Annotated in this window: 83 protein-coding genes and 2 tRNA genes (1 of these 85 cut by a window edge); 43 read left to right on the top strand and 42 right to left on the bottom strand. The window is 66.9% G+C overall.

Annotated features, from left to right (window positions below):
* Nucleotides 1–391: 391 nt before the first annotated feature.
* From E5679_RS14265 to kce, 4 genes are all read left to right on the top strand, one after another.
* On the top strand, nucleotides 392–1,147 hold the full coding sequence (locus E5679_RS14265) for an IclR family transcriptional regulator (protein WP_138416978.1): 756 nt from the start codon (nucleotides 392–394) through the stop codon (nucleotides 1,145–1,147).
* A gap of 229 nt (nucleotides 1,148–1,376) precedes the next feature.
* Nucleotides 1,377–2,855 (top strand): MFS transporter, encoded by a 1,479-nt coding sequence (locus E5679_RS14260; protein WP_171042394.1) that lies wholly within the window; start codon nucleotides 1,377–1,379, stop codon nucleotides 2,853–2,855.
* 49 nt (nucleotides 2,856–2,904) lie between these two features.
* Nucleotides 2,905–3,816, top strand: a complete 912-nt coding sequence (locus tag E5679_RS14255; RefSeq protein ID WP_138416973.1) for a dihydrodipicolinate synthase family protein — start codon at nucleotides 2,905–2,907, stop codon at nucleotides 3,814–3,816.
* Between the two features lie 140 nt (nucleotides 3,817–3,956).
* Nucleotides 3,957–4,889 (top strand): 3,5-dioxohexanoate:acetyl-CoA acetone transferase, encoded by a 933-nt coding sequence (kce, locus tag E5679_RS14250; protein ID WP_138416971.1) that lies wholly within the window; start codon nucleotides 3,957–3,959, stop codon nucleotides 4,887–4,889.
* A 152-nt stretch (nucleotides 4,890–5,041) separates the two neighbouring features.
* Here the strand turns inward: kce and E5679_RS14245 are convergent, their stop codons facing one another.
* Together E5679_RS14245 and E5679_RS14240 are read right to left on the bottom strand one after the other, a co-directional pair.
* The gene (locus E5679_RS14245; RefSeq protein WP_138416969.1) at nucleotides 5,042–6,505 is read right to left on the bottom strand and encodes an FAD-dependent oxidoreductase; all 1,464 of its coding nucleotides are present in this window, start codon (nucleotides 6,503–6,505) and stop codon (nucleotides 5,042–5,044) included.
* A gap of 69 nt (nucleotides 6,506–6,574) precedes the next feature.
* Nucleotides 6,575–7,909: an MFS transporter gene (locus E5679_RS14240; RefSeq protein WP_138416967.1), complete on the bottom strand. Its 1,335-nt coding sequence runs from the start codon at nucleotides 7,907–7,909 to the stop codon at nucleotides 6,575–6,577.
* Between the two features lie 189 nt (nucleotides 7,910–8,098).
* On the opposite strand from E5679_RS14240, the gene E5679_RS14235 reads away from it, so the two are divergent.
* The gene (locus tag E5679_RS14235; RefSeq protein WP_138416965.1) at nucleotides 8,099–8,995 is read left to right on the top strand and encodes a LysR substrate-binding domain-containing protein; all 897 of its coding nucleotides are present in this window, start codon (nucleotides 8,099–8,101) and stop codon (nucleotides 8,993–8,995) included.
* Between the two features lie 246 nt (nucleotides 8,996–9,241).
* Here E5679_RS14235 and E5679_RS14230 read toward each other — a convergent pair whose 3' ends face one another.
* The 4 genes from E5679_RS14230 to E5679_RS14215 all read right to left on the bottom strand — a co-directional run bounded on the left by E5679_RS14230 (nucleotide 9,242) and on the right by E5679_RS14215 (nucleotide 13,008).
* Entirely contained in the window at nucleotides 9,242–9,838 is a 597-nt protein-coding gene (locus tag E5679_RS14230) for a dihydrofolate reductase family protein (protein WP_138416963.1), read from the bottom strand.
* 114 nt (nucleotides 9,839–9,952) lie between these two features.
* Nucleotides 9,953–10,768, bottom strand: a complete 816-nt coding sequence (locus tag E5679_RS14225; RefSeq protein ID WP_138416960.1) for an ATP-binding cassette domain-containing protein — start codon at nucleotides 10,766–10,768, stop codon at nucleotides 9,953–9,955.
* On the bottom strand, nucleotides 10,765–11,820 hold the full coding sequence (locus E5679_RS14220) for an ABC transporter permease (protein ID WP_138416958.1): 1,056 nt from the start codon (nucleotides 11,818–11,820) through the stop codon (nucleotides 10,765–10,767). Before E5679_RS14220 ends, E5679_RS14225 begins: the two co-directional genes overlap by 4 nt.
* A gap of 75 nt (nucleotides 11,821–11,895) precedes the next feature.
* The gene (locus E5679_RS14215) at nucleotides 11,896–13,008 is read right to left on the bottom strand and encodes a substrate-binding domain-containing protein (RefSeq protein ID WP_138416956.1); all 1,113 of its coding nucleotides are present in this window, start codon (nucleotides 13,006–13,008) and stop codon (nucleotides 11,896–11,898) included.
* A gap of 108 nt (nucleotides 13,009–13,116) precedes the next feature.
* Here E5679_RS14215 and E5679_RS14210 point away from each other — a divergent pair, with 108 nt between their 5' ends.
* The 3 genes from E5679_RS14210 (at nucleotide 13,117) to E5679_RS14200 (ending at nucleotide 16,051) form a co-directional block, all read left to right on the top strand.
* Nucleotides 13,117–14,172 carry a LacI family DNA-binding transcriptional regulator gene (locus tag E5679_RS14210; protein ID WP_138416954.1) on the top strand — a complete coding sequence of 352 codons (1,056 nt, stop codon included), beginning with the start codon at nucleotides 13,117–13,119 and terminating at the stop codon, nucleotides 14,170–14,172.
* Between the two features lie 149 nt (nucleotides 14,173–14,321).
* On the top strand, nucleotides 14,322–14,741 hold the full coding sequence (locus E5679_RS14205; protein WP_138416953.1) for a YciI family protein: 420 nt from the start codon (nucleotides 14,322–14,324) through the stop codon (nucleotides 14,739–14,741).
* Nucleotides 14,714–16,051: an RNA polymerase sigma factor gene (locus tag E5679_RS14200; RefSeq protein ID WP_138416952.1), complete on the top strand. Its 1,338-nt coding sequence runs from the start codon at nucleotides 14,714–14,716 to the stop codon at nucleotides 16,049–16,051. Before E5679_RS14205 ends, E5679_RS14200 begins: the two co-directional genes overlap by 28 nt.
* Nucleotides 16,052–16,090: 39 nt before the next feature.
* On the opposite strand, the gene E5679_RS14195 is transcribed toward E5679_RS14200, so the two are convergent.
* Nucleotides 16,091–17,179, bottom strand: a complete 1,089-nt coding sequence (locus E5679_RS14195; protein ID WP_171042393.1) for an Lrp/AsnC family transcriptional regulator — start codon at nucleotides 17,177–17,179, stop codon at nucleotides 16,091–16,093.
* Nucleotides 17,180–17,388: 209 nt separating this feature from the next.
* Here E5679_RS14195 and E5679_RS14190 point away from each other — a divergent pair, with 209 nt between their 5' ends.
* From E5679_RS14190 to E5679_RS21065, 5 genes are read left to right on the top strand one after another with little or no spacing between them, the layout of a single operon-like run.
* Nucleotides 17,389–18,309, top strand: a complete 921-nt coding sequence (locus tag E5679_RS14190; RefSeq protein WP_249336146.1) for a polysaccharide deacetylase family protein — start codon at nucleotides 17,389–17,391, stop codon at nucleotides 18,307–18,309.
* Nucleotides 18,306–19,634 carry an MFS transporter gene (locus tag E5679_RS14185; protein WP_138416950.1) on the top strand — a complete coding sequence of 443 codons (1,329 nt, stop codon included), beginning with the start codon at nucleotides 18,306–18,308 and terminating at the stop codon, nucleotides 19,632–19,634. Before E5679_RS14190 ends, E5679_RS14185 begins: the two co-directional genes overlap by 4 nt.
* A complete protein-coding gene (locus E5679_RS14180) occupies nucleotides 19,631–20,422 on the top strand; it encodes an SDR family NAD(P)-dependent oxidoreductase (protein ID WP_138416949.1) in 792 nt (263 codons plus the stop codon). The genes E5679_RS14185 and E5679_RS14180 overlap by 4 nt, the downstream gene beginning before the upstream one ends.
* Nucleotides 20,419–21,447 carry a ketopantoate reductase family protein gene (locus E5679_RS21070; protein ID WP_212746959.1) on the top strand — a complete coding sequence of 343 codons (1,029 nt, stop codon included), beginning with the start codon at nucleotides 20,419–20,421 and terminating at the stop codon, nucleotides 21,445–21,447. The genes E5679_RS14180 and E5679_RS21070 overlap by 4 nt, the downstream gene beginning before the upstream one ends.
* Nucleotides 21,444–22,607, top strand: a complete 1,164-nt coding sequence (locus E5679_RS21065) for a M20 family metallopeptidase (RefSeq protein ID WP_212746958.1) — start codon at nucleotides 21,444–21,446, stop codon at nucleotides 22,605–22,607. The genes E5679_RS21070 and E5679_RS21065 overlap by 4 nt, the downstream gene beginning before the upstream one ends.
* Before the next feature lie 110 nt (nucleotides 22,608–22,717).
* Here the strand turns inward: E5679_RS21065 and E5679_RS14170 are convergent, their stop codons facing one another.
* Together E5679_RS14170 and E5679_RS14165 are read right to left on the bottom strand one after the other, a co-directional pair.
* Entirely contained in the window at nucleotides 22,718–23,020 is a 303-nt protein-coding gene (locus E5679_RS14170) for a DUF4193 family protein (protein WP_138416948.1), read from the bottom strand.
* Between the two features lie 183 nt (nucleotides 23,021–23,203).
* Nucleotides 23,204–24,613 (bottom strand): MFS transporter, encoded by a 1,410-nt coding sequence (locus E5679_RS14165; protein WP_138416947.1) that lies wholly within the window; start codon nucleotides 24,611–24,613, stop codon nucleotides 23,204–23,206.
* Between the two features lie 122 nt (nucleotides 24,614–24,735).
* Between E5679_RS14165 and E5679_RS14160 the strand changes: the two genes are divergently transcribed.
* Nucleotides 24,736–25,302, top strand: a complete 567-nt coding sequence (locus E5679_RS14160) for a TetR/AcrR family transcriptional regulator (RefSeq protein WP_138416946.1) — start codon at nucleotides 24,736–24,738, stop codon at nucleotides 25,300–25,302.
* Between the two features lie 430 nt (nucleotides 25,303–25,732).
* Here the strand turns inward: E5679_RS14160 and E5679_RS14155 are convergent, their stop codons facing one another.
* From E5679_RS14155 to E5679_RS14115, 9 genes are all read right to left on the bottom strand, one after another.
* Nucleotides 25,733–27,265: an amino acid permease gene (locus E5679_RS14155; protein ID WP_138416945.1), complete on the bottom strand. Its 1,533-nt coding sequence runs from the start codon at nucleotides 27,263–27,265 to the stop codon at nucleotides 25,733–25,735.
* A gap of 63 nt (nucleotides 27,266–27,328) precedes the next feature.
* Nucleotides 27,329–28,765, bottom strand: a complete 1,437-nt coding sequence (gene aspA / locus E5679_RS14150; RefSeq protein ID WP_138416943.1) for an aspartate ammonia-lyase — start codon at nucleotides 28,763–28,765, stop codon at nucleotides 27,329–27,331.
* A 45-nt stretch (nucleotides 28,766–28,810) separates the two neighbouring features.
* The gene (locus E5679_RS14145; protein WP_138416941.1) at nucleotides 28,811–29,827 is read right to left on the bottom strand and encodes an asparaginase; all 1,017 of its coding nucleotides are present in this window, start codon (nucleotides 29,825–29,827) and stop codon (nucleotides 28,811–28,813) included.
* Nucleotides 29,828–29,870: 43 nt separating this feature from the next.
* A complete protein-coding gene (locus E5679_RS14140; RefSeq protein ID WP_138416939.1) occupies nucleotides 29,871–30,590 on the bottom strand; it encodes a FadR/GntR family transcriptional regulator in 720 nt (239 codons plus the stop codon).
* A gap of 202 nt (nucleotides 30,591–30,792) precedes the next feature.
* A complete protein-coding gene (locus E5679_RS14135; protein WP_212746957.1) occupies nucleotides 30,793–31,200 on the bottom strand; it encodes a rhodanese-like domain-containing protein in 408 nt (135 codons plus the stop codon).
* 3 nt (nucleotides 31,201–31,203) lie between these two features.
* On the bottom strand, nucleotides 31,204–32,772 hold the full coding sequence (locus E5679_RS14130) for an N-acyl-D-amino-acid deacylase family protein (protein ID WP_138416937.1): 1,569 nt from the start codon (nucleotides 32,770–32,772) through the stop codon (nucleotides 31,204–31,206).
* A gap of 54 nt (nucleotides 32,773–32,826) precedes the next feature.
* Nucleotides 32,827–34,140, bottom strand: a complete 1,314-nt coding sequence (locus E5679_RS14125) for a type III PLP-dependent enzyme domain-containing protein (RefSeq protein WP_171042392.1) — start codon at nucleotides 34,138–34,140, stop codon at nucleotides 32,827–32,829.
* Complete coding sequence (locus E5679_RS14120; protein WP_249336145.1) at nucleotides 34,137–34,535, bottom strand: RidA family protein; 399 nt, start codon at nucleotides 34,533–34,535, stop codon at nucleotides 34,137–34,139. Before E5679_RS14120 ends, E5679_RS14125 begins: the two co-directional genes overlap by 4 nt.
* A 41-nt stretch (nucleotides 34,536–34,576) precedes the next feature.
* Nucleotides 34,577–35,917, bottom strand: coding sequence for an MFS transporter (locus E5679_RS14115; protein WP_138416933.1), 1,341 nt, complete (start codon nucleotides 35,915–35,917; stop codon nucleotides 34,577–34,579).
* A 175-nt stretch (nucleotides 35,918–36,092) separates the two neighbouring features.
* Here E5679_RS14115 and E5679_RS14110 point away from each other — a divergent pair, with 175 nt between their 5' ends.
* Nucleotides 36,093–36,824: a helix-turn-helix transcriptional regulator gene (locus E5679_RS14110; RefSeq protein ID WP_171042391.1), complete on the top strand. Its 732-nt coding sequence runs from the start codon at nucleotides 36,093–36,095 to the stop codon at nucleotides 36,822–36,824.
* Nucleotides 36,825–36,837: 13 nt separating this feature from the next.
* Here E5679_RS14110 and E5679_RS14105 read toward each other — a convergent pair whose 3' ends face one another.
* Complete coding sequence (locus E5679_RS14105) at nucleotides 36,838–37,572, bottom strand: TetR/AcrR family transcriptional regulator (RefSeq protein ID WP_249336144.1); 735 nt, start codon at nucleotides 37,570–37,572, stop codon at nucleotides 36,838–36,840.
* 104 nt (nucleotides 37,573–37,676) lie between these two features.
* On the opposite strand from E5679_RS14105, the gene E5679_RS14100 reads away from it, so the two are divergent.
* A complete protein-coding gene (locus E5679_RS14100; RefSeq protein ID WP_138416929.1) occupies nucleotides 37,677–38,381 on the top strand; it encodes a DUF4386 domain-containing protein in 705 nt (234 codons plus the stop codon).
* Between the two features lie 32 nt (nucleotides 38,382–38,413).
* Here E5679_RS14100 and E5679_RS14095 read toward each other — a convergent pair whose 3' ends face one another.
* Nucleotides 38,414–39,079 carry a dihydrofolate reductase family protein gene (locus E5679_RS14095; protein ID WP_212746956.1) on the bottom strand — a complete coding sequence of 222 codons (666 nt, stop codon included), beginning with the start codon at nucleotides 39,077–39,079 and terminating at the stop codon, nucleotides 38,414–38,416.
* Between E5679_RS14095 and E5679_RS14090 the strand changes: the two genes are divergently transcribed.
* Nucleotides 39,078–39,980 carry an SDR family oxidoreductase gene (locus E5679_RS14090; protein ID WP_138416927.1) on the top strand — a complete coding sequence of 301 codons (903 nt, stop codon included), beginning with the start codon at nucleotides 39,078–39,080 and terminating at the stop codon, nucleotides 39,978–39,980. The genes E5679_RS14095 and E5679_RS14090 overlap by 2 nt on opposite strands.
* A 3-nt stretch (nucleotides 39,981–39,983) precedes the next feature.
* Here E5679_RS14090 and hrpB read toward each other — a convergent pair whose 3' ends face one another.
* The 6 genes from hrpB to E5679_RS14060 all read right to left on the bottom strand — a co-directional run bounded on the left by hrpB (nucleotide 39,984) and on the right by E5679_RS14060 (nucleotide 49,170).
* Nucleotides 39,984–42,599, bottom strand: coding sequence for an ATP-dependent helicase HrpB (gene hrpB, locus E5679_RS14085; RefSeq protein WP_138416925.1), 2,616 nt, complete (start codon nucleotides 42,597–42,599; stop codon nucleotides 39,984–39,986).
* A gap of 4 nt (nucleotides 42,600–42,603) precedes the next feature.
* Nucleotides 42,604–44,052, bottom strand: coding sequence for a bifunctional phosphatase PAP2/diacylglycerol kinase family protein (locus tag E5679_RS14080; protein ID WP_338055913.1), 1,449 nt, complete (start codon nucleotides 44,050–44,052; stop codon nucleotides 42,604–42,606).
* A 71-nt stretch (nucleotides 44,053–44,123) separates the two neighbouring features.
* Nucleotides 44,124–45,419, bottom strand: a complete 1,296-nt coding sequence (locus tag E5679_RS14075) for a glycosyltransferase family 87 protein (protein ID WP_249336142.1) — start codon at nucleotides 45,417–45,419, stop codon at nucleotides 44,124–44,126.
* Between the two features lie 248 nt (nucleotides 45,420–45,667).
* Nucleotides 45,668–46,513: a trypsin-like serine protease gene (locus E5679_RS14070; RefSeq protein WP_138416920.1), complete on the bottom strand. Its 846-nt coding sequence runs from the start codon at nucleotides 46,511–46,513 to the stop codon at nucleotides 45,668–45,670.
* 594 nt (nucleotides 46,514–47,107) lie between these two features.
* The gene (locus E5679_RS14065) at nucleotides 47,108–47,689 is read right to left on the bottom strand and encodes a histidine phosphatase family protein (protein WP_138416918.1); all 582 of its coding nucleotides are present in this window, start codon (nucleotides 47,687–47,689) and stop codon (nucleotides 47,108–47,110) included.
* Nucleotides 47,686–49,170 (bottom strand): CCA tRNA nucleotidyltransferase, encoded by a 1,485-nt coding sequence (locus E5679_RS14060; protein WP_138416916.1) that lies wholly within the window; start codon nucleotides 49,168–49,170, stop codon nucleotides 47,686–47,688. The genes E5679_RS14065 and E5679_RS14060 overlap by 4 nt, the downstream gene beginning before the upstream one ends.
* A gap of 163 nt (nucleotides 49,171–49,333) precedes the next feature.
* On the opposite strand from E5679_RS14060, the gene E5679_RS14055 reads away from it, so the two are divergent.
* The 5 genes from E5679_RS14055 (at nucleotide 49,334) to trxA (ending at nucleotide 55,115) form a co-directional block, all read left to right on the top strand.
* Nucleotides 49,334–49,840: an NUDIX hydrolase gene (locus tag E5679_RS14055; protein ID WP_138417007.1), complete on the top strand. Its 507-nt coding sequence runs from the start codon at nucleotides 49,334–49,336 to the stop codon at nucleotides 49,838–49,840.
* Nucleotides 49,841–49,847: 7 nt separating this feature from the next.
* Nucleotides 49,848–51,791, top strand: coding sequence for a murein biosynthesis integral membrane protein MurJ (gene murJ, locus E5679_RS14050; RefSeq protein ID WP_138416914.1), 1,944 nt, complete (start codon nucleotides 49,848–49,850; stop codon nucleotides 51,789–51,791).
* A 126-nt stretch (nucleotides 51,792–51,917) separates the two neighbouring features.
* On the top strand, nucleotides 51,918–53,573 hold the full coding sequence (locus E5679_RS14045) for an ABC transporter substrate-binding protein (RefSeq protein ID WP_138416912.1): 1,656 nt from the start codon (nucleotides 51,918–51,920) through the stop codon (nucleotides 53,571–53,573).
* 204 nt (nucleotides 53,574–53,777) lie between these two features.
* Nucleotides 53,778–54,758, top strand: coding sequence for a thioredoxin-disulfide reductase (gene trxB, locus E5679_RS14040; protein WP_138416910.1), 981 nt, complete (start codon nucleotides 53,778–53,780; stop codon nucleotides 54,756–54,758).
* Nucleotides 54,759–54,785: 27 nt separating this feature from the next.
* Nucleotides 54,786–55,115, top strand: a complete 330-nt coding sequence (gene trxA / locus E5679_RS14035; RefSeq protein WP_138416908.1) for a thioredoxin — start codon at nucleotides 54,786–54,788, stop codon at nucleotides 55,113–55,115.
* Between the two features lie 3,052 nt (nucleotides 55,116–58,167).
* On the opposite strand, the gene E5679_RS14030 is transcribed toward trxA, so the two are convergent.
* The 8 genes from E5679_RS14030 to rpmH form a co-directional block, all read right to left on the bottom strand.
* Nucleotides 58,168–59,367 carry a ParB/RepB/Spo0J family partition protein gene (locus tag E5679_RS14030; RefSeq protein ID WP_138416906.1) on the bottom strand — a complete coding sequence of 400 codons (1,200 nt, stop codon included), beginning with the start codon at nucleotides 59,365–59,367 and terminating at the stop codon, nucleotides 58,168–58,170.
* A gap of 55 nt (nucleotides 59,368–59,422) precedes the next feature.
* On the bottom strand, nucleotides 59,423–60,298 hold the full coding sequence (locus tag E5679_RS14025; protein ID WP_138417005.1) for a ParA family protein: 876 nt from the start codon (nucleotides 60,296–60,298) through the stop codon (nucleotides 59,423–59,425).
* A gap of 234 nt (nucleotides 60,299–60,532) precedes the next feature.
* On the bottom strand, nucleotides 60,533–61,216 hold the full coding sequence (gene rsmG / locus E5679_RS14020; RefSeq protein WP_420821077.1) for a 16S rRNA (guanine(527)-N(7))-methyltransferase RsmG: 684 nt from the start codon (nucleotides 61,214–61,216) through the stop codon (nucleotides 60,533–60,535).
* Between the two features lies 1 nt (nucleotide 61,217).
* Nucleotides 61,218–61,751 carry a Jag family protein gene (locus E5679_RS14015; protein ID WP_138417000.1) on the bottom strand — a complete coding sequence of 178 codons (534 nt, stop codon included), beginning with the start codon at nucleotides 61,749–61,751 and terminating at the stop codon, nucleotides 61,218–61,220.
* A 38-nt stretch (nucleotides 61,752–61,789) separates the two neighbouring features.
* Nucleotides 61,790–62,752, bottom strand: a complete 963-nt coding sequence (gene yidC / locus E5679_RS14010; protein ID WP_138416904.1) for a membrane protein insertase YidC — start codon at nucleotides 62,750–62,752, stop codon at nucleotides 61,790–61,792.
* A gap of 8 nt (nucleotides 62,753–62,760) precedes the next feature.
* Entirely contained in the window at nucleotides 62,761–63,171 is a 411-nt protein-coding gene (gene yidD, locus E5679_RS14005; RefSeq protein WP_138416902.1) for a membrane protein insertion efficiency factor YidD, read from the bottom strand.
* Complete coding sequence (gene rnpA / locus E5679_RS14000) at nucleotides 63,171–63,581, bottom strand: ribonuclease P protein component (RefSeq protein ID WP_138416900.1); 411 nt, start codon at nucleotides 63,579–63,581, stop codon at nucleotides 63,171–63,173. Before rnpA ends, yidD begins: the two co-directional genes overlap by 1 nt.
* Nucleotides 63,582–63,630: 49 nt before the next feature.
* Nucleotides 63,631–63,768, bottom strand: a complete 138-nt coding sequence (gene rpmH, locus E5679_RS13995; RefSeq protein ID WP_084249685.1) for a 50S ribosomal protein L34 — start codon at nucleotides 63,766–63,768, stop codon at nucleotides 63,631–63,633.
* A 504-nt stretch (nucleotides 63,769–64,272) separates the two neighbouring features.
* On the opposite strand from rpmH, the gene dnaA reads away from it, so the two are divergent.
* The 12 genes from dnaA (at nucleotide 64,273) to E5679_RS13940 (ending at nucleotide 77,105) form a co-directional block, all read left to right on the top strand.
* Nucleotides 64,273–65,685, top strand: a complete 1,413-nt coding sequence (gene dnaA / locus E5679_RS13990; RefSeq protein WP_138416898.1) for a chromosomal replication initiator protein DnaA — start codon at nucleotides 64,273–64,275, stop codon at nucleotides 65,683–65,685.
* A 446-nt stretch (nucleotides 65,686–66,131) separates the two neighbouring features.
* On the top strand, nucleotides 66,132–67,256 hold the full coding sequence (gene dnaN / locus E5679_RS13985) for a DNA polymerase III subunit beta (RefSeq protein WP_138416896.1): 1,125 nt from the start codon (nucleotides 66,132–66,134) through the stop codon (nucleotides 67,254–67,256).
* Nucleotides 67,257–67,322: 66 nt separating this feature from the next.
* Nucleotides 67,323–68,207 (top strand): phosphogluconate dehydrogenase (NAD(+)-dependent, decarboxylating), encoded by an 885-nt coding sequence (gene gnd / locus E5679_RS13980; RefSeq protein WP_138416894.1) that lies wholly within the window; start codon nucleotides 67,323–67,325, stop codon nucleotides 68,205–68,207.
* A 26-nt stretch (nucleotides 68,208–68,233) separates the two neighbouring features.
* Complete coding sequence (gene recF / locus E5679_RS13975; protein ID WP_138416891.1) at nucleotides 68,234–69,487, top strand: DNA replication/repair protein RecF; 1,254 nt, start codon at nucleotides 68,234–68,236, stop codon at nucleotides 69,485–69,487.
* Nucleotides 69,487–70,029 (top strand): DciA family protein, encoded by a 543-nt coding sequence (locus E5679_RS13970; RefSeq protein ID WP_138416889.1) that lies wholly within the window; start codon nucleotides 69,487–69,489, stop codon nucleotides 70,027–70,029. The genes recF and E5679_RS13970 overlap by 1 nt, the downstream gene beginning before the upstream one ends.
* A 220-nt stretch (nucleotides 70,030–70,249) precedes the next feature.
* On the top strand, nucleotides 70,250–72,313 hold the full coding sequence (gene gyrB, locus E5679_RS13965; protein ID WP_138416887.1) for a DNA topoisomerase (ATP-hydrolyzing) subunit B: 2,064 nt from the start codon (nucleotides 70,250–70,252) through the stop codon (nucleotides 72,311–72,313).
* A gap of 33 nt (nucleotides 72,314–72,346) precedes the next feature.
* Entirely contained in the window at nucleotides 72,347–74,995 is a 2,649-nt protein-coding gene (gene gyrA / locus E5679_RS13960; RefSeq protein WP_138416885.1) for a DNA gyrase subunit A, read from the top strand.
* A complete protein-coding gene (locus tag E5679_RS13955; protein WP_249336140.1) occupies nucleotides 74,992–75,621 on the top strand; it encodes a DUF3566 domain-containing protein in 630 nt (209 codons plus the stop codon). Before gyrA ends, E5679_RS13955 begins: the two co-directional genes overlap by 4 nt.
* An 89-nt stretch (nucleotides 75,622–75,710) precedes the next feature.
* Nucleotides 75,711–75,784, top strand: a tRNA-Ile gene (locus E5679_RS13950).
* 30 nt (nucleotides 75,785–75,814) lie between these two features.
* Complete coding sequence (locus E5679_RS21060) at nucleotides 75,815–75,934, top strand: DLW-39 family protein (RefSeq protein ID WP_212746955.1); 120 nt, start codon at nucleotides 75,815–75,817, stop codon at nucleotides 75,932–75,934.
* A gap of 20 nt (nucleotides 75,935–75,954) precedes the next feature.
* Nucleotides 75,955–76,027: transfer RNA gene (locus tag E5679_RS13945), tRNA-Ala, on the top strand.
* Nucleotides 76,028–76,202: 175 nt separating this feature from the next.
* Entirely contained in the window at nucleotides 76,203–77,105 is a 903-nt protein-coding gene (locus tag E5679_RS13940) for a DMT family transporter (RefSeq protein ID WP_138416883.1), read from the top strand.
* A gap of 10 nt (nucleotides 77,106–77,115) precedes the next feature.
* Here E5679_RS13940 and E5679_RS13935 read toward each other — a convergent pair whose 3' ends face one another.
* Both E5679_RS13935 and E5679_RS13930 read right to left on the bottom strand, forming a co-directional pair.
* A complete protein-coding gene (locus tag E5679_RS13935; protein ID WP_420821076.1) occupies nucleotides 77,116–77,997 on the bottom strand; it encodes a glycosyltransferase family 2 protein in 882 nt (293 codons plus the stop codon).
* 81 nt (nucleotides 77,998–78,078) lie between these two features.
* A complete protein-coding gene (locus E5679_RS13930) occupies nucleotides 78,079–79,035 on the bottom strand; it encodes a hypothetical protein (protein ID WP_249336139.1) in 957 nt (318 codons plus the stop codon).
* Nucleotides 79,036–79,201: 166 nt separating this feature from the next.
* Here E5679_RS13930 and E5679_RS13925 point away from each other — a divergent pair, with 166 nt between their 5' ends.
* Nucleotides 79,202–79,747: a peptidylprolyl isomerase gene (locus tag E5679_RS13925; RefSeq protein ID WP_138416877.1), complete on the top strand. Its 546-nt coding sequence runs from the start codon at nucleotides 79,202–79,204 to the stop codon at nucleotides 79,745–79,747.
* A gap of 34 nt (nucleotides 79,748–79,781) precedes the next feature.
* On the top strand, nucleotides 79,782–80,654 hold the full coding sequence (locus E5679_RS13920) for a rhomboid family intramembrane serine protease (protein WP_138416875.1): 873 nt from the start codon (nucleotides 79,782–79,784) through the stop codon (nucleotides 80,652–80,654).
* Nucleotides 80,655–80,835: 181 nt separating this feature from the next.
* On the opposite strand, the gene E5679_RS13915 is transcribed toward E5679_RS13920, so the two are convergent.
* The gene (locus tag E5679_RS13915) at nucleotides 80,836–81,318 is read right to left on the bottom strand and encodes an SRPBCC family protein (RefSeq protein WP_138416873.1); all 483 of its coding nucleotides are present in this window, start codon (nucleotides 81,316–81,318) and stop codon (nucleotides 80,836–80,838) included.
* Nucleotides 81,315–81,677, bottom strand: a complete 363-nt coding sequence (locus E5679_RS13910; RefSeq protein ID WP_249336138.1) for an ArsR/SmtB family transcription factor — start codon at nucleotides 81,675–81,677, stop codon at nucleotides 81,315–81,317. Before E5679_RS13910 ends, E5679_RS13915 begins: the two co-directional genes overlap by 4 nt.
* Nucleotides 81,678–81,964: 287 nt before the next feature.
* Between E5679_RS13910 and E5679_RS13905 the strand changes: the two genes are divergently transcribed.
* The 3 genes from E5679_RS13905 to E5679_RS13895 all read left to right on the top strand — a co-directional run bounded on the left by E5679_RS13905 (nucleotide 81,965) and on the right by E5679_RS13895 (nucleotide 84,339).
* Complete coding sequence (locus E5679_RS13905) at nucleotides 81,965–83,032, top strand: pirin family protein (protein WP_138416869.1); 1,068 nt, start codon at nucleotides 81,965–81,967, stop codon at nucleotides 83,030–83,032.
* Nucleotides 83,029–83,343, top strand: coding sequence for a GNAT family N-acetyltransferase (locus tag E5679_RS13900; RefSeq protein ID WP_138416867.1), 315 nt, complete (start codon nucleotides 83,029–83,031; stop codon nucleotides 83,341–83,343). The genes E5679_RS13905 and E5679_RS13900 overlap by 4 nt, the downstream gene beginning before the upstream one ends.
* Before the next feature lie 210 nt (nucleotides 83,344–83,553).
* Nucleotides 83,554–84,339, top strand: coding sequence for an SDR family oxidoreductase (locus E5679_RS13895; protein WP_138416865.1), 786 nt, complete (start codon nucleotides 83,554–83,556; stop codon nucleotides 84,337–84,339).
* Nucleotides 84,340–84,393: 54 nt separating this feature from the next.
* Here E5679_RS13895 and E5679_RS13890 read toward each other — a convergent pair whose 3' ends face one another.
* Entirely contained in the window at nucleotides 84,394–85,884 is a 1,491-nt protein-coding gene (locus E5679_RS13890; RefSeq protein WP_249336147.1) for a DHA2 family efflux MFS transporter permease subunit, read from the bottom strand.
* A gap of 1,104 nt (nucleotides 85,885–86,988) precedes the next feature.
* Here E5679_RS13890 and E5679_RS13885 point away from each other — a divergent pair.
* Nucleotides 86,989–87,588, top strand: coding sequence for a uracil-DNA glycosylase family protein (locus E5679_RS13885; protein ID WP_138416994.1), 600 nt, complete (start codon nucleotides 86,989–86,991; stop codon nucleotides 87,586–87,588).
* 63 nt (nucleotides 87,589–87,651) lie between these two features.
* Here E5679_RS13885 and E5679_RS20900 read toward each other — a convergent pair whose 3' ends face one another.
* Nucleotides 87,652–87,798 (bottom strand): hypothetical protein, encoded by a 147-nt coding sequence (locus tag E5679_RS20900; RefSeq protein ID WP_171042390.1) that lies wholly within the window; start codon nucleotides 87,796–87,798, stop codon nucleotides 87,652–87,654.
* Between the two features lie 61 nt (nucleotides 87,799–87,859).
* Between E5679_RS20900 and E5679_RS13880 the strand changes: the two genes are divergently transcribed.
* On the top strand, nucleotides 87,860–88,267 hold the full coding sequence (locus E5679_RS13880; protein ID WP_138416863.1) for an RNA-binding S4 domain-containing protein: 408 nt from the start codon (nucleotides 87,860–87,862) through the stop codon (nucleotides 88,265–88,267).
* 46 nt (nucleotides 88,268–88,313) lie between these two features.
* Here the strand turns inward: E5679_RS13880 and E5679_RS13875 are convergent, their stop codons facing one another.
* A complete protein-coding gene (locus tag E5679_RS13875; RefSeq protein ID WP_138416861.1) occupies nucleotides 88,314–88,580 on the bottom strand; it encodes a DUF1876 domain-containing protein in 267 nt (88 codons plus the stop codon).
* A gap of 72 nt (nucleotides 88,581–88,652) precedes the next feature.
* Nucleotides 88,653–89,879 carry an aminotransferase class I/II-fold pyridoxal phosphate-dependent enzyme gene (locus E5679_RS13870; protein WP_138416859.1) on the bottom strand — a complete coding sequence of 409 codons (1,227 nt, stop codon included), beginning with the start codon at nucleotides 89,877–89,879 and terminating at the stop codon, nucleotides 88,653–88,655.
* A 61-nt stretch (nucleotides 89,880–89,940) separates the two neighbouring features.
* Between E5679_RS13870 and E5679_RS13865 the strand changes: the two genes are divergently transcribed.
* Both E5679_RS13865 and E5679_RS13860 read left to right on the top strand, forming a co-directional pair.
* Entirely contained in the window at nucleotides 89,941–90,762 is an 822-nt protein-coding gene (locus E5679_RS13865; RefSeq protein ID WP_138416857.1) for an oxidoreductase, read from the top strand.
* A 29-nt stretch (nucleotides 90,763–90,791) separates the two neighbouring features.
* Nucleotides 90,792–90,934, top strand: the 5' portion of a protein-coding gene (locus E5679_RS13860; RefSeq protein ID WP_138416855.1) for an SRPBCC family protein. The gene runs 373 nt beyond the window's last position; 143 of the gene's 516 nt are visible here — the first part of the coding sequence; its start codon is at nucleotides 90,792–90,794; the stop codon falls past the right edge of the window.

Here is a 90,934-nt window from a genome sequence, read left to right as displayed (position 1 = left end):
TGCGGCTTCCGCACCGTCGCCCTCCCGGAAGCCAGCAGCCGGTGAAGCTCAAGGAACCCCAGTGGCGCCGCGAGGGCCAGATGCCGGACTACCGCTTCTCCCTGGCCAACGAGCGCACCTTCCTGGCCGACGGGTGAAGCTCCACCCAATCCGGGATGTCATCCAGCCCCTCGTCGATGCCGAGAGCCACGAAAGAAGCTATCCGCCCCATCGGCGGCCTCACGAAGGGTGAAGGCGGAGGAGAACCGAACGCCGCCTTTGGAACAGTTCCCGGGCATGATTCCGTGGACATATGTGAGGTGCCCGTCCTCTCGGACAATGCGCGATATTTCGAACAGGAGGGTAATCTGCAGTCAGAGACCAGTTGGGTCGGTGATCGAAAGGAGTGGCTGTGGCGCGTCTGACACCTGCCCTGGTGAGGGGCTTGGACGTGCTCGAGCTGTTCATGGATGCCCGGCACGGGCTCACCGCCCCCGAGGTGGTCCAGAGGACCGAGCTTCCCAGGACCACCGTGCACGAGCTACTCGTCACACTGACGGAGCGCGGGTATCTGCGGCGCGACGAGCGCACGAACACGTACCACTTGGGCCTCAGCGTCTTCCGGCTGGGGAATGCCTTCGCCGAGCGGCTGGACCTGCGCGCGGTGGGGCTCCGAGTGGCCGAGTCCGTGGGGGCGAAGTGCGACGAGACGGTTCATGTGGGCATCCTCGACGGTGCCGACGTGGCGTACGTCTGCAAGGTGGACAGCACGCAGTCGGTGCGGATGGTCTCCCGGATGGGGGGCCACGTCCCCGCAAGCTGCACCGCCGTCGGCAAGGCACTGCTCGCCCACCTGCCTGATTCCGAGCGCAAGCGCCTCCTTCGCGGCGGCCTAGCCAAGCTCACTCCCAGGAGCATCAGCGAGCCGCACGTGCTAGCCAACCAGCTGGACGAGATCCGAGCCTCCGGGATCGCCTTCGAGTCCGGCGAGTCCAACCCGGACGTGACGTGCGTCGCCGCCCCCGTCCGAGACCACACCGGTACGGTCGTCGCGGCGCTGAGCATCTCGGTACCCGACATGCGCTGGAGCCAGCGCGCCCCCGCCGAGTGGGCAGGGCTGGCAGCCGAGGGGGCCGCCAGCCTCAGTTCTGAGCTCGGCTACCGCTGAGCGGCGGCTGTTCAATATCTCGAACAGCAGTACGAGATTCTGCCGATGTTCGTTCGCTTCAGCCTTTTTCAGCTCCACCGATTCGAGCTACTGCTTGACCTGTCCGTGGTCTGTCCATAGACTCCCCGTGTTCCAAGTCACCATAACTCTCGGTCAACTGTCACCGTCACTTCGACCAATGTTCGAAATATCGGATGCACACAGAGGTGCTTCCGCGAAAGGAACTCCAATGCCAGCAGCCAGTGTCCCCCCGTCGCAGGCCCCCGCACGGGTGGTGCTGCGTTCGGCGCAGGATGTCACTGAGTTCGTCAACAGCACCCACCTGCACAAGGGGAAGGCCTTCGCGATCACCCTCATCGCGCTGGGCGGCATCTTCCTGGACGCCTACGACTTCACCTCAGTTGCCTTCGGCCTGCCCTATATCGCCAAGGACTTCGCCCTCGACCCGGGGATGCTCTCCCTGGTCTCGGCGTCCATCATGATCGGCGCCCTCGTCGGCTCGGTCTTCGGCGGCTACTTCGTCGACAAGCTCGGACGCTTCAAGGTCTTCATGGCGGACATGGTGTTCTTCGTCGTCGCCGCCATCGCCTGCGCGCTCGCACCGGACGCCTGGACGTTGGTCATCGCCCGCTTCATCATGGGCGTGGGCATCGGCGTCGACTTCCCCGTCGCCTTCAGCTTCCTCGCCGAGTACGCGTCCAACCGCAAGAAGGGCGGGATCATCTCGCTCTGGCAGCCCATGTGGTACGTGGCCGTCGCCTCGACGTTCGCGCTGCTCGTGCCCGTGTACTTCCTCTTCCAGTCGATGCACTGGCCCGAGAATCAGATGTGGCGGATCGTGGTCGGCTTCGGCGCCGTCCCCGCTCTGGTCATCATGCTCGTCCGGCAGAAGTACATGGCTGAATCCCCCTCATGGGCCGCCCAGAACCTGGGCCTCGACGAGGCTGCCAAGATCCTGAAGAAGACCTACGGCGTCGACGCCGAGGTGGCCCCGGACGCCGTCAACCCCCTCGAAGAGCGCAAGCAGTTCCAGATGACCATCGCCCAGGCCTGGGGCAAGCTGGTCAGCAAGAAGTACCGTGCCCGGACGGTGCTATCCGGGGTGATCAACATGGGCCAGTCGATGGAGTACTACGCCGTCGGCTTCTTCGTGGGCCAGATCGTGCTCGCCATGCTGCACACCCAGAACGTCATGACGAACATCGTCTCCTCCCTGATCCTGAACCTGTGCTTCGGGGTCACCGGCGGGTTCATCGGAGCCAGGCTCTCCGGGCGCATCGGCCCGCGCAAGCTCGCGCTCCTCGGCTTCTGCGGCACCTTCGCCTGCATGGTCATCGCCGGCAGCCTCAGCAACGTCGAAGGCGCCTGGTCCGTCCTGGGATCCGTCGTCGTCGGCCTGCTGATCTTCTGCCACGCCGCCGGCCCCGGCGCCCAGGGAATGACCATGGCCACCATGTCCTACCCGACCTCGCTGCGCGGGGCCGGCACGGGCTTCACCCAGATCGGCATCCGCCTCGGCGCCATCGCAGGCCTCGTGTTCTGGCCCCTGGCCACCGCGGCCCTGGGCATGAAGGCCCTGCTCGTCCTCGCCGTCGTCCCGGCCATCGCCATCCTGGTGATCCTGATCAACAAGTGGGACCCGCACGGCCGCGATGTCGACGCCGAAGACTACGAGACCGAAAACGCGCCCGCCGCGCAGACCCGCTGACTAGGCTCGCTCGAGCCGCCTCACACCACACTCCACCAAGGACGACACCATGAGTGCCATCAAGGGCGTTATGCCCGTAGCGCCCACCATCTTTACCGACGACGAGGAACTCGACCTCGCGGGCCAGCGCAGGGTCCTCGACTACCTCGCCGACGGCCAGGCAGACGCCGTCTGCATCCTGGCGAACTACTCCGAACAGTTCTCCCTCACTGACGAGGAACGCGAGCAGGTGCTCGTCACCACCCTCGAGCACGTCCAGGGTCGGATGCCCGTCTGCGTCACCACCAGCCATTTCAGCGCCCGCATCGCCCGCGAGCGCAGCGTGCGCGCACAGGAGCTCGGCGCGGAGATGGTGATGCTCATGCCCCCGTTCTTCGGGGCGACCATGAGGGTCGACGAGGACGGGGTGGTGGAGTATTTCAAGCGAGTTGCCGACGGCCTGGAAATCGACATCATGATCCAGGACGCCCCGATGAGCCCCACGCCCCTCTCTGTCGGACTGCTCGCCAGGCTTGCCAGGGAAATCCCCCAGGTGAACTACGCCAAGATCGAGATGCCCCAGGCGGCCGACAAGCTCCGCGCCCTCGCCTCAGCCGCCGGCGCCGATCTGCCCGGGATATTCGACGGCGAGGAGGCGATCACCCTGATTCCCGACCTCGAAGCAGGCGCCCAGGGCACCATGAGCAGCTGCATGGTCCCTGACCAGCTCGGGAAGATCGTGCGCGACTTCCACGCCGGGGAACGGGACAGCGCGGTGCGCGAATGGGAGGACCTCCTGCCGTTCATCCATTTCGAGAACCGTCAATGCGGCCTGCGGGCCACCAAGGTGCTCATGAAGGAGGGGAACATCATCGGGAGCGACAAGACCCGCGCCCCCATCGGTGAACTCCATCCCGACACCCGAGCCCAGCTGATCGAGATCGCCAAGCGCAAGGACCCCCTCATCCTCCGCTGGGCGTGAGCCCGCCGAAGGAAGATTTCCTTGTGGGGGGATACTGCCAGCATGGCCGTATCCCCCCGGCAGTCCCCTAATCCCCAAGGTCAACGGCACGCGATAGCCGTCGGCGGCCACGCCGAAGAGCTCTACTGAAGGGTCCTCCCGTGTCCACAAAACGCAAAGTCATCATCACCTCTGCCGTCACCGGGGCGATCCATACCCCGTCCATGTCCCGTTTCCTTCCGGTCAGCGCGGAGGAGATCGCCGAGGCCGCACTCGGGGCGGCCGAGGCAGGTGCCGCCATCGTGCACCTGCACGCCCGAGACCCGAAGGACGGGCGCCCATCCCAGGATCCGAAGCACTTCGAGCCCATCCTGGAGAAGCTCAAAGCCAACACGGACGCGATCATCAACATCACCACCGGCGGCTCACCGCACATGACGGTGCAAGAGCGCATGCGGCCGGTGATCGCTTTCAAACCCGAGCTGGCCAGCCTCAACATGGGCTCGATGAACTTCGGCCTGTACCCCATGCTTGATCGGTTCAAGGAATTCGAGCACGAATGGGAACGCGAGTCGCTCGAAAAGTCGCGCGACCTGGTCTTCAAGAACACTTTCGCCGACATAGAGACGATCCTCGGGATCGGAAACGCCAATCGGACCCGCTTCGAGTTCGAGTGCTACGACATCTCCCATCTGAACAACCTCGCACACTTCCGCTCCCGCGGACTCGCGCGCGGGCCGTTGTTCGTCCAGTCGGTATTCGGGCTGCTCGGGGGCATCGGAGCCCATCCCGAGGACCTCATGCACATGCGCCGCACGGCCGATCGCCTGCTGGGCGAGGACTACCTGTGGTCCGTGCTCGGCGCTGGCAGGAACCAGATGCCGCTGGCCGCGATCGGGGCTGCCATGGGCTCGCACGTCCGTGTGGGCTTGGAGGATTCCCTATGGATCGGCCCGGGCGAGCTCGCCAAGAGCAATGCAGAGCAAGTGGCCAGGGCGCGCACCATTTTGGAGGCCCTCAACTTCGAGATCGCCACCCCCGATGAGGCGCGGCAGATGCTCCAGCTCAAGGGCCGCGAAAACGTCGGGTTCTAGCCCTCGGAGTTGGAACTAGGATTCGGCGGCTGGAGGCTGCCGGCTCCCTTCGAGGGAGCCGGCAGCTCTCGCCAGCCTCAGCGCGCCTGAGCCCATCCGGCGAGAGGCCCTCGGCGTCGGCAAGGCGTTGGGCGAAGGGATGCGCCCTCTTCTTACAGCCTCGTTGGCTCGAGGCCGGCGTCGACGTCTGCTGCTATGCCTGGTGCCGACGGGATTCGAGCTGTCCTTTCAAGCAATGCGCCTTGGGCGCGGAGGGTCTCCTGCAGCAGGGCGATCGGGACGTCCCTGGCGAAGGTGCCTGCTTTCGCGCTGAGGGCCGCGAGGGTTCCGGCCGCATGACCGGTGACCATGCAGACCGCCTGGCCTCTGATGGACCCCGCGGCCTCATGGGTGGCCGAGATGCACCGTCCTCCCACCGTGACGTTGTCTAGGTCGCGCGGAATGATGCAGCCGACAGGGATGCCGAAGGATTTCTTGATCGGCCAGAGCGTGACGCCACCTCCTTTGACCTTGGATCCGAGGACTTCGGCGTCGGGTTTGACGTCGTGGATGTCCAGTGGGTAGGAGCCTCTGCCGATCTGGTCGGGGAAGTCGCGTCCTTCGAGGACATCTTCTTTCGTCAGCAGGTACCGGCCATGGATGTGGCGGCTTTCGCGCACGCCGAGCTGGTACGGAGCGGCAATGATATGCGTGTCTTCGAAGCCTGGGACGTACTTGCGGAGGAAGCGAACGACTTCGAGCATCTGCAGCTGGGCAGCGACTTCGCCTTCGCTGACATCGTCCGGGTCCGTGCCGTTGAGCCCATGGACCCGGGTGATATTGATGGTGACTTCACTGCGCCCGGGCAGTGTGTTCATGCCGAGCCGTGCGCGGGGGACGTGGAAGTCTCCTGCAGCTTTGGCCTTGTCAATGAGGCTGGCGAAGCCTTCGAGGCTTGCTCCGGGGGTACTGCGCAAATAGTCGATGTCGTAGTCGCGCCCCGTCCAGCCTTCCGGCGCCTGGCAGTCTTCCGGGTGCTCAGCCAAGTAGCCCCAGACGCGATCCATATTCACGCTTCCGACTCGGAAGATGCGGCTGGCCGGCTGGGTGAGCTGGTCCCCGTCCCGACCGAAGGCGAAGGACCCGCCAGCGTGGGCGACGACGTCGGCGTCGCTCGAGCAGTCCACCACTGCCGTGGCGGGGATGACTTCCAGTCCTCGCTTGTTCGCCACGAGGAGCCCGGTCAGCCGCCGCCCGTCGGTCATGGCATCTACCACCGTGGAATGGAAGAGCATGCTGACACCGGCCTCTTGGGCCATCTCGAGCAGGACGAGCTTGAGCAGCTCCGGGTCCTGGCCTAGCACGGAGCCGAACTGCGGGTCGATGCTGGCCTCAGTGGCCCCGCCGATCGTCTGGAGGCGGGCGACCAACTCGCGTCCCACTCCCCCGAGGGCCCAGTAGCCCTCGCCGTCGAGCGAACCGAGAAGGGCCATCCCGAGGGACAGGACGCCCCCAAGGTGCCCATAGCGTTCGACGACCAGTGTTCTGGCGCCCGTCCGGGCGGCGCCGATCGCGGCAATTGCACCTGCCGTCCCGCCGCCGACAACGACCACATCGTATTTCTCGCGTACTCGCATTGCGTGTCCTCCGTCAGTTCTACTTGAGGTTGTCCTGAAAGACTCGTCACTTCCTGTGGCCGCTTCCGGCTAGCTGTTGGCGGCGAACGAGCCGCCCGGCAATGAACCCCCGCTGTCCTTGCCTGCCAGGGCCTCCGGAGTCGGAGGCAGGGAGTTTGAGATGCCCGTCCTGCGCGCAATGACCGCTGGAATGCGGAATCCGATGATCACGGTCACGACGAGCGTCCAGAACAGGGTCAGGATGGCAATGGCCGGACCGAGGCCGACCGCGTCACCGATGAGGGCGCCCCAGATGGGCGAGAGGCCACCGGCGATCGCTCCCAGGTTGTATGTCACGCCCAGCCCCGCGGCACGGACCTCCACCCCGAAGTGCTCGGTGATGTACTGGGGCAGAAGGCCAGTGATTCCCAGATTGGTGAACTGCAGGGCGAACAGCAGCACTCCCAAGACGAACTCCGAGCCCAATCCCGCGGTGGAGAAGGTCAAGGCGATGAAAACCAGGGATACGAGCAATGTGGCCGTGAAGGCCCAGCGGATGCCGATCCAATCCGCTAGGAACCCCGAGAACCAGTAGCCGAGTAGGGCGCCGAAACTGGCGATGAACATCAGGGACCCCACTGCTGCCGGGGCGTATCCGATGGTCTTGAGGTATGTAGGCAGCAGCGACAGCACCGGCCAGTTCATACCGAAATTGGCGAACATCATGACGAACATGATGAGGGTCATCGGCAACCAGCGGCGGCTGAACAATTTGAAGAATGAGACTTTCGGCAGGTCTGCCGAAGCGTTCTCAAGGGCTTGGGTGAATTCGGGCGTTTCGGACATAGCGCGGCGGACATAAACCGCAAGGAAGGCCGGGAGGATCCCCACGAAGAACAATGCGCGCCAGCCGAAGCTCATGACAATGGGCGCATAGACGGCGGAGGCCAGAAGCCCGCCGATGGCCCATCCCGAGACCAGGAAGCCACTGGCCTTGTTCCGCATCCTCACCGGCCAGGTCTCCAGCAGCAACGTGGTTCCGGCGCTGTATTCTCCACCCATCCCGAAGCCGACGAGCAGCCGGAATACCATCAGCGACCAGTAGTCCCAGGAGATGCCGCAAAGGAAAGTGCCAACCGAGTAGGTGAGGATGCCGATGATCATCGCCTTCTTCCGGCCCAGCCTGTCGGCGATGCTGCCCAAGGTAGCGCCCCCCAGCCAACGAGTGGCGAAGGCGGCAAGCACCAGGGTGCCGGTGGCAGCAAGGCTCACATGGAATGTGTTGGCGATGTCTGTCAGTACGTACGTGATAAGGATGAAATCGAAGCCGTCCAAGGCCCAACCCAGCCAAGAGCCGAGCATTGCCTTCCAGTGGCTGCGGTCCAGCCCGATCCACCAGTGAGTTCTTCCTGCGGCGGTAGACATATACGCCTCACCTCTTCATTGAGGGACCCCGGAGCAGACTTGCTTCGGGGCATCATTTCCGATTGCCGAGGCAATCCATTTCGACGGTCTGGGCCGATCGTGATTTTGTCCCGGCGTGTCCCTTCAGGATAGGAACGGGGGTGCAACTCATTCCAATGCAAAATCTGCTGGATACGATACGCTCCGCGTATGGCCGAATTGGAGATGTGGCGCCTCCGGTCCTTCGTCGTGGTCGCCGCCGAGTTGCACTTCGGCCGTGCGGCCGAACGCCTGAATATGACACAGCCCACCCTTAGCCGCCAGATCCAAGCACTGGAGTCCCAGCTCGGCGTGCCCCTGCTCATCCGCGGCCCTCATGGCGTGGCGCTAACCGATGCCGGCAGGGAACTCAGGGACGAAGGCGAGCGGCTTCTGGAACAAAGCCTCCGCGTGGTGGAGCGCGCCCGTCGCGCCGGACGCGGAGACATGGGTCAGGTATCGATCGGTTTCGTCGGCTCGGCGCTGGACCTCGTCGTCGAGCTGTTAACCGGCATGCGCACCCAGCATCCGGACGTCGCCTTCGTCCTCGCGGAGCGGCCCTTCCGGGACCCGATGTCCGGGCTGCTCTCAGGCGAAGACGACCTCGTGTTCGCCCGGGACGTGATAGCAGACCACGAGTGGGACCTCGTGCGGCTCAGCCAAGACCAATCTTGTCTCGTCGTCCCCGTGGGCCATCCTCTGGCAGGGGAGCAGGAAGTAGACCGAAACCAGATTGAAGCGCTGAGCGATCAAGTGTTCCTCTCAACCAGCCGATGGATGAATCTGCTGGGGTTCCAGCCTAGGAAGTTAGACGAGATCGCAAGTCCCTCGGCCACGCTCCGCCTCATCGAAGCAGGCCTTGGCGTGTCGGTGATGCCAGCCGGCTTCAAATCGCAAGCCGGCGCCGGTGTGCGATTCATACCCGTCTCCGAGCTGACCAGCACCCTGCAACTGGCACTTCCACGCCGCCGCGCCACATCCGCAACCGCGGCCCTGCTGGAATTGCTGACGGAACTCATCCCCCGAGTCAAACTCGACCTGTCCAAGACGGCTGCGTTGCACCACTGATGATGGAGGGCCGCATCGGCGAGCAGGCCTTGATGGTCGATGACTAGCAGGCGCCGCCTTGCTCGGGGCCCGAGACGGAAGCCCCGCCGCAGGCCGTCGACCCCACCAAGTCGAGTGCTGGCGCTCAGCCCTCCCACCAGAGCCCGGACGGTGCCCTCTCGGCCGACGGACCGCTGACCACCGCCAAGGCCGACCTGTCCTTCGCCAGACGGCGGCGTAGGCGCTTCTGCCGCGGTTCCTCTCCCCTCAGGCGTACTCGGGGCGACCGCCCACGCGGTACGTGAGGGCCACGATGCCCGTACTGAACACGCGGTAGTCGATCAGGCCAAGTGCGAAGTCGAGGCCCTGCCCGGGGAACAGGCGTTCGCCTTCGCCGACGATCACTGGGAACTGGACCAGATTCAGCTCGTCCACTAGCTCGTTCTCGAGCAGCCACCGCGCGAGCGCTGTGCTTCCCACCACCAGAAGCTCACCGCCGGGCTGCGCCTTGAGCTCGCGCACCCGAGCCGCGACTTCCCCGGGGATGACCGTGGTCTGCTCCCAGCCCGGATCGGTGACGGTCGTTGAGACCAGGTATTTCGGCTTCGAGCTGATCGCCTCACCGAAGCCGCCGTCGTCGCTCCGGGAACCCCAGTATTTCTCGAACAGGGTGTACGTCTTCCGACCGAGCAGGAATGCGTCCGGCCGCTGCCAGGTACGGAGAATGTACTGCACGGCCTCGCCGTCGTTGAGCGGGAGCGCCCAGCCGCCGCGGGTGAATCCCGGGTCCATCTCCTCGTTGTTGCCCCCGTTTGCCTGGGCGACGCCGTCCAGAGTGACCTGAAGGCTAACGGTGAGTTTCATGAATTGTTCCCCTCTCCCAAGACAGTGAAGCCTACCGCTCTCCCGTAGCCGCTCTCCGCCGGCAAGAGAGACGAGGGCCGACCTGGCTGCGTCAGGCCGACCCGCGTCTCTTGCTCAGCCCTTCATCGCCCCGGTCATGATGGCGACCGCGTCCGTCATGGAATGGGTCTGCGGAGTGATGGTGGCCGCGCGCCTGCCGAGGCGCTGGACGTGGATCCGGTCCGCGACGTCGAACACGTGGGGCATGTTGTGGCTGACGAGGATCACGGGGATGCCCCTCTCCCGCAGCCGCAGGATCAACTCGAGCACCTGGTTGGATTCCCGCACGCCGAGCGCGGCAGTGGGCTCGTCGAGGACGACGACCTTCGAGCCGAATGCGGCCGCGCGCGCGACGGCGACCGCCTGACGCTGCCCGCCCGAGAGGTTTTCGATGGGCACAGTGACGTCCTGCAGTGTGGAGATCCCGAGTTCCCGGAGCTCGGCCTTCGCGCGATCCCGCATGGTCTTGGTGTCGACCATACGGAAGAGGCTGCCGAGGAGGCCTGGGCGGCGGAGTTCGCGGCCGAGGTACATGTTCGCTGCGACGTCGAGCGCGGGGGACACCGCGAGAGACTGGTAGACCGTCTCGATGCCGGCGTCGCGGGCGTCTTGAGGCCTGCGGAAGTGGACCGGCTGGCCGTCGAGGCGGAGTTCTCCCTCGTCGGGGACCTCTGCTCCGGTGAGGCACTTGATGAGGGTCGTCTTTCCTGCGCCGTTGTCGCCGATGATCGCGAGGACCTCGCCCGGGTAGAGGTCCAGGCTGACGCCGTCGAGGCCCACGACGTGGCCGAAGGTTTTCACGAGGCCGCGCGCGGACAGGACCGGCACTCGCTCGTCGTTGGAGGCGCCGTCGCGGAGGCTGATCTGGGAGAGGTTCTGGGCGTGGCTCATTTGCGGACCTTCCTGATCCACTGGTCGATGGCGACGGCCCCGATGACGAGGACGCCGACGGCGAGTGTCTGATAGAGGACGTCGAGGCCGACGAGCGCGAGCCCGTTGCGGAACACGCCGACGATGAGCGCGCCGAGGAGGGTGCCCCAGATGGTTCCGCGACCGCCGAACAGGCTGGTTCCACCGATGACGACGGCGGTGATGGCGTTGAGGTTCGCGTCCGTGGCGGCGTTGGGGCTGGAGCCGAAGTCGCGGCCGATCTGGGTCCAGGCGCCGAGCACCACGATGGCGCCTGCGAGCGCGTAGACGCTCAACAGCACCCGGCTGACCCTGATCCCGCTCAGGCGCGCCGCTTCCTTGTCATCTCCGACGGCGTAGACGTGGCGCCCCCACGCGGTGCGTCCGAGCGCGTAGGCGACCCCGAGGTAGAGCAGCGCCATGAGGACGACACCGAAGCTGATGTCGACGCCAGCGAGCCTGAAGGTACCGCCGGTCCACGTGATCAGGTCGGGCAGGGACGCTCCCTGCACCGTTGCACCGTTGGAGACGAGCAGCAGCAGTGCGGTGAAGATGCTCAGCGTTCCGAGGGTGACGATGAACGGCGGCAGTGCAAGCCGGGTGACCAGAACGCCATTCAGGATGCCGGCGAGCAGGCCCGTCGCCAGCCCGGCGAGCAGGGCGATGGGAGCGGGGAGATGGAGGCCGGCCACAGCGTTGCCCACCACGACCGAGCTGAGCACCATCGCGGCGCCGACTGATAGGTCGATCCCCGCGGTGAGGATCACGAGGGTCTCGGCGACGCCGAGGATTCCGATGACCGCGACCTGCTGGGTGATCAGCGAAAGGTTGGAGGGGGCGAGGAAGTGTGGGTTCAGCGCGCCGAAGACCAGGATCGCGACCACGAGCACGACGCCGGGGCTGATTGCGGGATAGCGGTGGAGAACCCCGCGGATCCGTGCAATCGGCTTCCGCCGGTCGATGAATGCGTGGGCGGGATCGTGCGCCGAGGGCGCGGGCTCAGTGGGTGTCGGTGCCGGGGCACGGGTTGCCATGATGTCTCCTTGGGATCGCATCGATCGGGCAGGGCCGGGGCGCGGCGAAAAGCACCCCGGCTGCAGCGGATCGGATTACTTCGTGCCCCAGCACATGCTCGTGGCGGAATCGGTCGTGATGCTGTCAATTCCGCTGGCGGCCTTGTCGGTCACCAGCTTCGAGCCGGTGTTGTAGAAATCGAGGCCGCTGCTGACTTCGGGCTTGGCGCCGCCGCGGGCGATCTTGGCAATGGCCTCCATGCCCAGCTCGGCCATCTTCGACGGGTACTGCTGGGCGGTCGCGCCGATGATCCCCTGCTTGACGTACCCGACGCCGGCGCAGCCGCCGTCGACGCTGACGATGGTGACGTCCTTGTCCTTCCCGGCCGCCTTCAGCGCCTGGTAGGCGCCGTAGGCCGCGGGCTCGTTGATCGTGTAGACGACGTTGATATTCGGGTTCTTCGACAGCAGCGTCTCCATCGCGCTGCGCCCGCCGTCCTCCGCGCCCTGGGTTGCCTGATGGCCGACGATCTCGTAGTCCCCGCCCTGGCCGCCGGTGTACTTGCCGGACGAGGCCTCGCCGCCGTTCTTGGACTTGTCGCCGAAGTCGATGCCCATGCCATTGAGGAAGCCGTGGTCCCGGTTCACGTCGACCGAGACGATCTGGTCGTTGAACAGGTCGAGCATGCCGATGACGGCCTTCTTGCCTCCGAGTTGGGCGGCGGTCCATTTGCCGATCGACTGCCCGGCGGCGTAGTTGTCGGTGGCGAAGGTGATGTCGACGGTGTTGGCAGGGTCGGGAGGCGTGTCCAGCGCGATCACGTAGAGGCCAGCCTTGCGTGCCTTGGCGATCTCGTTGTTCACCGAGGGGCCGTTGGGGGTGATCAGGATTCCCTTGTCGCCGCGGGAGATCGCGTTCTCGATCGCCTGGATCTGCGAGTCGGTATCACCGTCCTTCTTCCCGGCGGCGAGGGTGAGCTTCACGTTCGCCTTCTGGGCGTCAGCCTTGGCGGCATCCTCCATCGCGACGAAGAAGGGGTTCGTGGTGGTCTTCACGATCAGGCTGACGCCGACCGTCTCGTCCGCGGCGGCGGTCGAGCCAGAGCCGGCTCCGGCCGCTGAAGCGCAGGCGCTCATGCCAAAAGCGGCGACGACGGCGACGGCCGCGGCGGCGAGGGCGCGGGACCGGGGGGCGGGAAGTTGCGTCATTGCGTGTCCTCTCGAAGGGGGCGAAACCGATGACAACGATGTCATCGGTTATTTGTAGACTGTTCTGCGAGTGTTGGCAAGATCACATCTGCCGTCGGAAGGGCTGAGATGACATCGTTATCGTCCATGCCGGTCGAACCGGAGGCCCGGCGCGCGACGATCCGCGATGTCGCCCGTCTGGCTGGGGTGGGAACCAAGACCGTATCGCGTGTGGTCAACGGCGAGCCCAACGTGGCCGAGGCGACGGCCGAGCGCGTACGGGAGGCAATGGCGCAGCTGCGCTGGGAGCCCGACATGCGGGCCAGAAACCTTCGTAGGGCCGACGGTCGGACGCACACAGTCGGCCTGCTGGTCGGTTCCGTGACCAACCCGTTCGCCGCCGAGGTGAACCGGGCCATCGAAGACGTTGCCGCGCTCCACGGTGCCGCAGTGTTCACCACGAGCCTGGACGAGGAGCCGGACCGGGAACTCGCCGCCGTCGCCGCGCTCGCCCGGCGCCGGGTCGACGGCATCGCACTCATGCCGATCGCCCGGAGCCAGGCCTACCTGCGCCCGGAACTCGACCGCGGGCTCGCCGTAGTCTGCGTGGACAGGGAGCCGAGTGGGATCGCCCTCGACGCCGTTCGGTCGGACAGCCGCGCCGCTTCCTTGATGGCGGTCCGGCACCTGATCCGCCGAGGACACCGGCGGATCGCGCTCCTCCTCGACCGGGAGGACCTCTGGACCGCCCAGCAGCGACGCCTCGGCTTCCTCGACGCCATCCGCGCGCTCGGCGCGGACGGCGCCGACTGCCCCATCCTCCCCGGGCTACGGGACGCCGAGTCGTCCAGCATGGCGGTGGCCCGCCTGATGAAATCAGCGCGTCCGCCCACGGCCCTCTTCTGTGGGAAGAACCTGATCACCTTCGGAGCGGTGCGCGCGCTCCAGCGCCTCGGACTGCAGCACGAGGTGGCCCTCGTCGGCTTCGACGATTTCGAGTTCGCCGACCTCCTCGACCCCGGAGTGACAGTCATCGCCCAGCGCCCGAGCCAGATCGGCCGCCTCGCCGCCGACCGGCTGTTCGCGCGCATCGAGCGGCCCGGCAAGCTCGCCCCGGAGGTGATAGATGTGCCGACGGACCTGATCGAGCGCGGGTCCGGCGAGATTCCGCCGCCCTCAGAATGAGGAAGGGGACCGCGCTGGGGCGTCGGCTCTCGCGCTGTGGTACGCGCCGTCGTCGTTCACCTGTGGTGGCGTGTCGATTTCGGGCCAGCCCATTCGACCTCAGAATGGCAGGGTCGGGAAACGGCCCCCTGAACAGAGGAGATGGAGCAATGGCGAAGTACATGCTGATCATGCGCGGCACCGACGAGTCGATGGCGGCGATGATGGCGACGCCGTTCGAGGAGATGCTCGAGACCGTGGGGCGCTTCAACGAGGAACTCATCCGCGCGGGCGTGCTCGTCGCGGCCGAGGGCCTCGACGACCCGGGACAGGGCGTCGTCGTCGATTTCAGCGGCGAGACGCCGGTGGTCACCGACGGACCGTATGGGGAGACCAAGGAGCTCTTCGGCGGCTTCTACCTGATCGAGGTGGCCTCGAAGGAGGAGGCCGTCGAGTGGGCAAAGCGGATGCCGGCCACCCCCGGGAGCAAATGCGAGATCCGCCGGGTCCCGGGTATCGAAGAATTCCCGCAGGAGAACGAATGGATCATCAAGGAGCGGGCGTGGCGCGAACGGACCGGCCAGCTCTGAGCCGCCCGAGCCCGAACGGCCCGCCCAGCACCAGCGGGGCGCGGCGGGCCGTCGAGGCCGTCTGGCGGATCGAGTCCGCTCGGATCGTGGGCGCCCTGACCCGCTACACCGGCAGCTTCGACCTCGCCGAGGACGTCGCACAGGAGGCCCTCGCCGAGGCGATCGTGGCCTGGTCGAGGGAGGGCGAGCCCGCGAACCCGGTCGGCTGGCTGCTCGCGACCGCCCGGCGTCGCGCCATCGATGCGTTCCGCCGCCGGACGGCGCTGAAGGAGCGGTACGCGCAGCTGGGCGGGCAACTCGGCGAGGGCCAGTCCAGCAGCGGTGCGATCTCACCGCCCGAGAGCCCGGACACCCCGTGGGACCCCGACCGCATCGACGACGACGTCCTGTCCCTGATCTTCATCGCCTGCCACCCGGTCCTCTCTCCCGAGGCGAGGGTGGCTCTCACCCTACGGGTCGTCGGGGGCCTCTCCAGCGAGGAGATCGCGCGCGCCTTCCTCGTCCCCATGCCGACCGTCCAGGCTCGGATCACCCGCGCCAAGAAGACGATCGCCGCGGCCAAGGTGCCGTTCGAGGTCCCTGCCCCCGAGGACCGACGCGAGCGGCTGGGCGGCGTGCTCAGCGTGCTCTACCTGATCTTCACCGAGGGCTCCTCCGCCACCGCCGGGACCAGCCTGCTGCGCGTCGACCTCGCCCAGGAGGCGATTCGCCTCGCCCGGACGCTCGCAGCGGTGCTCCCCAGCGAACCCGAGGTCCACGGGCTCTTGGCGCTGTTCGAGCTCACCTCCGCCCGCTTCCCCGCCCGGACCGGGCCCGACGGCGAGGCAGTGCTGCTCGAGGACCAGGACCGGCGCCTCTGGGACAGATCCGCGATCCGACGAGGCCTGGCCGCGCTTGAGCGGGCGGCCGCCGGCTCCCGCGGTCTCGGACCCTACGGGCTCCAGGCGGCAATCGCGGCCTGCCACGCCAGCGCACCCTCAGTGGCGCAGACGGACTGGGAGCGCATCGTGCTCCTGTATGAGGCGCTCGCCCGCGTGGCTCCCTCCCCGGTCGTCGAGCTCAACCGAGCCGTCGCCGTCGCCATGGCCGAGGGCCCGCAGGCCGCCCTCGCCATCGTCGAAACGCTCGCGGCCGACGGGCGCCTGTCCGACTCCCACCTGCTTCCCAGCGTGCGCGGGGAACTGCTCGCCCGCCTCGGTCGCACCGTCGAGGCAAGGGCCGAATTCGAGACTGCGGCCCGCCTCTGCCGCAACCTGCGCGAGCAAACCCTGCTGGAGCGCAAGGCCGCAGCGCTCCAGCCACCCCACTAGGGCACGCACGACGGCGGCAATCACCGGCGGTGAGGGCCTCTACTGGTACTCGCGCTCCGGTTCGGATGTCCTGGGCCTTCGCCGGAGGATGCCCGGGACCTGCTCGCCGATGCGGTACCCATCGCGATCCATCCAGTAGCGGCGCAGCACGTTCATGCCGATGCAGATGTCCATGGAGTGGACTCCGCGGAGGGCGCCGAGGTCTTCCGTGATGAAGTCGGCGAGTTGCGCGGGCCCGGTGAATGCCCCGTTGTGGGTCACCGAGGCGCTGCCGGCGACCATGGAGACCATCCGGGCGGAGGGGTGCCGGCTAAGGTCTGCCAAGACCTCGGGGATGGCCGAGGGGTCGACCTGCAGTGAGATGTTCGCGTTCAGCGGGAAACCGACGGCGGCGGGCTCGACTTCGACTCGGGGTGAGATGGCGCCTGAGCCCAGAACGACCTGCATGCTGCGGTAGGCGGTAGAACTGCTCACGGAGAGCTTGCGGGCTAGGTCGGCAGCCGTGATGCGGGAGTTGTTGCCGAGCTCCTGCAGAGTGCGGAAGTCGATGTCGCTCAGGTCCTCTATCCGTGAGAAGGCAGGGAGGACCACCTGGTCTCGGCAGCTTTCCAGCTCCTGCCTCTGCTGCTCGTTCAAGCGGTTCAGGCGCCAGGACTGGCCCACTCGCGGGCTCTTGAGCACCAGCTGGCTCCGCGCCGAGGCAATGCCCGGGATGGAGGGAATCCTACGGCTGAGCAGGTCGTTCGCGTCGGAACCGAGCAGCGGGTAGAGGTCGGCATAGATGTCAGCGCTGCCAGAGGTAACCATCACGAACTGGATCTCGGGGAACTGCTTGAGGCTCTCGGCTACCTCGTAGGAGCGTCCTGGCTGGCAGCAGATCCATATCTGGATGGGGTTCCCTGAGGTCACGAGAGGCCATGCAAACCGCCCGATCACTTTGACGAGGCGCTCCTGCTGCAGCCGCTTGAGCTTCCGCGTCACCGTCGTCGTGGGCTGCTCGAGGATTTCGGCCAGTTTTGCGGCTGGCACCCGCGGCGCGATCTGCAGGGCGGCCACGATGTCCAAGCTGACCGGGTCGTCGATCACCGGCGAAGCTTCCTCGCGGGCGGGAGTCGGGTCAGCGCTCATGAGGGAACAGTAGCACCGGAGCGCCCTCAATGTCGCTGGTCGATGAATCCAGTGAGCGTGGTTCCCAAGAATGAATTTGCCAAAGAAGGGGTTGAAAATGACCGAATCCTTCCCGTATGGCGTGAGAGGGAGATCACACCCCTTCGCACCCATCCGAGGTGACCGTTACATCCCGCCCCGGACCTAACTACTTCAAAGAGAGGCGAAACGTGAGCAGCGAACCCCCGTGGAGCTGGCCCGAGACGACGTGGCGCGGCCACGTGGAGCGCGTGCGCGCCGGCCGGCCGCTGATGGACGCGGATCCGGCCCGGAGGTGGCGGGACGGGGCGAAGGCGGCCGTGCTGCTCTCCTTCGACTCCGACCACGAGACCCCGTCCCTGCGGGACGGGGAGACCAGTCCGGGGAAGATGGCGGCCGGCGAGTACGGCATCAGGGTGGCCGTGCCGAGAATCCTGGAGCTGCTGGACCGGTACGAGGCGAAGGCCTCGTTCTTCATTCCCGCTGTGTGCGCCCTGCTGCGCCCGCACGAGGTTCCGGGCTACGCCGAGGCGGGCCACGAGGTCGCGGTCCACGGCTGGATCCACGAGCGGAACACCCAGCTGAGCCACGAGCAGGAGCTGGACCTGCTCGGCCGTTCGCTGGAGGTGCTCCACAAGCAGTCCGGGGTGCGCCCCGTCGGCATCCGCACGCCGTCGTGGGACTTCTCCGACTCGACACTGGACGTTGTGCGGGAGCTCGGGTTCCTGTACGACTCCTCGCTGATGGCCGACGACGAACCCTACGAGCTGCTGGCACAAGGCCAGCCGACCGGCGTCGTGGAGATCCCTGTCGAGTGGATCCGCGATGACGCGCCATACCTGATGATGGACCGCTTCGCCTCGCTGCGGCCCTACACGCCTCCGCGGCAGCTGCTGCAGATCTGGAAGGACGAGTTCGACGCCGCCTACGCCGCCGGAGGCGTCTTCCAGCTGACCATGCACCCGCACATCATCGGCCACCGGTCACGCCTGGTGGTCCTCCAAGAGCTCCTGGCCTACATCCGCGGGTTCGACGACGTGTGGGTCACCACCCACGCAGAACTGGCAGATCGCGTCTCCGCCCACCTCACCCCAAGGGACACCCACTCATGAGCGAACTGAGCGTGAACGAGCCCGTCGTTCACCAGACGAAACTCTCGGCCCGCGGCCGCAAGGCGATCATTGCCGGCTCCATCGGCAACACCGTCGAATGGGTCGACTGGTCCGTCTACACCACCTTCTCCTCCGTCTTCGCGCACCACTTCTTCCCCGCAGGGAACGAGATCGCCTCGCTGCTGGGCGCCCTGGCGATCTTCGCCGTCGGCTTCGTGATGCGCCCGGTCGGGGCCGCAGTGCTCGGCGCCTACGCGGACAAGCACGGACGCAAGAAGGGCCTGGTGCTGACCATCGGGATGATGGCCGGGGCGTCCTTGGTCATCGGCCTGATCCCCGACTTCGGCACCATCGGCGTCCTCGCCCCTGCCGTCCTTTTCCTGGCCCGGCTCGCCCAGGGCTTCTCCGCCGGCGGCGAGTTCGGCTCCTCCTCGGCGTTCCTCATCGAGTCCGCCGCCCCGCGGCGCAGGGCGTTCGCCGGCTCATGGCAGCAGGTCTCGGTCGGGGCTGGCATCCTCATTGCCTCCGGCCTCGGCGCCCTCATCACCTCCACCCTGCCCAAGGATGCCGTCGACGCCTGGGGCTGGCGCGCCGCCTTCATCATCTGCGCCCTGCTCGGCGTGGTCGGGCTCTGGCTCAGGTCCTCGGTCGAGGAGACCGACTCCTTCGCCAAAGCCAAGGCCGCCGCACAGGAGACGGCCGCCCAGAGCACCCGGCGGCCTCGGGGGGCGGTGTTCACGATGTTCGTCAAGCATCCCGGCGCCACCCTGCGCGTCTTCGGCGTGACCATCGCGGGCACACTCCTGTACTACATGTGGGCCTCCTACATGCCCACCTATGCCGCCGTCTCCACCCACATCCCGCTCAGCCAGGCCCTCACCGCGAACTTCATCGGAGTCCTCATCTTCCTGATCCTGCTGCCGTTCGCAGGGCTGCTCTCGGACAAGATCGGCCGCAAGGCCACCATGACAGCCTTCGCCGGCGGCTTCCTGGTCTTCGCCTGGCCCGCCTTCCACTTCCTCAACGGGTCCTTCCTGACCCTGCTGGTCATCCAGGTCATCGGCATGATCTTCCTGCTGGGATACTCCGCGAACTGCGCGGTCATCATGGCCGAGCAGTTCCCGGCCGCGATCCGGGCCACCGGCATCGGCCTGCCGTACGCCCTGGCGGTGGCACTCTTCGGCGGCACCGCGCCCTACATCACCACCTGGCTCACCTCAAGCGGCCTGGGCGGCTGGGTCTGGCTCTACTGCGCCATCGCGGCGGCCATCGGCGTCGTCGTCTACCTGACCATGCCCGAGACCAAGGGAAAGGAACTGGATTGAGCCGCCATGTACTGATCACCGGCGCCGGCAGCGGCATCGGCCGCCAGACAGCCCTCGCCTTTGCCCAACAGGGCGCGGCTCTCTCCCTCATCGACCTCAGGGCCGACGCGACGGCCAAGGTGGCGCACGAGGCCCAGGCCCTCGGAGCCGCCGCCGCCCACGTCCACGGACTGGACCTCCGCGACGCGGACGCACCGGCCGCCATGGTGCGCCAGGCTTGGGCGACTGCCCCGGTCGACGTCCTCGTCAACGCCGCCGGGGTGTACCCCGCGACACCGTTCCTCGACCTGGACGCCTCGATCTGGGACGCGGTGCAGAACCTGAACGTCCGCGCCCCCCTGCTCAGCACCGTCACCCTAGCGCAGCTGGCGTCGGCCGCAGGCCGCAGGCCGGTCGTGGTGAACATCTCGTCGGGCGCGGCCCTGCGCGCCCGCCCGGGAGCCGCCCCCTACGCTACCTCCAAAGCCGCGCTTGAGATGGCCACCCGCGCCTCGGCCCTCGAACTCGGCCCTCTGGGCATCAGGGTCAACGCCGTCGCCCCCGGCTTCGTCACCGTCGACAGCGAGGCAAACCCCGTCACCGAGGAATACGCCGCCGCCGTCTCCGCCAACCCCCTCGGACGCCGCGGCCGCCCCGACGATATCGCCAACGCCGTGCTCTGGCTCTGCAGCGACGCCGCCGAATGGATCACGGGCGAAGTGCTCCGCGTCGACGGCGGAGCCTCGACCGGAGCCATGAACCTGCCCCTGCACTGGGCCCCCGTCACCAAGAAGGAAGCACACGCATGACCGCCACTGACCTCCCCTACACCGTCGTCGGCGCCGGCGCCATCGGCGGCACCCTCGCCGTCCACCTCGACGCCCAAGGCGTCCCCGTCCAGCTGGTCGACGCCGACCCCGCCCATGTGGAGGCCATCCGGAACAAGGGGCTGCGCCTGCAGACCCCGCAGGGAACGCTCACCGCTCACCTGCCCGTCTTCGGACTCGACGATGCCCCCGCCCAGCTCGGACGCGTCCTGCTCGCCGTCAAGGCGCAGGCCACGGACAAGGCCGCGGCCTGGATCGCCCCCCGCCTCGCGCCCGACGGGTACGTCGTCTCCATGCAGAACGGGCTCAATGAGGCCGCCATCTCCGCCCATGTGGGAGCCGAGCGCACCATCAGCGCCTTCGTGGACCTCTTCGCAGACGTCATGGAACCGGGCCTGGTCAAGGACGGCGGAGCCGGCGGCATGGCGCTGGGCGAATACACCGGCGGTGTCAGCGCCCGCGTGCACCAGCTCGCTGCGGACCTGCAGCACTGGGGGTCCGCGGTCGTGACCCCGAATGTCGACGGGTTCCTCTGGTCCAAGCTCGGCTTCGGGGCCATGCTCTCCGCGACCGCCCTGGCCGACGCGGACATGGCCGACCTGATCGATCGCCACCGCCCCTCCATGGAAGGACTGGCAGCAGAGGTCTTCGACGTCGCAGACGCCGAAGGAATCGCTTTGGAGGGATTCGACGCCTTCGAACCCGCCGTCTACCGACGCGAAGCCGACCCTGCCGCGCGGGAGGCCGCCACCGACAGGCTGGTGGCATGGCTGGGCACCCAGTCGAAGACCCGCTCCGGGATCTGGCGCGACATCGCCGTCCGCAAGCGTGCCACCGAAGTCCCCTGCCACTACGAGCCCGTCATCGCCAAGGCCCAGGAACACGGCATTCCCGTGCCCCTCCTGACGCAGATGGTCGACATGATCAAGGCACTGGAGGCGGGGCAGACCGACATGGGCGAACAGCACCTTGACGCCTTGGACGCGACCGTAGGAGTCCGCTCATGATGGACGGCACCAGCCCCGCCGCCCTCCAAGACTGGATCAACGGCCACAGCGACGAGATGGTCCAGGACCTCTCGGACTACATCGGCCAGGAAACGCCGTCAGATGATAAGAACCTGCTGATCAAGGGGCTTGACTGGGCCGAACGATGGCTGGGCCTCAGGCTCGGCGCCCCCTCCGCCCGCAGGCTCGCCGACGGCGGAGAGCACGGCGACACCGTCGTCCTCGACTACCCCTCCCCCACTCGTCCCACCGCACCTTGGGTCACGGCACTGTGCCACTACGACACCGTATGGCAGGCCGGGACGCTCGCAGAGTGGCCGGTCTCCATCGACGGCGACGCCCTGACCGGGCCCGGCGCCTTCGACATGAAAGCAGGCCTCGTCCAGCTGGTCTGGGCCCTGAAGGCTTGCGATGCCCTGAACGCGCCCCGCCCCCACGTGCGCCTCGTGCTCAACGGCGACGAGGAGCTCGGCAGCCCCTCCTCCAGACCAGTCATCGAGGAAGAGTCTGTTCGCGGGACCTCCGTGCTCGTCTTCGAAGCCAGTGCCGACGGCGCCCTCAAGACCGCACGCAAGGGCGTGGGCATCTTCCGGGTCGAGGCACACGGCGAAGCCGTCCACGCCGGCCTGGACCCACAAGCAGGAGCGAGCGCCATCGACGAGATCTCCCGCGTCGTCCTGAAGCTGCACGCTGCCTCCGACCTCGCCGCCGGAACCAGCATCAACGTCGGAGTCCTCAACGGCGGCACCCGCACCAACGTCAAGGCCGGGCATGCCACAGCCCATATCGACGTGCGGGTCAGCTCCGAGACGGAGGCCCAACGCGTCGACCGCCTCTTCGCCTCCCTGCGCGCAGAGAACCCGTTGGCATCCATCACCGTCAGCGGGGGCTGGAACCGGCCCGTCATGCAGCGCACCGAGAAGACGGCAGCGATGTTTGCTCAGGCTGCCGAAGTCGCCTCCGCCCTCGACCTGGACCTCAAAGAGGCCTCCGTCGGAGGAGCCAGCGACGGCAATTTCGCCGCCGCGCTCGGCCTGCCCGTTCTCGACGGCCTCGGAGCAGTCGGAGCCGGAGCTCACGCCAGAAACGAATGGATCAGCATCAGCGGCATGCTCCAGCGAGCCGCCCTCGCCGCAGGCCTCCTCACACGCCTCGCCTAGCAGCGTCGGCCCGAATTCCTTCGAGCGCACCGGGTGGGCTGCGTATGACGGCCACAGCAACCGTCCAATAGCAGTCCCTCGACTGAAATCGCGGGTTCGGCGGGCGGCGTTCAGGCCTCGCAGTCGCGGCAGTAGACGCCCGTGGCGTCCATTCGGGCGATCTGGGAGCGGTGCCGGACTAGGAAACAGGACTGGCACACGAATTCATCCTCGCCTTGGGGAACGAGGTGGACAGTGAGCTCCCCGTCGACGAACTCGCCGCCCGGGATCTCGGCATCCTCCTGGTACTCCTCGCTGTCGAGGTCGCGCACCACGCTTCGGGGGTCGGGAGCGTTGGCTGACTTGACCGCCGCGAGCGAGTCCTGCTGGGATTCCCTAACCTCGGGGCGGAGGTCGTCATAGTCGGCGGCCACGGTGTTTCTTCCTTCCTGCCGGCTGTTGTGCAGCAAGCAACCGTACACCATGTCTCGCCCGGCTCGGGCGAGGGCTCCCCCCACTCCCGGTACCAAGTCGGACTCGACGACCGAGCGCTTGCATAGCGCAGCCGCCTCGATGAGCTCATTCATCGGAGCGGCTGCGCTTTTTGCGGGTCCCTTCTAGGCAGATTTCCGGTTCCTCAGGGCCAGTGCGGCGACGGCAGCAAGCGCGAGGAATGAGAGGAACGTCGCCGACCAGAACCCGGCTCGCCCCCCGATCACGAAGTCGCCCGGGACGGCGAACGCCGCGTACGTCGAGGCGACGATGGCCAGCCCGACCGCCCCGCCTAGCTGCTGCATGGTCTGGAAGAGCCCCGAGGCCGATCCCGCGTGCTCGGGTTCGACGTCGCGGAGCGCGAGCGTCGTGAGCGGCATGAACGTCAGGCCGGCGGAGATTCCGGTGCAGACGAGGGCGAGGGCCACGACGGCGAAGGGAGTGCCTGAATTCAGCTGCGTGAGCGGCAGGAAGGCGACCACTCGGAGGGCTGCGCCGAGGATGACCAGGCGAACCGCCCCGACGCGCTCGACGAGCCGGGGAATGATCCGTGACATCCCGAAGATGCTCAAGGGCATCGGCAGGAAGGCCAGCCCCGTCACCAAGGGCGAGAAGCGCAGGTCATCCTCGAGGTACTGGACCATGAGGAAGAACATCGCGAGCATCCCGCCGTAGGTGGCAGCCATCGCGGCCAGCGCGCCTACCCTGCTCGGGCTGCGGAGCAACTGCGGGCTCAGCAGGGGGTGCGCCACTCGACGTTCGGTGACGGCAAGCAGGGCGAAGAGTGCGACGCCCACTGCGAAGCCGCCGACGGTGCGGGTGCTGAGCCAGCCATAGTCAGGGGCCTGGATGAGCGCCCAGACGATGGCCACTGCGCCGCCTGTAGCGGAGGATGCTCCGAGAACATCGAAGCGTCCGGGGCGGCGAGGGGTCTCGTCGACGAGGCGGGGCACTGCGAGCAGGACGACGACGCCGATGGGCACGTTGATGAACAGGGTCCACCGCCAGTTGGCGGTGTCCGTGAGCACGCCCCCGAGGATGAGCCCGAGGGCACCACCCATCGAGGCGATAGCCGAGAACAGCGCGAGCGCTCGATTCCGCGCGCCTTCGCCCTGCGCCGTCGTCGTGATGAGGGCCAGCACGCTCGGTGCGGCGAAGGCTGCGCCGAGACCCTGCAGGGCGCGGGCGCCGACCAGCAGGCCGGGCGAGGTGGCCAGGCCGCCGAGGAGCGAGAACAGTGTGAAGGCTCCGATCCCCACGAGGAAGGTGCGGCGCCGTCCGAGGACATCGCCGACTCGGCCTCCTAGCAGCAGGAGGCCGCCGAAGGCCAGGGCGTAGCCGTTGAGGACCCAGCTGAGCTCGGCCCGGGTGAAGTTGAGATCGGTTGCGATGTGGGGAAGCGCGACGTTCACGACTGTCGCGTCGAGGACGAGCATGAGTTGGGCCAGCATGACGAGCCAGAGGCCAGCGCTCGTGGCGCGGCGGCTCGATGATGCGATCCCGGCCGACTCGCGGGTGGCGGTGGTGGAAGGCATGTGGGTGTCCTGTTCTAGCCGGAGGGAGGCTGACGTACACTAAGAGGAGAGATACTCCGGTTATGACTATACGGAGACAGTCTCCGCTTTTGCAAGGGCCTTTTGGGAGGAAGTGGTTTTCAGTGCGTGCTGACGCTCGCCGCAACCGCGATCGGATCGTGGAGGTTGCGCGGGCGCTCTTCCGTGCCAAGGGCTTCGACGCCGTATCGATGGACGAGGTCGCGAAAGGCGCCGAAGTCGGTGCCGGGACGCTCTACCGCCATTTCGCGACGAAGGACGAGCTGTACGACGCGGTCCTCGAAGCCTGGGCGGAAAGGGTCAATGCCGCCGTCGACAGGGCGCTCGCGCTGGAGGGGTCCGCACGGGAGCGGCTACTCAGCTGGCTGACTGACTACGCGGCGATGCTGACCGAGCACAAGGGTGCGGCCGCGCGGATCACTGCCGCGCTCGGCGACCCAGACTCTCCCTTCGCGACGAAGTGCCAGACGTATCTCGCCGCCAATCAGCGCATCGTCGAGGCCCTCGGGGCTGCGCTGCGTCCCGATGTCGAGGCGATGCAGCTCTCGCGGCTCGTGGGCGGTGTTGCTGCGGTGGCCGACAACAGCGAGCTTCCCGCCGACGCCGTGAAGCCGATGCTCGGGATCATCGCCGACGGGCTGCTTGCCACGGAGGTTGAGGCTACGCGATAGGGACCGACCCCAAGGGCGTCGGCGTCGGAAGCGCTGCTGAAGAAGTCGACTTGGGCGATAACGTAATCACCGAAATCGTGGCAACAGGCACCCGGCAACAATCTGAGAGCGAGTGAAAGGCAGAGGGGGCCAGCGTCCTGGTCAACGATTCCGAGCCGTCCACCCAGGAGCACGCTGCCGACAGGATCCCGGTCTGCGTCACCGCCAGCCATGACAGCGCCCGCATCGCCCGCCAGCGCGTCCTCCAGACCCAGCAGGAAGGCGCGGGCCATGGCCATGCTCATGGGTTTCGGCCTCTCCCAGACAGGACGAACTGGCTCACTAACGCACGACGGACAGCTCCCCGGATCCAAGCCCACACGTGGTGTGAGCGTGGAAGTCGGGGAGCCGTCCGTCGTCGTTGGGTCGTCCGCTGTGACCCGGCGATCCTTTACTTGCGGCGTGCCGCCGGCCTGTTGGCGACGACGGGCGCGGCTCCGGTGTAGCCCTCCCGAGCCGCCGCGATCTCGTGAATCCGCTCGCGGCAGGCGTACCAGCCGATGACCATGAGCACGCATGCCACGGCGGTTGCCAGGAGGGTCCAGGGCGAGTCGATCAGGATCATGGCGAGCACGATCGCGAGGAATACCAATGTGGCGTAGCCGGTGTAGGGGGCACCGATCATGCGGAACTTCGGCCGCTCGGTCCAGCCCTTCTTGGCCCACCGCTGGAGCTGGATCTGGCACAGGATGATCGCGGCCCAGGTGCTGATGATGCCGACGGAGGCGACGTTGAGCACGATCTCGAAGGCGTCGGAGGGGACGAGGTAGTTCAGCGGGACGCCCAGGAGGGAGACCGCGGCTGTGATGGCGATGCCGCCGTAAGGAACGCCGGCCTTGTTCATGCGGAGGGCGAACTTGGGGGCGGAGCCAGCGGCTGCCATGGACCGGAGGATGCGGCCGGTCGAGTAGAGGCCGGCGTTGAGCGAGGAGAGGGAGGCGGTGAGGACCACGAGGTTCATGATCACGTCCACGCCGCCCACGCCGATGTGGCCGAAGAACGTCACGAACGGGCTGACGCCCTTCTGGTAGTCCGTGTACGGCAGGAGGAGGCTGAGCAGGATCACGGAGCCCACGTAGAACACCGCGATCCGCACGACGACCGAGTTGATGGCCTTGGGCATGATCTTCTCGGGGTTCTGCGTCTCGCCCGCGGCGGTGCCGACGAGCTCGACCGAGGCGTAGGCGAAGACGACGCCCTGCATGAGCACGATCATGGGCATGATGCCCATCGGGAAGATGCCGCCGTGGTCGGAGATGAGGCTGAAGCCGACCTGGCCGCCGGTAGGGGTGCCGAAGATGACGAAGTAGATGCCGAGGACCAGGAAGGTCACGAGGGCCGCGACCTTGATGAGGGCGAACCAGAATTCCATCTCGCCGAAGACCTTCACCGAGACGAGGTTGAGCGAGAGCACGAGCACGAGGGCGATGAGCGCCCACGCCCACTGGGGCACCGCCGCGATCCAGGGCACGTACTTGCCGAAGAAGTTCATGTAGAGCGCTGCGGCCGTCGTGTCGACGATCGTAGTCATGGCCCAGTTGATCCAGTAGAACCAGCCGGAGACGAACGCCGCCTTCTCGCCGAAGAACTCGCGGGCGTAGGAGACGAAGGAGCCCGACGACGGACGGTGGAGCACGAGTTCGCCGAGCGCCCGCAGGATCAGGAACACGAATGCGCCGCAGATCGCGTACGAGAGCACCAGCGATGGGCCGGCTGCGGCGAGGCGGCCACCGGCGCCGAGGAAAAGGCCGGTGCCGATCGCGCCGCCGATGGCGATCATCTGGATCTGCCGGGCCTTGAGGCCCTTGTGGTAGCCGGCATCCTCCGCGTGGATCACATGGTCCGTGGAGTGGGCGTGGCCGTGGTCCTCAAGGTGGTCCGGGATCGTGGAGTTGCCCTGCGGGCGGGAATCAGGCGAGGACATCTGTGTCCTTTCTGTGGAGGTGTGAGGCGGGGTGGGAGGGGGATGGTTGGGGCTGGGACTCGTTCACGCTGTAAGGTTTGCGAGCCGTTCGGGGCGGAGCAGTTCCTCGAGCCGTTCTGCCGTGAGGAGGCCGCGCTCGAGCACGAGTTCGGCGACACCGCGCCCCGTTGTGAGGGCCTCTTGGGCGATCGACGTCGCGGCGGCGTAACCGAGGTAGGGGTTGAGCGCCGTCACGAGGCCGATCGAATGCTCCACGCTGGCGCGCAGGCGCTCGGCATTGGCGGTGATTCCGCGCACGCAGCGCTCGGTGAGCGTCTGGCACGCGGCCTCGAGATGGCTGATGCTCTTGTGGAGGCTGTGCACGATGACCGGCTCGAACGCGTTGAGCTGGAGCTGACCGGCCTCGGCGGCCATCGTGATGGTCACGTCGTTGCCGATGACCTCGTAGGCGACCTGGCTGACGACCTCCGGGATGACCGGGTTGATCTTCCCGGGCATGATCGACGAGCCCGACTGGACGGCAGGGAGGTTGATCTCCCCGAGACCGGCTCGGGGCCCGGAGGAGAGGAGCCGGAGGTCGTTGCAGATCTTGGAGAGCTTGACCGCAACGCGCTTGAGGACGCCGGAGAGGTGCACGAACGCGCCCATGTCCTGGGTCGCCTCGATGAGGTCGACGGCGGTCACGAGTGGAAGGCCTGTCGCCTCGCCGAGGTGCCGGCAGGCGGCTTCGGCGTAGCCGGCGGGCGCGTTGAGGCCGGTGCCGATCGCGGTGGCCCCGAGGTTGATCTCGTGGACGAGCCGCGACGCCTCGCGCAGCCGTTCCCGGTCCTCGCCGATGGTGACGGCGTAGGTGCCGAACTCCTGCCCGAGCGTCATCGGCACCGCGTCTTGGAGCTGGGTGCGTCCCATCTTCACGACGGTCCGGAACTCCGTGGCCTTCTCGGCGAAGGCCTCCTCGAGGGTGGCGAGGGCAGTCAGGAGGCCCTCGATGCCGTACACGGTGGCGACGCGCACCGCGGTCGGGTAGACGTCATTGGTCGATTGGCTGAGATTGACGTGGTCGTTCGGGTGCAGGGCGGCGTAGTAGCCCTTCGCATGGCCGAGCAGCTCGAGCGCACGGTTGGCAATAACCTCGTTGGCGTTCATGTTCGACGACGTCCCCGCACCGCCCTGGATCACGTCGACCACGAACTGGTCCGCGAAGTGCCCGTCGAGGATCTCGAGGCAGGCCTTCTCGATGGCGGCGCCGCGTTCGGCGTCCAGCAGCCCGAGCTCCTGATTGGCCCGGGCGGCGGCAAGCTTCACCGCGGCGAGCCCCCGCACGAGGTGGGGGTTGGTCGAGAGCGGCTGGCCGGTGATGGGGAAGTTCTCCACGGCGCGGAGCGTGTGCACGCCCCAATAGGCGTCCGCGGGGACACGGCGGTCGCCGAGGAGGTCGTGGTCCACACGGTAGCCTCCGTCGAGCTGCTCTCCGTCGAGCGTCTCGGGCGCAAGGGTCATGGCAGGGCCTTTCTGGGAGGTTCGGTTCGGCATGGGAAAGTCTGCTCAGGCCTCGGGGAACGGGTCCTCGAGCGCGGTGAGGACGCCCACGGGACGCCCGCCCCCGAGCACGGGCGCGGCCGCGAGGGGTGCGAGGGCGCCGTCGGTGCCCGCTTCCGGGACGCCGAGCGCGGCGAGCGCGCGCACGGTGACGGGCATGCGGGCGCGGTCCCCGCCGTCGGAGATCTTGACGGCGACCGCTCGGCCGTCGGCCAGCCCGACGAGCTGGACGCCTTCGAAGCCGTCCTTCGCGACCGCGCCGGGCAGGAGCCGCATGAGGCGGGTGACGTCGCGGCCCTCGCCGGCGACCATCTCGGGATACGCTGCCATCGCGCGGGCGACGATAGCCTCGGCGCCTGATGCGCCGTCGTGGGCTCCTGCTCGCGCGAGGCGGCCGTAGGCGCGGGCCATGCCCGCCAGCGTCACGGCTGGAAGGGGCGTCCCGCACCCGTCCGTGGTCCACTCGGTGATCTCGTCCCCCGTGAGCTCGGCAACGACATCGGCGACGAGCCGCTGGAGCGGATGTCCCGGATCGAGGTACCCGCTCACCTCCCACCCGTTCAGCGTGCACACGGCGGCCATCGCGGCGTGCTTTCCGGAGCAGTTCTGGCACACGCGGTCCGCGTGGCCGCCCGAGCGGAGCCATGCCTCGCGCTCGGCAGCGCCGTACGGGAGATCGAGCGTGTTCTCCAGAGCGGAGACGTCGAGGCCGTGGCGCGCCAGGATCCGGAGCGTGCCCTCACGGTGTACCGGCGCACCGCTGTGGCTCGCGGCGGCCAGCGCCAGGAGCTCCTGCGGCAGCTCGAGCCCGGCGCGGACGAGCGCGACGGCCTGGAGCGGCTTGAGCGCCGACCGCGGATAGAACAGGGCGGAGGCGTCCCCGACTTCCCAGAGCAGCCCGCCGTCAGAGTCGGTGGCCGCGACACTGCCGTAGTGGACGCCCTCGACGAGATCGCCGCGGATCTGCACGGCGAGCGGAACGTGGGCGGTGGCGATCAGGGATGGGGCGGTGGCAGAAGACATGGCTCTCTGAGGATCGATGAAAGGGCGTACGGACGGGGCTGGATCAGTGGTTGCGGAGGGATTCGACGGCTTCGGTGACGGCCGCAAGATGCTCGGCCATCGCTGCGCTAGCGAGCTCAGCCGAGCCGGCCTCGATCGCCGTGAGGATCTTGCGGTGCTCCACGTCGGACGCGCGCTGGCGATCCGCGACGAGGTTGAGGGTCTCAGACTGATTTGCGAGCGCGTCGCGGAGGTCGGCGACGACGCTCTCGAACACCTTGTTGCCGCTCGCGCGGGCAATCAGCCCGTGGAACGTGGCGTCGAGGGCAACCCAGGAGGCAGGATCGTCCTCGAGGGCCATGTCCGCGACGATTCCCTTGAGGGTTGCAAGGTCCTCCTCGCTGCGGCGGACGGCCGCAAGACCGGCCGCGGGGACCTCGATGTGGGGGCGTGCCTCGGTGAGATCCCGCGCCGAATACCGTCCGAGGACGAGGTCGCTCGACACGCTGCCGGAGACGACGAACGTTCCCTTGCCGGTGTGGGTTTCAGTGAGGCCCAGCGCGGCACACGAGCGCAGCGCCTCACGGACCACCGAGCGGCTGACGCCGTAGCGCGCGGCAAGCGCGGCCTCGGCAGGCAGCTTGGACCCGACGGGAACGCGGCCCGACTCGATCTCCGACCGGAGCTCCGCGAGGACGGCCTCCCCCGCGCTGAGGCGGGCGAGAGGTCGGGAATCTCCGGCTATACCAGCCTGTCGGGCTGTACGGCTGTCGGACAAGCTCATTCCGCAACTATGGCATCGGTCACAGAATCCTGTCAAGGAGAGGTCCGCTTCAACAGTACCCGGTGCAGTTCCTCTCGCACTGGAGTGCGGCCCAACGCCCCACCACCCGCTGGACCGCGGGGCAATAGCGTCGCTTCAGGCCTTTCGCCCCAGTTCCTCGCGAGGGTACAGGCCTAGCGCAGCCGCCAGACGCAGCCCGAACCTAATCCAGTTCGGCAGTGACGAGCGGGTCAGCGCTACGCCGGCCAACCGACCCAGCGCGCTCCACCGCGAAGCCGTTCCTCACCCAGTATTCGTACCCGCCCACCAGCTCGCGCACGTCATACCCCTCGGAGAGCAGGCGGTAGGCCGTGGCGGTTGCGCCGTTGCAGCCGGGACCCCACCCGTAGACGATGAGGGTTCGATCGCGGGGCAGAGTGAGCGGGGCGTCCAGAGCGGTTGTCGGCAGGTGGAGGGCACCGGCGATGTGCCCGTGATCCCAGGAGTGTTGCTTGCGGGTGTCGATGATGACGGCGGTGCCCTCGGCCTGGGCGCCGTGTGCGGCGACGACGTCAATTTCGTACGCCAGCTTCGCTTCCAAGAACGCGAGGAGGGTGTTGCGCGAAACCACTGCCTACTCTCCCCCCGGCTCGCGCCGCAGACCCCGGCCGGGCGTGCTGTCCAAGAGCTTCCCGTCGGCGAGGACTGGCTCTCCGGCGACCACAACGTCGTCGATACCCACCGCATCGCCGAGCGGCCGCTCGTAGGCGGCCGTGTCGGCTACCACTTCGGGGTCGACCACGATGAGATCAGCGACCCAACCAGGGGCGACCCGCCCGCGTCGGCCCAGCCCGAAGCGGGCCGCGGGTGCAGCGGAGAGATGGCGCACCGCCTCCGGCCAGGACCAGATGGGCGTTTCCCGGACGAACTGCCGCAGGTAGCGGGCGAACGTGCCCCGAGCCCGAGGATGCGGGTGCGCGCCGATGAAGATGCCGTCCGAGCCGCCCATGTGAGCGGGATGCGAGAAGATCCTTCCCAACTCGGCGTCCGACCGCTCATGACGCACAGCCATGACGGCGTTGACCTGAAGCCGGGAGGCCGCGAGCAGGTCCAGGGCGAGGTCGATGGCGTCGGTGCCGGCCCGAACCGCGGCGGATTCGAGAGTCAGTCCATGGGCCCAGGCGAAATCCGGCGCCGCGATGTGCGCGAGGGTGATCATCGAGGGCCATTCGGGCCCGAGGCTCGCGTTGCGCTCGACGGCGGGGAACCATTCGCGGCGAAGGCGCGCGCGTTCGGCTGAGTCAGAGATGATGCCGACGACGGCGTCAGTCGGGAGTGCGGAGAGCTCCGGCGGCAGCAGGGGCATGGCCAAGAGAGTGCAGCCCCGTGTATAGGGGTACGCGTCGAAGGTCGCGTCGACGCCGGAGCGGCTGAGGGCCTCGAGCTGCTCGCGCACAATGTGCGCCTCGGCGTGGAAATGCGAAATGTGGACCCGTGCGCCGGACAAGGCACTAATCCGCACGATCTCCTCGACGCCAGCTGCCGAATTGGCTTCGTACCCGCCTCTCATATGCGTAACGTAAACGCCCCCGGCCGCCGCGACGGGCTCACACAACGTGGCGATCTCTTCGGTGCTGGCGAAGAGACCGGGTACATAGTCGAGACCGGTGGACAGTCCGACGGCGCCTTCGCGCATGCCTTCCTCGACGAGGCGGCCCATCGCGGCCTGCTGGGCCTGATCCGCCGGGGTCCGGGACCGTCCGCAGACCTCCCAGCGGACGGTCCCGGCGGGGACCAGATAGGCGAAGTTCAGACGCGACCGCCCATCAACACTGGCCAGATAGGCGGCCACACCGCCCCCGGAGTAGCCCGGGTGCGCGCCGTTGATGGCCGCGAAGTACTCGCTTGCGTAGGACCCGTCACCGGGTGCGTAGGAGACGCCGTCCTGTCCGGCGATCGCCGTCGTCACGCCCTGCTTGAGAAGTGACTCCTGCACCGAGTCGTCCTCGACGAAGCCGTCGGCGTGGGAGTGCGTGTCGACGAATCCGGGCAGAACATACCGGCCGCGGCAATCGATGACCCGGTCGTCCACAGCCGGGGCCACGTCGCCGATCTCGGTGATCGTCTCGCCCTCGATCGCGACGTCTGCGGGACGCAGGCCCTCCTCGTCGACGATCGTTCCTCCGCGCATCACGAGGCGCATTCTGGGTCCCTTTCGCGTGTGCCGGCCAACGTCTTAGAAGAACCGGCCAACGTCTTAGAAGAAGGTGCGGACGAGCTCGACTACCCGGTCGCTGGACTGCGATTCCACGACGGGGAGGTAGTGCCACTTGTCGAAGGTGGTGCACGGGTGGGACAGCCCCAGGGAGACAACTGACCCGAGCGCAACATCCTGCTTCCCGAGTCCGAGGTAGCTGTGCTGGTCGTTCATGGCGAGGATCGAGGCGTCCTCGAGAACGTCCCATTCGCTGCCCAGATCGGCTGCCGTGAGGCGCGGGATCGGCAGGCCCTCGTCGAAGGGGAAGTCTCTCTTTCCGCCGTCGAGCAGGGCCAGCCCGCGCTCGGGGTGCGACACCACCCTGGCGAGCCCGCGGATCGCCGAATGGAGCCGCGCCGAACCAATCCGGCCCGAGCCGGCGGAGCCCGCCGTCGTCCCCGCTCCTTCGTCCAGGGGCGAGATCTGACGGTAGAAGCCGTCGTCATGGGTGATGTAGGCGCCGCTGCGGAGGGTCCACAGCGTGCGGGAATCAGCCTTCATCGCGTCCCCGTACACCTCGGCGACCACGTCGAAATAGGCGCTCCCGCCGGCAGTGACGTAGATGTCGCCGTCGTCGTCATAGAGCCCGCCCAGAGCCTCGTGCAGCTCCACCTGCCCGCGGAGGTAGGCGCGCACCGTCTCGAGGGATGCTTCCGTCCGGTCATGGGCGAGCGAACCCTCGTACCCGGAGACGCCGGCGAGGCGGACGACGTCGGACGCGGCCGCACGCTTGGCAACCTCCACCGCCTCCTCAACGCTCCGGGCGCCGGTGCGGCCACCGGCTGCCCCGAGCTCGACGCAGATGTCCACGGGCCGAGGAGTGCCAGCCTCCCGGAGGGAGCGCTCCATGGCCTCGATCGTCGCGACCGAATCGGCCCAGGCCACGAAGCGGAACTCGGGGTCGGCGAGTTCGGCGGCAAGGTAACGCAGGGAGCGCTCATCGACGACGGCGTTGGCGAGCATGATCGAGCCCAGCCCGAACGAGCGCGCCGTGCGGACCTGCCCCATGGTGGCGAGAGTGATGCCGAGGGAGCCTGCCTCGAGCTGCCTCTGCCAGAGCGCGGGGGCCATCGTGGTCTTGCCGTGCGGCATCAGTTTGAATCCGCGCGCCCCGGTCCACTCGGCCATGACGGCGATGTTGTTCTCCATGGCCTCGTTGTCGAGCGCCACGATCGGGGTCCAGAACTCAGAAAGCCGCGGGCCGGTGGCGAGGAACTCGGCCACCGTCAGGCCGGCTGCGCGAGCGGGGAGCCCCTTGTCGCGGGCGCACAGGCGCTCGCTCCCCAGCTCGTCCAGACGAAGGGCAGACGTCACCTGCTGCTGCCCTCGGGGAGCGCTGCGACCACGTCGATCTCGACGAGGATGTTCGCCAGCTGGGACCCGACGGTGGTGCGCACGGGGTACGGCTCGGTGAAGAACTCCTTGTAGGCTTCGTTGAACTCCCCGAAATCCGCCAGATCGGCCAGGTGGACCGTGGTCTTGACGCAGTCGTCCAAGGTGAGCCCGCGCTCGGCGAGGATCGCCTGCACGTTGCGCAGGACCTGCCGGGTCTGCTCGCCCACGTTGTCGGCAACCGCTCCGGTGGCGGGATCCTGAGGCCCGAAGCCTGCCGTGTAGAAGAAGCCGTTCGCCTCGATGCCCTGGCTGTAGGGGCCGGCGGGCTGCGGGGCGTTGGTCGTACGGAATGCGGTCTTGGTCATGGTGGTCATGATGGTCCCTTTTCGTTGGTGGGTGGTGTGAAAGTCGGCCGTCAGTGCATCTCGTGCAGGCGGCCAGCGTTCTCGACGTCGGGTCGGAACGAGGCGTAGGCCGTGGCGATGACGCCGATGAGCGCGATGGCCGCGGCGTAGATGATCACGGGCAGGACGCTGCCGAAGGCAGCCGAGAGAGCTGTGGCGATGAGGGGGGCGAAGCCGCCTCCGATGGTGTTCGAGATCTGGTAGCCGATGTTGACGCCCGTGGTGCGTGCCTCGACGTCGAACATCTCGACGAGCATGGTCTGAAGGGTGCCCTGCATGGCGACGCCCGGGATCACGAAGCCGATGATCATGCCCAACCAGATGAGCACGGCCACCTGAGTGCCGTAGAGCGCGAAGGCGGGGTACAGCAGCAGGGCGAAGGCAATGCACGCGCCGATGTAGGTCTTGCGGCGTCCAATCTTGTCGGACAGGCTTCCCCACAGTGGCGCCGCGAAGACCTGCAGGACGCCGACGATCATCGTGCCGAGGAACCCGACCTGCGCTTGGGTGCCCTTGGAGACCATGAAGGCGAGGCCGAAGGTCAGCACGAGGTAGCCGGCGATGCTCTGCGGCAGGCCGATGAGGATGCCGAGAATCGCGTTCTTGGGATGGCGGAAGACCTCCCTGAGCGGTGACTTGGCCTTCTCCTGGGTGAGCGCGCGGGCTGCGGCAAGATCCTTGAACTCGTCCGATTCCTCGAGCTTGGAACGGAGCACGATGGCGATGATCGCCAGAACCAGGGCGAAGACGAACGGAATACGCCAGCCCCATTCCATGAAGAACGACTTGGAACCCGCCCCGACCGCCGCCATCAGGCCGGCCGAGGCCACGTTGGCGATGCCAGCGCCGCTGATGAGCAGCGCCCCGAACAGCCCGCGGCGGCCGGGAGGAGCCTGCTCGACGACGAGGGCGGCCGCGCCTCCCATCTCACCGCCGACGAACAGGCCCTGCAGCATCCGGAAGAACAGAAGGAGAATCGGGGCCGCGATCCCGATGGCGCCGGCAGGGGGAATCAGGCCGATCGCGGCCGTCGAGATTCCCATGCCCACGACCGTGATCATCAGCATCGTCTTGCGGCCCATGCGGTCTCCGACGTGACCGAAGATCAGGCCGCCGATCGGTCGAAGGAGAAAGCCAAAGGCAAAGCTGGCGAACGAGGAGAGCGTCCCCACGACGGGGTCGTTGTTGGGGAAGAACACGGTGGGAAACACGGTCGCCGACGCCAGGCCGTAGAGGTAGTAGTCGAAATACTCCATGAGCGTGCCGATTGACCCGCCCGCGACTGCACGGCGCTGCTTCCGCGGTATCGCCGTTCTCCACGACGCTTGCTGTTCCTGCTCCGTCCGTACCATGAGAGCCTCCTTACCCTAGGTCCAGATGTGTTCTTGGTCCCGGCCCCGGCAGATGGCCGGACCGGAGAAGACGCTTGAACAGTATGTCTACGTCTCTTACGATTTGTCTATAGGGTCTAACGATTTGTCTACGAGGGTGAGGCTGGTAACACTGTCCTATGAGCGAGGAAGCATCATGACCGCTAGTCCGGCCCAGCAGACCATTGACGGCCTGGCGCACATGGGGACCTATGAATCCGTGGACGAGATCCTCGCCGTGTTCCGCCCCGTCATCCACGCGGTAGCGGCCGCGGTCGGTCCCGGATGCGAAGTGGTTCTGCACGACCTTTCGGCCCCAGACCCAGACCTCGGCCACACGATCGCGGCTATCGAGAACGGGCATGTCACCGGTCGCGAAGTCGGGGGCCCCTCCAGCAGTCTCGGCGCGAGCGTGCTCCACGACCAGGGGGCTGACCACAATGCGTTCGGCTACCGGGGACTGACGAGCGACGGGCGCCAGCTGCGCTGCTCGTCCGTGTACTTCCGCAACTCCGCGGGGCGCATCATCGCGGCGCTCTGCATCAACTTCGACATCAGCACCATTCAGCGGGTTCAGGGCCTGCTCGACGGACTGCTGGGTCAGACGTCCGCCGAAACCGCTGAACGGCCGAACGAATTCTTCGGGCGTGACTTGGTCTCGGTGATGGACGCGATGGTGACCGAAGCGATCCGTGAGATCGGAAAGCCCGTGGAGCAGATGAGCCGTGACGACCGCATCGCCGTTCTCACCCGGCTCGACCAGCAGGGAGTGCTGCAGATGCGGAAGGGTGTCGAGAGCATCGCGGCCCGACTCGGGATTTCCCGCGTCACCGCCTATTCGTATCTGGACGAAGCCCGGAATCAGGAACCGCAGGACACTGCCCCTTAGATCCGACAGCCCCTCACAGCACCGAAGCGGCCTCCCGGTCATGGTCCGCTGACCGCCACCCCGAGCGGTGGAGGCGCTCCACGCCGGCAAGCATCAGGTCGATCCCGAATTCGAACTCGAACTGGTCGTCGCACCCCGACCCCACGACGCTGTCGGGATCATGCGGGCGACTCGAAGCCACGGCGACGATCCCGGGGAAGGCAGCGGCCATGGCGGCGGCCGCCTCGGGCGGGAGCTCAGAGGCGGAAGCAGGATCCGTCTCGTACAGCTCCTGGGTGAAGCCGAAAATCCTGCTTCCCAGCGCGTGCATGACGTGGTGCACAAGGTCCACGGACAGGCCCCCGGCCAGGAACATCCCGATGGTGGAATCCATGTAGGCGAGCACCACGGGCGTCGGCGCCGCTTGGGCTTCCATGACGCGTCGCGCCCATGGGTGGCGCAGCATGACCGCGCGCGCGGAGAGGATCCGCCGTCGCACATTCGCCACCCAGTCTGGTCCCTCCTGAGCCGGCTCAATCTCGGCGAGCACGGCGTCAACAAGGCCCGCGAGCAGCTCGTCCTTGTTCGCCACATGCTTGTACAAGGCCATCGGCACGACGCCCAACGCTTGGGCCAGCTTGCGCATGCTGATCGCCTCGAGCCCGGAATGATCGGCGAGGGCGACGGCGGCGCGGAGCACCTTCTCGCGGCTGAGTTGCCCTCTCTGCGCCGTGCCTCCCGACGCCGCTGCGCCTCCCGATGCCGCCACAAGCCCACTTCCTTCACGCCCATTGACAAGCGTACACCGTACACCTAGCTTGGATCCATTGAAGGTGTACGCCGTACACCTCGGAATGAAGGAACGGAATCACCATGGGCTCCACCCGGCGCACGGCCATCGCCATCGGCGCGTTCTTCCTCCTCACGCACATCACGTCGATCGCCAGCATGGTGCTGTACGGGCCCGTCCTCAGCAGCACCGACTACGGCAGCTATCTGGCGGGTGACGGAGCGAGCGGCAAGGCGCTCTTCGGCGCCCTGCTCGAGGTCGTCCTCTCCCTGGCGATCGTGGGGACGGGGGTCGCGTTCTTCCCCGTGGTGCGCAGGATCAACGAGGGCATGGCCCTCGGTTACGCGGCGCTCCGCACGCTCGAGGCCGGAGTGATCGCCGTCGGCGTCACGCCGCTGGTCGCCGCCGTCGCCCTCGCCCAGGGAACCGGGACCACCGGCAACGCCGGACTCATTCAGGCCCTCGCGGCTATCCACAACTGGACGTTCATCGTGGGCCCGGGCCTCATCTGCCCGGCCAACACCGCGGTCCTCGCGGCCGTCCTGCTCCGCTCGGGCCTCGTGCCGCGCATCATCCCGATCCTCGGACTCGTCGGCGCCCCACTCGTGTTCGCCGTGAACGTCTGGCAGCTGTTCGCCCTCACGCCCCAGGCCCCGAGCTCATTCAGCCTCGCCGTCGTCCCGATCTTCGCCTGGGAGGTCAGCCTTGCCCTGTACCTGATCATCCGGGGCTTCCGCGGGGCGGCAGTGGCGAAGAGCCGGTCCACCCAGCCAGCCATGGCGCGCTGATCCCCGCCATGCGGTCAGGCGGGCCGATGCCGTCATGCGGGCCGATAGCGGCAGACCTGCACCCCGGTCCGGGCCGTCACCGCGGACAGCAGCTCGAACCGCCGCGCCTCTCCGTCGGAGGGGAAGAGCGTCTTGCCGCCTCCGAGAGTGATCGGCTCGATCATGAGGATCAGTTCGTCCACGAGCTTCGCCACAAGCAGCGTCCGCACCACCGAGAGACTCCCGTAGATGTAGATGTCGCCGCCGGGCCGCTTCCGCAGCTCGGACACCGCGTCAACGAGAGCGCCGCCCCGGATGAGCTCCGCAGGGCCCCAGGGCAGCTCCTGCTCGGACAGGGAATCGGACACGACGTACTTCTGGGTCGCGTTGATCCAATCGGCGAAGGGGTCGCCGCCCCTGCTGGGCCAGGCCGCCGCGGAGATCTGATACGTCCGCCGACCCTGCAGCAGCGCCTCACTGCGTTCCGCGATCTCGGCGATGACGGGACCCATGACTTCGGGGTCGAAGAACGGCAACGACCAGCCGCCACGCTGGAAGCCGCCCGTCGTGTCCTCCTGCGGCCCGCCCGGTGCCTGCACGACCCCGTCAAGGCTCATGAACTCGCTCACCACAACGCGCATGGCGCGACCGTACCAGCCGCGCGTCATGAGGAGTAGAGTTCCAGCCGCGAGAGTTCTGCGGGCCCAAGGAGGGGTCATGAGCGATGCGCCAGTTCTTGTTGTCGGTGCCACGGGCTGGCTAGGAGGCCAGGTGGTCGGCGCGCTCCGGTCCCGAGGCAAGAAGGTCCGCGCCCTCGTCAGGCCTGCCTCGAACGCCTCGCGTCTCGAGGCCGACGGCGTTGAGATCGCCCGGGGCGACATGATGGACCCCCCGTCGCTCACCCAGGCGATGGATGGCGCCGACGCCGTCATCACGACGGCGGCCGGCTACACCCGCCACAGCAAGGGCGACAGCGACGAGATCGACGTGGTCGGCAACCGCAACTTGGCCGACGCCGCGGCTCGGGCGAGCGTCCGAAGGTTCATCCTCACGAGCATCCTCACCTGCGACCAGACGCCGGACGTGCCCCACTTCTGGCACAAGAAGCAGATGGAGGACCGGCTCGAGGAGCAGGGTGTGCCATTCGTCGCGCTCAGGCCAGGCGCGTTCCTCGATCAGGTTGCACGCTTCGGCGGGGACCCCTTCGCGAAAGGCCGCCTGAGCTGGTTCGGCTCGCCGACCGTCCCGCTGACCTTCGTCCTCACCGCAGACCTCGCGGCCTTCCTCGCCGCCGCAGTCGACGCCGACGTCACCCCCGGCGACCGGATCGACATCGGCTGGGATCGCCCGGTCAGCATGAAGGACATCGCGGAGATCGCGGGTCGCCTCCTCAGCAAGCGGATCCGGGTGCGGAGCATCCCCACGGGGGTCATCGACACGGCGGGGCGCCTCATTCCGAACCCGATGGTCAAGGACATGGCCTCGATGATCGACTGGTTCCAGACTGGCCGCTACGTCGCCGACACGAGGCGGCAACGAGAAGTGTTCGGGGTCGTGCCCACGGCGGAGGACGCGATCGGGCGGTATGTCACCGCCCTCGGCCACCCGCTCGCCGCCTAGAGATCAGCCCCCGAGCCGGCGCTTCGTCTTCGCGGTGGCGACGGCCGTCCACGGGTCCTCGGGCCACGGATGCTTGGGGTACCGGCCACGCATCTCCGCGCGCACCTGGGCATACGGCCCAGACCAGAACGAGGCGAGGTCCCCGGTGACGGCGAGCGGCCGCCCCGCCGGGGAGAGCAGGTGGAAGACCACCGGCACCCGCCCGTTCACGAGCCGCGGCGTCTCGGCCCACCCGAAGCACTCCTGGAGCTTGACCGCGACAACCGGTCGCACGCCGTCGTCCGCTCCGTCATCGCCATGGTCTAGTGGAGGGTATTCGATCCGGACGCGGGATCCGCTGGGCACCTCGAGCCGCTCGGGCACGAGCTCGTCGAAGCGCACAGCCTCGGGCCACGGCAAAAGCCGGCGCAACGGCTCGGCGAGATCCACGGAGCGTACCGAAGCGCCGCCCGCCAAGGCGTCGAGCTCGGGCGCGAGCCAGTCCTCAAGCCGCGAGAGCAGCGCGGGCTCGGAAACGTCCGGCCACGGGTCGCCGAGTTCGCGCTGCACGAGCGCGAGGCGGCGGCGCAGCGCGTCGGCGGCGGGAGACCAGCCGATGACACCCAGCCCGTCCTGAGTCAGCGCGCGGGCGACGGCGGCGTGCCCCGCCTCGCGCGAGGGCCGCACCGGCGTCGACGCCAGGACGATCTCGCCCAGACGACGTTCTCGCCGGGCGACGACCCGCCCCTCCACGAACTGCGCGTGAACCTCGTCGGCAAGCAGATGGCTCGCCGCGAATTCGGCGGCTTCCTGCGTCAGGGGCGCGGCCGTACGGATCACGGCACCGGTGCCCGCCGCGTCGCGGCCCGCCGCCCGGGAAACGTCGGCCACCGCCAGCCATTCGTGCCCCGCGAGCGGACTGCCCACCGGGAGCCCGGCGCGGCTGCCGGACGCGAGCAGGTACCTCTCCTGCACGCCGGGCACCCGGCGCGCCACGAACCGCGGAAACGCGAGGCCGACGACGAAACCCACCTTCTCGGCATCCGCCGCCAACCCAGGAGTCCCCGAAGCCGAGGCCGGCCCTGGGTTCTCCCGCGCAATGCGCTCGAGGCGGCGGACATCGTTCGCCCAGGCGCGAGAGCTGGGCTCGTGCCCGGAACGAAGGGACGAGAGGAGGCGCCCGAGGTCTGCCCCCGGCGCTCGGAGATCTCGCGCGACGAGTGCGACGGCCTCCGCGGCCTCCCGCACGCCGGCCACCGGCGCGCCATCGAGCAGTGCGCGTCCCAGACGCGGGTCCGCCGGGATTCGTGCGAGTGTCCGACCGAGGCCGGTTGCCTGACCGGTCTCGTCAATCGCCCCGATCCCGTCGAGCGTCCGCAGTGCGTCCTGGAGCGCGGCCGACGGCGGTGCATCCGGCAGCGCCAGACCTCTCCCTCCCGGTGCGCCCCAGCAGGCGAGAACCAACGCCGCCTCGGTGAGGTCCGCCGTCGCAATCTCAGGCGCAGACTGGGCGGGGAAGGCAGCGAAGGCGCGCTCGTCGTAGCACCGCACCACGCGGCCCGGCCCCTGTCGGGCGGCGCGGCCCGCGCGCTGCTCAGCCGAGGCCCGCGAGCATGAGACGGTCACGAGGCCGGACATCCCGCGCATCGCGTCCCTCCGGGGTTCCCTCGCGAGGCCGGAATCGATCACGAGCCGCACCCCGGGAACCGTCAACGAGGACTCGGCCAACGCCGTCGAGACGACGATTCGAGGCGGCTCTCCCACAGCCCGTCCGCCGACGGCGCGATCCTGTTCGGCCGCCCGCCCCCGGCCGTGCAGTTCGAGGACCTCCGTGCCCGCGAGTCGGGATCTGAGCCGCTCCGCGACCGCGTGCACCTCACGCGCGCCCGGGACGAACACGAGCGCATCCGCATCGAGGCCGTGGGCGAGAGCGGAGTCGTGCTCGAAGGCGGCCGTCGCCGCGATGTGGTCGAGAAACGCGCGGTTCACCCCGCGCTCGTCGAGCCTCGGCGCGGACGACGGCGCCCACGTCACCTCGAGTGGGTGCAACGCCGATGGCGAGTCGACGACGGGAGCCGGGGCGCCGCCGTCGTCCGTGAGCAGCGCGGCGAAGCGCTGAGCGTCAAGCGTCGCCGACATCGCGACGAGCATGAGGTCGTCGCGCAGCTGGCGCACCTCAGCGAGCATCCCGAGCGCGAGGTCCGTCTCGAGCCCGCGCTCGTGGACCTCGTCGACGATCACCGCCCCCGTCCCCTCGAGCGAGGGGTCGGCGAGGAGGCGCCGCACGAGGATCCCGGGCGTCACGAACTCGACGAGAGTCGTGTTGCCGACGTGACGCTCGCCCCGCACTGTGTACCCCACACGATCGCCTAACCGGCTGCCATCGAGCGACGCGAGGTGCCGCGCGGCAGCCCGAACGGCGACTCGACGCGGCTGGGTGACCACGACGCGTGGCGGGTTGGCCGCTCTGCTCCTCAGGAGGTTCGCGACGACCGGTGGGACAAGCGTGGTCTTCCCGCTGCCCGGAGGTGCCTGAACCACGACGGCGCCTCCAGCAAGTGCTCGCTCAAGATCGCCCTTTGATCCCGCGAAGGCAAGACCTTTGCTGATGGCGACGAGGTCGAACGGGCAAGAAGTCACGCGTTCATTCTCGTCCGCTGTCCTCCGCCACCCGAGGCGAATAGACCGTAAGGGCCGCGGGATCGACCGTCAGGGTGACCCGACGCACGCCGGCGAGCACTTCGCCGTCGACCGCGAGCACCAGATCGCCATCGGTCGCCTCGACATCGACCCGCCGTGCCTCCCAGGTCTCGAGGTCCCGGCTCCGCTCGGTGGTGCCCGTCACAATCGCAGCAAGCAGTCGGAGCCGGGCAAACCGGGGATCGGCGCTAATCGCGCGCAGGTCGAGGACGCCGTCGTCCAGGATCGGGCGCTCGAGCGGGGCGAGATCTCGTGGCCAATAACGGCCCCGTCCGATGAAGAGCGTCCAGATCTCGCGGGACCGGCCATCCAGCAGAAGCCGGGTCGGCGTGCTCACGGCGAAGGTCACGAGCGCGGCAAGCAGGGCGGCCGGATGTTTCCCCAACCCGGGAAGGCGGTGCTGCAAGGCGTCTCGTCGCCTCACCAGATTCGGATACACCCCGATGCTCGCGGTGTTGACCATGGCCAGCTCGCGCACCTCGGGAGCCTCTCGGGCTCCCCGCTCCGCCCGCACCCGCGCCAAGTCACACCGCAGCGCCCGCCCTGAGGAGACGGCCGCGGCGACGGACTCGACGCCGGACGCCCCGATGTCGCGGGCGAAGTGATTGAATGTTCCTCCGGGAAGGACGGCGAGTGGAAGGCCGAGGTCCGCGCACACGCCGGCCACGGCGCCCACGGTCCCGTCGCCCCCGCACACCGCCAATGCCCGAATCCCCTCGCGACCCGCAAGCTTCCGGCACACCTCGTCGACGTCGTCATCCTTGCCGAGGAGATGGAACAGCGCGTTCGGGAGATGATCGCGCAACTCGTCGGTCTCAGTCCCACCGCTCCCGCTCAGCGGATTGACGACGACGGCCAGCCCGCGCCCGCCGTCGAGCGCCGGAGCCTCAGCCGCCTCGCAGTGGGGCTCAGGCGCAGCCTCCTGGCGCGGCCACCAGGAGCGGGTCACGAGAGCGGCGCCAGCGCCCAGCGCCGAGCCCAGTACGACGTCGCTGGGCCAGTGCGCGCCGGTGTGAACCCGCGAATAGGCGACCGCGGCCGCGACGGGGGCGAGGGCGACGCCCAGGCGCGGGCTCACGAAACCGACTCCCGTCGCGAACGCAACCGCCGACGCCGAGTGGCCGCTCGGGAGCGATGAGCTCGTGGGCTGCGGGTTGAGAAAGCGATAGAGCGGCAGGCTCGCCTGCTGCGGCCGGGCGCGCGGGAGCAGCTGCTTTCCGACGATGTTCACCACAGCGGAGGCGACGGCGACCGCCGCCAAGCCATGCAGGGCAGCGCGCCGCGGCGGTCCCTTGACCGAGGAGAGACCGACGGCGATCCCGCCCCAGAGCATGGACTTGCTGGCGGCCTGCGTCAGGAGAGCGAAGCCCGAGTCCCAAGGGCCCGCTGGCAACGCGGCGACCCTTTTCATGAGCGCGCGATCCATTCCTCCCACGGCATGAACTGCTCTCCTTGGCCAGCTGCTCACGCTGCTCCTTCACTTGCGGTGACGGGTTGGACTGGGCGCGCTCCCAAGGTGAAAGCATCGGGCGCGCCGTCGAACTCGCCGCCCTGCGGGTCGTCCTGCCGGCTGCGCCTCACGGGATCGATCGATGGATCATAGATGTCCCCGATCACGTGACGGCAGACATATACGACGGCGATCATATGTATCACGACGGCGATCACGTAGTAAGGAGTATCGATGTTGTTCTGCACGGGGCCGTTGCTCGTCGTCCAGCCGAGGTACATCCAGATCGCGACCCAATGGAGGGCCTCCGCGGCCATCCAGACCAAGAAGTCCCTCCACCGCGGGTGGGCGAGGGCGAACAGCGGAATCAGCCATACGACATACTGCGGCGAGTAGACCTTGCCGGTGAGCAGGAATGCCGCGACCACAAGGAACGCGAGCTGCGCGACCCGCGGACGCCGCGGCGCGTGCAGGGCGACAAACGCGATGAGAAGGCAGCACACCGCGAAGGAGACGGCGAACAGCAGGTTGACCGAGGGCGTCGCGAGACGAGTCCAATGCATGCGGTCCGCCAGCAGGTTCCAGATGTAATATCCCGACGAGAATCCGGGATCTCGACTGGCCGAGAAGTCGAAGAAGTACGCCCAGTTGTGGGCGTTGGTGACAATGGCGGGGAGGTTGACCACGGCCCACGAGACGATCGCGGCCCCGATCGTCAACCCGGTCTGTCGCCACCGGCCCGTGCGGACAGCGAGAACAACGAGGACGCCGAGGAAGAACACCGGATACAGCTTGGTTGCGGTGCCCAGCCCGATCGCGATGCCCGCGAGGACCGGCCGGTTCCTCGCGAAGGCCAGGATCCCCAAAGACAGAAGGGCGACTGCCCAGAGGTCCCAATTGATGAACCCGGCCAGGATGATGCCCGGAGCGATCGCGACCAGCATCCCATCCCAAGGCCGGCGGACGTTGGAGCGGGACGTAGCGATGACCGCGATCATCCACATGATCGCGAGCCCGATCGCGTTGATGTCGAAATACGCCGTCTCTCTTGCAGGCGTCACCCCTGAGCCCGGGACGAGAAGTGCGCTGATCCCTGCGATCAGCGACGTGATGACCGGGTATTCGAACGGCTGCGCCTGCGAGAAGAGCGGCAGGACGTGGTCGGCGAAACCCCGTTCGGCAAAAAGGGCCGGAAAGTCCGAGTAGCACGTTGCATAGAACTGGCTGGGCGTGGTCCAGCCGTTCACCCGGCAATAGCCCTTGATGAGCACGCCGCCGATCGCTGCGATCGTCGTCAGAATGAGGAGCACGAGTTCCGGTGTCCACCAACCCGAGCGCATAATCCCGGGCGCAGCGTGATCTCCCAGCGGACCGCCCACAACCTCGGACAGAGTATGGACCAAAGGGTCGTTTCGGCTCGGCGAGATCACCGTTCGGGACCGAGCATCCGACCCAGTTGGTTCCATGGCTCCGAGCATACCGGCCGCCTTTCGCGCCATTCACGGGAATCGCCGCCCCGGACCGCGAGTCCAGGACGGCGATTCGCCAAGAGGTACGGCTACGGCGTCGGGTTCAGAAAAGTCGAAAGCCAATTCTGAATGGACGGGATGTCCACCCGCTGCATTCCGTCGAGAGCGAGGCAGTCCGGCTTGCCGAAGCTCACCAGGCCGACGATCGCGCCATTGAGGAACACCGGTCCACCCGAGTCACCGCTGCAGACGCCTCCCGTGTCCGCGCCCGGGTTCACGTTCGCGTGGGTCACAAAGTAGTCCGACTCCACCTGCTGAAGTCGCAGATCGACCGAGCGGCGGAACAGGGGGTACGAGACTGGCACCCGACGCTGAGGCCCCGAGGCGGGCTTGGCGAGCTCGGCTCCGTAGCCCACGGCGGTCACCGTGGTCTTCGGAATGTCGCCGGGGGCCAGGTCGAGCGTTCCGAGGGCGGCCAGCGGGTAAGTCGGTTGATCCACCGGCTGGTCGAGGACCACCACGCCGACGTCATTCGGAATGTTCTTCGCGGGGGCATTCGCGAAGTCGGGATCGGTGAACGTGGTCCCCGAGATCCGACCGGCAAGATCAGCCGACGTGTAGCCAACGCTTGGATCAGCTGCGGAGGGGAACGGCGACGGCGGGTTCTTCTCTGCGATGAACGAATCGAACGAGACGAGCGTCCGCCCGACGACTCCGGCAGTGCAGTGTCCGGCCGTCAGCAGGACCGTCGGAGAGATGAGCACCGCGGAGCAGCGGAACCGACCCTCCGGCGTGTAATTGACGATGATCGCGACGCCCGCGTGGGTGTCGCCATCCGCTGTGCCGCCCGTGCTCGCCTGGGCGGGCGCAGCGGTGAAGGCCAGCCCGAAGGCTGCCGTCACGGCCGCCAGGGCAGCAACAATTTTCCTGCGCATGGTCCCCTCTTCCTTGTGCATGCACAATCTGTGCTGTCACAAGGATTCTTCACGATAGTCGCGGCTGTGACCAGACGTTACCGCTGTGGAGTCGTGAGCGAGACAGCGCGATGGACAGCCTCGCGGTGCGCTTCAATGCGCCCCGAATCGAGACGGGCAAGCAGAAAATGCAGCAGCGTTCGCAGCACTACGGTCACCTCCTTTAGTGAAAAGAATGAGGGCGCCGGCGGCCTGAAAAAGGGCGCGCAAATGAAAGGGAATAGCGCCTCTGAACACGGGGGCGCAGGAAATAGACCTCACATTGCGCAGGCCAAAGAGGCGCGCTCAATGCGGGTCATCGAGGAGCCGAAATCGGCAGGCCGAAGCGTCGGCGTGAATTAAGAGAAAAGGGCGTCAGAACGCCCGCGTGCGTCAGGGCAGCGGGCTCAGCCGCGCACAGTCCCCGAGAACGGCAGCAGGCCACGGTACAACACCTTGGTCACCATCATGGTCTCGACCCCCTCTGCTGCGATTCCTCACACGAACAGAAACAAAACTAGCCGATGCTGCAAGCGAATTGCAAGCACCGGCTGAGTTTTATTCTTGGATTATTTGTCAGAGCCCCCATGCCTCGACGGCGGGGGTCTTCTTGTCCCAGCCGAGGCGGCAGACTTTAGCGGTGCCGAGAATGAAATGCCGGCCCTCGAAGGGCGGCAGCCCGAGCCAGCGGGCCGTCAGGATTCGGCAGAAGTGCCCGTGGGCAACGAGGAGCGCATTCTCGACGCCGGAGGCAAGAACCCGCTGGACGATAACGTCCGCCCGTGCCGCCACCTCATCCAGCGTCTCGCCGTGGGGTACGCCGTCCTTCCAAATGAGGTAGTCCGGATTCTCCTTCCGCACATCGGCCGACCGGACGCCTTCATAGTCGCCGTAGTTCCATTCCACAGCGTTCGGCTCGATCTCCGCCTCGGGAAAGCCGGCGAGCTCGGCCGTCCGCCGCGCCCTCTGAAGCGGCGAGGTCATCACGAGACCGAAGTTCACGCCGTCGAGCGTTCTCTTCGCACCCAGGGCCTGATCTTCGCCCTCGGGGGTGAGCGGGAGGTCGGTCAGGCCGGTGTACTGCCCGCTCCGCGACCACTCGGTCTCGCCGTGCCGCAGCAGCCACAGCCTCGGCAGCCCGAAATCCTCGACGCTCACTCGGTCTCCTTCTTGTCAGTCCCCAACGATTCTGGTTGCGCCGCCCACCATTCAAGCAGCTTGGCCCGGGCCTCCTCCTCGGATGACGGCCCGTTCTCCATCCGCTCGTCGAGCAGGAAGCGGTACGCGCGGCCCACGACAGGGCCGGGCTTGATCCCGAGGATGGCCATGATCTGCTGCCCGTCGAGATCGGGTCGGATGGCCGCGAGCTCTTCCTGCTCGGCGAGCTCCGCGATCCGGTGTTCGAGGTCGTCATAGGCGAAGGAGAGGCGATCGGCCTTTCGCTGGTTGCGGGTGGTGACGTCGGAACGGGTCAACCGGTGCAGCCGCTCCAGCAGGGGCCCGGCGTCGGTCACATAGCGGCGCACGGCAGAGTCAGTCCACCCGGCGTCGCCGTAGCCGTAGAAGCGCATGTGCAGCTCGACGAGGCGTGCGACGTCCTTGATGGTCTCGTTGTCGAACCGCAGCTCACGCATCCGCTTCTTCACCAGCTTCGCGCCCACCACGTCGTGGTGGCGGAAGGACACCGCGCCGCCTGGTTCGAAGCGCCGCGTAGCCGGCTTGCCGACGTCGTGCAGGAGGGCCGCGAACCGCAGCACGAAGTCCGGGCCGGGGACGGGCCCGTCGGGACCGGTCTCCAGCGCGGCAGCCTGCTCCAGCACCGTGAGCGAATGCTGGTACACGTCCTTGTGCCGGTGGTGCTCGTCTGCCTCGAGCCGGAGCGCGCTCACCTCGGGAAGGACCACGTCGGCGATCCCTGTCTCGACCAGAAGGTCGACTCCGGCGCGGGGCGACGCACCGTTGATGAGCTTGACCAGCTCGTCCCGAATCCGCTCGGCGGACACGATCGTGAGCCGCGACGCCATCGCCGTCATCGCCGCGCGGACCTCGGGCGCCACGTCGACCCTGAGCTGCGAGGCGAAGCGCGCCGCCCGCATCATCCGCAATGGATCGTCCGAGAACGAATCCTCGGGAGTGCCCGGCGTGCGCAGGACCCCGGCGTGCAGATCCCGGACCCCGCCGAAGGGATCCACCAGCTCGAGGGACGGCAGGCGCAGCGCCATGGCGTTGATGCTGAAGTCGCGCCGCTTCAGGTCATCGACAAGAGACGTGCCGAATGCGACGACGGGCTTCCGCGACTCGGCGTCGTACGCCTCCGCCCGGTACGTGGTGACCTCGATCTGGAAGCCGTCCTTGCGAAGCCCAATGGTGCCGAAGTCCCTGCCGATCTCCCAGAAGGCGTCCGCCCAACCCTTGATGACGCCCAGCGTCTGATCGGGGCTCGCATTGGTGGTGAAATCCAGATCGGGCGAGGTCCGGCCCAGGAAGAGATCCCTCACAGGGCCGCCGACGAGCGAGAGCTCGAAGCCGGCATCGACGAACCGCCGCCCGAGCTCGAGCGCCATGGGCTCAACCGCAAAGTCGACGGAAGGTGATTCGGGCTCGGTAGTGCGCCCCCGGTGGGTGTCTTCTGGTGCCATAGTCCTTAAAGCTTGGCAGATCTACCAAGTACCTGCCGATCGTGGTGGGCAGTGCGCAGCACGGCGCACCCTCAGCTCGAACCATTGCCACACGCTTCTGGTTAGAGTGGACTGCATGGTGATCCCGCTGCCGAGCGATCCTCAGAAGAGGAGGAGTGCGCCGCTGCCGTCCGCGATTGGACCGCACGTCGCTCCGGCGGGCCAAACGTACGTGCACTCGCTCCCGACTGTGGAGGAGATCTCTGCGGGCGGCGTCATCGTGGATACCAGCGACCCAAACCTGCCCGTCGCCATCATTGCGCGGCTGAATCGAGGCGGGCGCCTCGAGTGGTGCCTTCCGAAGGGCCATCCCGAGGGCAGGGAATCGAATGAGACGGCGGCCGTCCGCGAAATCAGCGAGGAAACGGGCATCGACGGACGCATTCTTGCGCCCCTTGGAAGCATCGACTACTGGTTCACCGTGACGGGGCACCGCGTCCACAAGACCGTCCATCATTACCTGCTTCAAGCGACCGGCGGCGAGCTGACCATTGAGAATGATCCCGATCAGGAGGCGGTCGACGTCGCGTGGGTCCCCATCTCCGAGCTTTCCCGCCGGCTGTCGTTCCCGAACGAGCGGCGCATCGCTGATTTGGCCCGGGAAGTCCTCCCGGAGCATCTGCTGAAGTGACGGATTGATGGCTGCATCGAACGGCGCGGCTTCCGAGGCGAAGTCCAGCGCGATCATGGCCGTCGGCACGCTCCTATCGCGCGTGCTCGGCTTCGTCAGGTCCCTCCTCCTTGTCATCGCCCTCGGCCTCGGCTCCACCGTGACGGACACCTTCGTCAACGCGAACAACCTGCCGAACCTGATCTTCCTGCTCGTCGCGGGCGGCGTGTTCAACACGGTCTTGGTGCCGCAGATCATCAAGGCGAGCCGCGCCCCGGACAGGGGCTCGGACTACATCAGCAGGCTCCTCACGCTGGGCGTCCTGGTGACGTTCTCGCTCACGGCCATCGTGACGATCGCCGCCCCTTTCGTCATGCGGCTCACCACCTCCGACTACAGCGACCAGCAGCTCGCGCTCGCCACAGTCTTCGCCTATTGGTGCCTCCCGCAGATCTTCTTCTACGGGCTCTACGCCCTGCTCACCCAAGTCCTCAACGCCAACGGCGCCTTCGGGCCCGCCATGTGGGCGCCGGTCATCAACAATGTCGTGGCCATCGCGGGCCTCGGCATGTTCGTCTGGATCTTCGGCAGCAATGCCGGGCACCCGCATACCCTCGACAACTGGGGGACGGGGCAGACCCTGCTTGTCGCCGGCGCCTCGACCATCGGCGTCGTCATCCAGACAGCGATCCTGATCATCCCGGTAGCGCGCCTCGGGCTGGGGCTGCGGCCCAAGTTCGGCTGGCGCGGTGTCGGGCTGGGGGCAGCCGCCCGTATCGGCGCATGGACGCTCGCGACCACCGCCGTCGGCCAGCTCACGTTCCTCTATCTCATGAAGATCGCGTCCCAGCCCGGCGCGGTCCGCGAGCGGCTGCGCGAGGCGGATGACCCGTCCTGGCAGTTCATCCCCGGCAACACCGTCCTTGAGATGGCGAGCCAGCTGTACCTCCTGCCGCACTCGATCATTGCCCTCTCACTCGCCACGGTCCTCTTCAACCGCATGACGCAAGCCTCGCAGGCAGGTGATCGCCGCGGGGTCCGCATCGCACTCTCGCAAGGTCTGCGGACGATGGCCGTCGCGACCGTCTTCAGCGCCCTGGCGCTCTTCGCCCTCGCGGCACCCCTAGGCATGTTCTTCTCGGGCGGCCACGCAACGGACGGCGTCATGCTCGCCCAGACCCTGAGCATCCTCGCGCTCAGCACCCCGTTCCTGAGCGCGAACTTCATGATGTCCCGCGTCTTCTACTCCTATGAAGACGCCAAGACGCCGTTCAAGATCCAGGTCTGGCTCGGCGTCCTCAACGTCGTCGGGGCGACCCTCATCCAGTTCCTGCCCGCGCGCTACATCATCTTCGCGATCGCACTGCTCTATACGGTCGGCAACATCCTTTCCGTGGTGCTGAGCGGTGCCTACCTCAGGCGGCGACTCGGCCATCTCGACGGCGGCACGGTCGCCAGGTCGTACATCCGCATGGGGTATGCAGCGCTGGGCGCGGCCGTGGTCGGGGCCCTCGCCGTATGGCTCCTGGGCGGCCTCTCGCGCGAAGGCTTCATCTGGAGCTCGATCTACAGCGCTCTCGCCTCGATCGTCGTCATCGGCGTCGCCATGCTCATCGTCTATCTGATCCTGCTGCGGCTCTTCGGCGTCACCGAGCTGCGAGACCTCCTGCGGCCCATCGTGGGCCGCCTCGGCGGGCGCGGGGCGGCGCCGTCGCCTGCTCAAGCAGCGGACGACGGCGGTGTCCCCGCCGAAGCGGGCCAGGAACCGGCCGAGCCGCGTCAGCCCGTGTATGCGCTCCGGGAGACCGCGCCGACCCTGTCTGATGACACAGGCATCATTCCCCGCATTTCCGGCCAATTCGATCCGAGCATGTATCGCGCCCGGCCGGCATCCGAGTCCAACCAGCCGGTCCCGGGGCGACGCACCTATCAAGGCCCTCCCGGGAGCAACCCTCATTTCCCCGACGCCTGATTCGAGGATCGCCGGTTGCCGCCCGTCGCCTGACGCAAGCTGTCGGGATACCGTCCGCTAGGATCGATTGATAGCAAGGGCCCGGCATGTCCGGGCTGGCCGGGGCGGACTTTGCAGGAGGTACCCGTGTCCCAGTCCATCGACGTCGGCAGCGTGCTCGGCGGTCGGTACAAGGTCACGTCCTCAATCGTGGAGTCGCACGATGGAGATCTGGTCCTCGACGGGGTCGATCAGATCCTCAACCGTCCCGTGAGCATTCTTGTTTCGGCCCCGCACAACGCCGAGCAGCTGGCCCAGAGTGCGCGTGAGGTGGCGACCGGTGAGCGTCATGTGGGGATTCAGGTGCTCGACCTGGGAACCAGCCACGGGGCGACGTACCTGATCACGAATCACGCTCAGGCCGCGGACCTGCTCGACCTCATCGTGGCGCAGGACGAGCCGTACGTAGAGCCGTTCTTCACCGAGAGCCTCGGCAGCGAGATCTTCGGACAGGCCCGCTCGCGGGAGCCCGAGACGTACGACGGACTGTACGACCACGGCCAGCACGACTACATCCAGTATTCGGACGCCGAGCCCGAGCCAGCGGCCCCGTCTCGGCCGGAGCCTCCGGTCGAGCAGCGCCCCGCTCCCGCGCGCCCAGTTCCGCCGCCGCCAGCGGCACCGCCGCGGTCGTCGCAGCCGGAGCCCGACAGGCCTCAGCCCGCCCGGCCTTCGACCCAGTCCGCAGCCGCTGGGCCCGCCGCCACCCAGCCACAGGCCAGTCAGCCCCAAGCCCCGCAGCGAGAGACCCCGGGGCGAGACACCCCGCAGCGCGGGCCCGGTGCCGGCGCCGCCGGTGCTGCGGCCGCTGCGGCCGCTGCTGCGGCGGCTGCAGCTGCGGGGTCCAAGCAGCCAGCCCCGACTCCTCCCAAGGTCACACCCTGGCCTGGCGGGTCCGAGCAGCGCGCTCCTCGCGCCACCGAACCGGAGCCCACGCAGACCGTGAGGACAACTCCCGCTGCTGCAGCTCCCCGTAATCCGTCAGCGCCTGCTGGCGGCACCGCGTTTCCGCCCCAGGCTCGCGACTCGTCGTGGTCAAGCGGCTCGGGCAGCTTCTTCGATCGCGACGACGAGCTCGAAGAGGACGACGAATCAACGCGCCCCAAGTCCGTGCCGTGGCTGGTCGGGGGCATCCTCGCGGTGGTCCTCATCGCTGCTCTGATCTTCGCGTTCACGACGCTCGGAAGTGTTTTCCAGCCCCAGGCGGGCGGGACCAGATCAGCGAACAATGGTCCTACCGCCACCTCGTCCGGATCGCCGTCGCCCGGGCAGACTCAGGCACCGGCACCGGCCGTCGCCCCCGTCATCGAGTCGGTCACCCGACTCAACCCCAACGAGCTGACCTTCGCGAATCAGTTCGACGCGAAGCTGCCCGCCACGTATGACGGCAACCCGGCGAGTTACTGGTCGGATATGGAATTCGCCCGCGAGGACTGGGGCGGCTTCGCAAAGAGCCTTGCCCTGTCAGTGAAGCTCAAGGACGTGTCCGACATCAAGCAGGTGGAGCTCGACCAGCTCGGGGCGACCGGGGGCAGCGTGAGCGTCTACACCAATGCGGCCCCTGATCTCGCCGGTGCCACGCTGGCTGGGACGAGCTCGTTCAACGGCCCTCAACTCGTCTTCCAGCTCCCGACCGCCGTCAAGGCACAGTACGTGATCATCCAGATCAATGCCCTGCCGAAGCTCGCGAACTTCAAGGTCTACCCGTATGGCCTGCGGCTCGCCGAGATCAAGGCGCAATAGAACGACGACGACGCCCCCGCGCCGCTTTCCCTCGAAGGCCGCCAGGATCACATCCTGGCGGCCTTCGTCATCTTGGTTCACGGCCGCGTACCGGCCTTCGGTACGCTTGATGGACGACCGGGCCCGGAATACCAGCGCCCGTCGACATGTTGTGAGCTGTGGACGTACGGAGTCCAGCACGTCAGAAGAAGAGGTTATTCGCCCGTGAGCACTGCCGAGAGCAACGCCGCCGAGGTCCGCGACGTCATCGTCATAGGATCCGGTCCCGCTGGATACACCGCAGCAATCTATACAGCGCGAGCCAACCTCAAGCCGTTGATTTTCGCCGGTTCGGTGACTGCAGGCGGCGAGCTGATGAACACGACCGAGGTTGAGAACTTCCCCGGCTTCCCCGAGGGTGTCCAAGGCCCGGACCTTATGGACAAGCTCGAGCAGCAGGCAACGAAGTTCGGCGCGCAGATCGAATTCGAAGATGTCGCCTCTGTGGATCTCGACGGCGAGGTCAAGCGGATCGTGCTTGCGAACGGCGAAGAGCACCTCGCCCGCACCGTGATCGTGTCAACGGGCTCGGCTTACCGCGAGCTCGGTCTCCCCAACGAGAAGCGACTGTCCGGCCACGGTGTGAGCTGGTGCGCCACGTGTGACGGTTTCTTCTTCAAGGAGCAGGACATCGCCGTGATCGGCGGGGGCGACTCCGCCATGGAGGAAGCGCTCTTCCTCACGAAGTTCGCACGTTCCGTGACGGTAGTTCATCGTCGTGACTCTCTGCGCGCCTCGAAGATCATGGCTGAACGCGCCCTCGCCCATGACAAGATCTCCTTTGCCTGGAACAGCGAAGTGGCCGACGTTCTCGGAGAGGACAAGGTAACGGGACTCAAGCTCCGCAACACGGTCGACGGGAGCGAGTCGGAATTGTCCGTTACTGGCGTCTTCGTTGCCATCGGGAACGACCCGCGGACCGAACTCGTGAAGGACGTCCTCGAGCTCACCGCGGACGGCACGATCGCCGTCGAGGGTCGCTCCTCGCGTACCAACGTTCCCGGCGTCTTCGCGGCTGGCGATGTGGTCGATCCAACCTACCGCCAGGCGATTACTGCAGCTGGTTCGGGTTGCGTTGCGGCGCTCGATGTAGAGCACTACCTCGCGAATCTCGAAGCTCCCACGCTCGCAGCACAGCAAGCCTAATCAATCCCACTCAAACGGAAGGCAGATATGAGCAACGCCAGAGAGGTCACCGACTCCCAGTTCACCGATGAGGTCCTCCTTTCCGACAAGCCCGTGATTGTCGATTTCTGGGCCGAATGGTGCGGCCCGTGTCGCAAGCTGGGACCTATTCTCGACGACATCTCTGTCGAGTACTCGGACCAGGTCGACGTCGTGAAGGTCAACGTCGATGACAACCCGAACATTGCGGCGGAATACGGCATCACCTCGATTCCGGCGGTATATCTCTTCGAGAAGGGCAAGGTCACGGGCACCGTCATCGGAGCTCGTCCCAAGCAGTACTTTGAGAAGGAATGGTCCGAGGTTCTCGCCAAGTAGCGTTATTTTCGCAACCCTAAAGGGGGCGCAGCGAACGCTGCGCCCCCTTTTTTGCGCCTCAAGCCATCGCCAGTTTCACGTGAAACGCTGCTCGACTCAGGAGTGAGCTCCTCGGTCCTGTTTCACGTGAAACATGACCCGCCGGGCCAGCTGTAAGAGCATGAACAGCTTGTAGGCCACCGAGTCTCGCCCGAACACCGGCCGTAGAGATGGATTTCGCGCCGCAAGGGCGCCCAAAACACGCGAACACTTGGGAACGCGTGCTGCCGTGAATCTGGGGAATTCCTGCACGCGCCGGAATCCCAACGGCACGTTCGATGTCCTAGCCACTGGGATTCCCGCTGCTTTGGAAGCGAAGTACGAACCTTGGGTGGGGACGTAACTCCACCGTGCATAGCGAATTGCGATCGCGGTCGAATAGGAGCCCGCCACCAACGGTCCTCACGGTTGCACCGGGCTTCCTGATACAGAATGGACCGCACTGTGTTCGCTCCCGCGTTTCACCCAAAACCGGCTCTCTCACACGTATAGCCACCAGGCACAACAGCTGGGCGCAGCCACAGCAGCTGGACAAGCCTCCCCGCTCCGGCTTCGAGAAGGAGTCGACATCGTCATCAGCTTCCATCGGACATTGTCCGCGACTTCGCGCTTCCTGGTGGACACAAGGGCGCCACAGTGCGATCTCTCCGGTGACGACGGAAATCGGATCATGCGAGGGCCGCTTCCCGTAGCTGCAATAGGAGCCATTTCAAGGCGGGATCCATCCCCGACCGATCCCAGCCACTTTGCCCTTCGGGCCCCTGCCCGCAGTGACCTAGCGTAAGTGCCCATTCCCCCGGTCAAAATGTTAGTCGAGGAAATTTCATTCTCGGTCCCGGTCCAGGACCGTTGAGCGCCTAACTTCCTGTTTCACGTGAAACACCCGAAGTGCCAAGCCGCAAGCATCGACGTGGCTTTGACAGCATCCTGTTCTGGGCACATCGCTGAAGGCCGGTGGTCCTATTGCCGGCGCTCTTGCGGGGCCTTCCTGAGTTCTATGAACCGCCTGATCTGGTATTCCTCTTGCTGTTCTACCCCGCGCCGCACCACCACTTGTCGGCACGGCGCCAAACGACAACAGGGATACCCTGGTCCTTTTCCACCGCGGGACCAAACGTTATCCACAGCTTGATCCACAGCAGTTATCCACAACCGGGGAGCACGAGATGTGGAAAAGGTCACCTTCTCGCGGACAAATTGGGTCTGCAGAGCCGACAGCTTGAGCATCGCCAGCGGTCTGCCGCGGCCAGTGCTCTGCGTCATGAAACGCGAGACCGCTAGCATCCGGTTTCCGGAACTCAGCAATAGCCCGGGATCGGTCGAAATCCCGCCTAATTTCAACGCTGATAGCTACCATGACGTGGCGAATCCCCGTCTAGGCCGCCAGGGCCATATCGGCCCAGCGTAAGTCGTGGATTGCCAACGATTACGCTGACTCACCACGGAGGATTCGGCTCGCTCGAACTCCTCCCGGTCCACCCCTTTATCCACAGCCGACCGTACTCCTGTGAAGATGGATCCCAAGTTATCCACACCTGTTTCCACAATCTAGGCTGGGACTTATCCACAGACATTTCCCCAGCCCCCATCCCGGAGCAAGTGCAGGAGCTTGCCTGGGACCACCTCGCGGAGGAAGCGTGTTTCACGTGAAACACCGCGGTGCCGGCGTTCCCCCTCTGCGATTTCCGCCAAACACCTTCTGGTACCTATGACCGTCCCCCGAAGAGCGCACGGTGGACGGAGTCGGGCCTGATTCTTTCCCTCCGCGGCCTACGGTCCGGTACCCCACGGGGCGGTGCCCCCACGAGCCAGGAGAATATCTGATCACTCAGTCTTCGGCTTGACCTGATCGCGTTGCTGCCACCGCCTCAGAGAAGGCGGGCCACCGCGACAGAGGATGCAGTGCTCGGCTTCGTCAAAGCATCTGCCACACCACACAGTTCCCTATGGTGGCCAGCCACTTTCACGTTGGCCCTTTCCCGGCTCGCTGCGGCCACCTGGCGCGGTCGCGCCGCTCTCTGTCGACGCGGGCTTTTCGTTAGCTCGAGTGGCGCCGGGCCTACCTGCACAGGACGGATGCGCGTGTGTAGCGGATGGTGCTTTTCCGGGCACTTCCCAGACCGATACGTCGCCCACTCCGCCCTGAAGACACGCACACCTGGAAGGATCCCCCAGCACCTGTGGTCCTCTCCGCTACAACCGACGAGTTTCAGAGCAGACGGGCCCTCGAAGAGGCGGACAAATCCCGCATTGCCCTGTCGATGTGCGCTTGGGCCGTCCGTTTCACGTGAAACGTACTAGCTCGGGCTCACGCCAACGAGCTGAAGGGACCAACGCCCCGAGAAACCGTCTTGTAGCGCACCTTTCACCCTTCTCCGCTCACCTGTCAGGACGAACAGAGCGATGCCAACGACATGTCCTATTCACCCTTTGAGGCGAAGTAGGATCGGCGGTCGTCAGAGTTGTGGCGCTCCAACGTGAATGTAGGAAGTACGAGGGGTTGGGAAGCGGCTATGTCTGCAGAGAGACGACTACCTCCGCCGACGGTACGACGCTGAACAAAATGAGACGCGAGCTTTTCATCTGCATTCGCTCGCGGCCTGAGCCAGTAGTAAGGGCGCCGCCACTGTCGGATGCATTGCTTGAACGCCAAAAACCTCGGCACAAAGTTTCAGGGTCGCAGCTTTCATCGCGGAACGTAGGGACAGTCGAGGGCACTTTTGGTGTGAAGGGTAGGGCACCGACATTGGTGGTGAAGTGTTGGAGCCGGGTTTTGACGATTGGGAAGCGCATCCAACCTGGTTGCCGGGAGGCCAGAGACATGATCCACGACCTACATTGGCATAACCGCTACAGCCCAAAGCCCGCAACCTCGCCTCCCCTACTACATAGGATCAACTCCCGTTTCACGTGAAACACCGTGGGAACGAGCGGCGCGGGCGCAGAGCAGCATGCAAAAGGGCTTCCTCAAATTGAGGAAGCCCCTTGCTGATGCGAAGGAGAGGCCAGAGGGCTACTCCTCCCCCGGATTCAGGACGCTCATAATGCGATTGAGGTCCTCGACGCTCGCAAATTCGATGCTCACGCGCCCCTTACGGGCACCAAGCGTGATCTTGACGTTTGTGTCGAGACGATCCGCCAGCGTGGAGGCGAGGAAATCGAGGCGTTCGTGGCGCGCATTGGGCTTGGGAAGGTTCGAACGACGCGAATCCGAAGGCTCTTGGTAAAGGGCCACCGCCTCTTCCGTTGCCCGAACAGACAACCCCTCAGAAACAATTCGCTGCGCGACCCTCTCCATCGCGCCAGGATCTGGAAGCGAAAGCAACGCGCGGGCATGGCCAGCAGAGAGAACGCCGGCAGCAACTCGACGCTGGACAAGCGGAGGAAGTCGAAGGAGACGGATCGTATTCGAGACCTGCGGCCGCGAGCGGCCAATGCGATCAGCCAGTTGCTCGTGCGTTGTCCCGAAGTCTTCCAGAAGCTGTTGGTACGCCGCCGCCTCTTCAAGCGGATTCAGCTGGCTGCGATGGAGGTTCTCGAGCAGCGCGTCACGAAGGAGATCATCGTCCGTGGTGTCACGGATGATCGCCGGAATGGTTTCGAGCCCCGCCTGCTGAACAGCGCGCCACCGACGCTCGCCCATGACGAGCTCATAGCTTTCGCTACCTTTTTCGGTTGACCGCCGAACAACGATGGGCTGAAGGACGCCGATTTCGCGCACGGAGTGAACGAGTTCGGCCATCTCGTCCTCGTCAAAGACGGTCCGAGGCTGCTTACGGTTCGGGTGGATGTCCTCGACGCGGAGCTCTGCGAACTGCGCACCCGGTACCTCAACGAGGTCGAGGTCATCGGAGCCCTGCGCCGTTGCCTTCCGTTCGCCTGCCTTGCGCTCAGCGCCAGCGGAGCGGGTTGCCGGCTTGGCCTCTACCGCAGCACTAGGGTCGTCAGCGGACGAGACCTGGGACTCGCGGATCTCCTCCGTTGCCGACACACGGTCTTCGGTACCGCCCGCCGGAGTAGGCGTGGGGGCCTCCGCCGGGGACTCTTCCTCCGCTGCTGCCTGCTCGGCCGGGGCTGGCTCGGCGGGGAGACGATTGTCAGGGAAGAAGAGGTCCACGGGCCGCGACGATGCACCCGCTCCCCCCGAGGCAGTCCCCGAACTAGGAATCAGGGCTCCAAGGCCACGGCCCAAGCCCCTGCGCTTCTCGCTCATGCGCGAACTTCCTCCTTCAAACCCCCACAGCCGAGGGTGTGACCATTAGGCACGATTAGCGCTCGGCGATCTCTGCCGCTGCCTCCATGTAGGACAGGGCGCCCGTCGACGACGGGTCGTACGTCATCACCGTCTGCTGATAACTCGGTGCCTCCGAAATGCGCACTGACCGCGGAACGAGCGCCTCGAGCACCTGGTTCGGGAAATGCTCTCGAACCTCGGCAGCCACTTGAGCGGCGAGGTTGGTCCGGCCGTCGTACATCGTCAGCAGGATTGTCGATACCTCAAGGTCAGCGTTCAAGTGCTTCTGAATCATCTGGATGTTGTTCAGGAGCTGACTCAGTCCTTCAAGGGCGTAGTACTCGCATTGGATCGGGATCAGCACTTCGGTCGCTGCGCAGAATGCGTTGACAGTCAGCAGGCCCAAACTCGGCGGGCAGTCGATGAAGATGTAGTCCAGCCGCTCCAGCCCTTGAGCGGCTCTTTCCTTCGCGTACAGCTCGATCGCACGACGCAGCCGCTGCTCTCGGGCTACGAGCGAGACGAGTTCGATCTCAGCACCGGCGAGATGGATGGTAGCAGGAGCACACTCGAGGCGCTCCACGTCTGGGCACGGCTTGATCACGTCCTTCAACGGGACATCATTGATCAGCACGTCGTAGATGCTCTCGACGTCGGCGTGGTGCTCGATCCCCAACGCAGTCGATGCGTTCCCCTGCGGGTCGATGTCGATCACGAGAACGTTTAGGCCGGAAGCGGCGAGGGCTGCCGCGATATTGACCGTCGTCGTCGTTTTTCCTACCCCGCCCTTCTGGTTGGACACGGTGAAGATGCGGGTGGACCCGGGCTTACGTAGCTTTCGCTCGCTCAATCGCTCCCTGCGCTTCGTCTCGTGGGCGAGCTGGCTTCCAATGGGACTCGAAGCATCAATCTCAAGAGATGGAGATTCGCGAGTCGATGTTTCACGTGAAACAGAAGGAACAACCGGCCGAGGTTGAGTAGCGGGACCAGCTGTGACAGTCGTCGCGCGTGCGGGCCCCAACGACACGAAAGGCGGGATCCGCTGAGCCGATGACTCTTCACTGGTCACTGTTCACTCACTCTCGGGTCGCGTCGATTTCCTCACTCTAGCCTAGCGGGTAGGGCCCTCCCGGCCCGGGAAGCCCTAGGGTCCTACCGCAATCCGTACGACAGTGGTCGGCTCCTCCAGAAGGCCCTCCCCGAGTACGCGTACCTCCGCGCTGTGGCCCTTGTACTTCTTGATGGCCTTCGCGGCCTTCTCCACTTCCTCGGCGGCGCTCCGTCCCTTGATCGCCACCAGAGTGCCCGCGCCCCCAAGCAGGGGCAGCGTGATCGGCACGAGCTTCGACAAGGCCGAGACCGCCCGAGCAGTGACATAGTCTGCATTGACCAGGTCAACCGCCTGCTCCGCCCGTGTGCGGAGGATTCGCACGTTGTCGAGCCCCAGATCGTCGACGACCTCCTCAAGCCAGATCACGCGACGCTCAAGAGGCTCAATGAGCACAAGCGTGAGGTCCGGGCGGGCGAGGGCGAGACACAGCCCGGGCAGTCCCGCACCGCTTCCGACGTCTGCGACCGTCGCCTCGCGAGCGAATTCGGATTCGATGACCGCGCAGTTCAACACGTGGCGGCTCCAAAGCCGCGGCACCTCACGCGGACCGATCAGCCCCCGTTCGAGGCCAGACGTCGCGAGATGGTCGACATAGCGCCGAGCCAGCTCCAGCTGATCGCCGAAGAGCTTTTCGGCTGCAGCGAGCTCCGCCCCCGTCAACTCCGGCAGGCCGCCGTCGTCCTCTGCCTCGCCAGGCGCTCCCTGATCCTGAGTCATCTCAATCGGTGGAGACGACGATATGGCGCTTGGCGCCCTCGCCCTCCGACTCGCTCACGAAGCCGAGATCAGCCACCGCGTCGTGCACGATCTTGCGCTCGTACGAGCTCATGGGGGCGAGATGGATCGGAGCACCGCCGGACTTGACCTTCTCCACGGCGTCTTCGGCCAGCGAATGCAGGTACTTCGCGCGGTCCTTGCGATACCCGTTCACGTCGAGCACGAGACGGGAGCGGGTGCCGGTCTGCGACAGGACCGCAAGCCGGGTGAGCTCCTGAAGCGCCTCAAGCACCTCTCCACCCTCGCCGACGAGCGCGTCAAGGCCCTGGGCCTGCTCGTCCCCGATCACGGAAAGGTAGGTGCGGCCACCTCGGACCTCGATGTCAATATCGCCGTCGATATCAGCGATGTCGAGAAGCTCCTCGAGGTAATCGGCGGCGACGTCGCCCTCCTCCTCAAGCTTGTTCAGAGGAGTCTCGCGTTCGTCGTCGCCCGCGGTCTCCTCTACGGCAGAATCGTTGGATTCGATGTCCATGTCCTCGGTTCCGCTCTCGGCAGTGGTCTCGGCAGGGGTCACTTCTTCCTCCGGTTCTTGCGCTGCGGCTGCTGGCGTTGGCCCTTGGGCTCAATGGGTGCGGGGATGTCCTCGGCCTTCATGGCCTTCCCCGTGGTCACGTCGATCGGGGCAAGGCCGCGCGCGGCCCGCCGCTCGTTGAGTGCCTTGGCGGCCGGCGAACCGGGAGCAGGCATGCGGCGGATCACGTAGAACTGCTGGCCCATCGTCCAGAGGTTGCTCACTGTCCAGTAGATCAGGACGCCGATGGGGAAGTTGATGCCGCCGATGCCGAACACGAGCGGCAGGATGTAGAGCAAGATCTTCTGCTGGCGCATGAACGGGCTCTGCATCGCGGCCTCGCTCATGTTCTTCGCCATGATCTGCTTCTGCGTGATGAACTGCGAAGCGGTCATGGCGACGATCATGAAGATCGTCAGGATGGCAACCACGACCGGGTTTCCACCACCGCCGTGGAGCAGCGAAGCCGAAAGCGGGGCGCTGATGATGCTCGAATTGTGGAACTGGTTGACCTGATCCGTGGTCATCGCGCCAATGCCCGAGTTGTTCGCGGCGGCGCCGCTGATGCCCGAGAGGACCCGGAAGAGGCCGAAGAAGAACGGCATCTGGATCAGCATCGGCAGGCAGGCCGAGAACGGATTGGTCCCGTGCTTCTTGTACAGGGCCATCTGCTCCTGGGCCATGGCCTGGCGCGAGAGCTGGTCGGTCTTGCCCTTGTACTTGGCCTGAAGCTTCTGCAGGTCCGGCTGGAGGAGCTGCATGCCTCGCTGAGCCTTGATCTGCTTCACGAAGACCGGGATGAGGGCGGCCCGGATCACGACGACGAGGCCGATGATGGAGAAGGTCCACGTCCAGCCGCTCCCGGGCGGGAGGCCCAAGAACGACAGCGCCTCGTGGAAGGCCACCATCACGGCGGACACCAACCACTCGAATGGCAGCAGTACGGCGCTTAACGGGTCCATGAATTTCCCTATTTCCTCGTGTCGTCTCTGGCGGGATCGCCGGGTTCCGGCTCATCCCTCCAGTAGCGGTCCGGGTGGTTGAGCACCACGATCCGCGGCGTGCGGCCTTCGGGCCAGTGCCGATGCCCATCGGGCACCGGATCAAGCCCTCCGGAATTCCAGGGGTGGCAGCGCGCGAGCCGGCGAACCGCCAAGTATGATCCTCGCACAGCCCCGTGGACTGTGACGGCTTCGAGCGCGTAGGCAGAGCAGGACGGAAAGAACCGGCAGACCTGGCCGTAGGCGGGCGAGATGACCGCGCGATATGCAGTCAGAAGCGCGATCAGCAGCTTCCGGGGGATGTCCCAGACGAAACGTCCGACGGCGGCCGCGGGGTTCGCGGGAACATGCCCGCCGGCGGTGTTGCTCACCGCAGCCATCAGCCAACCTCCGTTCCGCTATCCGATCCAGGCCCGCCATCCGATACAGGCCTGCCTTCCGCCGCCGGCACAAGCCGGCGGAGTGCCCCGCGAAGAGCGGAGGCGTAGTCGCCGCGAAGGGAAGCCCAGTCCGCAGAGGCCGCGGGCGGCAGCGCGCGGACGACGACGTCGAGGCCCGTTGGCCTGTCCCGCAAGGTCTCTGCTCCGGCTTCCCTCAGCCTCCTCTTAACGAGGTTGCGCACCACTGCGTTCCCCACCGCCTTGGACACGATGAAGCCGAAGCGGGATGCTTGGGCCTCGTCCGAAACGGCCGCATACAGCACGACGTTCCGGCGCCCTTGGCGGACGCCGGAACGTACGGTGTGCGAGAAATCGGCGCTCGTGCGCAGCCGGTTCCGGACGGGAAGCATCCCGCGACCTTATCGCTGCGTCATTGAGGAGGCCGGGCTGGGCCCGAACTCAGGCCGAGAGCTCTGCGCGGCCCTTGGAACGGCGGGCGGCGAGGATGGCGCGGCCGGCACGGGTGCGCATGCGCAGACGGAAGCCGTGCTTCTTGGCACGACGGCGGTTGTTCGGCTGAAAAGTCCGCTTGCTCACGGTTGTCACTCCAGTGGTTCCGGGGCGTCTGCCCAGGGGGCGCTGGTGGCTCTGGCGGACGCTGTAAAGGCGGTGCCTGCCGCCCCGCCGCGCCTCATGCCGTTCGCCGCGGTCCAGCAGGAAGCTGATCCGGCGTTCGTGGGCATGCGACAGGACAGTAGGCAGACACAAAGGACTTAACGACGTTAGGGCAGTTGGGAGGCGCCAGTCAAACTGAGGTGCCAACGGGCGGAGGCGCCGAGGACCATTCGGCTCACGCCGTGCCGACTCCCGGTTCCACTATCCCCAACCTGTGGTGAACTCCACGTGAGACCTGTGGACAGCGAGGTGACGCGGATGGCGAGGCGAACTTCATCAGTGTAATTCATCCCCGCCCAGTTCCCAGTTCTCATCTGGTTTCTCCGTCCTCTAGGCTTGCTCAATGCACCCCCGCCGCACATGTGGACAGCCGTGTGGACAAACTGTGGGTGCCTCATTGACTGGCACAGACGGCGAGAAGGGGATATGGGGACTGAGGAAGCCAACGAGGCCAACACTGTTGGCAGCTCGTGGCGGCGCGTCGTACGCCTGCTGGAGGAGGACGATCGGGTTACGCCCCGGCAGCGCGGGTTCGTCGTGCTCGCTCAGGCCCAGGGGCTGATCGGCTCGACCCTCCTCGTTGCGGTTCCGAACGAGCTGACGCGCGAGGTTCTCCAGTCCCAGCTGAAGGAGCCGCTTGACACGGCCCTCCGTCAGGTCTTCTCCGATGATGTTCGGTGCGCCATCGATGTGGACACCGAGATGGTGCCGGTGCGAGAAGAAGTCTTCGAACCGGTCAAGCGGCCAGAGATCGTTCCCGATCTCCGTCCCGCTCCGACTCCGCCCAGCACGTCGCAGGAGTTCGGGCGGCTCAACCCCAAGTACACGTTCGACACCTTCGTGATCGGTGCCTCGAACCGCTTCGCCCACGCGGCTGCGGTCGCAGTCGCCGAGGCGCCGGCCAAGGCCTACAACCCGCTGTTCATCTATGGCGACTCGGGGCTCGGCAAGACGCACCTGCTGCACGCGATCGGGCACTACGCACGCCGGCTCTACAACGGCATCCGGGTCCGGTACGTGAACTCGGAGGAGTTCACGAACGACTTCATCAACTCGATCCGCGACGACGAGGGCACGAGCTTCAAGGCGACCTACCGGAATGTCGACCTGCTGCTCATCGATGACATCCAGTTCCTGGCGGGCCGGACGGGAACGATGGAGGAGTTCTTCCACACGTTCAACGCCCTGCACAACAGCAACAAGCAGGTCGTCATCACCTCGGACCAGCCGCCGAAGGCACTGCACGGCTTCGAGGACCGCATGAAGTCCCGCTTCGAGTGGGGCCTCCTCACGGACATCCAGCCGCCCGACCTCGAGACGCGAATCGCCATCCTCCGCAAGAAGGCCAACAGCGAGGGCCTCTATGCGCCGGACGACGTGCTCGAGTACATCGCCTCCCGCATTGCCACCAACATCCGTGAGCTCGAGGGCGCCCTGATCCGCGTGACCGCGTTCGCGAGCCTCAACAAGCAGCCGGTCGACGTCGCCCTCGCCGAGATGGTGCTCAAGGACCTCATCACGGACGACTCGGCTCTCGAGATCACCGCGGACCAGATCCTCCAGGAGACGGCCGGGTACTTCAAGCTCACGGTCGAGGAGCTGAACAGCAAGTCGCGGACGCGGACGCTCGTGACCGCTCGGCAGATCGCCATGTACCTGTGCCGCGAACTGACGGACATGTCGCTCCCCAAGATCGGGCAGGTCCTCGGCGGCCGCGACCACACTACGGTCATCCACGCCGACCGGAAGATCCGCGAGCTCATGGCCGAGAGGCGCGTGATCTTCAACCAGGTCACCGAGCTCACGAACAAGATCAAGCAGGCCCAGCGAGGCCTGTGAGTTCGGCTGCGAGCTTTCTTGTCATTCCTTATTAACAGCGTGCTGTGGAAAACCCTGTGGGCGGTTAAGTGCACATCCGCCGTGGATGGGCTTAAAACCCTCCCCGACTCTGTGGAGAGCACTAATGACAAGAATCTGGCAGTCCACAGGCGCCCCTGAGCTCATCCGCACGGCGTCAACACTCCGTGAACAGCCAACTTCCGCGGCAGGACAGGCCTGGGGGCCGTTTTCCACAGTTTCCACAACAGTTATTAACACCACGAATCCCAAGGATTTAGAGATTCATCAGACAACAGGAACCTTGCGACCCCACGGGCCCTCCCGTCCGAGCCCCCAACAGACCCCCCTCGGCTCCGGTCCGCGTTGAACTGGCCCCGGAAGATGCGACTAAGCTGTGCTCAGTGCGCGCCGGGCCGCACCAGTCGTTGAAAGGCGGGAATCCTTCCGTGAAGTTCCGAGTCGAACGGGATGTCCTCACAGAGGCAGTGAGCTGGGCGGCACGGTCCCTTTCACCCCGACCTCCGGTCCCCGTCCTCTCCGGTCTCCTGCTCAGGGCGCACGACGGCGTGGTCAGCCTCAGCAGCTTCGACTACGAGACGTCAGCCCGCCTCGAGATCCCCGCGGAAATCGGCGCCGAAGGCACGATCCTTGTTTCGGGGCGCCTCCTCGCAGACATCTGCCGAAGCCTTCCCGCTGCACCGGTGGACGTGGAGACGGATGGCTCGAAGGTCACCCTGACCTGCCGTCGAAGCTCATTCCACCTGGCGACCATGCCCGAAGGTGAATACCCGCCTCTCCCCGAGCTTCCGGCAATCACTGGGGCCGTCTCCGGGGACGCGTTCGCCAAGGGCGTGGCCCAGGTGATCATTGCCGCGAGCAAGGACGACACCCTCCCCATCCTCACCGGCGTCCGGATGGAGTTCGAAGACGACCTGATCACACTGCTCGCCACCGACCGGTACCGCCTGGCCCTCCGCGAGATCCCGTGGAAGCCCGCCGCCCCGTCGGTCTCGACGAGCGCCCTCGTCAAGGCCAAGACCCTCAACGAGGTCGCCAAGACGCTCGGCGGATCCGGCGAACTGAGCATCGCCCTGGCCGAAGACGACTCGCGTCTCATCGGCTTCGAGAGCGCCGGCCGCACCACGACGTCCCTCCTGGTCGACGGCGACTACCCCAAGATCCGATCCCTGTTCCCGGAAAGCACCCCGATCCACGCGATCGTCTCCACCCAGGACCTCGTCGAGGCCGTTCGCCGCGTGTCGCTCGTCGCTGAACGGAACACGCCCGTCCGGCTGGCCTTCTCCGAGGGCCTCGTGGCCCTGGACGCCGGAACCGGCGAAGACGCCCAGGCTTCGGAAGAGCTCGAGGCACAGCTCACGGGCGAAGACATCACCGTGGCATTCAACCCGCACTACCTGATCGAGGGCCTGAGCGTCATCGAGGCACCCTATGTGCGCTTCTCGTTCACGAGCGCACCCAAGCCGGCGATGCTCACCGCACAGAAGGAACTCGAGGGCGACGACGAGGCCAACTACCGCTACCTCGTCATGCCCGTGCGCCTCCCCAATTGATCGAGTCCACCGCACCCTGCACACCCGGGGGACGCGAGCCCGCGCTGTGCCGTCGAAAGGAACATGATGCATTTCGGATTGATCGGCCTCGGCAAGATGGGCTTCAACATGCGGGAGCGCGCCCGGCGCGCTGGCCTCGAGGTGACGGGCTATGACCGCAACCCGGAGGTCGCCGACGTCGCCTCCATTGAAGAGCTCGTCGCGGCGCTGCCCACGCCGCGGGTCGTCTGGGTCATGGTTCCCGCCGGCGAGATCACCGATGCCGTGGTCAAGGAGCTCTGCGAGAAGCTCTCGCCGGGCGACCTCGTGATCGATGGCGGCAACTCGCGCTTCACCGAGGATCAGCGGCACGCGGCGGAGCTGGCCGAGAAGGGCATTCACTTCGCGGACTGCGGTGTCTCGGGCGGTGTCTGGGGCCTGCAGAACGGCTACGGCCTCATGGCCGGCGGCGAGGCGCAGGACATCGAGACCGCCATGCCGATCTTCGACGCTCTCCGACCCGAGGGCGTCCGTGCGGACAGCTTCGTCCATGTGGGCGGAATCGGCGCGGGCCACTACGCCAAGATGGTCCACAACGGCATCGAATACGGCCTCATGCAGTCGTACGCGGAGGGCTACCAGCTGCTTGCCGCCAAGGACATCATCACCGACCTGCCCGGCACGTTCCGCGCTTGGCAGAAGGGCACGGTCGTCCGGTCCTGGCTCCTCGACCTCCTCGTCAAGGCACTCGAGGAGGATCCAGGCCTGGAGAACATCGACGACTACGTCGAGGACTCGGGCGAGGGCCGTTGGACCGTCGAGGAGGCCATCGCCAACGCCATCCCCGCGCCTGCCATCACGGCCGCCCTCTTCGCCCGCTTCGAGTCCCGCGAGGACAGCTCCCCTGCCATGAAGATGGTCTCGGCGCTGCGCCATCAGTTCGGCGGCCACGCCACGCGCCCCGCGAAGTAGCCAAGGGCCGAAGGACCCTCCTCCAGGTGTACGTCGAACGGCTCTCGCTCACGGATTTCCGGAGCTACGCCCAGCTCGACCTCAGCCTCGAGCCGGGTCCCACGGTGCTCGTGGGCCCCAACGGCGTCGGCAAGACGAACGTTGTCGAAGCCATCGGGCTCCTCTCGACGCTGTCCTCGCACCGCGTGTCCTCAGACGCGCCGCTGGTGAGGTTCGGCGCGAACCAGGCGATCGTGCGGGCGGGCTTCGTGCGCGGTGTCCAACGCTCGCAGCTAGAGCTCGAAGTCAACCCCGGCCGGGCGAATCGCGGGCGGATCAACCGCGGCGCGCCCCGGCGGGCCCGGGAAATGCTCGGGATCGCCCGGACCGTGCTCTTCGCACCGGAAGACCTCGCGCTTGTCAAAGGGGACCCCTCGGGCCGCCGTCGTTTCCTCGACGAGCTCCTGACGGTGCTCATCCCCCGGCACGCGGGCACCCGCGCGGACTACGAGCGCGTCCTCAAGCAGCGCAACGCCCTCCTCAAGACGGCCCGCACCTCCCGCTCGCGCGGGAGCAGAATCCCCGATGCCCACGGAGGCACGGTCGAATCGACGCTCGACGTGTGGGACCAGCAGCTGGCCAGGATCGGAGCCGAACTGCTCGCTGCCCGGCTCGAACTCGTCGAGCGGCTGCGGCCGCACGTCGCCACGGCGTACGCGCAGCTCACGGACGGCTCGAAGGCGGCACAGCTCGCCTACCGTGCAAGCATCGAGGGCTTGGTAGCGGACGACGACGGCGAGCCCACCCCCGAAGCCAGCGTGCCGCCGTCGTCCGCTGCCGGTCTGGAAACCCTCGCCGCCGGCGAGATCGCCGAGCGCTTCCTCGCCGCGCTGGCGGCCTCGAGGCCCCGCGAACTCGAGCGCGGGCTCTCGCTCGTGGGTCCCCACCGGGACGAGCTGGAGCTGCTGCTGGGTCCCGCCCCGGCGAAAGGATTCGCTTCCCATGGCGAGACGTGGTCGTTCGCGCTGGCCCTGCGCCTCGCGTCCTACTACGTGATGCTCGACGACTCAACGGTCGAGGGCGACGAGCCGATCCTCATCCTCGACGACGTGTTCGCCGAACTCGACACGGCCCGGCGCACAAGACTTGCGTCGATCGTCGCCAAGGCGGAGCAGGTCATTGTCACCGCGGCGGTCGACGGCGATATCCCCGCAGAGCTCTCGGGTCGCCGGGTGCAGGTGGTCCCGGGGGGAATCGCGGCGGAGGCCCCCGACCATGAGCCCAAGACCGAGGCCGGCTGATGGCCGACTCCGCGGATCACCCCGAAGAGGTCGACGCCGCGCAGGCGGCGCTCAACCGCGTGCGTCAGGCGGCGGAGGCTCGAGGCGAGATTCGAACCCGGACCAAGGGCTCGCTCGTCACCCCTCCGCCTGGAACGTCGAGCGAGCCGCGGAAGGTGCGCCGCCGGCGGGAGCCCGGATATTCGGGCCGTGACCCCCTGGGACTCGGGAATGTCGTGAGCCGGATGGTGGCCGACCGCGGATGGTCCTCCCCCGTGGCCGTCGGCTCCGTCATGGCTCGGTGGCCGGAGCTCGTGGGTCCCGAGGTGGCCGCCCACTGCACGCCGGAGAGCTTCGATGACACGACCCTGCGTGTCAGGTGCGATTCCACGGCGTGGGCCACTCAGCTGCGATTGCTCAGCACAGCGATCCTGGACCGCTTCGCGCGCGAGCTGGGGCCCGACGTCGTCCGCACCCTCCAAGTGCTCGGTCCCACCGCGCCGAGCTGGCGCAAGGGCCTGCGGCACGTCCGCGGCCGGGGGCCGCGGGACACCTACGGCTGACCCCAGAGGCCCCCGTCAGGTCCAAGCCGGGAATCCGCGGTCTGCGCCGCTCACGGGCCGGGAGCCACACTGCCCCTTGGTCGGCCTCCTTTTGAGCCGCCATAACCGCCCTTGCAGGCTTCCCATGGGCACACACGGCCCCGGAGTGTCCAAGCCAGAGCGCGGGAACCGGTAGAATTGAGTCATAAGCCTGTCGATTGAAGAGGGGTAGAGACTGCCTGTGGCTGACGAGAGCGCAGCGAACGACTGGAACGGGGACGGTGCAGCTGCACCCACGCCTGAACAGACACCGGAAGCGCAGGCCCCGAGGGAATACGGGGCGAGCAGCATCACCGTACTCGAGGGCCTCGAAGCCGTCCGCAAACGCCCGGGCATGTACATCGGTTCCACCGGACCCCGCGGCCTCCACCACCTCGTCTACGAGGTGGTGGACAACTCGGTCGACGAAGCCCTTGCCGGGTACTGCGACCACATCAAGGTCACCCTGCAGCAGGACGGCGGAGTGCGCGTCGAGGACAACGGACGCGGCATCCCCGTGGACATCCACCCCACGGAGGGCAAGCCCACCGTGGAGGTAGTCATGACCATCCTGCACGCCGGCGGCAAGTTCGGCGGCGGCGGGTACACCGTCTCTGGCGGTCTTCACGGCGTCGGCATCTCGGTGGTCAACGCCCTCTCGATCCGTGTGGACACCGAGGTCCGCAGGCAGGGCCACGTCTGGCGGATGTCGTTCCGCGACGGCGGCCATCCGGTCGGGAGCCTCGAGCAGGGCGAGGAGACCGAGGCCACTGGCACGATCCAGACGTTCTATCCGGACCCCTCGATCTTCGAGAGCGTGGTCTTCGACTTCGAGACGCTCCGCGCGCGCTTCCAGCAGATGGCCTTCCTCAACAAGGGCCTGCGGATCACCCTGACGGACGAGCGCGCCACACAGGTGGACGAGGAGGAGCTCGCGGACGAGGCGGAGCACGCCCCCGAGCCGCGCACGGTCGACTACAAGTACGACGACGGCCTGCTGGACTACGTCAAGCACCTCAACTCCTCGAAGAAGATCGAGGTCATCCACGAAGAGGTCATCGCGTTCGAGAGCACCGACGGCGAGCGGGGCATGACGCTGGAAGCCGCGATGCAGTGGACCACGGCCTACGCCGAGTCGGTGCACACCTACGCGAACACCATCAACACCCACGAGGGCGGCACCCACGAGGAGGGCTTCCGCGCCGCGATGACGTCCCTCGTGAACCGCTACGCGCGCGAGAAGGGGATCCTCAAGGAGAAGGAGGACAACCTCACGGGCGACGACGTCCGCGAGGGCCTGACCGCCGTCATCAGCATCAAGCTCTCAGAGCCCCAGTTCGAGGGCCAGACGAAGACGAAGCTCGGAAACTCCGAGGCGAAGGGCTTCGTCCAGCGCGTGGTGACCGATCAGCTCGGCGATTGGTTCGAGCGCAATCCTGGCCCCGCCCGCGACATCATCCGGAAGGCGATCCAGGCCTCCCAGGCCCGCATGGCGGCACGGAAGGCCCGCGACAATGCGCGCCGGAAGAGTCCGCTCGAGTCGTTCGGCATGCCCGGCAAGCTGTCCGACTGCTCGTCGAAGGATCCGTCGGAGTGCGAGGTCTACCTCGTGGAGGGCGACTCGGCAGGCGGTTCCGCAAAACGCGGCCGCAATCCGAAGACCCAGGCGATCCTCCCGCTCCGAGGCAAGATCCTGAACGTGGAGCGGGCGCGCCTCGACAAGGCGCTCGGCAACGCCGAGATCCAGTCGATGATCACGGCCTTCGGCACGGGCATCGGCGAAGACTTCGACATTGCCAAGCTGCGGTACCACAAGATCGTGCTCATGGCCGACGCAGACGTGGACGGCCAGCACATCACGACCCTGCTCATGACGCTCCTGTTCCGCTACATGCGGCCGCTCATCGAGAACGGGTACGTGTACCTCGCGCAGCCGCCGCTCTACCGGATCAAGTGGTCCAACCATCCGCACGACTACGTGTACAGCGATCGCGAGCGGGACGAGACCATCCGGCTCGGGCTGGCCAACGGGCAGCGGCTCCCGAAGGAGAACGGGATCCAGCGGTACAAGGGCCTCGGCGAGATGGACTACACCGAGCTCTGGGACACCACGATGGACCCGGATCACCGCACGCTGCTCCAGGTGACCATGGAGGACGCCGCGGCAGCCGACCAGACGTTCGCGGTGCTCATGGGCGATGACGTGGAGTCGCGCCGGCACTTCATTCAGCAGAACGCCAAGGATGTCCGCTTCCTGGACATCTGACCTGGCTCCCCTGCAACCCTTTAGGAGACTTTCATGAGCGACGAGACGCCCGAGACCCCTGGCGTCGGTCCCGACGGCATGCCCACCGGCCCCCTCGCCGAGGGCGCTCTCATCGACCGCGTCGAGCAGGTGGACCTGCAGACGGAGATGCAGCGCTCCTACCTCGACTATGCGATGGCGGTCATCGTGGGCCGCGCGCTCCCCGACGTGCGCGACGGCCTCAAGCCCGTGCACCGCCGCGTCCTGTATGCGATGTTCGACGGCGGCTACCGCCCTGATCGCGGCTTCAACAAGTGCGCGCGCGTGGTCGGCGACGTCATGGGCACGTACCACCCCCACGGCGACATGGCGATCTACGACGCCCTCGTGCGCCTCATCCAGGACTGGGTCATGCGCTATCCGCTCGCGCTCGGCCAGGGGAACTTCGGCTCCCCCGGCAACGACGGCGCCGCGGCTCCGCGCTACACCGAGACCAAGATGGCGCCGCTCGCCATGGAGATGGTCCGGGACATCGACGAGGAGACCGTCGATTTCCAGGACAACTACGACGGCAAGAACCAGGAGCCGACGATCCTGCCGGCCCGGTTCCCGAACCTGCTGGTCAACGGCTCGTCCGGCATCGCCGTCGGCATGGCCACCAACATTCCACCGCACAACCTCCGCGAAGTGGCCGACGGCGTGCAGTGGTACCTCCAGAATCCGGAGGCGACCCGCGAAGAGCTCCTCGACGCACTCCTCGCCCGGATCAAGGGCCCGGACTTCCCCACCGGTGCGACGATCCTCGGGCACCGTGGCATCGAGGACGCGTACCGCACGGGCCGCGGCTCGATCACCATGCGCGCGGTGGTCAACGTCGAGGAGATCCAGGGCCGCACGTGCCTCGTGGTCACGGAGCTGCCGTACATGGCGAATCCGGACAATCTCGCGATGAAGATCGCCGAGCTCGTCAAGGACGGGAAGCTGCACGGCATCGCCGACCTGCGCGACGAGACCTCGGGCCGCACCGGCCAGCGCCTCGTGATCGTGCTCAAGCGCGATGCCGTCGCCAAGGTCGTGCTGAACAACCTGTACAAGCACACGCAGCTGCAGGACAACTTCGCGGCGAACATGCTCGCGATCGTCGACGGCGTGCCCCGCACGCTCTCGCTCGACGCCTTCGTGCGCCACTGGGTGACCCACCAGATCGATGTCATCGTGCGCCGCACCCGGTTCCGGCTGCGGAAGGCCGAGGAAGAGATCCACATCCTCCGCGGCCTCCTCAAGGCGCTCGACATGCTGGACGAGGTCATCGCCCTCATCCGTCGCTCCCCCACTGTGGAAGAGGCTCGTGACGGGCTGATGTCGCTGCTCGAGATCGACGAGCTCCAGGCCCGCGCGATCCTCGACATGCAGCTCCGCCGCCTCGCGGCCCTCGAGCGGCAGAAGATCCAGGACCGCAATGACGAGCTCGAGGCGCAGATCGCGGAGTACCGCGAGATCCTCGCCGATCCCGCCCGGCAGCGCGCGATCATCTCGGAAGAGCTCGCAACGATCGTCGAGAAGTACGGCGACGACCGCCGCACGCGGATCCTTCCGGGCTTCGACGGAGAGATGAGCGTCGAGGACCTCATCCCCGAGGAAGAGATGGTCGTCACCATCACCCGTGGCGGCTACGTCAAGCGCACCCGAAGCGACCAGTACCGCCAGCAGAACCGCGGCGGCAAGGGAGTCCGCGGTGCGCAGCTGCGCGGGGACGACGTCGTGGAGCACTTCTTCGTCACGACCACGCACCACTGGCTGCTGTTCTTCACGAACCTTGGGCGCGTGTACCGGGCGAAGGCGTACGAGCTCGCCGAGGGCGGCCGCGACGCGAAGGGCCAGCACGTGGCGAACGTGCTCGCGTTCCAGCCGGACGAGCGCATCGCCCAGGTGCTCGACCTGCGCGACTACCAGCAGGCTCCTTACCTGGTCCTCGCCACGAAGGGCGGTCTGGTGAAGAAGACCCGCCTCGAGGACTACGACACGAACCGGTCCGCCGGCGTCATCGCCATCAACCTCCGCGACGGCGACGAGCTCGTCTCCGCGCAGCTGGTCTCGGAGACCGACGACCTCATGCTCGTCTCCCGGCACGGCCAGTCCGTGCGCTTCACGGCCGACGACGACGCGCTCCGTCCCATGGGACGCGCGACGAGCGGCGTCACCGGCATGAAGTTCCGGGACGACGACGAGCTCCTCGCCGCGGATGTGGTGCGCGAGGGATCCTCCGTCTTCATCGTCACCGAGGCCGGCTACGCCAAGAAGACCTCGGTCGAGGAGTACCGGCGCCAGGGTCGCGGCGGCCTCGGCATCAAGGTGGGCAAGTACCAGGAGGGCCGCGGCCACCTCATGGGTGCGCTCATCGTCCAGGACGAGGACGAGGTTCTCGTGGTGATGGAAGGCGGCAAGGTGGTTCGCTCCGCCGTCTCGGGCGTTCCCGCTACCGGACGGGACACCATGGGCGTCATCTTCGCGCGGCCGGACGACGGCGATCGGATCATCGCCGTGGCGAAGAACACGGAGCGAGGCCTTGCCGACGAAGCCGAAGAGGCGGTCGTCGAGATCCTTCCCGAGGACGACGCCGAGACAGCTGTCGAAGGCGTGCAGGCAGAGGATGCCGTAACGTTGAGTGGAGACTCTGTCGAGAACCCCGGAGGTAACGAGTGAGCACGCCCGAGAACGAGGCCCGTCCCGGCGGCTACCCTCAGGTGACCCCACCGGCCCGCCCCCCGCAGCGGCCGGCGGCGTCGCCGTCGTCCGCTGGCGGCTATCAGCCGCGCGGCACCCAGGCTCCCACGACCGCTGGCCCGCGTCCCGCCACGGCGGCTCCGGGCAGCGCCCAGCGCCCGGCGGGTGCTCGACCGGCCCAGCGTCCTCCTCTCGGCGGTGCGCCCACTCAGGGTCTCGTGCGTCCGGCGCCCAAGGCCAAGCAGCGGCGCGCCCGGCTCCTCGTGAGCAAGGTCGATCCGTGGTCCGTGCTCAAGATGGCGTTCCTGCTCTCGGTCGCGCTCGGGATCGTGACCGTCGTCGCGTCGATCGTCCTCTGGATGGTCCTCGACGTCACCGGAATCTTCGACAAGATCAACGGCCTTCTTGGTGAGGTGGCCGGCTCCGAGAGCGGCGGATTCGACCTCAAGAAGGTCGCCTCGCTGGGCCAGGTGGCGTCGTTCGCGACGATCATCGCGGTGGTCAACGTCGTGCTCCTGACGGCCCTGTCGATGCTCACCGCGGTGCTCTACAACATCGCGTCGGCCCTCGTCGGCGGCGTCGGCGTGACGCTCACCGACGACTGACCGACGGATTTGGCCGGGTTGCCTCCGGTGCTGTAGAGTCTTATCTCGGCCCAAGGGCACTATGGAATATAGGGCTCGTGAGGCTGTGGGGGCGTATAGCTCAGGCGGTTAGAGCGCTTCGCTGATAACGAAGAGGTCCCAGGTTCAAGTCCTGGTACGCCCACGGATCCTGCTTTCCGACTCGGAGGTGCCCGTGAAGAAGCTGATTGCTGTGGCGATCGCTGCTCTTGCGGGCGCTTTTGTTGTCAAGAAGGTCCAGGAATCCGAAGCCCAGAAGAAGGTCTGGAGCTCCACGACGGACAACGTCGAGTAGCTTCGCCTTCTGGTCGATCCGGGGGCATGGCGCAATTGGTAGCGCACCTGCTTTGCAAGCAGGGGGTTAGGGGTTCGAGTCCCCTTGCCTCCACCGGTGGAAAGTCCCGGCACCAGTACGGTGCCGGGACTTTTTTCTGCCTCCGCCCGGGCTCCTGTCCGGTTGATACTCCCCAATCGCTTCTGGCCCGGCGTGTCGCGTGACGACAGGCTGCAGGGGCTCGAAGAAGCGGACAGGAGCGCCGGACGCGCCCGTCTAGAGTGGAGCGGTGACCCCTCTCATCGCCACGCTCGGCGTCCTCGGCGTCTCCGCCTCGGGGCCCCTCATCGCCGCAACGCTCGCGGGAGGCTCGGTCACGGCCCTCGCGATCGCCTTCTGGCGCAATGCCCTGGCCGCCGTGGTCATGGCCGCTCCCGTAGCCGTCCGGGAGCCGTCGCAGTTCCAGCGCCTCGGACGCCGGGAGTACCTCTGGTCGATCTCGGCCGGCGTCGCCCTCGCCTTCCACTTCGTGACCTTCATGTACGCGCTCACGCTCACCTCTGTCGCCGCCACCACCGCGCTCGTGTGCCTCCAATCGGGCTGGATCGCGGTGTTCGCCCTCCTCCGCGGGAGTCGTCTGCCAGCAGCCGTCCTGGTGGGGCTAGGCCTGTCGTTCGCCGGAGTCGCGGCCATCACAGGACTGGACCTGGGCGGCTCGCCCGAGGCGGTCCTCGGCGATGTCCTCGCCCTGGCCGGAGGTGTGCTCGCGGCCCTGTACACGATGGCGGGCGGGCGGGCCCGGCAGACCATGAGCACGGGGACGTATACGGCGGTCTGCTACGGCGTCTGCGCCCTGGTGGTGGCTGTGCTCGCGCTTCTCTCGGGCCAGCGTCTGGCAGGATTCACCCCGTCCGGGTGGGCGGGAATCGTGGCCATCACCGTGGCGGCTCAGCTCGTGGGGCACACGTCGTTCAACCACCTCGTGGCAACCCTGAGCCCGCTCCTGGTGTCCATGATCATCCTGCTCGAGATCCCCGGAGCGGCGATCCTCGCGGCGGTTTTCCTCCACGAGGTCCTGCCAGCCGGGACCTACGCTGGGCTCGTCGGCATCCTTGCCGGCCTCGCCGTCGTCGTCCTCGGGCAGCGGCGACTCAAGCGGGAGCGGAACCTGCCCGAACTCGGCGCGGACTAGTACGCCGAGGTCAGACTTCGGTTCGGATGCCGCCCCGTTTGGGCGCGGACGACGAGTTGGCCGCGTGGACCGCGCGGAGCAGCTTGGCGGGGAAGTAGATCGAGAAGAAGACGACCATCGGCGCCTTGAGGGCGATCTTCTTGACGTTGTGCGCCTTGTAGGTGCGGTCGAAGCGCGTCACGTAGTAGCGGTAGTCGCGCGGCGAGTCCTCGAGGCGGCGGTCGGACATTCCGGACACCATGTTCGGCCAGTACTCCACCCGAAGGCCATGCTCGGCGAGATGCAGGGACAGATCGATGTCCTCATGCATCTCATCCTTCTCGTCGCGGCAGACCTCCCCGCGGATCTCTTCCCACGCGCTGCGCCGCAACGCCATGTTGGAGCCGAACAGGAAGTGGTACTGCTGCCGGGCCAGCTTGAGCATGAGCTGGCGGACCTTGTCGTCCGCTTTGAGCCCGAACCTGCGCATGGGCATGTCGTAATAGACGACCGGGCCGGTGGCAGCCTGCACGGAGGGGTCGGCGAAAGCCTTGATGACCTCCTCGACCCAGTCCGGCTCGAGGAGCGAATCGGCATCGATGCGGCCGAGGAGGTCTCCCTGAGCGGAGTCGAGCCCGAAATTGCGGGTGGGGATGAGCCCCTGCTCCGCATCCTGCGAGAGGAGCCTGATGCCCGCTTCGGGGTATTCCTCCTGCATTTGGCGGACGATTCCAGCGGTACCGTCTTGGGAGCGGTTGTCGACGACGATGATCTCGAGGGCAGGCACCGACTGGTAGATCGCGGCCGTGACACACTGCCGGATCACGCCTTCTTCGTTGTAGGCGGGGATGACAATCGACACGCTCGGGCGACCGGACGTGTAGGGAGAGAGGGCTGATTCCGCGGCCATCATCCGCAAATGTAGCAAAGCGGGGAGGGGACCCGTATTCCACGGATCCCCTCCCCGCTTCGATGAAGCGCTAAACGCCGGGCGTCAGGCCTGCGACGGCTTGCCGTTGTCCTGGCTTGCCTCGTGGATGTTGCGAATGGCCTCCGCTGCGTCGCTCGCGACGTGCTTCGCCTCGCCCTTCGCCTCCGCGGCGTCCTGGTCGGCGTCAGGCGCATCCGCCTCGGCAGACTCGGGGCCCATCGATGTGTGAGTTGCCGGCACCGGGGCGGGCTCGGCCTGTGTCGAGGCCGACGGCGTCTCCCCCACCTGTGACTCCGGCGACTCCTCCTTGGTCTCGCCGCCCGCACTCGAAGCCGAGGCTCCCGAGCCGTTGGACGAAACTGGGGTCACAGGCACGGGCTTGACGGGCGCCGGGGTCTTCCACGGATCCTCGACCGGCTTGGCCGCCTTCCAAGCAGCAACGCCGGCAGCGACGGCCGCAGCCACAACCCCGAACACGAGCAGCCCGCGCCGCTTCCTCCTGACCGGTTCCTGCGTCGTCTGCCGGGCAGCTTGCTGCGCCGCGTGGACGGCCTCCCTCGCTGCGGCGTCCGCCTGGCGGACAATGCCCGACTCGGCGAGGCGCTGGGCGACGGCGTCGACCTGCCCCGGAGCCGCAGCCAATCCACGGTTCACGGTCTCCGCCGCCGTAGCGATGCCCTCCGAGATCCGCGGGAGCACCTGATCGGCGGTGTCCTTGATGACCGGCGCCGCCTTGTCCACGGCCTCATGAAGGCGGGGGGCGGTCGTGTCCACGATCTCGGTGATCCTCGGGGCCAGATGGGAAAGCCCCTCTTGGATCTTCGGGGTCACGGTCGCGACGCCCTCGGCGAGATTGTGGGCCGCGGTCTTGAGGCCCTCTTGGACCTTCGGGGAGGCGGCATCCAGGCCCTGCTGGATCTTAGGGACGGCCCATTCCACGGCCGCGTCTACGCGCGGCTGTGCCCAGTCGCGCGCACTCTCGACGCTGCTCGTGACGGTCTTCTCCAGTGATTTCTTCACGGCTACCTCCAGACATTCTGCTAGGTCCATCGCCAGCCTACGAGAGCCGGGGGCCGTAGGCTATGCATGCATCGCATTCCGTGCCCTCTAGTTCCCCGATTTCACCCAGCGCAGAACAGCAAACCTCGCTCCGCTGGCGCAAAGGGCTGCATGGAAGAATGAGCGCATGAGTGCTAATGCAACCGCCAAGGCCACCATCCACACGAACCACGGGGACATCGTGGTTAATCTCTTCGGCAACCACGCGCCGAAGACCGTGAAGAATTTCGTGGGACTCGCGACGGGCGAGCAGTCGTGGACGCATCCCGAGACCGGTGAGGACAAGACGGGGACGCCCCTCTACAACGGCACGATCTTCCACCGCATCATCAAGGACTTCATGATCCAGGGCGGTGACCCGCTCGGCAAGGGCATCGGCGGCCCGGGCTACCGCTTCGACGACGAGATCCACCCGGAGCTCAACTTCAAGGAGCCGTACAAGCTCGCCATGGCCAACGCCGGCATTCAGGGCGGCAAGGGCACCAACGGCTCGCAGTTCTTCATCACGACAGTCGACACGAGCTGGCTCTACGGCAAGCACACGATCTTCGGGGAGGTCGCCGACGAGGCATCCAAGAAGGTCGTCGACGAGATCGAGGGCGTTCGTACGGGCTTGCAGGACCGTCCTGTCGAGGACGTCGTCATCACCTCGATCGATATCGAGAAGCTCTGATTTATACCTCTAGCGGAATCGCTTTGTATTCCCCATGAGTTATGGAATGCCCCCGGCAGAGCCGGCCGCTCCCCCCGTCTGCCCACGCCATCCGGACCGCGTCTCCTATGTGAGGTGTCAGCGGTGCGGCAGGCCTGCGTGCCCGGAGTGTCAGCGGCCGGCCCCGGTGGGCGTTCAATGCATCGACTGCGTGCGGGAGCTGTCAGCTCCCGCGGCAAGGACCCGTTACGGCGCGGCAGTGCGCAGCGGACAGCCCATCGTCACCTGGACGATCATCGCCGCGTGCGCGGTGGTCTACGCGCTGCAGTGGCTGCTGCCGAACGATCTGGTCTATCAGGACTTCGCCTACGCGACGGCGCTCACTGGGCTCGAGCCGTGGCGCATGCTCACGAGCGCGTTCCTGCATTCGGAGGGATTTGTCCTCCATATCGTCCTGAACATGTACACGCTCTGGATCTTCGGCAGGATTCTTGAGCCAGTTCTTGGCCGGGTTCGCTACCTTGCCGTCTACCTCATCTCCGCCTTGGGCGGCTCGGTCGGCTTCTTCCTCCTGACGCCGGTTTCGATGAACGGCGTGATCGGCGCGTCTGGCGCGATCTTCGGGCTCTTCGGCGCACTCTTCGTGGTCCTCCGCCAGCGCGGGGGCGACGTGCGTCAGCTCCTCGTCCTCATCGCCATCAACGCCGCCCTGGGATTCGTAGTCCAAGGGATCGCATGGCAGGCGCATCTGGGCGGGCTGATAGCGGGAGGGCTGACGACGGCGGCCATCGCCTATGCCCCGAGGGGTCGCTACCAGCTTCTCCTCCAGATTGGCGGGATGGCTCTCGTGACGGCACTGCTCGTCATCCTGACCGTGGTGCGGCTCGGCACGATCGGAACTCCGGGCGCGGTCCTTCCCGGCATCTGAGCCGCCCGTTGTCCACAGACGTTTTCCACAGTGTGCACAACTTACAGGTCTGTAGTTAGAAGCCCTTCTCCCGCGTGATTGCGGCGATGGTGCCGAAAGCGAGAGTGGAGATTCAGAAGCGTCATCCCCAGCTGTGGACAAGAGCGCAGGTTATCTGTGGATAGCTCGACTCAAGCCCCTGCTAGCCTTGGGCGAGAACCTCATCGAGACGTTCATACCCCTCGTTCATGCCGTCAGTCATCCCCGCTGAGAGCATGGCGTCCCTGTCCTCGACGGATTGGAACGTGGAATGCACCGTCAGCCGGCAGCGCCCGCCTTCCAGGTCCTCGATCTGCGCTGCGTCGAGTGACACGTGGCCCGGCGCGCCTTCGAACTCGAACGTCTGCACCAGCCGGTTGGGCGCGGAGAGCTCGTGGAACGAGCCATGGAAGGCGTAGACGTTGCCCTCGCCGTCCGACTGGCTGAAGCGGTAGGCCCCGCCGGTCCTGGCATCGAAGTGGTCGATCTGGGTCACGTACTTCCGTGGCCCCATCCACTGCGCGACGAGCTCAGGATCTGTGTGGGCGCGGAAGACGCGCTCAGCTGGAGCATCGAATTCCCGAGTGACGTCCACGAAGGGAAGTCCGGGTTCTGCGGAGACGACGGTGGTCTTGGTGGCGGTCATGGCTGATTCTCCTGTGATGCGAGTAGGGCGTCGAGGCGCTCGTAGCGCTCTTCGACGGTCTGGCGGTAGCCCTCGATCCACGCGGTAAGGCGGCCCAAGGCCTCGGGATCGAGATGGCAGGGACGGCGCTGCGCCTCGCGGCGCCGCGTGATGAGGCCGGCGTCTTCGAGCACCTTGAGATGCTTTGAGACTGCCTGCAAGGTGACGGAGAAGGGTTCGGCGAGTTCATTGACCGTAGCGTCGCCTTGCGCGAGGCGGGCGACGATGCGACGCCGCAACGGGTCGGAGAGGGCTGCGAAAGCGCGGTTGAGCCTGTCCTCCTCGCTGATCGCGGGATCGGCGAGCTCCACCTTGTCCACGGTTCCTCTTCTCCTCATCGGCCTGATCAAGGGCACGATGATCAACTGCTCGCTTTATCAACCTAGAGGTTGAATACATCAAGATTAGGTCCCGAGGATCAAGAGCGTCAAGGGGTAATCCACAGGGGTTTTCCACAGTGTGCGTAACTTACAGATGTGTAGTTCAGGCTCTGCAGGCGAGTATCTAGCGCCTTCTCCACACATGTGGATAACTATGGGGATAGTCCCTGTTGGAAAGTGCACAACTTTCACGCGAAGCCGCTAGGCTCGGGCGGAGGAGGGCAGTCATGAGCAATCTCGAACTCGAGCCCCAGGAAACCCTGTGCGGAGCCGAGCTGGACGATGTCGCCGCCGACGTCGAGCTCCTCGTGCCGCGCGATGTCCCTCTGGGCGGACCCCGGGCGATGCCCGTCCGGCGCACGCTGCCTTCCAAAGAGCGCAGTCTGATCGGAGCCTGGTGCTTCCTCGACCACTACGGGCCCGACGACGTCTCCCGGACCGGAGGCATGCGGGTGCCCCCGCACCCGCACACTGGGCTGCAGACCGTGAGCTGGCTCTTCACCGGCGAGGTTGAGCACCGGGACAGCGCGGGTCATCACGCGTTCGTCCGCCCGGGCGAGCTCAACCTCATGACGGCGGGACGCGGCATCAACCATTCCGAGTACTCGACTCCCCGCACGACGATCCTCCACGGCGCGCAGCTGTGGACCGCACTTCCCGATGCGAGCCGACACGTGGAGCCGGGGTTCGAGCGCTACGTCCCTGAACCCGTCACGCTCACGGCGACCGACGGCGGCGCCGCCGTCGGCGAGGCCCGTGTATTCCTCGGCCAGCTTGCCGGCAGTCAGTCCCCCGTCGTCACCCACACGCCCCTCCTCGGTGCCGAGCTCCTGCTCAAGCCGGGCGCCGCCGTCGTGCTCGCCGTCGATCCGGCCTTCGAGCACGGCGTCCTCGCCGAGAACGGGCCTGCACGCGTGGAGGGTCGCGAGGCCGCGCACAGCACGCTCGCGTACGTCGGCACGGGACGAGACGAGCTGCACCTCGAGAACCCCGCCCCCGATCCCCTGCGGATTCTTCTGCTCGGCGGGACGCCGTTCGAGGAGGAGATCACCATGTGGTGGAACTTTGTGGGCCGGAGTCACGAGGAGATCGTGGGGTACCGCGCGGCGTGGCAGCGCCAGATCGGCGCCGAGACCGGCATGGAGGCCGTGCGCGACGCTGGGGCCGTGGACGACGGCGGCCGCTTCGGGCCGGTCGTCGACCTCACCGACGGGGATCATCCCCTGCCCGCACCCGTGCTCCCCCAAGTTCGACTCCGGCCGCGCGGAGGAGCGCGAGAGAGGAAGCCGCAGTGACGGATCGGATCGAGATCGTCCACGTGCCAGAACGCCACCGCTACGAGCTGCGCGACGGTGACAAGCGCATTGGGATGACGCTCTATCGCGTCCAGGACGACGGTCATGTGTTCGCGTTCGACCACACCGAGGTGGACGAGGGCTATTCCGGTCTTGGCCTGGCTGGCCGTCTCGTGACCTTCGCGCTCGACGATGTGCGCGCCAAAGGCCTGAGGATCAGGCCCTACTGCCCCTACGTCCGGGCGTTCGTCCGACGCCACCCGGATTATCAGGATCTCGTTGCCGAAGGATTTGTGGCTCCACAGGTCTGAATTTCCTGTGGACATCTGCCGTCGTTATCCACAGCCTTGTCCCCAGAGTGGATAACTTACAGCGGTGTCATTCGGGAAGATCTGCTGTGGTTCCGGGGTTGGCCCACTACATGCGGGACTGAGAGGGGATTTGCACGCGCTTTCCCCACATTGTGTGGATAACTCCTCCCAAAGAGTCCACATGGTGTGGAGAGTCGCTACGCTGCCAGCGTGGAAGCAGTCAGGAGCGGGACGCCGTCGACCGCTGACCGCCCCCTTGCCCTCATTACCGGGGTGGGACGCCGCGAAGGCCTCGGAGCGGGCATCGCGCGCGAACTTGCCCGCCAGGGTTGGGATCTCGCGCTTTCGCACTGGACGCCCTACGACGTCCGGGTGCACGGCGTCGAGGCTCAGGAAGCCGGAGCGCCTGTGGAGGAGCTTCGGAAGCTCGGCGCCGAGGCGCGAATCATCGAGGTTGACCTGCAGGATCCCGAAGCACCCGCGCGGCTCCTGGCCGAGGCGGGCGGGAGGGCGCCAGTCCGTGCGCTGGTCCTCAGCCACGCGGAATCCGTCGACTCGTCGATCTTGGACACGGGCGTCGAGTCCTTCGACCGGCACGTCCAGGTCAATGCGAGGGCAAGCTGGCTCCTGGTCAAGGCCTTCGCCGAGCAGTTCCCGCCGAGTCTTCAGGGCTTGGGGCGGATCGTCGCCCTCACGAGCGACCACACCGTGCACAACCTTCCGTACGGCGCGAGCAAGGGCGCGCTCGACCGCATCGTCCTCGCCGCCGCGCGCGAGCTCGGGCATCTCGGCATCTCGGCGAACGTCGTCAATCCCGGGCCGATCGACACGGGGTGGATGGACGACGCGACGCGCGCGGCCCTCACTGCTCGGCAGCCTGGCGGCCGACTGGGGACGCCGGAAGACGTCGCGGCGGTGGTTGCCTTCCTGCTGAGTGCGCCGGGTGGCTGGATCAACGGGCAGCTGATCAAGGCCGACGGCGGCTTCTCCGCCTAGCGGCCGTCCTTCACCCTGCGGACGTGACGGCGCAACGGGGGAGGGGCAGGGAGGTCAGTGCATCGCCGCGGCGGGCTCCGCTCCTTCGGACACCTGCGCCGGCCGGTTCCTGAGGAAGCCGGCCAGCACGATCGAGGCGACCGCCACGCAGGCCGCGACGAGGAACGCTGCGCGGAAGCCTGCCATCTGGGCGTCTACGGCTGTGGTTGCTGAACCGGAGACGGCAGCCGCGTGCGCCTGCGCGGCCATGATGCCGACGAGCAGGGCCGTGCCCGCCGCGCCCGCGACCTGCTGGAGCGTGCTCAGGATTGCCGAGCCGTGGCTGTACAGGTGCGGCGGGAGGGGGTTGAGGCCGCTCGTGAAGGCCGGCGTGAACAGGAGCGCGAGGCCGAGCGAGAGCGCCACATGGAGCGCCAGGACGAGCCAGATCGGCGTCTCTGCCGTGAGGAACGCAAGGACGAACAGGACTGCTGTCATGAGCGCGGTTCCTGTGAGCGTGAGCGGCACGGGGCCGACGCGGTCGAACCACTTGCCCACCGTCGGGGCCAGCAGCCCCATCACGAGCCCACCGGGCAGGAGCAGGAGACCCGTGGACAGCGTGTCGAGCCCTCGGACCTGCTGGAGGTAGATCGGCAGGAGGATCACCACGCCGAACAGTGCGATCATGCCCACCACCAGCAGCGCGGTCGCGATGGTGTACATGGGGTGTTTGAAGGCCCGAAGGTCGAGCAGCGGGGAGCCCGAGCGCTGGAGCGCGAGCTGCCGCCACGTGAACAGGGCCAGGCACGCGAGGCCGACGGCGAGCGGGGCCACCGGGCCGATCCCGCCGCTGCCTTCCCCGCCCAGTTGGCTGAGGCCGTACACGAGTCCGCCGAACGCGGGGACGGTGAGGATGACCGAGAGCAGGTCGAGACTCGGACGCTCCGCCTCGGCGGAACCGCCAAGCTTGCGCGCACCGAAGAACAGGGTCGCGAGAGCGATCGGCAGGACCGTGAGGAACATGAAGCGCCACGAGAGGAACTGCAGGATGAGGCCCGAGAGTGTCGGCCCGATGGCCGGTGCCACGGAGATGACGATGCTCACAGCACCCATGACCTGACCGCGCCGCGCGACAGGGATGAGCGTCAGCACGCTCGTCATGAGCAGCGGCAGCATGATCGCCGTGCCGCACGCCTGGACGACGCGGGCCAGAAGCAGAATCCCGAAGCCCGGTGCGAGGGCTGCCAGAAGCGTCCCGGTGCTGAAGAGCCCCATGGCCAGGATGTAGACCGTCTTGCGGGTGAGCCGCTGGAGCAGGAAGCCGGTGGTCGGAATGACCACGGACATGGTCAGCATGAACGCCGTAGCGAGCCACTGGACCGTCGACGCGTCGATTCGGAGCTCGGCCATGAGGCGGGGCAGGGCCACGTTCATGATCGTCTCGTTCAGGATCACGACGAAGGTCGCCGTCACAAGCGCAGTGATGACAAGGCGGTTCTCACGGGAAATCGGGTGTTCGGACGCGGGCGTCACGGGGTCTCCTGATGGGAGTTCTATGCAGGTGATGGTGCTGGTGCTTGCGCGAAGGTCGGACCTGTCTCAGCAGGTACCGTGTGCAACATCTCAGTCTGCCGCACGATTCCAGCGCCACGCCAGTTTCTCTGCCTTTCTCGGACCTGACGTGAATGCGGGGCGAACCGAACGGGAACTCGGGCTTGCTAAGCTCTTAAGGCTCGGTCGCCCCCAGCGGCCGGTCCATCCCCCAACTTCCGTCCGAATCGGGCTCCCCGTGGGCTGCCCGCCGGATGGCCGCGCCGACCTCGAGGAGAATCTGCAGCAGTGACAGTCATGGCCTCGCGCTCTGCCTACGACGACTACGACGAGGACTACAGGTCCGATCTCGACGCCAAGTACGAAGAGGGCTTCGGCCAGGGCCCTGATCTCGGCTACGACGACGAGGACGACGACATCTTCGCCGGCCTTTTCGACGACGTCGACGCCGATGCAGAGGACGACGACGTCTCCCCCTCCGCGGGCAAGGCGCCGCAAAGCGTGGCGGCCGGGCGCAAGCCTGCCTCCGCGAAGCCGGCGATCAGCAAGAAGAAGGAGCCAACCGCGACGTCTGTCGTGACCACGAGGGTCTCCGCTTCCGGCGTCAAGATGACGCTCGCTTCTCCGACCAGGCTCATCGTCACGAAGGCGGAGCCCGAGGAACTGCGCGCGGCCCAGATGGCCCCCGTTGCCCATGAGCGCACAGAGGCTCCCGGGAAGGCCGTGCCCGCCCAGACCGTCCACGCCGAGGCGGCGCCCGCGGCTCAGGTCGACCCCGCCCTTGCGGCCCTCGCCGAGTCTGCTTCTCGGGCCCGAGTTGCTGCCGAGGCGGCAGCGAATGCGGCGAAGCGCGCTGTGGCTGATGCCGTGGCGAAGGCAGCGGCCGCGAAGGCTGCAGCCGCCGAGGCATCTGCCGCCGAAGAGGCAGCGCAGGCAGCGCTCGCCCGCTCGACAGAGGCGGAGGAAGCTGCGCGAGCCGCGGCGGATTGCCTGGCGGAAGCACAGCGAGAGGCTGAGGAAAAGGCTGTTCCCGCTGAGGCTTCTGTCGCAGAGGCCCCCCACGAAGAGGCGACGCTCGAGAGCGAACCCGCGGCCGCCGTCGTCGTCCCTGAACCCACTATGGTGACGGACCCCCTGTTCGCGCCGGCCATCGCGCCGGTGAACGAGCACGTGAACTTCCTCCGGAAGCTGCGCCCCGGGCTCGAGGTGCCGTACGTGGATCCGATGCACTCGGTCGAGGAATGCCGGATCGTGAGCCTGTTCTCCAACACGGGCGAGGCGAATCCCAAGGGCTTCGTGTGGGCCGGCGACGATGCGGCGGCGACGCGACTTCTTGGCCTCCAGTTCCAGCTCGGTCTGCGTCCCGAGTGGATCCTGCCCTGGAACACCTACCCGTGGTTCACGCCCGGCGAGGCGAACGGCAAGCTCCTGCCCGAGCAGGTCCAGGCCGGCCTCAAGCCGCTGATCGCGCTGCTCAAGGTGCTGCCCCGCGCGTCGGCGATCGTTGCCCATGGCCCGGAAGCGAACCGCCTCGCGCAGATGCTGCTCAAGACCGACAACCCGCTCATCTGGCGTCGGGGGCTCAAGGTCTACAAGGCGCGCTCCCTGCACGGCCGGGCGTTCGCCGGGTCGAAGGAGCGCCAGACCGAGTGGCTCATCGAGATGGGCAAGGCGTACGCGGACGCGATGGCGCGCGCGGGGCTCCAGCTGCGCCGGTAGCAACACCGCGCCCCCGTGTCGGCTGAGGCGAGACGGGGGCGGGGGCTTGAGTTGCGGTCTACATCAGTGCGTGGACCGTGGCTTGCGAAGGTGAGATACAGGATCCGCGTCCATGGCGGTCTCGCGTTTGGCCTTCTTGGCTGCGCGCTGCTCCTTGATGGACTTGGACGGCTTCTTGTGCTCGCTCTGGTGTGGCTGCTTGTCCGGCATGTCAGCTCCTCAAGGTTCGTCCCCCATGCCCTGACGATACGCCGCTAGACTGCTGGGCACCATGGCTTCTTCCGCTTCGTCCCACGCGCCCGTTTCGTCGTCCTCGGCCGTGCGGATCGACTCCTGGCTCTGGGCTGTCCGGGCCTACAAGACCCGCTCTGCGGCCACCGCGGCGTGCCGCGCCGGGCACGTGCGGCTCAACGGGAACCCGGTGAAGGCCTCCCAGACGGTGGTGCCGGGAGACACCATCCGCATTCGGCAGCCCGGGTTCGAGCGGATCCTCGAGGTGCATGTGCTGATCGTCAAGCGCGTCGGGGCCGAGGCCGCCTCACGGTGCTACACCGACCACACCCCTGAGCGCCCGCCCGCGCCGTTCCTTGGACTTCCCCAGCGTGACCGCGGGGCTGGGCGTCCCACCAAGAAAGACCGGCGCGAGATGGAGAAGCTGCGCGGCCACCGGGAGGTCTGAAGGGCCCTGCGTTCCCGTCCCTGGAGGCGGCGGAAGCGCAGGGACGTTAGACCTCCAGGTGCGGCGGCACTTTCGTGACGTTCTCGATGTCGGCCGCGGTGGCCTCGATGAGCTGATGCGACAGGTCGGCGAGTGCGCGGGCCACGGCCAATTCGTCGCCAATCACAGGGACATCCGTGTCGGTCGGCTTGAGCCGCGCCAGACCGACGCCGACCAGATCCGAACGGCCTTCGGCGAACAGCTGCGCCTTGGCCCGCGTCCGGCCTTCGTGCTCGTCGATGGCGATGTTCACCGACCATCCCTTTTCTGCCATGTTGGTCGCCTCCTCGGGTGAGAGCTCGTAGCTTCGATTTTGGACGCCACGGGCTCCGGGAGCCAGACTCCGCTAAGCCCGCTGGAACCGCAGGATGCGCTCGACGGCTGTCGTCACTGCAGTCGACCCCGCAGCGAAGCTGAGACGCACCGAGCGGCCCCCGGACCTGGCGTCGAAATCAGTCCCCGGGACCAAGGCGACGCCCTCCGCCTCCAGCAGCGCCCGGCAATACTCGCGGGAGTCACCGAAGCGCTCGAGCTGCGAACCGAGTTCGGCGTAGAGGTAGAAGGCCCCGTCCGCCGGGGCAGCGGGACCCCATCCGAGGGGACCGAGTCCCTCGAGCAGCGCCCGGCGCGTCTCCGCATATTGCGCGACCCACGCCTCCGCTTCGGCATACGAGGCCGGGGAGAAGGCCTCGACCGCGGCGAGCTGCGACGGCGCTGGCGGGCACAGTGCGACATTCCCTGCGAGGGCGTCGACCGCGCTCACGAGCTCCTCGGGGAGGAGCATCCAGCCGAGCCGCCAGCCGGTCATGCCCCAGTACTTCGAGAAGCTCGAGATGACGATGGCCTCCTTCGCCGCCTCGCCCCCGAGCTCCCAGGCGCAGACGCCTCGTGGGCTGTGCTCGTCCAGCACCGCATCCGGGTAGGTGATGCCGTGGTAGATCTCGTCGCTCACGAGCCGCACCCCGTTGCCGTGGCACCACTCGGCGATCGCCTGGAGCTCGATGCGGCTCACCATGGTGCCGGTGGGGTTCGCCGGGGACGCCAGCACGAGCCCCGCCAACGGACCGTGCTCGCGGGCGGCAGCGTCGAGCAGCTCGGGGGTTGGCTGATAGCGGGTCTCGGGCCCGCAGTCCACCTCGACGACCTCGCAGCCGAGCGCGGCGAGGATGTTCCGGTACGCGGGGTAGCCGGGACGGGCCAGTGCCACGCGGTCACCCACGTCGAAGGCTGCGAGGAAGCCGAGGACGAAGGCGCCCGAGGAGCCAGTCGTCACGGCGACGCGCGCGGGATCGACGTCGAGCCCGTACCACCGGCCGTAGTGCTCGGCGATCGCCGCGCGCAGCTCGGCCGTCCCGAGCGCCGGCGTGTAGGTGAGCGCGCGCCCCGACGCGTGGATCCTCGCCGCTGCCGCCGAGACACCGGAGGGCGACCCGCCCGATGGCTCCCCCGCACAGAGCGAGACCACGTCCCGGCCCTCAGCTCGCAGCTGGTCCACCCGGGCGAGGATGTCCATGACCGCGAACGGCGGGACCTGAGAGCGGGAGGAGGCAGCGAGTTGGCGAAGCGAGCTCATGCGCTCCAGCTTGTCACACGCCCTTGCCGGGGCATCGGGAGCGTCGGGTAGCGTGAGGGGCATGCAGCAGGTTGCGCTTGTGACGGGCGCTTCGAGCGGAATCGGCGCGGCCACAGTGCGGGCGCTCCTGGGCGCGGGCTTCACGGTCTATGCCGCCGCCCGACGTGTCGAGAGGATGCAGGACCTCAAGGACGAGGGCGCGCGCGTCGTCACCATGGACGTGACGTCTGATGAGTCCATGACGGATGGCATCCGCCGGATCCTTGCGGACGCCGGCCAGATCGACGTCCTCGTGAACAACGCGGGCTACGGCTCCTATGGCGCGCTCGAGACGGTGCCGCTCGACGAGGCGCGGCGCCAGTTCGAAGTCAACGTGTTCGGCCTCGCGCGTCTGACCCAGCTCGTGCTTCCCCGAATGCGGGAGCGTCGCGCGGGCACGATCGTCAACATCTCCTCGATCGGCGGCAAGTTCTACGAGCCGCTCGGCTCCTGGTACCACGCTGCCAAGTTCGCCGTCGAGGGACTCTCGGACTCGCTGCGGATCGAGCTGAAGCCCTTCGGTGTGCGGGTGGTGCTGATTGAGCCCGGGCCGGTCCTTTCCGAATGGAGCATGATTGCGCGGGAGTCGCTCCTGGAGAACTCTCGAGGCACCGCGTACGAGGACAACGCCAGGAAGGTCGCGAAAGTGATGGCGAACTTCGATCGACCCGGTAGGGCCGGGACGCCGGAGGTCGTCGCCCGGACCATCCTGAAGGCCGTGCAGGCCAGGAATCCAGCGGCCCGCTATCCCGCCGGCGGCGGAGCCTGGCCCATCCTGACGGCACGGAAATTCCTGCCGGATCGCGCCTTCGACGCGATCGTCCGCACGATGTACAGCCACTGAGAAAGACGGCGCACCGCGAGGAGGACGACATGGAAGAGCTCGACGGCCAGTACAGCGAGGAAGAGGGCCGTGCCTCGGTGACGTTCGTCCGCTCCTACCCGGTCTCGGCTTCCGAGGTGTGGGAGGCCGTGAGCACGCCCGAAGGGTTCGACGGCTGGTTCCCCTCCGCCGT

It is taken from the genome of Sinomonas gamaensis (assembly GCF_005876955.1).
Lineage (GTDB): Bacteria > Actinomycetota > Actinomycetes > Actinomycetales > Micrococcaceae > Sinomonas > Sinomonas gamaensis.
This window is presented reverse-complemented; position numbering and strand designations above follow the sequence as displayed.

What these genes read in the sequence shown, in the direction of transcription:
- trxA (WP_138416908.1), top strand. Translation starts at nt 54,786, where the DNA reads ATGAGCAACGCCAGAGAGGTCACCGACTCCCAGTTCACCGATGAGGTC.
- E5679_RS13870 (WP_138416859.1), bottom strand. Translation starts at nt 89,879, where the DNA reads ATGAGCTCGCTTCGCCAACTCGCTGCCTCCTCCCGCTCTCAGGTCCCG.
- E5679_RS14165 (WP_138416947.1), bottom strand. Translation starts at nt 24,613, where the DNA reads ATGCCTTCCACCACCGCCACCCGCGAGTCGGCCGGGATCGCATCATCG.
- E5679_RS14240 (WP_138416967.1), bottom strand. Translation starts at nt 7,909, where the DNA reads ATGTCTACCGCCGCAGGAAGAACTCACTGGTGGATCGGGCTGGACCGC.
- murJ (WP_138416914.1), top strand. Translation starts at nt 49,848, where the DNA reads ATGGCTGCATCGAACGGCGCGGCTTCCGAGGCGAAGTCCAGCGCGATC.
- E5679_RS14260 (WP_171042394.1), top strand. Translation starts at nt 1,377, where the DNA reads ATGCCAGCAGCCAGTGTCCCCCCGTCGCAGGCCCCCGCACGGGTGGTG.
- E5679_RS21065 (WP_212746958.1), top strand. Translation starts at nt 21,444, where the DNA reads ATGATGGACGGCACCAGCCCCGCCGCCCTCCAAGACTGGATCAACGGC.
- E5679_RS13865 (WP_138416857.1), top strand. Translation starts at nt 89,941, where the DNA reads ATGCAGCAGGTTGCGCTTGTGACGGGCGCTTCGAGCGGAATCGGCGCG.
- E5679_RS14145 (WP_138416941.1), bottom strand. Translation starts at nt 29,827, where the DNA reads ATGTCTTCTGCCACCGCCCCATCCCTGATCGCCACCGCCCACGTTCCG.
- E5679_RS13925 (WP_138416877.1), top strand. Translation starts at nt 79,202, where the DNA reads ATGAGTGCTAATGCAACCGCCAAGGCCACCATCCACACGAACCACGGG.
- E5679_RS14030 (WP_138416906.1), bottom strand. Translation starts at nt 59,367, where the DNA reads ATGAGCGAGAAGCGCAGGGGCTTGGGCCGTGGCCTTGGAGCCCTGATT.
- E5679_RS14100 (WP_138416929.1), top strand. Translation starts at nt 37,677, where the DNA reads ATGGGCTCCACCCGGCGCACGGCCATCGCCATCGGCGCGTTCTTCCTC.
- E5679_RS13970 (WP_138416889.1), top strand. Translation starts at nt 69,487, where the DNA reads ATGGCCGACTCCGCGGATCACCCCGAAGAGGTCGACGCCGCGCAGGCG.
- yidC (WP_138416904.1), bottom strand. Translation starts at nt 62,752, where the DNA reads ATGGACCCGTTAAGCGCCGTACTGCTGCCATTCGAGTGGTTGGTGTCC.
- E5679_RS13885 (WP_138416994.1), top strand. Translation starts at nt 86,989, where the DNA reads ATGGTGACGGACCCCCTGTTCGCGCCGGCCATCGCGCCGGTGAACGAG.
- gyrA (WP_138416885.1), top strand. Translation starts at nt 72,347, where the DNA reads ATGAGCGACGAGACGCCCGAGACCCCTGGCGTCGGTCCCGACGGCATG.
- E5679_RS13935 (WP_420821076.1), bottom strand. Translation starts at nt 77,997, where the DNA reads ATGATGGCCGCGGAATCAGCCCTCTCTCCCTACACGTCCGGTCGCCCG.
- E5679_RS14095 (WP_212746956.1), bottom strand. Translation starts at nt 39,079, where the DNA reads ATGACCCCTCCTTGGGCCCGCAGAACTCTCGCGGCTGGAACTCTACTC.
- E5679_RS14220 (WP_138416958.1), bottom strand. Translation starts at nt 11,820, where the DNA reads ATGGCAACCCGTGCCCCGGCACCGACACCCACTGAGCCCGCGCCCTCG.
- E5679_RS13920 (WP_138416875.1), top strand. Translation starts at nt 79,782, where the DNA reads ATGAGTTATGGAATGCCCCCGGCAGAGCCGGCCGCTCCCCCCGTCTGC.
- E5679_RS14090 (WP_138416927.1), top strand. Translation starts at nt 39,078, where the DNA reads ATGAGCGATGCGCCAGTTCTTGTTGTCGGTGCCACGGGCTGGCTAGGA.
- E5679_RS13915 (WP_138416873.1), bottom strand. Translation starts at nt 81,318, where the DNA reads ATGACCGCCACCAAGACCACCGTCGTCTCCGCAGAACCCGGACTTCCC.
- E5679_RS14155 (WP_138416945.1), bottom strand. Translation starts at nt 27,265, where the DNA reads ATGTCCTCGCCTGATTCCCGCCCGCAGGGCAACTCCACGATCCCGGAC.
- E5679_RS14115 (WP_138416933.1), bottom strand. Translation starts at nt 35,917, where the DNA reads ATGGTACGGACGGAGCAGGAACAGCAAGCGTCGTGGAGAACGGCGATA.
- E5679_RS14230 (WP_138416963.1), bottom strand. Translation starts at nt 9,838, where the DNA reads ATGAAACTCACCGTTAGCCTTCAGGTCACTCTGGACGGCGTCGCCCAG.
- E5679_RS14140 (WP_138416939.1), bottom strand. Translation starts at nt 30,590, where the DNA reads ATGAGCTTGTCCGACAGCCGTACAGCCCGACAGGCTGGTATAGCCGGA.
- E5679_RS14235 (WP_138416965.1), top strand. Translation starts at nt 8,099, where the DNA reads ATGGCCGAATTGGAGATGTGGCGCCTCCGGTCCTTCGTCGTGGTCGCC.
- yidD (WP_138416902.1), bottom strand. Translation starts at nt 63,171, where the DNA reads ATGGCTGCGGTGAGCAACACCGCCGGCGGGCATGTTCCCGCGAACCCC.
- E5679_RS14070 (WP_138416920.1), bottom strand. Translation starts at nt 46,513, where the DNA reads ATGCGCAGGAAAATTGTTGCTGCCCTGGCGGCCGTGACGGCAGCCTTC.
- aspA (WP_138416943.1), bottom strand. Translation starts at nt 28,765, where the DNA reads ATGACCCTTGCGCCCGAGACGCTCGACGGAGAGCAGCTCGACGGAGGC.
- E5679_RS14245 (WP_138416969.1), bottom strand. Translation starts at nt 6,505, where the DNA reads ATGCGAGTACGCGAGAAATACGATGTGGTCGTTGTCGGCGGCGGGACG.
- E5679_RS14015 (WP_138417000.1), bottom strand. Translation starts at nt 61,751, where the DNA reads ATGGACATCGAATCCAACGATTCTGCCGTAGAGGAGACCGCGGGCGAC.
- E5679_RS13905 (WP_138416869.1), top strand. Translation starts at nt 81,965, where the DNA reads ATGAGCAATCTCGAACTCGAGCCCCAGGAAACCCTGTGCGGAGCCGAG.
- E5679_RS14060 (WP_138416916.1), bottom strand. Translation starts at nt 49,170, where the DNA reads ATGGCACCAGAAGACACCCACCGGGGGCGCACTACCGAGCCCGAATCA.
- E5679_RS14110 (WP_171042391.1), top strand. Translation starts at nt 36,093, where the DNA reads ATGACCGCTAGTCCGGCCCAGCAGACCATTGACGGCCTGGCGCACATG.
- dnaA (WP_138416898.1), top strand. Translation starts at nt 64,273, where the DNA reads ATGGGGACTGAGGAAGCCAACGAGGCCAACACTGTTGGCAGCTCGTGG.
- E5679_RS14205 (WP_138416953.1), top strand. Translation starts at nt 14,322, where the DNA reads ATGGCGAAGTACATGCTGATCATGCGCGGCACCGACGAGTCGATGGCG.
- E5679_RS14185 (WP_138416950.1), top strand. Translation starts at nt 18,306, where the DNA reads ATGAGCGAACTGAGCGTGAACGAGCCCGTCGTTCACCAGACGAAACTC.
- E5679_RS14130 (WP_138416937.1), bottom strand. Translation starts at nt 32,772, where the DNA reads ATGCGCCTCGTGATGCGCGGAGGAACGATCGTCGACGAGGAGGGCCTG.
- gnd (WP_138416894.1), top strand. Translation starts at nt 67,323, where the DNA reads ATGCATTTCGGATTGATCGGCCTCGGCAAGATGGGCTTCAACATGCGG.
- E5679_RS14215 (WP_138416956.1), bottom strand. Translation starts at nt 13,008, where the DNA reads ATGACGCAACTTCCCGCCCCCCGGTCCCGCGCCCTCGCCGCCGCGGCC.
- E5679_RS14195 (WP_171042393.1), bottom strand. Translation starts at nt 17,179, where the DNA reads ATGAGCGCTGACCCGACTCCCGCCCGCGAGGAAGCTTCGCCGGTGATC.
- rsmG (WP_420821077.1), bottom strand. Translation starts at nt 61,216, where the DNA reads ATGACTCAGGATCAGGGAGCGCCTGGCGAGGCAGAGGACGACGGCGGC.
- E5679_RS14255 (WP_138416973.1), top strand. Translation starts at nt 2,905, where the DNA reads ATGAGTGCCATCAAGGGCGTTATGCCCGTAGCGCCCACCATCTTTACC.
- E5679_RS20900 (WP_171042390.1), bottom strand. Translation starts at nt 87,798, where the DNA reads ATGCCGGACAAGCAGCCACACCAGAGCGAGCACAAGAAGCCGTCCAAG.
- rnpA (WP_138416900.1), bottom strand. Translation starts at nt 63,581, where the DNA reads ATGCTTCCCGTCCGGAACCGGCTGCGCACGAGCGCCGATTTCTCGCAC.
- E5679_RS21070 (WP_212746959.1), top strand. Translation starts at nt 20,419, where the DNA reads ATGACCGCCACTGACCTCCCCTACACCGTCGTCGGCGCCGGCGCCATC.
- E5679_RS13880 (WP_138416863.1), top strand. Translation starts at nt 87,860, where the DNA reads ATGGCTTCTTCCGCTTCGTCCCACGCGCCCGTTTCGTCGTCCTCGGCC.
- E5679_RS14210 (WP_138416954.1), top strand. Translation starts at nt 13,117, where the DNA reads ATGACATCGTTATCGTCCATGCCGGTCGAACCGGAGGCCCGGCGCGCG.
- E5679_RS14120 (WP_249336145.1), bottom strand. Translation starts at nt 34,535, where the DNA reads ATGACCACCATGACCAAGACCGCATTCCGTACGACCAACGCCCCGCAG.
- E5679_RS14225 (WP_138416960.1), bottom strand. Translation starts at nt 10,768, where the DNA reads ATGAGCCACGCCCAGAACCTCTCCCAGATCAGCCTCCGCGACGGCGCC.
- E5679_RS13875 (WP_138416861.1), bottom strand. Translation starts at nt 88,580, where the DNA reads ATGGCAGAAAAGGGATGGTCGGTGAACATCGCCATCGACGAGCACGAA.